The 114049-nt window shown below is 67.3% G+C and carries 103 protein-coding genes, 1 tRNA gene, 1 pseudogene and 1 riboswitch (1 of these 106 cut by a window edge); of the genes and pseudogenes, 34 read left to right on the forward strand and 71 right to left on the reverse strand.

The annotated features are described in order from the left end of the window. Positions 1 to 1573: DUF222 domain-containing protein (locus tag AC1DXI_RS16545; protein ID WP_476939515.1), on the forward strand; the 1573-nt coding region annotated here is incomplete at its 5' end. Between the two features lie 131 nt (positions 1574 to 1704). On the opposite strand, the gene AC1DXI_RS16550 is transcribed toward AC1DXI_RS16545, so the two are convergent. The 3 genes from AC1DXI_RS16550 to thiO all read right to left on the reverse strand — a co-directional run bounded on the left by AC1DXI_RS16550 (position 1705) and on the right by thiO (position 4123). After that, a complete protein-coding gene (locus tag AC1DXI_RS16550; RefSeq protein WP_476939516.1) occupies positions 1705 to 2529 on the reverse strand; it encodes a thiazole synthase in 825 nt (274 codons plus the stop codon). 5 nt (positions 2530 to 2534) lie between these two features. Further along, complete coding sequence (thiS, locus tag AC1DXI_RS16555; RefSeq protein ID WP_018773837.1) at positions 2535 to 2771, reverse strand: sulfur carrier protein ThiS; 237 nt, start codon at positions 2769 to 2771, stop codon at positions 2535 to 2537. After that, entirely contained in the window at positions 2768 to 4123 is a 1356-nt protein-coding gene (gene thiO / locus AC1DXI_RS16560; protein ID WP_476939517.1) for a glycine oxidase ThiO, read from the reverse strand. The genes thiS and thiO overlap by 4 nt, the downstream gene beginning before the upstream one ends. Then, positions 4117 to 4237: riboswitch (TPP riboswitch) on the reverse strand. It overlaps the preceding gene by 7 nt. A 26-nt stretch (positions 4238 to 4263) precedes the next feature. On the opposite strand from thiO, the gene thiE reads away from it, so the two are divergent. Then, a complete protein-coding gene (gene thiE / locus AC1DXI_RS16565; protein ID WP_476939518.1) occupies positions 4264 to 4968 on the forward strand; it encodes a thiamine phosphate synthase in 705 nt (234 codons plus the stop codon). Between the two features lie 36 nt (positions 4969 to 5004). On the opposite strand, the gene AC1DXI_RS16570 is transcribed toward thiE, so the two are convergent. Next, a complete protein-coding gene (locus tag AC1DXI_RS16570; protein ID WP_476939519.1) occupies positions 5005 to 5676 on the reverse strand; it encodes a ferritin-like fold-containing protein in 672 nt (223 codons plus the stop codon). A gap of 41 nt (positions 5677 to 5717) precedes the next feature. Between AC1DXI_RS16570 and AC1DXI_RS16575 the strand changes: the two genes are divergently transcribed. The 3 genes from AC1DXI_RS16575 to AC1DXI_RS16585 all read left to right on the forward strand — a co-directional run bounded on the left by AC1DXI_RS16575 (position 5718) and on the right by AC1DXI_RS16585 (position 10221). Further along, positions 5718 to 7211, forward strand: a complete 1494-nt coding sequence (locus tag AC1DXI_RS16575) for an RNB domain-containing ribonuclease (RefSeq protein ID WP_476939520.1) — start codon at positions 5718 to 5720, stop codon at positions 7209 to 7211. Between the two features lie 350 nt (positions 7212 to 7561). Continuing rightward, complete coding sequence (locus AC1DXI_RS16580; RefSeq protein ID WP_476939521.1) at positions 7562 to 9340, forward strand: DEAD/DEAH box helicase; 1779 nt, start codon at positions 7562 to 7564, stop codon at positions 9338 to 9340. Between the two features lie 8 nt (positions 9341 to 9348). After that, positions 9349 to 10221 carry a DNA-methyltransferase gene (locus AC1DXI_RS16585; protein WP_018773830.1) on the forward strand — a complete coding sequence of 291 codons (873 nt, stop codon included), beginning with the start codon at positions 9349 to 9351 and terminating at the stop codon, positions 10219 to 10221. A 122-nt stretch (positions 10222 to 10343) separates the two neighbouring features. Here the strand turns inward: AC1DXI_RS16585 and AC1DXI_RS16590 are convergent, their stop codons facing one another. Further along, positions 10344 to 11189, reverse strand: coding sequence for a PHP domain-containing protein (locus AC1DXI_RS16590; protein ID WP_018773829.1), 846 nt, complete (start codon positions 11187 to 11189; stop codon positions 10344 to 10346). A gap of 124 nt (positions 11190 to 11313) precedes the next feature. On the opposite strand from AC1DXI_RS16590, the gene AC1DXI_RS16595 reads away from it, so the two are divergent. Beyond that, on the forward strand, positions 11314 to 12897 hold the full coding sequence (locus AC1DXI_RS16595) for an aminopeptidase P family protein (protein WP_476939522.1): 1584 nt from the start codon (positions 11314 to 11316) through the stop codon (positions 12895 to 12897). 84 nt (positions 12898 to 12981) lie between these two features. Here the strand turns inward: AC1DXI_RS16595 and AC1DXI_RS16600 are convergent, their stop codons facing one another. Then, the gene (locus AC1DXI_RS16600; protein WP_476939523.1) at positions 12982 to 13884 is read right to left on the reverse strand and encodes a YflT domain-containing protein; all 903 of its coding nucleotides are present in this window, start codon (positions 13882 to 13884) and stop codon (positions 12982 to 12984) included. Positions 13885 to 13961: 77 nt separating this feature from the next. Between AC1DXI_RS16600 and AC1DXI_RS16605 the strand changes: the two genes are divergently transcribed. Genes AC1DXI_RS16605 through AC1DXI_RS16615 form a run of 3 tightly spaced genes read left to right on the forward strand, consistent with a single transcriptional unit; the run spans position 13962 to position 17180 of the window. Continuing rightward, positions 13962 to 15245 carry a magnesium transporter MgtE N-terminal domain-containing protein gene (locus AC1DXI_RS16605; RefSeq protein WP_476939524.1) on the forward strand — a complete coding sequence of 428 codons (1284 nt, stop codon included), beginning with the start codon at positions 13962 to 13964 and terminating at the stop codon, positions 15243 to 15245. Beyond that, positions 15226 to 16041 (forward strand): DUF1003 domain-containing protein, encoded by an 816-nt coding sequence (locus AC1DXI_RS16610; protein ID WP_476939525.1) that lies wholly within the window; start codon positions 15226 to 15228, stop codon positions 16039 to 16041. Before AC1DXI_RS16605 ends, AC1DXI_RS16610 begins: the two co-directional genes overlap by 20 nt. 11 nt (positions 16042 to 16052) lie before the next feature. Further along, positions 16053 to 17180 carry an Mrp/NBP35 family ATP-binding protein gene (locus tag AC1DXI_RS16615; protein WP_476939526.1) on the forward strand — a complete coding sequence of 376 codons (1128 nt, stop codon included), beginning with the start codon at positions 16053 to 16055 and terminating at the stop codon, positions 17178 to 17180. A 92-nt stretch (positions 17181 to 17272) separates the two neighbouring features. Here the strand turns inward: AC1DXI_RS16615 and AC1DXI_RS16620 are convergent, their stop codons facing one another. The 3 genes from AC1DXI_RS16620 to sigE all read right to left on the reverse strand — a co-directional run bounded on the left by AC1DXI_RS16620 (position 17273) and on the right by sigE (position 19707). Beyond that, a complete protein-coding gene (locus tag AC1DXI_RS16620; protein ID WP_026538551.1) occupies positions 17273 to 17668 on the reverse strand; it encodes a twin-arginine translocase TatA/TatE family subunit in 396 nt (131 codons plus the stop codon). Positions 17669 to 17749: 81 nt separating this feature from the next. Further along, positions 17750 to 18949, reverse strand: a complete 1200-nt coding sequence (locus AC1DXI_RS16625; RefSeq protein ID WP_476939527.1) for a hypothetical protein — start codon at positions 18947 to 18949, stop codon at positions 17750 to 17752. Positions 18950 to 19053: 104 nt separating this feature from the next. Next, positions 19054 to 19707 (reverse strand): RNA polymerase sigma factor SigE, encoded by a 654-nt coding sequence (sigE, locus tag AC1DXI_RS16630; protein ID WP_018773822.1) that lies wholly within the window; start codon positions 19705 to 19707, stop codon positions 19054 to 19056. Between the two features lie 272 nt (positions 19708 to 19979). Between sigE and AC1DXI_RS16635 the strand changes: the two genes are divergently transcribed. Next, a complete protein-coding gene (locus AC1DXI_RS16635) occupies positions 19980 to 20612 on the forward strand; it encodes an O-methyltransferase (RefSeq protein WP_018773821.1) in 633 nt (210 codons plus the stop codon). Between the two features lie 122 nt (positions 20613 to 20734). On the opposite strand, the gene AC1DXI_RS16640 is transcribed toward AC1DXI_RS16635, so the two are convergent. From AC1DXI_RS16640 to AC1DXI_RS16655, 4 genes are all read right to left on the reverse strand, one after another. Next, positions 20735 to 20902 carry a DUF3117 domain-containing protein gene (locus AC1DXI_RS16640; protein WP_079550332.1) on the reverse strand — a complete coding sequence of 56 codons (168 nt, stop codon included), beginning with the start codon at positions 20900 to 20902 and terminating at the stop codon, positions 20735 to 20737. 253 nt (positions 20903 to 21155) lie between these two features. Next, positions 21156 to 22427: a hypothetical protein gene (locus AC1DXI_RS16645; protein ID WP_476939621.1), complete on the reverse strand. Its 1272-nt coding sequence runs from the start codon at positions 22425 to 22427 to the stop codon at positions 21156 to 21158. Positions 22428 to 22528: 101 nt separating this feature from the next. Then, entirely contained in the window at positions 22529 to 22885 is a 357-nt protein-coding gene (locus AC1DXI_RS16650) for a DivIVA domain-containing protein (protein WP_018773818.1), read from the reverse strand. A gap of 48 nt (positions 22886 to 22933) precedes the next feature. Then, the gene (locus AC1DXI_RS16655) at positions 22934 to 23821 is read right to left on the reverse strand and encodes an LOG family protein (RefSeq protein ID WP_476939528.1); all 888 of its coding nucleotides are present in this window, start codon (positions 23819 to 23821) and stop codon (positions 22934 to 22936) included. 208 nt (positions 23822 to 24029) lie between these two features. On the opposite strand from AC1DXI_RS16655, the gene AC1DXI_RS16660 reads away from it, so the two are divergent. The 4 genes from AC1DXI_RS16660 (at position 24030) to AC1DXI_RS16675 (ending at position 27307) form a co-directional block, all read left to right on the forward strand. Beyond that, positions 24030 to 24785, forward strand: a complete 756-nt coding sequence (locus tag AC1DXI_RS16660; RefSeq protein ID WP_026266498.1) for an amino acid ABC transporter ATP-binding protein — start codon at positions 24030 to 24032, stop codon at positions 24783 to 24785. A gap of 55 nt (positions 24786 to 24840) precedes the next feature. Continuing rightward, complete coding sequence (locus AC1DXI_RS16665) at positions 24841 to 25725, forward strand: glutamate ABC transporter substrate-binding protein (protein WP_476939529.1); 885 nt, start codon at positions 24841 to 24843, stop codon at positions 25723 to 25725. Between the two features lie 98 nt (positions 25726 to 25823). After that, positions 25824 to 26474, forward strand: a complete 651-nt coding sequence (locus AC1DXI_RS16670; RefSeq protein ID WP_476939530.1) for an amino acid ABC transporter permease — start codon at positions 25824 to 25826, stop codon at positions 26472 to 26474. Then, entirely contained in the window at positions 26471 to 27307 is an 837-nt protein-coding gene (locus AC1DXI_RS16675; protein ID WP_018773813.1) for an amino acid ABC transporter permease, read from the forward strand. The genes AC1DXI_RS16670 and AC1DXI_RS16675 overlap by 4 nt, the downstream gene beginning before the upstream one ends. A 129-nt stretch (positions 27308 to 27436) precedes the next feature. Here the strand turns inward: AC1DXI_RS16675 and dapE are convergent, their stop codons facing one another. Beyond that, a complete protein-coding gene (gene dapE / locus AC1DXI_RS16680; RefSeq protein WP_476939622.1) occupies positions 27437 to 28534 on the reverse strand; it encodes a succinyl-diaminopimelate desuccinylase in 1098 nt (365 codons plus the stop codon). A gap of 211 nt (positions 28535 to 28745) precedes the next feature. Here dapE and dapD point away from each other — a divergent pair, with 211 nt between their 5' ends. Together dapD and AC1DXI_RS16690 are read left to right on the forward strand one after the other, a co-directional pair. Further along, entirely contained in the window at positions 28746 to 29756 is a 1011-nt protein-coding gene (gene dapD / locus AC1DXI_RS16685; RefSeq protein ID WP_476939531.1) for a 2,3,4,5-tetrahydropyridine-2,6-dicarboxylate N-succinyltransferase, read from the forward strand. A gap of 110 nt (positions 29757 to 29866) precedes the next feature. Further along, positions 29867 to 30718 carry a hypothetical protein gene (locus tag AC1DXI_RS16690; RefSeq protein ID WP_476939532.1) on the forward strand — a complete coding sequence of 284 codons (852 nt, stop codon included), beginning with the start codon at positions 29867 to 29869 and terminating at the stop codon, positions 30716 to 30718. Between the two features lie 80 nt (positions 30719 to 30798). On the opposite strand, the gene AC1DXI_RS16695 is transcribed toward AC1DXI_RS16690, so the two are convergent. From AC1DXI_RS16695 to fdxA, 5 genes are all read right to left on the reverse strand, one after another. After that, complete coding sequence (locus tag AC1DXI_RS16695; RefSeq protein WP_476939533.1) at positions 30799 to 31410, reverse strand: hypothetical protein; 612 nt, start codon at positions 31408 to 31410, stop codon at positions 30799 to 30801. A gap of 47 nt (positions 31411 to 31457) precedes the next feature. Further along, positions 31458 to 32141, reverse strand: a complete 684-nt coding sequence (locus AC1DXI_RS16700; protein WP_476939534.1) for a TetR/AcrR family transcriptional regulator — start codon at positions 32139 to 32141, stop codon at positions 31458 to 31460. A 101-nt stretch (positions 32142 to 32242) separates the two neighbouring features. Beyond that, complete coding sequence (locus AC1DXI_RS16705) at positions 32243 to 33550, reverse strand: citrate synthase (protein WP_476939535.1); 1308 nt, start codon at positions 33548 to 33550, stop codon at positions 32243 to 32245. Between the two features lie 234 nt (positions 33551 to 33784). After that, positions 33785 to 34927, reverse strand: coding sequence for a succinyldiaminopimelate transaminase (gene dapC / locus AC1DXI_RS16710; protein WP_476939536.1), 1143 nt, complete (start codon positions 34925 to 34927; stop codon positions 33785 to 33787). 12 nt (positions 34928 to 34939) lie between these two features. Next, positions 34940 to 35266: a ferredoxin gene (gene fdxA, locus AC1DXI_RS16715; protein WP_026266493.1), complete on the reverse strand. Its 327-nt coding sequence runs from the start codon at positions 35264 to 35266 to the stop codon at positions 34940 to 34942. A 150-nt stretch (positions 35267 to 35416) separates the two neighbouring features. On the opposite strand from fdxA, the gene AC1DXI_RS16720 reads away from it, so the two are divergent. After that, positions 35417 to 35665, forward strand: a complete 249-nt coding sequence (locus tag AC1DXI_RS16720; protein WP_476939537.1) for a putative acetyltransferase — start codon at positions 35417 to 35419, stop codon at positions 35663 to 35665. Between the two features lie 419 nt (positions 35666 to 36084). On the opposite strand, the gene AC1DXI_RS16725 is transcribed toward AC1DXI_RS16720, so the two are convergent. The 3 genes from AC1DXI_RS16725 to typA all read right to left on the reverse strand — a co-directional run bounded on the left by AC1DXI_RS16725 (position 36085) and on the right by typA (position 39646). After that, the gene (locus tag AC1DXI_RS16725; RefSeq protein ID WP_476939538.1) at positions 36085 to 36894 is read right to left on the reverse strand and encodes a type IV toxin-antitoxin system AbiEi family antitoxin domain-containing protein; all 810 of its coding nucleotides are present in this window, start codon (positions 36892 to 36894) and stop codon (positions 36085 to 36087) included. Positions 36895 to 37312: 418 nt separating this feature from the next. Continuing rightward, positions 37313 to 37690, reverse strand: a complete 378-nt coding sequence (locus AC1DXI_RS16730) for a hypothetical protein (RefSeq protein ID WP_476939539.1) — start codon at positions 37688 to 37690, stop codon at positions 37313 to 37315. Positions 37691 to 37717: 27 nt separating this feature from the next. Then, a complete protein-coding gene (typA, locus tag AC1DXI_RS16735) occupies positions 37718 to 39646 on the reverse strand; it encodes a translational GTPase TypA (RefSeq protein ID WP_476939540.1) in 1929 nt (642 codons plus the stop codon). 282 nt (positions 39647 to 39928) lie between these two features. Between typA and AC1DXI_RS16740 the strand changes: the two genes are divergently transcribed. Then, complete coding sequence (locus tag AC1DXI_RS16740) at positions 39929 to 40897, forward strand: SGNH/GDSL hydrolase family protein (protein ID WP_476939541.1); 969 nt, start codon at positions 39929 to 39931, stop codon at positions 40895 to 40897. A gap of 165 nt (positions 40898 to 41062) precedes the next feature. Here the strand turns inward: AC1DXI_RS16740 and AC1DXI_RS16745 are convergent, their stop codons facing one another. The 5 genes from AC1DXI_RS16745 to AC1DXI_RS16765 all read right to left on the reverse strand — a co-directional run bounded on the left by AC1DXI_RS16745 (position 41063) and on the right by AC1DXI_RS16765 (position 48705). Further along, positions 41063 to 42784 (reverse strand): ABC transporter ATP-binding protein, encoded by a 1722-nt coding sequence (locus AC1DXI_RS16745; RefSeq protein WP_476939542.1) that lies wholly within the window; start codon positions 42782 to 42784, stop codon positions 41063 to 41065. Positions 42785 to 42795: 11 nt separating this feature from the next. Next, positions 42796 to 43791 carry an ABC transporter permease gene (locus tag AC1DXI_RS16750; protein ID WP_476939543.1) on the reverse strand — a complete coding sequence of 332 codons (996 nt, stop codon included), beginning with the start codon at positions 43789 to 43791 and terminating at the stop codon, positions 42796 to 42798. Continuing rightward, positions 43781 to 44710, reverse strand: coding sequence for an ABC transporter permease (locus AC1DXI_RS16755; protein WP_018773796.1), 930 nt, complete (start codon positions 44708 to 44710; stop codon positions 43781 to 43783). Before AC1DXI_RS16755 ends, AC1DXI_RS16750 begins: the two co-directional genes overlap by 11 nt. Positions 44711 to 44933: 223 nt before the next feature. Beyond that, complete coding sequence (locus AC1DXI_RS16760; RefSeq protein WP_476939544.1) at positions 44934 to 46574, reverse strand: peptide ABC transporter substrate-binding protein; 1641 nt, start codon at positions 46572 to 46574, stop codon at positions 44934 to 44936. 304 nt (positions 46575 to 46878) lie between these two features. Next, a complete protein-coding gene (locus tag AC1DXI_RS16765) occupies positions 46879 to 48705 on the reverse strand; it encodes an ABC transporter ATP-binding protein (protein WP_476939545.1) in 1827 nt (608 codons plus the stop codon). A 77-nt stretch (positions 48706 to 48782) separates the two neighbouring features. On the opposite strand from AC1DXI_RS16765, the gene AC1DXI_RS16770 reads away from it, so the two are divergent. Then, complete coding sequence (locus AC1DXI_RS16770) at positions 48783 to 49412, forward strand: PH domain-containing protein (RefSeq protein ID WP_018773793.1); 630 nt, start codon at positions 48783 to 48785, stop codon at positions 49410 to 49412. A 24-nt stretch (positions 49413 to 49436) separates the two neighbouring features. Here AC1DXI_RS16770 and AC1DXI_RS16775 read toward each other — a convergent pair whose 3' ends face one another. From AC1DXI_RS16775 to ychF, 4 genes are all read right to left on the reverse strand, one after another. Then, positions 49437 to 50555 carry an ABC transporter permease gene (locus AC1DXI_RS16775; protein WP_476939623.1) on the reverse strand — a complete coding sequence of 373 codons (1119 nt, stop codon included), beginning with the start codon at positions 50553 to 50555 and terminating at the stop codon, positions 49437 to 49439. A 26-nt stretch (positions 50556 to 50581) separates the two neighbouring features. Continuing rightward, positions 50582 to 52123 carry an ABC transporter permease gene (locus AC1DXI_RS16780; RefSeq protein ID WP_476939546.1) on the reverse strand — a complete coding sequence of 514 codons (1542 nt, stop codon included), beginning with the start codon at positions 52121 to 52123 and terminating at the stop codon, positions 50582 to 50584. A gap of 177 nt (positions 52124 to 52300) precedes the next feature. Then, complete coding sequence (locus AC1DXI_RS16785; RefSeq protein WP_026266492.1) at positions 52301 to 54082, reverse strand: ABC transporter family substrate-binding protein; 1782 nt, start codon at positions 54080 to 54082, stop codon at positions 52301 to 52303. Between the two features lie 337 nt (positions 54083 to 54419). Further along, on the reverse strand, positions 54420 to 55505 hold the full coding sequence (gene ychF / locus AC1DXI_RS16790; protein ID WP_028275710.1) for a redox-regulated ATPase YchF: 1086 nt from the start codon (positions 55503 to 55505) through the stop codon (positions 54420 to 54422). Between the two features lie 198 nt (positions 55506 to 55703). On the opposite strand from ychF, the gene AC1DXI_RS16795 reads away from it, so the two are divergent. After that, on the forward strand, positions 55704 to 56942 hold the full coding sequence (locus AC1DXI_RS16795) for a DNA recombination protein RmuC (RefSeq protein ID WP_476939547.1): 1239 nt from the start codon (positions 55704 to 55706) through the stop codon (positions 56940 to 56942). A 13-nt stretch (positions 56943 to 56955) separates the two neighbouring features. Here AC1DXI_RS16795 and AC1DXI_RS16800 read toward each other — a convergent pair whose 3' ends face one another. Both AC1DXI_RS16800 and AC1DXI_RS16805 read right to left on the reverse strand, forming a co-directional pair. Beyond that, a complete protein-coding gene (locus AC1DXI_RS16800; protein WP_018773787.1) occupies positions 56956 to 58044 on the reverse strand; it encodes a 4-hydroxy-3-methylbut-2-enyl diphosphate reductase in 1089 nt (362 codons plus the stop codon). 9 nt (positions 58045 to 58053) lie between these two features. Continuing rightward, positions 58054 to 58914, reverse strand: a complete 861-nt coding sequence (locus AC1DXI_RS16805; protein WP_476939548.1) for a hypothetical protein — start codon at positions 58912 to 58914, stop codon at positions 58054 to 58056. 257 nt (positions 58915 to 59171) lie between these two features. On the opposite strand from AC1DXI_RS16805, the gene xseA reads away from it, so the two are divergent. After that, on the forward strand, positions 59172 to 60458 hold the full coding sequence (gene xseA, locus AC1DXI_RS16810) for an exodeoxyribonuclease VII large subunit (RefSeq protein WP_476939549.1): 1287 nt from the start codon (positions 59172 to 59174) through the stop codon (positions 60456 to 60458). Between the two features lie 92 nt (positions 60459 to 60550). Then, complete coding sequence (locus tag AC1DXI_RS16815) at positions 60551 to 60781, forward strand: exodeoxyribonuclease VII small subunit (RefSeq protein WP_476939550.1); 231 nt, start codon at positions 60551 to 60553, stop codon at positions 60779 to 60781. 25 nt (positions 60782 to 60806) lie between these two features. On the opposite strand, the gene AC1DXI_RS16820 is transcribed toward AC1DXI_RS16815, so the two are convergent. From AC1DXI_RS16820 to AC1DXI_RS16860, 9 genes are all read right to left on the reverse strand, one after another. Further along, positions 60807 to 61661: a polyphosphate kinase 2 family protein gene (locus tag AC1DXI_RS16820; RefSeq protein WP_476939551.1), complete on the reverse strand. Its 855-nt coding sequence runs from the start codon at positions 61659 to 61661 to the stop codon at positions 60807 to 60809. A 70-nt stretch (positions 61662 to 61731) separates the two neighbouring features. Next, positions 61732 to 62952, reverse strand: a complete 1221-nt coding sequence (locus tag AC1DXI_RS16825; RefSeq protein ID WP_018773782.1) for a pyridoxal phosphate-dependent aminotransferase — start codon at positions 62950 to 62952, stop codon at positions 61732 to 61734. Between the two features lie 131 nt (positions 62953 to 63083). Further along, positions 63084 to 64049 carry an ABC transporter substrate-binding protein gene (locus AC1DXI_RS16830; protein ID WP_476939552.1) on the reverse strand — a complete coding sequence of 322 codons (966 nt, stop codon included), beginning with the start codon at positions 64047 to 64049 and terminating at the stop codon, positions 63084 to 63086. Continuing rightward, positions 64046 to 64792 carry an ABC transporter permease gene (locus AC1DXI_RS16835; RefSeq protein WP_476939553.1) on the reverse strand — a complete coding sequence of 249 codons (747 nt, stop codon included), beginning with the start codon at positions 64790 to 64792 and terminating at the stop codon, positions 64046 to 64048. The genes AC1DXI_RS16830 and AC1DXI_RS16835 overlap by 4 nt, the downstream gene beginning before the upstream one ends. Continuing rightward, positions 64789 to 65529 (reverse strand): ABC transporter permease, encoded by a 741-nt coding sequence (locus tag AC1DXI_RS16840; RefSeq protein WP_476939554.1) that lies wholly within the window; start codon positions 65527 to 65529, stop codon positions 64789 to 64791. Before AC1DXI_RS16840 ends, AC1DXI_RS16835 begins: the two co-directional genes overlap by 4 nt. Beyond that, positions 65529 to 66632 (reverse strand): ABC transporter ATP-binding protein, encoded by a 1104-nt coding sequence (locus tag AC1DXI_RS16845; protein WP_018773778.1) that lies wholly within the window; start codon positions 66630 to 66632, stop codon positions 65529 to 65531. The genes AC1DXI_RS16840 and AC1DXI_RS16845 overlap by 1 nt, the downstream gene beginning before the upstream one ends. A gap of 107 nt (positions 66633 to 66739) precedes the next feature. Beyond that, a complete protein-coding gene (rsgA, locus tag AC1DXI_RS16850; RefSeq protein WP_476939555.1) occupies positions 66740 to 67954 on the reverse strand; it encodes a ribosome small subunit-dependent GTPase A in 1215 nt (404 codons plus the stop codon). 382 nt (positions 67955 to 68336) lie between these two features. Beyond that, a complete protein-coding gene (locus AC1DXI_RS16855; protein ID WP_018773776.1) occupies positions 68337 to 68792 on the reverse strand; it encodes an NUDIX hydrolase in 456 nt (151 codons plus the stop codon). A 34-nt stretch (positions 68793 to 68826) separates the two neighbouring features. Further along, the gene (locus AC1DXI_RS16860; protein ID WP_476939624.1) at positions 68827 to 69765 is read right to left on the reverse strand and encodes an N-acetylglucosamine kinase; all 939 of its coding nucleotides are present in this window, start codon (positions 69763 to 69765) and stop codon (positions 68827 to 68829) included. A 51-nt stretch (positions 69766 to 69816) separates the two neighbouring features. On the opposite strand from AC1DXI_RS16860, the gene AC1DXI_RS16865 reads away from it, so the two are divergent. Then, a complete protein-coding gene (locus AC1DXI_RS16865; RefSeq protein ID WP_476939556.1) occupies positions 69817 to 70896 on the forward strand; it encodes a nitronate monooxygenase in 1080 nt (359 codons plus the stop codon). A 101-nt stretch (positions 70897 to 70997) separates the two neighbouring features. On the opposite strand, the gene AC1DXI_RS16870 is transcribed toward AC1DXI_RS16865, so the two are convergent. Then, positions 70998 to 72020, reverse strand: a complete 1023-nt coding sequence (locus tag AC1DXI_RS16870; protein ID WP_476939557.1) for a LysR family transcriptional regulator — start codon at positions 72018 to 72020, stop codon at positions 70998 to 71000. A gap of 92 nt (positions 72021 to 72112) precedes the next feature. Between AC1DXI_RS16870 and AC1DXI_RS16875 the strand changes: the two genes are divergently transcribed. Further along, complete coding sequence (locus AC1DXI_RS16875) at positions 72113 to 73435, forward strand: MFS transporter (protein ID WP_476939558.1); 1323 nt, start codon at positions 72113 to 72115, stop codon at positions 73433 to 73435. A 16-nt stretch (positions 73436 to 73451) separates the two neighbouring features. Here AC1DXI_RS16875 and AC1DXI_RS16880 read toward each other — a convergent pair whose 3' ends face one another. Further along, complete coding sequence (locus AC1DXI_RS16880) at positions 73452 to 74615, reverse strand: trans-sulfuration enzyme family protein (protein WP_476939559.1); 1164 nt, start codon at positions 74613 to 74615, stop codon at positions 73452 to 73454. Between the two features lie 133 nt (positions 74616 to 74748). Here AC1DXI_RS16880 and AC1DXI_RS16885 point away from each other — a divergent pair, with 133 nt between their 5' ends. Continuing rightward, positions 74749 to 75246, forward strand: a complete 498-nt coding sequence (locus tag AC1DXI_RS16885) for an Lrp/AsnC family transcriptional regulator (protein ID WP_018773770.1) — start codon at positions 74749 to 74751, stop codon at positions 75244 to 75246. 65 nt (positions 75247 to 75311) lie between these two features. Here the strand turns inward: AC1DXI_RS16885 and AC1DXI_RS16890 are convergent, their stop codons facing one another. Beyond that, positions 75312 to 76550, reverse strand: a complete 1239-nt coding sequence (locus AC1DXI_RS16890; RefSeq protein ID WP_476939560.1) for an MFS transporter — start codon at positions 76548 to 76550, stop codon at positions 75312 to 75314. Between the two features lie 177 nt (positions 76551 to 76727). On the opposite strand from AC1DXI_RS16890, the gene AC1DXI_RS16895 reads away from it, so the two are divergent. After that, on the forward strand, positions 76728 to 77267 hold the full coding sequence (locus AC1DXI_RS16895) for an Lrp/AsnC family transcriptional regulator (RefSeq protein ID WP_026537641.1): 540 nt from the start codon (positions 76728 to 76730) through the stop codon (positions 77265 to 77267). Positions 77268 to 77274: 7 nt separating this feature from the next. Continuing rightward, complete coding sequence (corA, locus tag AC1DXI_RS16900; RefSeq protein WP_476939561.1) at positions 77275 to 78270, forward strand: magnesium/cobalt transporter CorA; 996 nt, start codon at positions 77275 to 77277, stop codon at positions 78268 to 78270. On the opposite strand, the gene AC1DXI_RS16905 is transcribed toward corA, so the two are convergent. From AC1DXI_RS16905 to AC1DXI_RS16925, 5 genes are all read right to left on the reverse strand, one after another. After that, the gene (locus AC1DXI_RS16905) at positions 78267 to 78590 is read right to left on the reverse strand and encodes a hypothetical protein (RefSeq protein WP_476939562.1); all 324 of its coding nucleotides are present in this window, start codon (positions 78588 to 78590) and stop codon (positions 78267 to 78269) included. The two genes, corA and AC1DXI_RS16905, sit on opposite strands and share 4 nt — an antisense overlap. A 157-nt stretch (positions 78591 to 78747) precedes the next feature. After that, the gene (locus AC1DXI_RS16910; protein ID WP_476939563.1) at positions 78748 to 79527 is read right to left on the reverse strand and encodes a hypothetical protein; all 780 of its coding nucleotides are present in this window, start codon (positions 79525 to 79527) and stop codon (positions 78748 to 78750) included. A gap of 179 nt (positions 79528 to 79706) precedes the next feature. Continuing rightward, positions 79707 to 81299, reverse strand: coding sequence for an ABC-F family ATP-binding cassette domain-containing protein (locus tag AC1DXI_RS16915; protein WP_026537638.1), 1593 nt, complete (start codon positions 81297 to 81299; stop codon positions 79707 to 79709). Beyond that, entirely contained in the window at positions 81296 to 81766 is a 471-nt protein-coding gene (locus AC1DXI_RS16920; protein ID WP_018773763.1) for a GatB/YqeY domain-containing protein, read from the reverse strand. Before AC1DXI_RS16920 ends, AC1DXI_RS16915 begins: the two co-directional genes overlap by 4 nt. 25 nt (positions 81767 to 81791) lie before the next feature. After that, positions 81792 to 82160, reverse strand: coding sequence for a hypothetical protein (locus tag AC1DXI_RS16925; protein ID WP_476939564.1), 369 nt, complete (start codon positions 82158 to 82160; stop codon positions 81792 to 81794). Positions 82161 to 82638: 478 nt separating this feature from the next. Here AC1DXI_RS16925 and AC1DXI_RS16930 point away from each other — a divergent pair, with 478 nt between their 5' ends. Beyond that, a complete protein-coding gene (locus AC1DXI_RS16930) occupies positions 82639 to 83325 on the forward strand; it encodes a glycosyl hydrolase (RefSeq protein ID WP_476939565.1) in 687 nt (228 codons plus the stop codon). Between the two features lie 32 nt (positions 83326 to 83357). Here AC1DXI_RS16930 and AC1DXI_RS16935 read toward each other — a convergent pair whose 3' ends face one another. Both AC1DXI_RS16935 and AC1DXI_RS16940 read right to left on the reverse strand, forming a co-directional pair. Further along, positions 83358 to 83600, reverse strand: coding sequence for a phosphodiester glycosidase family protein (locus AC1DXI_RS16935; RefSeq protein ID WP_476939566.1), 243 nt, complete (start codon positions 83598 to 83600; stop codon positions 83358 to 83360). 9 nt (positions 83601 to 83609) lie between these two features. After that, positions 83610 to 85031 carry an SPOR domain-containing protein gene (locus AC1DXI_RS16940; protein ID WP_476939567.1) on the reverse strand — a complete coding sequence of 474 codons (1422 nt, stop codon included), beginning with the start codon at positions 85029 to 85031 and terminating at the stop codon, positions 83610 to 83612. A gap of 193 nt (positions 85032 to 85224) precedes the next feature. Here AC1DXI_RS16940 and AC1DXI_RS16945 point away from each other — a divergent pair, with 193 nt between their 5' ends. Next, complete coding sequence (locus AC1DXI_RS16945) at positions 85225 to 85740, forward strand: hypothetical protein (protein ID WP_476939568.1); 516 nt, start codon at positions 85225 to 85227, stop codon at positions 85738 to 85740. Here AC1DXI_RS16945 and AC1DXI_RS16950 read toward each other — a convergent pair. The 7 genes from AC1DXI_RS16950 to galU form a co-directional block, all read right to left on the reverse strand. Further along, positions 85737 to 86366, reverse strand: coding sequence for a GNAT family N-acetyltransferase (locus AC1DXI_RS16950; protein ID WP_476939569.1), 630 nt, complete (start codon positions 86364 to 86366; stop codon positions 85737 to 85739). The two genes, AC1DXI_RS16945 and AC1DXI_RS16950, sit on opposite strands and share 4 nt — an antisense overlap. Before the next feature lie 135 nt (positions 86367 to 86501). Further along, a tRNA-Ala gene (locus AC1DXI_RS16955) sits at positions 86502 to 86574 on the reverse strand. Positions 86575 to 86620: 46 nt separating this feature from the next. Next, positions 86621 to 86896: a hypothetical protein gene (locus tag AC1DXI_RS16960; RefSeq protein ID WP_476939570.1), complete on the reverse strand. Its 276-nt coding sequence runs from the start codon at positions 86894 to 86896 to the stop codon at positions 86621 to 86623. Beyond that, positions 86871 to 87227 (reverse strand): hypothetical protein, encoded by a 357-nt coding sequence (locus tag AC1DXI_RS16965; RefSeq protein WP_476939571.1) that lies wholly within the window; start codon positions 87225 to 87227, stop codon positions 86871 to 86873. Before AC1DXI_RS16965 ends, AC1DXI_RS16960 begins: the two co-directional genes overlap by 26 nt. Positions 87228 to 87472: 245 nt before the next feature. Further along, complete coding sequence (locus tag AC1DXI_RS16970) at positions 87473 to 88471, reverse strand: hypothetical protein (protein ID WP_476939625.1); 999 nt, start codon at positions 88469 to 88471, stop codon at positions 87473 to 87475. A 143-nt stretch (positions 88472 to 88614) separates the two neighbouring features. Continuing rightward, positions 88615 to 89235 carry a GNAT family N-acetyltransferase gene (locus AC1DXI_RS16975; protein WP_476939572.1) on the reverse strand — a complete coding sequence of 207 codons (621 nt, stop codon included), beginning with the start codon at positions 89233 to 89235 and terminating at the stop codon, positions 88615 to 88617. A gap of 5 nt (positions 89236 to 89240) precedes the next feature. Continuing rightward, a complete protein-coding gene (gene galU / locus AC1DXI_RS16980) occupies positions 89241 to 90158 on the reverse strand; it encodes a UTP--glucose-1-phosphate uridylyltransferase GalU (protein ID WP_476939573.1) in 918 nt (305 codons plus the stop codon). Between the two features lie 105 nt (positions 90159 to 90263). Between galU and AC1DXI_RS16985 the strand changes: the two genes are divergently transcribed. The 3 genes from AC1DXI_RS16985 to AC1DXI_RS16995 all read left to right on the forward strand — a co-directional run bounded on the left by AC1DXI_RS16985 (position 90264) and on the right by AC1DXI_RS16995 (position 92360). Beyond that, the gene (locus tag AC1DXI_RS16985; protein ID WP_476939574.1) at positions 90264 to 90899 is read left to right on the forward strand and encodes a 5-formyltetrahydrofolate cyclo-ligase; all 636 of its coding nucleotides are present in this window, start codon (positions 90264 to 90266) and stop codon (positions 90897 to 90899) included. Between the two features lie 153 nt (positions 90900 to 91052). Then, positions 91053 to 91307, forward strand: a complete 255-nt coding sequence (locus AC1DXI_RS16990; RefSeq protein WP_476939575.1) for an FmdB family zinc ribbon protein — start codon at positions 91053 to 91055, stop codon at positions 91305 to 91307. 153 nt (positions 91308 to 91460) lie between these two features. Next, positions 91461 to 92360, forward strand: coding sequence for an RcpC/CpaB family pilus assembly protein (locus tag AC1DXI_RS16995; RefSeq protein ID WP_476939576.1), 900 nt, complete (start codon positions 91461 to 91463; stop codon positions 92358 to 92360). An 83-nt stretch (positions 92361 to 92443) separates the two neighbouring features. Here AC1DXI_RS16995 and AC1DXI_RS17000 read toward each other — a convergent pair whose 3' ends face one another. From AC1DXI_RS17000 to AC1DXI_RS17030, 7 genes are all read right to left on the reverse strand, one after another. Further along, positions 92444 to 96739 carry an AAA family ATPase gene (locus AC1DXI_RS17000; RefSeq protein ID WP_476939577.1) on the reverse strand — a complete coding sequence of 1432 codons (4296 nt, stop codon included), beginning with the start codon at positions 96737 to 96739 and terminating at the stop codon, positions 92444 to 92446. Between the two features lie 308 nt (positions 96740 to 97047). Further along, a complete protein-coding gene (gene guaA, locus AC1DXI_RS17005) occupies positions 97048 to 98637 on the reverse strand; it encodes a glutamine-hydrolyzing GMP synthase (RefSeq protein ID WP_018773748.1) in 1590 nt (529 codons plus the stop codon). A gap of 154 nt (positions 98638 to 98791) precedes the next feature. Continuing rightward, positions 98792 to 99301 (reverse strand): DUF3817 domain-containing protein, encoded by a 510-nt coding sequence (locus AC1DXI_RS17010; protein WP_476939578.1) that lies wholly within the window; start codon positions 99299 to 99301, stop codon positions 98792 to 98794. After that, positions 99298 to 100200, reverse strand: a complete 903-nt coding sequence (locus tag AC1DXI_RS17015; protein WP_476939579.1) for an SURF1 family protein — start codon at positions 100198 to 100200, stop codon at positions 99298 to 99300. The genes AC1DXI_RS17010 and AC1DXI_RS17015 overlap by 4 nt, the downstream gene beginning before the upstream one ends. A 112-nt stretch (positions 100201 to 100312) precedes the next feature. Continuing rightward, positions 100313 to 100801, reverse strand: coding sequence for a PTS sugar transporter subunit IIA (locus AC1DXI_RS17020; protein ID WP_018773745.1), 489 nt, complete (start codon positions 100799 to 100801; stop codon positions 100313 to 100315). Between the two features lie 89 nt (positions 100802 to 100890). Continuing rightward, complete coding sequence (locus AC1DXI_RS17025) at positions 100891 to 102642, reverse strand: glycerol-3-phosphate dehydrogenase/oxidase (protein WP_018773744.1); 1752 nt, start codon at positions 102640 to 102642, stop codon at positions 100891 to 100893. 93 nt (positions 102643 to 102735) lie between these two features. Then, positions 102736 to 103872, reverse strand: coding sequence for a GuaB3 family IMP dehydrogenase-related protein (locus AC1DXI_RS17030; RefSeq protein WP_018773743.1), 1137 nt, complete (start codon positions 103870 to 103872; stop codon positions 102736 to 102738). A 55-nt stretch (positions 103873 to 103927) separates the two neighbouring features. Between AC1DXI_RS17030 and AC1DXI_RS17035 the strand changes: the two genes are divergently transcribed. Next, positions 103928 to 104548: a hypothetical protein gene (locus AC1DXI_RS17035; protein ID WP_018773742.1), complete on the forward strand. Its 621-nt coding sequence runs from the start codon at positions 103928 to 103930 to the stop codon at positions 104546 to 104548. On the opposite strand, the gene AC1DXI_RS17040 is transcribed toward AC1DXI_RS17035, so the two are convergent. From AC1DXI_RS17040 to AC1DXI_RS17050, 3 genes and pseudogenes are all read right to left on the reverse strand, one after another. Then, a complete protein-coding gene (locus AC1DXI_RS17040; RefSeq protein ID WP_476939580.1) occupies positions 104535 to 106385 on the reverse strand; it encodes an ABC transporter ATP-binding protein in 1851 nt (616 codons plus the stop codon). The two genes, AC1DXI_RS17035 and AC1DXI_RS17040, sit on opposite strands and share 14 nt — an antisense overlap. A gap of 106 nt (positions 106386 to 106491) precedes the next feature. Further along, positions 106492 to 107832, reverse strand: a pseudogene (gene guaB / locus AC1DXI_RS17045) (IMP dehydrogenase); the annotation flags it as partial. Between the two features lie 336 nt (positions 107833 to 108168). Next, entirely contained in the window at positions 108169 to 110253 is a 2085-nt protein-coding gene (locus AC1DXI_RS17050) for an acyltransferase family protein (protein WP_476939581.1), read from the reverse strand. A 302-nt stretch (positions 110254 to 110555) separates the two neighbouring features. Here AC1DXI_RS17050 and AC1DXI_RS17055 point away from each other — a divergent pair, with 302 nt between their 5' ends. After that, positions 110556 to 111437: a DUF389 domain-containing protein gene (locus AC1DXI_RS17055; RefSeq protein ID WP_476939582.1), complete on the forward strand. Its 882-nt coding sequence runs from the start codon at positions 110556 to 110558 to the stop codon at positions 111435 to 111437. A 55-nt stretch (positions 111438 to 111492) separates the two neighbouring features. Here AC1DXI_RS17055 and AC1DXI_RS17060 read toward each other — a convergent pair whose 3' ends face one another. Both AC1DXI_RS17060 and groL read right to left on the reverse strand, forming a co-directional pair. After that, complete coding sequence (locus tag AC1DXI_RS17060) at positions 111493 to 113574, reverse strand: acyltransferase family protein (protein WP_476939583.1); 2082 nt, start codon at positions 113572 to 113574, stop codon at positions 111493 to 111495. A 268-nt stretch (positions 113575 to 113842) separates the two neighbouring features. Then, positions 113843 to 114049, reverse strand: the end of a protein-coding gene (gene groL / locus AC1DXI_RS17065) for a chaperonin GroEL (RefSeq protein ID WP_018773736.1). Its footprint extends 1404 nt past the window's final position; the window shows 207 of its 1611 coding nt (coding positions 1405–1611); its start codon lies beyond the right edge, outside the window; it ends in the stop codon at positions 113843 to 113845.

Genomic DNA, 114049 nt, shown 5'->3' on the forward strand with positions numbered 1-114049 from the left:
GTTCGGTTCGACGGCGGTGGAGGATGCGGGCTCGTGGGGCTTCCGGGCCGCGGCGGACTTCGCCGGCAGCGTGGAGGAACTCTCCCGCACGGTGGAGTATCTGCAGCTCGTCGCGGCCGCCGCCGTGGACCGGACCAGGAAGCAGTCCGCCGCCACTGCCTCCGGGGTTGCCCCGGGGGCGGTCACCGCGTGGACCACCGGCTGGCGCGAGAGCCCCGGCGGATGGCAGACCGGCGCACCCGGTACCGCAGAGCCTGCCTGCGGGCCCGGTACCGCGGAGCCTGCCGGCGCAACCAGTTCCGTGCCGGCGGTGCCGGAATCGGTGCTGGATGACGGGTACCGGAACACGGTGGAGTTCCTGCGGGCGCGGCTGCGGATCGGCGCCGCGGAAGCCAAGCACCGACTCTGCCTCGCCAACACCCTGCTGCCCCGGCAAGGACTCGCCGGCCGGCCCATGCCGCCCGTGCACCCGGAGCTCGGAGCCGCCGTCGCGGCCGGCGAGGTCGCGTCCCGGGCCGCGACGGTCATCACGCTCGCCCTGAACCGGACCCGGCACAGCTGCCTCCCCGAGGCCGCGGCGGCGATGGAGCACGCCCTGACCCGCACCGCGGCCGAGAACGACGCCGACTTCCTCGCCCGCGTCAGCCGCAGCTGGGCCGACGCGCTGGACCAGGACGGCACCGAACCCTCCGAAGAACTGCTCCGCCAGCTCCAGGGCGCCTTCCTCCGCAAACCCCGCCACGGCCTGCAGCACCTGGAAATCTTCGCCACCGCGGACCAGTTCGAACACCTGATCACCGTGATGAACACCGCCACCAACCCCCGCACCGGCCCCGACACCGGCGAGGGCGGGGCCGGCGGGGATGCGCCCGGCCCGGCGGATGCGCCAAGCCCGGCTGATGAGGACCCCTCGCTGCCGTCCCTGGACCTCCGTTCCCGGCCGCAGAAGCTGCTCGACGGGCTGGTCGGCGCGTGCAAGGCGGCACTGGCGAGCGGTGGGCTGCCCGCCGCCGGCGGGCTTCGGCCCCAGGTCATGGCCACCATCGACTACCGCGACCTCCTCACCCGGCTCCAGGACTCCAGCGGCGCCGCAGCAGGCGCCCCGCGCCTCGGACCCCGGTCCCCGCAGAGAACAGGGGCGCTGCAGCAGACGGGCTCGCTGCTGTTCACCGGCCCCGTCACCGCCGGCACCATCCGCAAGATCGCCTGCGACGCCGACATCATCCCGGTCGTCCTCGGCGGGAAGGGCCAGGTCCTGGACATCGGCCGGGCCTCCCGCGTCTTCCCGCCCCATATCCGCAAGGCCATCACCGCCCGGGACCGCGGCTGCGCCTTCCCGCAATGCACCATTCCCGCACCCTGGTGCGAGGCCCACCACATCACCTACTGGTCCCGCGGCGGCACCACCGGAACCGAGAACGGAACCCTGCTCTGTTCCCATCACCACCACGTGATCCACAAGGAACACTGGAACATCCAGATGCGGACCGGCATCCCCTGGTTCATCCCGCCACCCCACCTCGACCCCGCCCGAACACCCCGCCGGAACAGATACTTCCGGCCCGACCAGTAGCGCCCAGTTATGTAGGTGCTGGCTTTCGGCAATGACGGCAATGTGCGAGCCATTCGGCGAGGACTCGTTGGAGTTCTTGAGGATGCTGGAACCGGGCCCTGCAAGCCCAATCCCGCCGGCCGAGCACGGCTTTAGAGGAACTCGGCCCGGCCTTCCATCGCCGAAGACGCCAAGGCGTGCTCGCGGCGCGGGATCCTGCCAGCCATTTTTGCCAGCCTGCCGGCGATGACGGCATGTTTGAAGGCCTCGCCCATGAGCACGGGATTCTGCGCCCGGGTCACGGCCGTCGCCAGCAGCACGGCGTCGCAGCCGAGTTCCATCGCCAGGGCCGCGTCCGAGGCCGTGCCGATCCCGGCATCCAGCACCACTGGCACAGACGCGCGCGAGACGATCAGCTCGATGTTGTGCGGGTTCAGGATGCCCAGTCCGGTACCGATCGGGGCGCCCAGCGGCATCACGGCCGCCGCGCCGAGGTTTTCGAGCCGGAGGGCAAGCACGGGGTCGTCGTTCGTGTAGGCAAAGACCTTGAAGCCGCGGGCCACAAGCTGTTCGGTTGCGTCCACGAGTTCGACGGCGTCCGGCAGCAACGTGTGCTCGTCGGCAATGACTTCGAGCTTGACCCAGTCCGTTTCCAAGGCCTCCCGGGCCAGCTCGGCGGTGAGGACGGCGTCCTTGGCGGTGAAGCAGCCTGCCGTGTTGGGCAGCACCCGGATCTGGTGGTCCTCGAGCAGCTGGAACAGCGATCCCGTCTCCACCGGCGAATAGCGGCGCATCGCCACCGTGGTCAGCTCCGTCCCGGACGCCACAAGTGCCGCCCCGAGCCCGTCCAGGCTCGGCGCACCGCCGGTTCCCATAATGAGGCGGGAGCCGAGCCTCACGCCGTCGACCACGAACGGATCGGCCACCGCTCCGGTCATGGGCACCGCCTGTGTTCCTGCGAACGTCGTCTCGTTCATGCTGGTCATCCTCCCTGGACTGCCGTGACAAGTTCGACGTCGTCGCCGTCGGCGAGCGCCGTGGCGTGCCACTGGCTGCGCGGCACCACTTCGGCATTGCGGGCCACGGCGACACCGAGCTTCCGCCCGTCGGCAGCGCGGCCGTCGGGGCCGATGCTCCGGCCCGTGAGCTGGCTGACGAGTGTGGAGACGGAGGCGCCGTCGGCGACGCTCTGCTCCGTTCCGTTGAGTCGGATGTTCATGCTGCTTCCTTCTTGGGGCTGTCCCCGGACGTATCCGGAATGCGGGAAAAACGATCGGGGCGGAACCCGGCCCAGCGCGGGTCCGGCGTGAAGTCCATGAGTTGCCGGCACACGGCCGCAGCGGCGGGGGTCAGCAGGACGCCGTGCCGGAAGAATCCCGTGGCGATGATGAGCCCCGGGACGTCCCCGCCGACCGGTCGTGCGACCCGCCCCAACAGCGGGGCGTTGTCCGGTGTGCCGGGCCGGGCCCGCGCCGTGGCTTCCAGCAGCTCCAGCTCGGCGACCGCGGGCACCAGCTGCTGGGCATCCCGCAGCAGCTGGTAGATGCCGCCGGCGGAAACCGCGTGGGGGTCCGAGGGTCCGTCCTCGCGCTGGGTGGCCCCGATCACCACGGTGCCGTCCTGGCGGGGGACGATGTACACCGGGACGCCGCGCACCATGCCCCGCACGGTGGCCGTGAGCAGCGGCTGCAGATGCGGGGGCACGCGAAGCCGGAGGATGTCGCCGTAGACGGGGCGCAGCGGCAGCGCCAGTCCTGCGGGCAGCTCCTCCAGCCCGGCGGCGCCGAGCCCGTTGGCGACCACGGTTTCCGCAGCCCGCACGGAACCGCCGCCGGCCAGCCGCGCACCCGCCACCTGTCCGTCCTGCCACAGCAGGCCTGCCGCGCGCTGGCGGACGAAGCTGCCGCCTGCCACACCGAGTACGCCGGCGAGCCGGGCGATCAGCAGGCGGGGGTCCACCTGGTGGTCGGCCGGGATGTCGAAGGCACACGAGATGCCGGGACTCAGCAGGGGCTCCCGGGTGCGTGCCTCGCGCACTGTCAGTGGTTCCACGCTGAGGCCGCTGGTCTGCTGGACTTCCCGCAAGTCCGCGAGCGCGCGCCGGTCCGCCGCGTCGGCCCCCACCGCCAGGGTCGGCGTCGTTAAGTAGCCGGTACCTGCCCGGGATTCCGTGCCGGCGGCACCGGCGTCGATCGCCGCAGCGAATCCTGGCCACAACCGGGAGGCCTCAAGCATCAGTTCCAGGAGCTGTTCCTCCTGGTAGTGCAGCTCACTCACGGGGGCCAGCATGCCGGCCGCGGCCCAGCTGGCTCCGCTGCCGGGAGCATCATCGATCAGGACCACGGAACGGCCCGCGCGGATGGCCTCGAACGCTATGCCATGGCCGATCACCCCGCCGCCGATCACGGCCACATCGGCACTGAGATCCCCCGCCTCGACTGCGTCGGCGGTGATGTAGTCGGCACTGGTATCCCCCGGGGCGACTCCCTCTGCGGTACCGGGCCCTGTGTCACAAATCCGGGCGGCGGCGTCATTTGCGGCTTCGGCTGCGCGGCCTGCTCGTGTGCCCATGAAAAATTCCTTCCCTACGCCGGTACTAGCCGGATCAGGTCAAGCGGTCGGCTCTGACGCCCTCTCAGCCGGGCAGCGGCGACATGGCTGCTGCGGGCTCCCGCGGTATGCGCCCAGTTTAGAGGAACTAGGCTGGTCCCATGAGCCAGGACCCCCTCCACACCACCGCCCGCCTCTATCTCTGCACCGACTCCCGCAGGGACCGCGGCGACTTCGAGGACTTCGTCGACGCCGCCTTCGCCGGCGGCGTGGACATCATCCAGTTGCGCGACAAGTCGCTCGAGGCCTCCGAGGAACTGGAACTGCTGGAGGTCCTGCACGCCGCAGCGCTGCGGCACGGGCGGTTGTGGGCCGTCAACGACCGGGCGGACATCGCCTCCTTGTCCGGGGCTCCGGTGTTCCATGTCGGCCAGAAGGACATTTCGCTCGACGCCGCCCGCGGCTTCCTCGGCAAGGATGCCGTGATCGGCCTGTCCACCCACAGCCCGAAGCAAGTGGACGCCGCCATTGCTGCCGCGCCCAGCCGCAAAGGGCTCGATTATTTCTGCGTGGGCCCCGTGTGGGCGACGCCCACCAAGCCCGGACGCGCCGCCGTCGGCCTCGACCTGGTGCGTTACGCCGCCCAGGCGGTCGGCGGGGCGGACTCGGAGGGAACCGGCAAGGTCGACGGCCGGGCCGAGAGCCTGCTGCCGTGGTTCGCGATCGGCGGGATCGACCTCAGCAACGTGGAGCAGGTAGTCAATGCCGGTGCCCGGCGGATCGTCGTGGTCCGGGCGATCACCGACGCCACCGATCCGGCCCACGCCGCAGGAGCCTTGCTGGCGGCGCTGGACGCCGCATCTTAGGCAGGTCCGCGGCCTGTAATGCCGGCCGGCACTGAACTATCCGGCGAGACCCAGCTCCGTCATCCGGTGCGCGTGGTTCGCTGCGAGCTCGGCCGCCAGGCCGTTGACCAGCGCCCGGGCGCCGGCGTCGTCCAGCCCCGATAGCCCGCCGAGGAACGCGTGCTCAGCGCTGACGCGCTGGGCGTGGTTCAGGACCTCCCCCAGCAGGCGCCTGGCCCACAACGCCAGGCGCGAAGCCAGCCGGGGGTCATCGGCCAGGGCCGCTTTGAGGCGCTCCTGCAGCACGGCCGTGGACTCCCCGGTGGAGCGGACCTGCCCGATCAGCTCCCGGGTCGCCGTGTCGACGTATCGGCCGACGACGCCGTAAAAGTCCGCGGCGACCGTGTCGATCACGTAGGCCTTCATGAGGGCTTCGTACCAGTCCGACGGGCGCGTGCGTTCGTGGAAGTGGTCCACCGAAGGCTGGAACGGGAGCATGGCGGCTTCCGTGTCCAGGCCCATGTGCTCGAGCCGTGCCCGGACGAGTTCGTAATGCTGGAACTCGACCACCGCCATCCTGCCCAGCACCGCACGGTCATGCAGAGTGGGCGAATACCGGGCACTCGAGGACAGCCGTTCGAAGGCGGAAAGCTCGCCGTACGCCAAGACTCCCAGCAGGTCGGCGATGAAGCTGTTGTAGAGGGCCGGATCGTCCGCAGTTGCGCTCATCGTCCAAGACTAATAGCGGAAATCGGGCTACCCTGATTTTCGTGTCCCATCATCGCCTGACCCCCAGTGTCCACGAGCAGCAGAACCAGCTTGCCGGGGCCCTCAAGGCGTTGCGCACCACGCTGGAACTGCCCGGCCCGTTCCCCGAAGTTGTGCTGCGCGACGCGGAGGCGGCAGTGGCCGAGCACAAGCTCCCGGACCTTGACCTGACGCATGTCGAGTTCGTGACCATCGATCCGGCGTCGTCCACCGACCTGGATCAGGCACTGTTTATCGAACGGAGCGATGGCGGCTACAAGGTCTTCTATGCCATCGCCGACGTCCCCTCTTTTGTCGCCCCGGGCGGGGCGCTCGACGCCGAGACCCGGCGCCGCGGCCAGACCTTCTACACCCCGAACGGGCGGATTCCGCTGCATCCGGAGATCATCAGCGAGGCCGCCGGCAGCCTGCTCGCCGGGCAGCTGTGCGCTGCTTTCGTCTGGGAGTTCGAGCTCGACGCCGCGGCAGAGGTCGCCTCGGTCCTCGTGCGCCGGGCACAGGTCCGCAGCCGCGCGAAGCTCAACTACAAGGGCGTGCAGGCCGAGCTCGACGCCGGCACCGCGGCGCCCGTGCTGCAGCTGCTGAAAGAAGTAGGCATCAAACGGGTGGAACTGGAACGCCTGCGCGGCGGCGCGAGCCTGAACATGCCGGAACAGGAGATCCAGCAGCTGCCCGACGGCGGCTACCGGATCGTGGCGGCCCCGCCGCTGCCGGTGGAGGACTGGAACGCCCAGATTTCACTCATGACCGGGATGGCCGCCGCCGCGCTCATGCTCCAGGGCAAGGTCGGCATCCTGCGCACCATGCCCGCCCCGGACGAGGCGTCACTGCGCCACTTCCACCGGCAGACCCACGCCCTCGGCAAGCCCTGGGACGGGGAAATGCGCTACGGCGAGTACCTGCGGACCCTTGACCCGACGGACCCCCGGCAGCTGGCCATTGTGCATTCGGCCGGGATGCTCTTCCGCGGCGCCGGGTACACGCCCTTCGACGGCACGGTGCCGGACGCCGCCGTCCAGTCCGCCATCGGCGCCGCCTACGCCCATTCCACGGCACCGTTGCGGCGGCTGGTCGACCGCTTCGTGCTGGTGATCTGCGAGGCGCTGAGCAACGGCACCGAAGTTCCTGCCTGGGCCCGGGAGGCACTGCCGTCCCTCCCGGCCATCATGGGCACTTCGGACCAGCTGGCCGCGAAACTGGAGCGGCTGTCGCTGGACACCGTGGAGGCGGCGCTGCTCGTCAACCACATCGGCCAGGAATTCGACGCCGTCGTCATCTCCGGTCCCAAGCCGGCAAGGAGCATCAACGGCACCAGCAACGGGAACGGCGGGAAGACCAACGGCAACGGAAACGGCCCGTCCGGGATCGTCCAGATCGCCGAGCCCGCCGTGACCGCACGTTGCCCCGGCGAACTGGAACCGGGCACCAAAGTCCGGGTCCGGGTGGTGTCCTCGGACATCGCCACGCGGGAAATCCAGTTGGAGCTCGTGGGCTGACGGCCCCCAGCAGGTCCGTTGACGGCCCGCTGGCGTTCCGCAGCCGGTACGCTCGCGGCGGCCTCCCGAGGCGCAATCACCCGCCCAGTCGAGGATCCGCGCCTTGTACAGCTAGACTGAAGAGGTAGAAATGGATGCCCGGTCGTTGATTTCCATGATTTTCGAATTCAACAAGCCCGCCCCTACGCGATCTTGAGATACACCCGCTGGTCCCCAGTGCCAGCATTTAGATAGCCCGCGATCGGCTTCCACTGGAATTGCTTGCGCGCCTGAGCGTGCTCCGGAACGGCCACCATGGCCGGCCCCGTTGAGCAAGCAGCGCAGCCCAAAATGAATAAGGAAACTCCCCTGTGAGTGAATTGCACACGCACCAGCTTCTGACCGATGAGTCCGGCACGGAGACCATCGAGCCCGAAGAGACCATCATCTCGGACGAAAAGCCGCACGAGATTGCCGAGAAGACCTTTGCCGACTTCAATGTCCGCGCGGACATTGTGGAGTCCCTGGCCGACGCCGGCATCACCCACCCCTTCCCTATCCAGGCCATGACGCTGCCGGTCGCACTGGCAGGGCACGACATCATCGGCCAGGCCAAGACCGGTACGGGCAAAACCCTCGGCTTCGGCATCCCGGCGCTGCAGCGCGTCGTCGGCCGTGACGATGCCGGCTTTGACAAGCTGGCCGTTCCCGGCGCCCCGCAGGCCCTGGTGATCGTGCCCACCCGCGAACTCGCCGTCCAGGTAGCCAAGGACCTCGAAAACGCCGCCAAGAAGCGCAACGCCCGCATTGCCACCATTTACGGTGGCCGCGCTTACGAGCCGCAGGTCGAGGCGCTGCAGAACGGCGTAGAAGTTGTCGTCGGCACCCCCGGCCGCCTGATCGACCTCTACAAGCAGAAGCACCTGAGCCTGAAGAACGTCAAGATCGTCATCCTCGACGAAGCCGACGAGATGCTGGACCTCGGGTTCCTGCCGGACGTGGAAACCCTGATCGCCGGCACGCCCGCGGTCCGCCAGACACTCCTGTTCTCCGCCACCATGCCCGGCCCGGTCATCGCCATGGCCCGCCGCTACATGACCCAGCCGACCCACATCCGCGCCGCGGATCCGGACGACGAAGGCCTGACCAAGCGCGACATCCGCCAGCTGATCTACCGTGCCCACAGCATGGACAAGGTCGAGGTCGTGGCCCGCATCCTGCAGGCCCGCGGCCGCGGGCGCACCATCATCTTCACCAAGACCAAGCGCACCGCCGCGAAGGTGGCCGAGGAACTCGTGGACCGCGGCTTCGCCGCGGCCGCCATCCACGGCGACCTCGGCCAGGGCGCCCGCGAACAGGCACTGCGCGCCTTCCGCAACAACAAGGTGGACGTCCTCGTGGCCACCGACGTCGCCGCCCGCGGCATCGACGTCGACGACGTCACCCACGTGATCAACTACCAGTGCGTCGAAGACGAGAAGATCTATCTGCACCGCGTGGGCCGCACCGGCCGTGCCGGCAACAAGGGCACCGCCGTGACCTTTGTTGACTGGGACGACATGCCGCGCTGGGGGCTCATCAACAAGGCCCTCGGCCTGAGCTACCCCGAGCCCGTGGAAACCTACTCGTCCTCGCCCCACCTGTTCGAGGAACTCGACATCCCCGCGGGCACCAAGGGCCGGTTGCCCCGCGACAAGCGTGTGCTCGCCGGCGTCGACGCGGAGGTCCTCGAGGACCTCGGCGAGACCGGCAAGAAGAACTCGCGCACCAGCGGAAGGGACGGTGCAAAGGACAGCGGCCGCGAAGCCAGCCGCACCGGCGGCCGTGACGGAGCCCGCGAAGCCAGCCGCACGGGCAGCCGTGACGGCGCCCGTGAAGGCAGCCGCACCGGCGGCCGTGACTCGCGCCGCAGCGGCGCCGAAGCCGGCGGACGCTCCGGCGACCGCCGTCGCCGTCCTGCTGCCGAGGCCGATGCCGCCACGACGTCGACCGCCAACGGACAGGGGCCGGAAGCTGCTGCCGCCGCGCCGGCGAAGGCCCCGACCGAGGTGGACCGGGCGACCCGTGCCCGGCGCCGGACCCGCACCCGCCGGCGCAACGGCGAGGTAGTGGCCGGCGGCGACGCACAGCCGAGCGGCGCCGAGGCCTAATCCCCTCCATGACTGACACCGTCTGGGCGCCGGACGGCAGCAACCTGGTGGTTCACGCGGACAACGCGGAATACCTCCCCACGCTGCCGGACGGCGCCTTCACACTGATTTACGTGGACCCGCCCTTCAACACCGGCCGGGTCCAGCGGCGCCAGGAAACCAGGATGGTGCTCAATGCCGGCGGCGAGGGTGACCGTGTCGGGTTCAAGGGCCGGTCCTACGACACCATCAAGGGCGCGCTGCACAAGTACGACGACGCGTTCAGCGACTACTGGTCCTTCCTCGAGCCCCGGCTCGTGGAGGCCTGGCGGCTCCTGGCCGACGACGGCACCTTGTACCTGCACCTGGACTACCGCGAGGTGCACTACGCGAAGGTCATGCTGGACGCGATCTTTGGCCGCGAATGCTTCCTGAACGAGATCATCTGGGCGTACGACTACGGTGCACGGGCCAAGTACCGCTGGCCCACCAAGCACGACAACATCCTGGTCTACGTCAAGAACCCGGCCAAGTACCATTTCGACTCCGCCGAGGTGGACCGTGAGCCCTACATGGCGCCCGGACTTGTCACCCCCGCCAAGCGCGAGCTCGGCAAGCTGCCCACCGACGTGTGGTGGCACACGATCGTTTCGCCGACCGGCAAGGAGAAGACCGGCTACCCGACGCAGAAGCCGGAGGGGCTTATCCGCCGCGTGGTTGCCGCCTCGAGCCGGCCGGGCGACTGGTGCCTGGACTTCTTCGCAGGTTCCGGCACGCTCGGATCCGTGGCCGCGAAACTCGACCGCAGGTTCGTGTGCGTGGACCAGAACCAGCCGGCCATCGACGTCATGGCCAAGCGCCTGGCCGCGAAGGCGCAGTTCACGTCTTTCCCGACCGTCTGACCCGCCACCCTCAGCCCGCCCCGCACCGCCGCCCCGCCCGTTGCGCTATCACTTTTGGCGGCTATTCCGGCGGCAAAGGGGCGCTAAGTGATAGGGCAACGTGGGTGAAGGACGGTCGTCCCTCAGCGCACCACCGATGAGCCCGTGCCCAGTTCCTCGATCCGGGCAAAGACTTCTGCGGAGGTCAGGTTCTCCCCCAGCAGGTTCGGCTTTCCTGCGCCGTGGTAATCGGAGGACCCCGTAACCAGCAGGCCATAACGTTCGGCGATACGGCGCAGGAACGTCCGGCCCTCCTCGGGATTGTCCCGGTGGTAGATTTCCAGGCCTGCCAGGCCGGCGTCGACCATCTCCCGGTAGGTCCCCTCCCCCACGATCCGGCCGCGGGCGGACGCGACCGGGTGGGCAAACACCGGAACGCCGCCTGCTGCACGGACCAGTTCGACGGCGAGCGCCGGCTCTGGCGCATAGTGCTGGACCCAGTAGCGCGAACGTGCTGTGAGGATGGAACCAAAGGCCTCGGCCCGGTCTTCCACCACACCGGCCGCGACGAGCGCGTCGGCGATGTGCGGGCGGCCCAGGGTGGCGCCCGGCGCGACGTGGTGAATCACGTCATCCCATGTCAGCGGGTAGTCCTCGGACAAAAGGGTGACCATCTTCTGCGCCCTCGTGTGCCGGGCATCCTTGGACTTGGTGATTTCCTCCAGCAGTCCGGGATGTGCGGGATCGTGGAGGTAGCTGAGCAGGTGGACGCTGATGCCTTCCGCGGTGCGGCACGAGATCTCCATGCCCGGGACCAGTGCGACCCCGGCTTTCCGGGCAGCGACGGCGGCCTCCGCCCACCCGGCAGTGGAATCGTGATCGGTCAGGGCGATGACGTCGAGGCCCGCAGCGGCGGCGGACTCCATGACGTCAGCCGGTGCCTGGGTGCCGTCGGAAACGTTGGAGTGCGCATGCAGGTCGATCCTCACCTCACCAGCCTAGTAGATGGCAGGATCCAAAGCCTCGGCTCCGTTGTGCCGGGGCCCTGCAGCCCGCCCTGTGGCGCGAGCGCGCCGTTGGCCTAAGCCGCGGCGCTGGTGAGACTATGGGACGGTGAACGATGCAGATAACACCCTAGTCTCCGCTTCCCAGCCCCTCGAAGAGCGCGTCAACAACCGCTCGCAGCGGCCCAGTTCCGACGCCTTCAAGGCCTTCATGGCCAGCAACTGGGCGCCGGCCACGCAACAGCTTCCCGAGCGGGACGCCGTCGCGGGCCACGCCGCAGCCCGGCGCCGCACCATTTCAGGCCAGTTCAAGGGTGAACGCCTGGTCATCCCCGCCGGCCCGCTGAAGGTCCGCTCGAACGACTGCGACTACCGCTTCCGGCCGCATTCTGCCTTCGCGCACCTCACCGGCCTCGGCCTGGACCACGAACCCGATGCGGTCCTGATCCTGGAACCCGTGGCGGAGGGCACCGGCGACGACGGCGGAAACCACCACGCCACGCTGTACTTCCGCCCGTTGGCCGGCCGCGACACCGAGCAGTTCTACGCCGACTCCCGCTCCGGGGAGTTCTGGATCGGTGCACGCCCGACCCTGGCCGAGTTCAAGGCCAAGCTCGGACTGGACACGGCGGACATCGCCGAACTCGAACTCGCCATCACCAAGAACGTCGGCGCGCCCGAGATCGGCGGCATCTCCATCAGGCTGGTCCGCAAGGTTGACGAGAACATTGACGCCCTCGTCGACACCGCCCGCTACAACACTGCCAAGGACCCCGACAACCTCGACCTGAGCGTGCTCGACGCCCTTGACGAGAAACTCACCGAGGCCCTCTCGGAACTGCGCCTGCTCAAGGACGAGTGGGAAATCGAACAGATGAAGATCGCCGTCGCCGCCACCGTGGCCGGCTTCACGGAGGTGGTCAAGGCGATCCCGCGGGCGCTCACCCACCACCGCGGCGAGCGCGTCGTGGAAGGTGCGTTCTTCGCCCGGGCCCGCGAGGAAGGCAACGAGCTCGGCTACGACACCATCGCCGCCTCCGGCAACAACGCCACCGTGCTGCACTGGACCCGGAACACCGGCAAGATCAACGCCGGCGAACTGCTGCTCCTTGACGCCGGCGTTGAGGCCGACTCCCTCTACACTGCGGACATCACCCGCACCCTGCCGGCCAACGGCAAGTTCTCCGAGGTCCAGCGCAAGGTCTACGAGGCAGTGCTCGACGCCGCCGACGCCGGCTTGGCCGCTGCCCAGCCGGGCACGAAGTTCCGGGACATCCACACCGCAGCCACCACGGTGCTGGCCGAGCGGCTCGCCGAATGGGGCCTCCTGCCCGTCTCCGTCGAGGAAGCCGTCAGCACCGAGGGCCAGCAGCACCGCCGGTGGATGCCGCACGGCACCAGCCACCACCTCGGCCTCGACGTCCACGACTGCGCCCAGGCGAAGCGGGAACTCTACCTCGACGGCGTGCTCACGCCCGGCATGGTGTTCACGATCGAACCCGGCCTGTACTTCAAGAACGAGGACATCGGCATCCCCGAGGAATACCGCGGCATCGGTGTCCGGATCGAGGACGACATCCTCATGACGGCCGACGGTCCGGTTAACCTCAGCGCTGCACTGCCGCGCAAGGCCGACGACGTCGAGTCCTGGATGGCCGGCATCTACCTGGAAGCCGACGGCCAGACGCCGTAGGTCAGCCAGGCAGTAAACAGCAGCAAAAAGGGAGGGTTCCGGTGCCGGAACCCTCCCTTTTTGCTGCTGTTTTGCCGCCTGGAATCAGTGCTGCTGGCCGTCCTGGCCTGCCGCGGGCTTCTCGCTGTCCGTGACCCTGACCCCGTACTGCGGGCGGCCGTCCGGGAGGTCCGGATAGCTCACCCCAGAAACCCGGCCGGCCGGGCGGGCCGCCTCCTCCGCCGCGGCGGGTGCCGTCGGAGCGGGGCCTGCGGCGCCCTCCTGCTGGGGCGCACCGCCCTGGTACTGTCCGGCCGGGTCTCCGCCGGTCTCCGGCGTTCTCTGGCCGTAGGGGTCGTTCCAGCCCGCGGGGCGCTGCGGCGCATGGCTCTGCGGTCCCGGCTGCTGCGGGCCGGGCTGTTGCGGGCCGGGCGGCGGCGGCGCCTGATGGCGGTAATCGTGCTGCGCGTAACCGCCGGCAGCGGCACCGGACGCGTCATGCGCCGTCATAGGCAGCTGGTGCAGCAGGCGCCGCGCTTCGCCGGAGGCCTCGAAGGAGACCACGACGTCGTAATTGGTCGCCACCACCTGGCTGGTTGAGGTGAAGTCACGCTTGCCGCGCTGCATGGCGTAAGTGACGATGCCAAACAGCATGAAGAACGCTGCACCCATCAGCACTGACGTCACAATCGAGAAATAACCGGGGGTCGTGGAGAAGAAGGACAGCATGACGCCGACGAACAGGCCGAACCACATGCCGCTGAGGGCGCCGGAGAGGGCGACGCGGGGGTAGGTCAGCCGGCCGGTCACCCGCTCCACCATCTTCAGGTCATTGCCCACAATCGACACCATCTGCACGGGGAACTGCTGGTCAGCCAGGTAGTCCACCGCCTTCTGGGCATCCAGGTAGGAGTTGTAGGAACCGACAACGTCGCCTCTCGGGACGGTGCGGGCCTCGTCCGAGCCGTTGGGGGCACCGGCCCTGGGCGCACCAAAAATGTTTGACATATGCCCATTCTCACCCATCGGACTGGTGTGCGGCTGGAAATTCAGCTAAAAGAGAGCAGACTCGGTAGCCTGTAGGAGTGAGCACGAATCTTTCGCGAGTGTTTGTCGCGCGCCTCCTCGGACTGGACGTCTTCGACCCATTGGGCGACCGTCTGGGTCGGCTGCGCGACGTCGTGGTGCTCTCCCGCGGAACCAGGGGCGCCCCGCACGTGGTGGGCATCGTCGTCGAGGTCCCCGGCAAGAAGCGCGTCTTCGTGCCGATGACCCGGATTACGTCCATAGACCAGACCCAGGTCATCTGCACCGGGCTGGTCAATCTTCGCCGTTTCGAACAGCGCGGCCCGGAAACCCTCGTGGTGGCCGAAATGTTCGACCGCCGGGTGACCCTCGCGGACGGCAGCGGCGATGCGACCATCGAGGACATCGCCATGGACCGGCACCGCTCCGGCGACTGGTTTGTCAGCAAGCTCTTCGTCCGCCGCGGCCACTCCCTCTCGCCCCTGAGCCGGCTGCGCCGCAATGAAACCCTCATCATCGACTGGGCCGATGCCCGGCAAGGCGCCAAGACCGAGCCGCAGGCCGCCACCCAGTTCGTGGCCACGCACGAGGACCTCAAACCGGCCGACTTCGCCGAGGCCCTGCAGGAAATGAGCGACAAACGCCGCTTCGAGGTTGCCAGCGAGCTCCAGGACGAACGGCTCGCGGACGTCCTGCAGGAGATGCGCGAAGGTGACCAGGTGGAAATCCTCTCCGCCCTGGACGTCAACCGCGCCGCCGACGTCCTCGAGGAGATGGATCCGGACGACGCCGCCGACCTCCTCGCCGAACTCCCCAGCGCCCAGGCTGAAGAACTCCTGCAGCTGATGGAACCCGAAGGCGCCGAGGACGTCCGCCGCCTGCTCGAATACGACGAGGACACCGCCGGCGGGCTCATGACGCCCGTGCCGGTGATCCTGCCCCCGGAAGCAACCGTCGCCGAGGCACTCGCGCACGTACGCCGGGAGGAACTCTCCCCCGCCCTGGCGTCCTCGATTTTCGTCGCCCGGCCCCCGTTGGAGACGCCGACGGGACGGTTCCTCGGCGTCGTCCATATCCAGCAGCTCTTGCGCTATCCGCCGCCGGAGCCGCTGGGCAACCTGGTGGACAAGAGCCTGGAACCGGTCTCCGACCAGGCCCACATCAGCGAGGTCGCCCGCGCGCTGGCAACGTACAACCTGAACTCCCTTCCGGTTGTCAACGACGACGGACGGCTTGTGGGGGCGGTGACTGTTGACGACGTGCTTGATCATCTGTTGCCGGACGACTGGCGCGCCCACGAGGACGACGCCCCGATAAGAAAGCTTGGAGGCCGCATTGGCTGATTCCACAGCACCACGGACCTCCAATGTCCGCCCTGGCGGCAGGACCACCGGCGGCCTCGACACGCCCCTGAGCGGCCGGCAGCGGATCCTGCCCAACTTCCGTCCCGACCCGGACGCCTTCGGCCATGCCACGGAAGGCTTCGCCCGTTTCATGGGCACCCCCGCGTTCCTGATGTACATGACGGTGTTCTGTTTGTTCTGGCTGGGCTGGAACACGTGGGCGCCGGAGGAATGGCAGTTCGATTCACGGGCGCTGGGCTTCACGCTGCTGACCCTCATGCTGTCCCTGCAGGCCTCCTACGCCGCGCCCCTGCTGCTGCTGGCCCAAAACCGCCAGGACGACCGCGACAAGGTCTCGCTCCAGCAGGACCGCCAGCGGGCCGAGCGCAATCTCTCCGACACCGAATACCTGACCCGGGAACTTGCGTCCCTGCGCATCGCGTTGCGCGAGGTAGCCACCCGGGACTACGTCCGTGCCGAATTGCGCAGCCTGCTGGAGGACATGCTGGAGGCCCAGGAAGAACTGCGCACCCACGATCCCTCCACCGGCGCCCACGAGACCCCACGGGAAAAGGTCAAGGAGAAACTTAAGGAGCGGCGCGACAAGCGCGGCCCCYGGACCCAACAGATCCCGCGCGTCAAGGCCGGCGGCAAGCGGGATGACCCGTCAAAGGACCGTGCGGAGGACCCGTCGGGGAACCCGGCGGGGAAACTGCCGAACCCGTCGGCGAACCACTCTGAGGCCGCGGCCGATCCCACCCGCCAGCCCGCACACCGCACCATCCCCGAAAGCTGAGCATCGCCCGCATGAGCACCCCGCTGGAACAGGCCGTGCACGGCGCACTTGCCACCGTGATCGACCCTGAGCTCCGCCGACCCATCACCGAGCTCGGCATGGTGGAGTCCGTGGAGATCGGCGACGGCGGCCGCGTCCGGATCGCAGTGCTGCTGACGATCGCGGGCTGCCCGCTGCGCGGCACCATCACGGCGGACACCGAGGCTGCCCTGTCCGCCGTCCCGGGCGTCACGGGCGTGGACGTGGACTTGAAAGTCATGACGCAGGTCCAGCGCGACGCCCTCAAGGAGCGGTTGCGGGGCGCCGGCGGCCAGCGCGGCATCCCGTTCAACGCGCCGGGCTCGCTGACCAGGGTGTACGCCGTCGCGAGCGGCAAGGGCGGCGTGGGCAAGTCCTCGGTGACGGTCAACCTGGCGTGCGCCCTGGCCGCCCAGGGGCTCCGTGTGGGGATCGTGGACGCGGACGTGTACGGTTTCTCCGTTCCGGCGCTGATGGGCATCACACAGGCCCCCACGCGGGTGGACGACATGATCCTGCCGCCCGTGGCCTACGGGGTCAAGGTCATCTCCATCGGCATGTTCGTCACCGGGAACCAGCCCGTGGCGTGGCGCGGCCCGATGCTGCACCGGGCGCTGGAGCAATTCCTCACGGACGTCTACTTCGGCGACCTCGACGCCCTCTTCCTGGACCTGCCCCCCGGCACCGGCGACATCGCGATCTCCGTCGCCCAGCTGCTGCCCAAGGCGCAGATCCTCGTCGTGACCACCCCGCAGGCGGCCGCCGCGGATGTGGCCGAGCGGGCGGGTGCGATCGCCACCCAGACGGGCCAGACCGTGGCCGGCGTCGTGGAAAACATGTCCTACCTTGAACTGCCCGACGGCGGCAGGATGGAACTGTTCGGCAGCGGCGGCGGCGCCGTGCTCGCCGAACGCCTCTCGGCCACCGTGGGTGAGGACGTGCCCCTGCTGGGCCAGATCCCGCTCGAAGTCCTGCTGCGTGAGGGCGGGGATTCCGGGGTGCCGCTGGTGCTGGGCCGTCCGGAAACGCCTGCGGCCGTGGCGCTGGCGGGGATCGCCGGCAGGTTGGCGTCGGTTCCCCGCGGCCTCAAGGGCATGCCGCTGGGCCTGCAACCCCGCTGACGGCGGCCCGGACCGGCGGTGCCGACCCGGATGCCGGCTGGCCCCGGCCGCATCCCTGCCCAGGCACCGCGGGACGTCCGCCGCGGGAAGTCCTAGGTCGCCTCTGAGTCGAAGGGTGCCGGTTCGCCCTCGGGCAGCCGCTCGAGAACTCGCTGTGGGCGGTGCTCGGCGACCGCAGTCGCGGCAGCGGCCGTGGAGACCGCTGCGGGTGCCCCGGCGCTCATCGGCTTGGTGTCATCGTCAAGGAGCGCTTCCTTGATGATCCGGCGGGGATCGTACTGGCGCGGATCGTACTTCTTCCAGTCGACCTCATCGATATCGATGCCGACTTCTTCCTTGATCTGTTCCCGCGCACCCGACGCCATCCGGCGCACTTCCTTGACAATATTGGCAAGTTTTTGGGTGTATTCGGGCAGCCTGCTGGGACCAATCACCAGAAGGCCGATGATCAGCAGAAGTAAGAACTCCGGTCCATTGATTCCAAGCACTTTAGGAAGGTTACCCTCTCGCTCGGGCTGGCGACGATTCCGAGAAGTCCGAATGCCGGCCATGTCCGGCCTGTCCCTGCCTCACGGTGCCAGGTGCTCCAGGATTCGGCTCAGTCCGCGCTCGATCCGTTCCGGAAATCCGTTGCGCGAGGCCGGCACGGGAGTGCCGCTGCTGACCCGGGTCAGGGCGGCGACGCCGTCGTCGGCCTGCTCGGCCGGCAGATCCGAAATGTACGTGTAGGTGGCCGCCGAAGTCTGGTAAATGGCCCGGTACGGCGGGGCGGCATTGACCCAGAGAACGCCATTTCCCGGTTCGGAGACGGCCGACGGCGCACCGGCCCTGGCCGGGATGAAGCCGTCAGCCACGGCGGCGTGCCCGGTCAGCACGTTGATGGGCGAAACGTCGGCCCGGGCGGGTGCGGGGGGCGCGGCAGGGGCCCGCGTCGAGGCGTGCTGCTCGAGAACCGTGGCGAAGTGCCGGCCATCCGTGAGGCGAAGTTCCAGGACCTCGTCCCCGGAGACGACGCCGGCCCGGGCCCAGATGAGGTGGAATCCGAGCTCGCGCAGCTCCGGACATGTCCATCCCTGCGAGCGGAACGCGGCAAGCTGACCGGTGTCCAGCGTCCCGGCAGGGGTGAAGTCGGGCTCACCGCCGGGGCCGAACGCCACACGGGGCCCGGTTGCCTCAGCGCCGGGGCCACCGAAGATGCCGGGGATGCCGGTTCCGCTGGCGTCGAACAACTCCCTTGCACCGAGCGGTTCACCGCTGGCGGGCAGCCCGGCGGCATCCGGCTGGGCGAGGGCGGCAGCCTGTGCTCCGTCGGCGGGCACGGCGTCGTCGCCTCCCATGACGTAGGCGGTGCCGGTCATGAGGGCCAAGGCGGTCACGGCTCCTCCGACGGCCAGCACCGGCAGGCGCGGGCCACGGCGGCGGGCGCCGTGTGGAACTGCGGCAGCGGGTGCGCCATGGGCGACCGCCCCGGCGGCCCCTGCCCGATCCGGCACGGGGTGTCCTGCCGGGAACGGATCTGACGGCCACGGATGATGACCGGCCCCGACGGCGTCCGCCACGTCCGGCCGTTCCGCTGTGCCCAATAGTTCCGCTGTGCCCGCCGTGTCGGCGCGTTCCGCCGTGGCCCGTTCCGCGGCCAACTGCTCTGTCCGCGCCAGGAGCCGTGCGGTCAGGTCCTCACTGGCCTCGGGCACGGCGGCGCTGCGGAGCTTCTCGAGGTACTGGCGCTCGCGCTGTTGCCGGGCACGGCATTCGGCGCACGATTCCACATGGTCGTGGCGTCCGGCGGCCCATTTCCGGGTAGCGCCGGGCCTGCCCCAGAACTTGCAGCCTGGTGCTCCCAGTAAACGTCTCAGCAGACCCATCGACCGGTTCAGAGGAGGCCGGCGATGCGCGGCATCTTGAGCCGCGGCTTGAGGGACTGCTTGGCCGGCTGCGCCGGACGGGGGTCGCGGTGCGCGAGCTTTTCACGGAGCATTGTCCGGCCGCGGTGAATCCGGGACCGGACGGTCCCGAGCTTGATGTCCAGCGCGGCGGCGACTTCGTCGTAGGAGAGCCCTTCGAGGTCGCACAGCACGACGGCGGCGCGGAAGTCGGGCGGAAGTTCCTCGAGCGCTGCCTGGACATCGACGTCGAGGTTGTTGAATTCGAAGCTTTGCTCCGGCCCGGGCTCCCGGCCCGGCAGCCGCGACTCGGCGTCGTCGGCCAAGGCATCAAAGCGGATCCTGCTCTTGCGCCGCGCCTGGTCCAGGAACAGGTTGGTGGTGATCCGGTGCAGCCAGCCGTCCAGCGTGCCGGGCTTGAAGTTCTCAAGCGAACGGAAGACCCGGACGAACACCTCCTGGGTGAGGTCCTCGGCGTCATACTTGTTTCCGGTCAGCCGGTACGCAAGGCGGTAGACCTTGGCGGAGTGGTTCGTCACCACTTCCTCCCAGGTCGGCCGGACCCATTCGGCTTCCGCCGCGGTCCGGGACTGGCCGGTTGAATCTGTTGCCTCAGCTGCCGGGACAGGTGCCAGAATCGACATCGTCCACTCCCCTCGTGGATGGTACCTACGCCTGAATTGTGCCTGCTTGCACAGGTTCCTGCACCCTTCATTCGACGCCGATCACCACGCGGATGAGCGGATACCCATCATTTCAAAATAAGCTGGGAATTTCCTGATCCACCGGGGTCTTCCGCCGAAGGCAGAACGGCGCCCTCCGGACGGGGCCACGGTGCTGCCGCCTCCGCGTCCCGTCGCGCCGGACACAGTACGCTGTAGGGAACACTCCCCTGCCGCCCAGAAAGCGATATCCCATGAGCGCCGATAAGTCCACGAGCTGGTCCTACGCAGAAGATCTGCCTGCCGAGGATGAGGTCCTGTTGCACGCGCGCGAACGGTCCTTCGAGCTTGGCGTGACCCCGATCGGTCCCGGCGTTGGCGCCGTGCTGACGGTGCTGGCGGCGGCGTCCAAGGCACAGACGGCCGTGGAGATCGGCACCGGTGCGGGCGTGTCCGGCGTGTGCATCCTGCGCGGGCTCGGCCCGCAGGCAGTCCTGACCACCATCGACGTCGACGTCGAACACCTCAAGGCCGCGCGCGAAGCGTTCCAGGAGGCCGGCAGCCCCGCCAACCGCACCCGTACCATTTCGGGCCGGGCCGGGGATGTCCTGCCCCGGCTGACGGACGGCGCCTATGACCTCGTGTTCATTGACGCGGACAAACCGAACTACCCCAGCTACGTGGAACAAGCCGTGCGGCTGCTCAAATCCGGCGGGCTGCTGATTGTCAACGATGCCCTCGACAAGGACCGGGTCGCGAACCCGGCCGCCCGGGAAGCCACCACCGTGGTGCTGCGCCAGATCGGCAAGTCCATCCGCGACGACGACCGCCTCGCCTCCGCCATGCTGCCCACGGGCGACGGCCTGCTCATCGCCGTAAAGAAGTAGCAGCCACGAGTTGGCAGCCCAGAAGTAACAGCCCGGGCGCAGGGCACGGGCGCAAACAGAAAGGGCGGGGTCCGCGGCCTGGTGGCCGGGACCCCGCCCTTTGCAAAGCTCGTGGCGTGACGCTATTCGGTGACGCCGACGAGGCATTCCTTGAGGTTCGTCGCCTCCGCGGCATTGAGTTCGACCACAAGCCGCCCCCCGCCTTCGAGCGGAACACGCATGATCAGGCTGCGTCCCTCTTTCGTCACTTCCATAGGGCCGTCGCCGGTGCGTGGTTTCATTGCCGCCATAAGGAATATCCCCTTTATTAGTCCCTGACATACCAGCCCGGCCGGGCTGCGTCCGCTTGGCCAATCAACCCGCCCGGCAACGCTCCAGAAGGCGGCCGTGACAGGCAAACCCACAAATAATGCGCTGACAAACTGTGTGCTTCTTGTCCTTGCTTATCCTCTATTATCGCGTAACAATGCGCCCGTAGCTAATCGTTGGACTTTCCAGCGCGTCCCGCCAGGGCGGGCCGGCGCCGCGAAATGGTGCTGTGCGTCACGGCGGGTAGTCCCCTCCGCCCGGCAGCTGCGCCCACGCCCACAGCCACACAATCCAGACGATCTGCAGCAGCACGAACATGACCACCACGGTGCCGCGGTAGGCGCGGGAACGCGAGAGAAGGGCAGCGCTGAGGGCGAGCGGGAACAGCGGCAGCAGCATCCTGAACGTGCTGGTCTGGGGGTGCAGGAAGACCAGCAGGTACCCCATGTAGCAGCAGCACCAGAGCCTCAGCTCAGTGCCCAGGGCAACGACCGGCCGGGACATCATCAACAGCGTGAACGCGGCAACGAACACGAAGGGAGCCAGCACGCCAAGCGTCGGTCCGAAGAGCATGATGCCGGCGTCGAACCATGGCTTGAATGGCACCAGGTCATCGCCGCGCCATGCGGTTTCGGTCTTGGTGTAGGCGCCCAGATCGCCGGTCGCGGCCCAGGCGATGGCCGGCCACAGCAGCGCACCGATGCCGCTGACGGCGGTGAGCCCGCCCAGGGACCACAGCTCCGCGTTGCCGGGGACGGCGACGCCGTCCCCGCGCTGCACTGTGACGCCCTGTGTCGCGGGACTCTGTGTTGTGGGGGGCTGTGTCGCGGGGCGCTGTGTCGCGGGGCGCTGCGCGGCCAGGGGCTGCGCGGTGAGGCGCTGCCAGAAACGGTAGAGCAGCAACAGGCCCATCATCGCGGCAAACGGAACCCCGGTGGGCCGGGAAAGGCACATCAGGACCACGACGGGCATGGCCCACAGGTACCGGCGCTCCATGACGAGCAGCAGCGCGGCGCCGAGGAGCAGCAGGTTGAGGGATTCGGCGTAGGGCACCTGCAGCACCGGCGCCACCGGGAAAGCCGCCAGGAACACGGTCCCCCAGAGCGCTGTGCGGTGCGTGGCCCGGTGCCGGAAGATCCTGTACGCCACGAGGGCGGCACCCACTCCGGAGAGAACGGCGATGGCCGTCAGGGACCAGGCCGGACCCGTGCCTGTCAGCCCGGACACCACCCGGCCGAGCACGGGAAACAGCGGATAGAAGGCCCACGTGTTCTCCTGGACAGTGCCGGCGTCGTCGGTCGGCAGAAGCGCCGGATACCCCGCCTGCAGCGCTTGGGCGTACCAGCGGGCGTCCCAGATGTTGATGAAGTTCCAATAGTCGGGCCTGGCGGGAAACCACGGATTCACGCCCTGGTGCAGGGCGGCGGCCATGAAGATGCAGGCGCTGACCAGCCGGGCGGCGATGTAGAGGCCGGCCACCTGCGCCCACCAGGGCCACCGCGCCATCCCGGCGCCCGCGGCGGCGATGCGGCTCCACAGCGCCGCGTTCAACCCCTGGGGTTCCGCGGCAACAGGCGCCGCAACGGTCTCCGGGTCTTCCACGCGGCTCACGGCCGCTGTTCAGTCGGCGGACGGAGGCGCTCCAGTTCCTCCCCGAGTGCCTCGATCTTCTGGTCCTTGGCGGTGATCTGCTCCCGCAGGTCATCCAGGACCTGGTCCACCTGGTCCATCCGGTAGCCGCGGAGTCCGACGGCGAAGCGCAGACGGTCAATGTCCGCCGGGGCCGCGCGCTCGGGCAGCAGGACCGGCGGCAGGGCTGCGACCGGCTCGTCGAAGCCGTCGTCAAAGGAACCGCCCGCACCGCCGTCCCGGCGGCGCCGGAAGATTTTCGGCGCCAGGCCGGTGCCCAGGAGGACGGCGACGCCGATCAGCACAATCGCCAGGAAAACCAGGAAGAGACTCACTAGACCATCGTGCCAGAAGCCGGACGCCGGAGCGCTCAGGCGGACGAATCAGCCCCGCGGTCCCTTGATGTTCGCGGTGCCGGTCCCGTTGGTGGAGCTGCCGTTCGGGTTCCGGTGGCGGGCGGCGCCTTCCACGACCAGCTCGACGGCCCGCGCGGGATCGTCCACCACCTGCACGAGGTCCAGGTCTTCGGCCGAAACCATTCCCTCCGCGACGAGGGTGTCCCGGACCCACTCGAGCATGGGGCTCCAGAAAGCGGTTCCCACCAGCACGATCGGGAAGGAGGTGACCTTGCGGGTTTGGACCAGGACCATGGCTTCGAAGAGCTCATCCAGGGTGCCGAGGCCGCCGGGGAGCACGATGAAGCCCTGGGCGTACTTGACGAACATGGTCTTGCGGGCGAAGAAGTACCGGAAGTTGATGCCCAGGTCCACCCACTGGTTCATGCCCTGTTCGAAAGGCAGTTCGATTCCGAGCCCCACGGAGACCCCGTTGCCCTGCACGGCGCCCATGTTGGCTGCCTCCATCGAGCCGGGGCCGCCGCCGGTGATCACGGCCAGTCCGGCTTCGGCCAGCCGGCGTCCGACCTCGACGCCGAGCTCGTAATTCGCGCTGCCCGGCACGGTGCGGGCGGAGCCGAAGACGCTGACTGCAGGACCGAGATCGGCCAGCGCGCCGAAGCCTTCCACGAACTCGCTCTGGATCCGCAGCACGCGCCAGGGGTCGGTGTGGACGAACTGGCCCGGCCCTTTTGTGTCGAGCAAGGTCTGGTCGGACATCGTGACCTTGGCGGCCTTGCGGCGCAGCTCAAGCGGGCCCTTGTGGCGGATCCCGTTGGGCGCCGGTGCGCTGCGGGTCTCGCGGGCCGGCTTTCCGGCGGGATTCTGTTCGGCGTCTTGCTTGGGGCCGTGCTGCGGATCGCTACTCATGCCCATAGGCTAGCGCGGAACTCCGTCGCCGCCGCGTCGGCGCGTCGGCGCGGGAGCGGCGGCCAGAAGAGGCCCTCGACCGCCGCGGGACCCCTGCGGGAGTCCTGCCGCTGGCCTGCAAGGGACGCTGACGTGCAGGTATCTCTTGAATCACGATCTGCCCTAAACAGAGTGATTGCGGTCATATTCCGTCAATCTTCGCTAGATTCTTTCTATGACTACTCAAGTGCCCGGCGATGCTCTCGTCTCCCTGAAGGCCGTGAACAAGCATTACGGCCAGTTGCACGTCCTGAAGGACATCAACCTGAACGTCCGCAAGGGTGAGGTTGTTGTTGTCATCGGCCCTTCGGGTTCCGGCAAGTCCACGCTCTGCCGCGCCATCAACCGTCTTGAGACCATCGACGACGGCGACATCAAGATCGATGGCAAGGAACTGCCCGCCGAGGGCAAGGAACTGGCGAAGCTGCGCGCCGACGTCGGTATGGTCTTCCAGTCCTTCAACCTCTTCGCCCACAAGACCATCCTGGAAAACGTCACCCTCGGCCCGATCAAGGTCAAGGGCGTCGCCAAGGGCGAGGCCGACAAGGACGCCATGGCGTTGCTCGAGCGCGTCGGAGTCGGGCATCAGGCCCCCAAACTTCCGGCCCAGCTCTCCGGCGGCCAGCAGCAGCGCGTTGCCATTGCCCGCGCCCTGGCCATGAAGCCCAAGGTGATGCTCTTTGATGAGCCCACCTCGGCCCTCGACCCGGAAATGATCAACGAGGTCCTGGACGTCATGGTCCAGCTCGCCAAGGAGGGCATGACCATGATCGTGGTCACTCACGAGATGGGCTTCGCCCGCAAGGCCGCCGACCGCGTCGTGTTCATGGCCGACGGCCAGATCGTCGAGGACGCGACCCCCGAAGAATTCTTCACCAATCCCAAGAGCAGCCGGGCCAAGGATTTCCTGTCCAAGCTGCTGACACACTGACCGACTACGAGTTCGCACCCTGGCCGCCTGACGGCGGCCCAATGAAAGGAATGTCATGAAGGCATTTTTGACCCGAAGGAAATCCCTTCTGGTTGCCGCATCCGCAGCACTGGCGCTCAGCCTGAGTGCCTGTGGCGGCAGCTCCTCCACTACCACCAACCCGCCCGTAGCCGAGAAGCCGAGCTTTGCCGCCGATTCCACCATGGCCAAGCTTTCTTCCGCAGGCAAGATCACCATCGGCACCAAGTTCGACCAGCCTCTCTTCGGCCAGAAGGGCCTCGACGGCAAGCCGGTCGGCTTCGACGTCGAAATGGGCAAGCTGATTGCCGCCAAGCTGGGCATCCCCGCCGACAAGATCGAGTGGGTTGAAACTGTCTCCGCCAACCGCGAGCAGTTCATCAAGCAGGGCAAGGTCGACATGATCGTTGCCACCTACACCATCAATGACAAGCGCAAGGCCGAAGTCGACTTTGCCGGCCCGTACTACGAGGCCGGACAGGCCCTCATGGTGAACAAGGACAACAACTCCATCACCAAGCCCGAGGACGTCAAGGGCAAGAACGTCTGCTCCGTGACCGGTTCCACGCCGGCCTCCACGATCGTGGAGAAGTACGGCGCAGTGCTGGTTCCGGCTGCGACCTACTCCGCCTGCCTTGAGCCGCTGCGGAACAAGCAGGTCGAAGCGATCACCACCGACAACGTCATCCTTGCCGGTTTCGTGGCCAAGGAGCCGGACGCCTTCAAGCTGGCATCGGACCAGACCTTCACCAAGGAGCCCTACGGCATCGGCCTGAAGAAGGACGACACCGCCTTCCGCACGTGGATCAATGACCAGCTGGAGGCCTTCGACAAGGACGGGTCCTACAAGAAGGCCTGGGAGGACACCGCCGGCACCGTCATCAAGACCGCGCCCGCGCTTCCCACGATCGACCGCTACTAGCCGGCTGTGGCGGTTGCCGGGCCAGCGATTTCATCGCAGCCCGGCGGCCGCCACTCCCGTCTTTCGCCTGGAATCCCCCAACGCAGCTGAAGGAACTTATGGACGTCATCATTGAAAACCTCCCCCAGTATTGGGACGGTTTTCTCCGAACCCTCTTCCTGTCCCTGATCTCGGGGATTATCGCCTTGATTTTCGGTACCGTGCTGGCGGCCGCCCGCGTCTCGCCCGTTGCCGCGCTGCGCGGCTTCAGCATGGTGTACGTCGAGATCGTCCGGAATACCCCGCTGACCATCGCATTCTTCTTCGCGGCGGTGGTTCTGCCCCGCCTCGGCGTCACGTTCCAGCAGTTCGAGGTCGCCGCCATCATCGCCCTGAGCGCCTACACCTCGGCCTTCATCGCCGAGGCCGTGCGCTCCGGCGTCAACAGCGTCCCGGTGGGCCAGGCGGAGGCCGCCCGCAGCATCGGCATGAAGTTCAGCCAGGTGCTCTCCCTGATCATCCTGCCGCAGGCCCTGCGCACGGTGATCCCGCCGTTGATCAACATCCTGATCGCCCTGGTCAAGAACTCCTCTGTAGCCGGCGCGTTCTATGTGCTGGAACTCTTCGGCCAAGGCAAGCAGCTCGCCAACGCCAACGGCGACGCCGTCATGTGGGTTCTGGTCGGCGTCGCATTCTTCTACCTGCTGATAACCATCCCGCTTGGCTACCTCGCCAGTGTCGTTGAACGAAAGGTGGCAATCGCGCGATGAGCTCTGTTCTCTACGACGTCCCAGGCCCCAAGGCCCGCCGGGTTTCGCTGATCGGTTCCATCATCGGCGTCATCGTGATCGGCGGCCTTCTCGTCCTGGCGGTCATGACCCTCGCCCAGCAGGGAATCTTCGACCCCAAACGCTGGGCGGTCTTTCAGCTGCCCGAGGTCTGGGCCCTGATCGCCGCCGGCATCGGCGCCACGCTCGCCGCCGCGGCGGTGGCGGCGGTGATTGCCTTCCCGCTGGGCCTGCTCCTGTGCCTGCTGCGCATCTCGGACAACGCCTGGGTCAGGGTGCCCACCCGGGTCGTGCTGGAATTCCTGCGCGGCATGCCCGTTGTGCTCATGATGCTGTTCGTGCTGCTCGTCTTTGCCACCAGCTCGTTCGTTGCAGTCGTGGCCGGCCTGGTCCTGTACAACTCGGCGATTTTTGCCGAGATCATCCGCGCCGGAGTCCAGTCGCTGCCCAAGGGCCAGCGTGAGGCCGGCCTGGCGATCGGCCTGACGAGCTTCCAGTCCCGGCTGACCATCGAGCTGCCGCAGGCCATCCGGCGCATGCTGCCGTCGCTGGTCGCGCAGCTCGTGGTGCTGCTGAAGGACACGTCGCTCGGCTACATCGTCGCCTACGGCGAGCTGCTCCGGGCCGTGCAGGTCATGGCGGACTTCCTGGGCCCGCAGTACCTGTTCCCGGTGTTCTTCGTGGCCGCGGCCATCTACATCGCGATCGACCTGGCGGTCTCCCGCCTGGCCATCTGGCTCGAACGCCGAGGCTCCAAGCGGGCCGCCGGTGGCGTGGCGCACGTGCCGGTCGCCGGGATTCCGGCCGCAAAGTAAAACCGTCCCACCCACAAAGGGTCCGGAACCTCTCGGAGGTTCCGGACCCTTTGTACGTTGTGCCCTATTTCCTGGGCGTTGCGCCCTATTTCTGGGCGTTGTGTCCCGCGTGTTGTGTTCTGGGCGTTGCTAGGCGCTGAGCCAGGTCCGCAGGGCCCGCAGGCATTCGCGGATGGCGTCCGCCTCGACGTGCTCGTTGTCCTTGTGCGCCAGCAGCGCATCGCCGGGTCCAAAGTTCACCGCGGGGATGCCCAGTTCGCTGAAGCGTGCGACGTCGGTCCAGCCGTACTTGGGCTTCGGTGCCGCGCCGACGGCGGCGATAAAGGACGCCGCCGCGGGGTGGTGCAGCCCGGGCCGCGCGCCGGCCGCGCTGTCGGTGCGCACGACGTCGAATCCGTCCAGCAGTTCGCGCACGACGGCCTCGGCCCCGTCCGGGGTCTTGTCCGGCGCGAAGCGGTAGTTGATTTCCACGACGCACCGGTCCGGAATGACGTTTCCGGCCGTGCCGCCGTGGATCTTCACGGCGTTGAGGCTTTCGCGGTAGTCCAGGCCGTCAACCGTCACGGTTTGCGGTTCATACGCCGCCAGCCGGGCCAGGATCGGTGCCGCGGCGTGGATGGCGTTGCTGCCCATCCAGGCCCGGGCCGAGTGGGCAGCCTCGCCGTTCGTGGTCACCTCGAAGCGGCTGGTGCCGTTGCAGCCGCCCTCCACCGTCCCGTCGGTCGGCTCGAGCAGGATCGCGAAGTCCCCGCCGAGCAGGGATCCGTGATTGCGCACCAGACGGCCCAGGCCGCTCTTCACAGCCTCGACTTCCTCATGGTCGTAGAAGACGAACGTGACGTCCTTGCCTGGCTCCGCCCCGCCGTCGAACACGGTGGCCGCCAGCGCCAGCTGCACGGCGACGCCGCCCTTCATGTCGGTGGCGCCGCGGCCGTAGAGGATCCCCTCTCCCGGGGCCCCGGATGGCCAGTACGCCGGCACGGTCCCGAGCGAGCCCTCGGTGGTGGGCAGCGGCACGGTGTCCAGGTGGCCGGCAAGGATGACGCGCTCGGGGCGGCCGAGGTTGGTGCGGGCGATGATCGAATCGCCGTCGCGGACCACCTCAAGCTGCGCCACCTGGCGGAGGGCATGCTCCACGGCGTCAGCGAGCACCGTCTCGTTGCCGGAGACGCTGTTGATGTCAATCAGGGCGGCCGTGAGCAGGGCAACGTCCTGGCGGAGGTCCAGATGGACCGGTGTACGGACGGGGACGCTGGCGGTGGCACTGGCAGGGGTGCGCGGGTTCGTGGGGGTCACCGTCCCACTTTATCTGTTTGCCTCCCCGTCCCAACTGACTCGCTGCGGGCGCCGTTTTCAGTCGCCTAAGGGGCCCCCGCTGCGCGTCGGTCGGGTTGTCATGAGTTTCAGCGCCCGAGGGGCCTCTCGTTAGACTTGGGCCATGACTGAATCTGCTGCTTCCGCTGTGCCCACCGACGCCCGCTCTGCCTTCGGCTACGGGGTGGCCACTGTGTCCACCCGCAACGGTGACGACACCGTGCTGGACGTATGGTTTCCGGCGCCGGCGCTCGGAGTCGCCGCGGCGAACCTGCACGACGTGGAGAACGCGGACCAGTCGCTGATCGACATCGCCGCAACCGGCATCGACCCGGACCGCGGCACCGAGCAGAAGGTTGTCTTTGCCCAGATCAACCTGGACGAAGCGCCCGCGGACACGGCGGACGCCTACCTTCGCCTGCACCTGCTCTCCCACCGGCTCGTCCAGCCCAACACCATCAACCTTGACGGCATCTTCGGCAAGCTCCCCAACGTGGTGTGGACCAACTTCGGCCCCGCAGCCGTGGAGGACTTCGAGCTGACCCGGGCGCGCCTGCGCAAGCGCGGTACCGTCACCGTGTTCGGTGTGGACAAGTTCCCGCGCATGGTCGATTACGTGGTTCCGTCCGGCGTCCGGATCGCCGACGCCGACCGGGTACGGCTCGGTGCGCACCTGGCCGAGGGAACCACCGTCATGCACGAGGGCTTCGTGAACTTCAATGCCGGAACCCTGGGCACCTCCATGGTTGAGGGCCGGATCTCGGCCGGCGTCGTCGCCGGTGACGGGTCCGACGTCGGCGGCGGGGCCTCGATCATGGGAACCCTCTCCGGTGGCGGCAAGGAAAAGATCGCCATCGGTGAGCGGGTCCTCCTCGGCGCCAACTCCGGCGTTGGCATCAGCCTTGGCGATGACTCTGTGGTGGAGGCAGGGCTCTACGTCACCGCCGGCACACGCGTCCGTGTCATCAGCCCGCGGGATGCCGAAGGCGAAGACACCAGCCGGGTCGTCAAGGCCGTGGAGCTTTCCGGGGTTCCGAACCTGCTCTTCCGCCGCAACTCCGCCACCGGCGCGGTCGAGGCACTCCCCCGCAAGGGCCAGACCGTGGAGCTCAACGCGGACCTGCACGCCAACTGACCGCACCGGCTGGTACGGTATGGCGGGCGGCGAAGACCGCGCGGGCGGCCCGAGCCGCCCCGACGAAAAAGCCGATGACGCAGCCCGCTGGGGCCTGAGGGAGTATTTTCGTGGCACGACGAGGGAGCTGGCGGCGCCGGATCGTCCTTCTGCTGACCCTTGCGATGGTCGCGGGCGGCATCTACACCGCGGTGGCGTTCCTGCAGCGATCGGAGACGTTGATCACCGAACGCTGCACGGCCGCGGGCAGCGGGGGCGATGACCTCGCCACCGACCAGGCGGCCAATGCCTCCCTCATCACCGCCGTCGCGGTCCGGCGGGGGCTTCCCGCCCGGGCCGCCAGCATTGCGCTGGCCACCTCGATGCAGGAATCCAAACTGCGCAACATCGGCCATGGTGACCAGGCCGGTCCCGACTCCCGCGGATTATTCCAGCAGCGTCCGTCCCAGGGCTGGGGCACCACGGCGCAGGTCATGGACCCGTACCACGCCAGCAACGCGTTCTACGATGCGCTCGTCGAGGTCTCCGGGTACGAGTCGCTGGAGATCACCGTTGCCGCCCAGCGCGTCCAGCGCTCGGCGTACCCGGAAGCCTATGCCCAGCATGAGGTCATGGCCCGCGCCTTCGCCTCCGCCCTGAGCGGCCAGACGCCCGCAGGCCTGGACTGCTCGCTGCGCTCCCCCGACGCCGCCGGGGATCCTGCCGCCGTCACCGCAGGGCTGACCGCTGCGCTGGGGGACGTCCCGGCGACCACCACCGGCCGTACCCTGCTCGTGGAGGCCGAAGGCACCCAGGCCTGGGCTGTGGGGCAGTGGGCCGTGGCCAACGCCAAAGAGCTCGAAATCACCAGCGTGGAGGTCGAGGGCCGCGCCTGGAACCGGCAGTCCCGCGACGGCTGGCAGCCGGCTCAAGTCCCGGCCGGCCAGGTCAGGGTTACCGTCGCAGACGCCCCCGGCACCTGACCGCTACCGGGGGTCAGTTGGCAGCGGGGTCAGTTGCCACCGGGTCAGTTGCCAGCGGGTTCAGCCGTCACCGGGCGGGCTCAGACGAGGAGATCGACCACCGGCTGCACGTAGCTGCGGAACAGCTCCGGCTGGGACAACAGCTCGTGGCTCATGATGATCTTGTCGGGCTCGAGATACCAGGCCCGCGGCTCCGCAAGCGGGAGCTCGATGATCGTCAGGCCGAAATCCTTTGAAGCCCGTCCCACGTCAAGCAGGCGGTCCTCCACCATGTCGGCCAGCAGCTCGTTGTTGCCGTTGGCTTCGCGCTCCGCCTCGAGGGCCCCGTATTCCGCGAGGCGTTCCCGGGCCCACGTCAAAGCGGCCCCGAAGTGGGCCTGCAGCACGCGCCGGAGGGCCGGCGAATTGCTGAACGCACGGAAGCCCGGGGGGGAGAGCTCGGGGGACATTTCCGGGTGGTCTTTCAGCAGCTGTTCCCACCAGGCCTCCCATTCGGTCTTGAGCGCAGACGGGCCGCCAACCTCGGCGATCAGGTGGGAGTGGTCCGAGGCGCGGATCTTCGGTGCCGCATGGCAGAGCGCCGGGTGTCCCGCGGTGTCCAAGCCGGCGGCGTCACGAACGTAGAGGGCAATGAGCATGGGACCAGAAGTATCCATTGTGATCCGCCAGCCTGGTCCGCCGGTGTGGTGCATCCGATTGCCTCCTTGGCAAGACGTACGATCTCAGTCTATTCCTGTTGTTATGAGGCGTTAACGGCTGGCTGCCCGGCCGCCAGCCGGCCGTCCAGGCCCGCCAGGTGGGCTTCGAGCACATCCTGGCACATCAGGGCCGTCATCCACTCGGGCTGCAGAAGGACGTGCATCGTCAGACCGTCCAGGACTGCCAGCAGCAGTTCCGCTTCGGTAACGAGCACCTGCTGCTCGAGGCCGGCGCCGTCATCGGCGTCAGCCGCAGCATCGACAGAAGCAGCCCCGGCCAGGCCCAGGATGAGCCCGCCCACGACGGCGGCCACCGCCCGGTGGCTGCGGTCGGCCTCGGTGGCCAGGAACGGCCTTGTCCGGGCGGCATTCTTGAAGGCCATCCAGACGCAGGCATCAACCGCCCGTTCCTCGTCCAGCGGAAGAAACTCACCCAGCAGCGCCAGGACGGCCGCATGCCGCTCCCCTGACCCCGGCGGCGTATCGCCCAGCCGGGAGTCCGCGTCGGTGAGGCGGCCCACGATCCGGTCCACCACCACGGCGAACGCGTGGGTCAACAGCTCGTCGCTGCTGGCGAAATAGTGCCGCACCGAGCCGACGGCCAGCTGTGCTTCATCTGCGACTTCCCGCAGCGAGGCCCGCTCGAGACCATCGGTTGCGATGATCCGGAAGACTGCGTCAACTATTTCCTGGCGCCGGATTACGGCGTCGACAAATTTAGGCACTGGTCTTTTTTAGCACGTCCGTGCCGCTGCCGCCCCGGGGCACACCGGTTCCACCGGGGACGTGGCGCGGGTCACAGCGGCGCGGGTCACAGCGGCATGGGTCACAGCCGCGCGGTGGCCCCATGGGAACGACGCCGGCCGCGCACCTCAACAAAAGGGACGTAGAGCTGGCGCGGGCGGCCAATCTTGGTGTTGGGGTCGCTGATCATCTCGCGCCACTGGGCGATCCAGCCCGGCAGGCGCCCGATTGCGAACAGCACGGTGAACATCTTCTCGGGGAAGCCCATGGCCTTGTAGATCAGGCCGGTGTAGAAGTCCACGTTGGGGTAGAGCTTGCGCTGGATGAAGTAGTCATCGCCCAGGGCTTTCTCTTCAAGGCGCATGGCGATGTCGAGGAGCTCGTCGTTTCCGCCGAGCTTGCTCAGGACCTCGTGGGCCGTGGCCTTGATGATCTTGGCGCGGGGGTCGTAGTTCTTGTAGACGCGGTGCCCGAAGCCCATGAGGCGGACGCCGTCTTCCTTGTTCTTGACCTTCTCCATGTAGTCCTCGGGCTTGATGCCGTCGGCCTGGATCTGGCGCAGCATCTTCAGGACGGCCTCGTTGGCACCGCCGTGGGCGGGGCCGAAGAGGGCATTGATGCCGGCGGAGACGGAGGCGAACAGGTTCGCGTTCGAAGAGCCGACCAGGCGGACGGTGGACGTCGAGCAGTTCTGCTCGTGGTCAGCGTGCAGGATCAGGAGCAGGTCCAGGGCCTTGGCGATGACCGGGTCCACCTCGTACTGCTCGGCCGGCAGGCCAAAGCTCAGGCGCAGGAAGTTCTCCACCAGGTTCATGGAGTTGTCCGGGTACAGCATGGGCTGCCCGATCGACTTCTTGTGGGCGTAGGCCGCGATGACCGGCATCTTGGCCATGAGCCGGATGGTGGACACCTCCACCTGCTCGGCGTTGAACGGATCCAGCGAGTCCTGGTAGAACGTGGAGAGCGCCGACACGGCCGAGGACAGCACCGGCATCGGGTGGGCGTCACGGGGGAAGCCGCTGAAGAAGCCCTTGAGCTCCTCGTGCAGCAGGGTGTGGTGGCGGATCCGCTGGTCGAAGGACTCCAGCTCGGTGGGGGTCGGCAGGTTGCCGTAGATCAGCAGGTAGGAGACTTCCAGGAAGCTCGAGTGCTGGGCCAGCTGTTCGATCGGGTAGCCGCGGTAGCGCAGGATGCCGGCGTCACCGTCGATGTAGGTGATAGCCGAGGTGGTGGCCGCGGTGTTCATGAAACCGGGGTCGAAGGCGACGGCGCCGGTCTGCTTCAGCAGCTTGGAAACGTCGTAGCCTTCGTTCCCTTCTACAACCTTGATGCGCGGGAGTTCGAGTTCGCCGCCGGCATGGCGCAGGGTTGCGCTGGTGGTTTCAGTCATGGAGTCTCCTCATGAGGCATCGGGGCCTCTGTCGAAAGCTGGTCCAACATCTGGTGAAGCTGCCCGCGGATCCTGTGCGGACAGGATTTCCAAAGGCTGCGCTGCCTTCTTGTGGAAAGCCACCATTGATCGTCAGTTAAAAAGTACCTTCACTTCGCGGGTGGCACTAATCCGGGGGGCCTGCAAAGCGCCAAAAACGCGCCACATGTGGTACGCGTCACAGCATTGTTACGCTTAGGGGGCCAGCCGCGACACGGCGGCGTCGATCCTTTCGTCGCCGGCGGTCAGCGCCACCCGGATGAACCCGTTGCCGGCGTCGCCGTAGAAGACCCCGGGGCCGACGACGATACCGCGGTCCGCGAGCCGGCCCACGGTGTCCCACGTCGCCTCGCCGGCGGTGGCCCACAGATAAAGGCCGGCCCTCGATTCATGGATTGCCAGGCCGAAACCCTCCAGCGCGGGCACGATCCGTTCCCGCCGGCCCCGGTACAGGTCTTTCTGGGCCTGGACGTGGGCGTCGTCGCCGAGGGCCACCCGCATCGCTTCCTGGACCGGATAGGGAACAATCATTCCGGCGTGTTTGCGGCTGTTGACCAGGTTCGCCATGATCACCGGATCGCCGGCGACGAATGCCGCCCGGTAGCCGGCCACGTTGGACTGTTTGCTCAGCGAATAGACGGCGAGCAGGCCATCGTGGGAGCCCTCTGCGACCTGGGGATCCAGGATGCTGGGGACCGGGGTGCCGCCGCGCTGGACGTCCCACTCCCCCCAGCCGAGTTCGGCGTAGCATTCGTCGGACGCGACGACGGCGCCGAGTTCGCGGGCCTGCCGGACGATCTGCCGCAGCGACGCGATGTCCCGCACGCTGCCGGTGGGGTTGGCCGGTGAGTTGACCCAGACCAGGCGCACACGGGCCCGGGTGCCGGCGTCGAGCTCGTCGAGGTTGTCGGCGGCGACCTGCTCCGCACCGGCGAAAGTGGCCCCGATGTCATAGGTGGGGTACGCAACCGTGGGGCGGACGACGACGTCGCCCGGCTTCAGGCCGAGCAGGAAAGGCAGCCACGCGACGAGTTCCTTGGAACCGACCGTCGGCATCACATGCTGCGGATCGAGCCCGGGGACGCCGCGCCGGCGCGCAAACCAGCCGGCGATGGCCTCCCGCAGGGCCGGCGTCCCGTGGACCGTGGGATAGCCGGGGGCGTCCGCGGCGGCGCGCAGCGCCTCCTGGATCAGGGCCGGCGTGGGGTCCACAGGGGTTCCGATGGAAAGGTTGACGGCTCCTTCCGCGTGCCGGGCTGCCGTTGCGAGATATGGCGCCATGGCCTCCCACGGGTAGTCGGGCAGGCTCAGGCCGAAAGTGCGCACCGCGGATGTCACCGTAGTGCCGTCCTAGTTGTCTTGGTTCTGCGGCGGCAGGGCGGCGATCATGGGGTGGTCAGTGTGGGTGTTCCCGACCTTCGCGGCGCCGCCCGGGGACCCGAGTTCGTCGAAGAACTCGACGTTGGCCTTGTAGTAGTCGGCCCATTCTTCGGGGGTGTCGTCCTCGTAGTAGATCGCCTCCACGGGGCAGACCGGCTCACAGGCACCGCAGTCCACGCACTCGTCGGGGTGGATGTACAGGGAACGCTCACCCTCGTAAATGCAATCGACGGGGCACTCCTCAATGCATGCCTTGTCTTTGACATCTACACACGGCTGCGCGATTACGTACGTCACGTCCCTGGCCTCTCCACGTTGGTTCCGGCGACCGGCCGGATGATTTCCAGGCCCTGAGCCGGGCTGCTGACTTCTGAGCCTATTATCTCCCAGCCTGTTCCCGCGAACCTAGCCGGACGTCACACAGGCTCCGCGTCTTACTATGATCTGATGAGCTCGCCTTTGCCCTTGCCCCAGCAGTTCCTCGCCGCCGCCCCGCTCGGGACCCGCGTTGTGGTCCGGTACAGGATCGACGGCGGCCTGACGGATGCCCTCGGCGAGCTCGTGGACCGCGCCGACGGCGTGTGCACCGTCCGCACCCGCCGCTCCGACGTCGTCATTGCACTGCCGCTTGTCGTGGCAGCCAAGGAAGTCCCGCCGACCCCGCCGCGCCGCGCCCCGCGGGTGCAGGAGCCCTGACCAGCGGTTCCGGGGTGGGTGCGTCGGTGGTTGCGTCCAGGGGACATGCTCTCCGCACCACCCGACCAATGGACATGCCCTCCCCTACCGGCCAACCACGCACATGCCCAGCCCCACCCCCGGCCACCAATGGACATGCCCTCCCCTCGCTGCTGGAGATGGACATTTCGGCGCCATACTCATCGCCGCCAGCCAGGGTGGGACATGTCCAGTGGTGGGCTAACGGAACAAGGGACATGTTCAGTGGTGCGCTAAAGGAACAAGGGACATGTTCAGTGGTGGACTAGCGGAACAAGGGACATGTCCAGTGTCAATTAGACAGAGCACGGGACAGTTCCAGAGGAGGATTGGCGCGGTGCAAGACCACAGTGCCGAGGCGCATCGCAAGGGCCCACGAAACTGGGCGTCGAGTCTGGGCTCTAGGCTGCGGCAGCCAGCCTGTTCAGGGCTTCCCGGACCATGTTGATGAAATCCTCGGGATGGTCCCTCAGCAGCGGGTACGTCACAACGAGAGTCGGGATTCCCCGGCGCGTGGTGACGTTCCACCGCCGCCGGTCTTCCTCAAAGCTCGCCTTGTCCATGTGGAATCCGGCCCCGTCAGTCTCGATGCCGAGGCGGCCATCGACCATCAGGTCCAAGTGTCCCATCCCCGGAACGTTGACCTGCGATTCAACATGGAAGCCGGCCCGCCGCAGCAGGAACCTGGCCAGGCACTCAATGAGCGACTGCGACTGCGGGACAATCGCCGACAGCATCCGGCGCTCCCGGGAGTCGTTCCGGCCATCGAGCCGCTGACGCAACGAACCCAGCGGGAGCCCCTTCAGCACGACGGCGGATTCGGCGATGATCAGCCCGTCAGGTTCGGGTAAGCAGCGCAAGCATTGGATGACCGTGTCTAGGAGCGTCGGTGGCACGGAAGCGCGGTGGCAGACGAAGCCCTGGTAGCTCCTGCTGTGGGTGAGGGCTACATGCGGCCGGGCCGGGGCGTTGAGAACCCACAGCCCGCTGAAGTGGGCCGCGGTGACGCACGCGGGCTCCGCTGGAAGCGAGCGAATGGAAATCAGCTGCGCATCCGCACCGGGCAACGCATAAACGCCGCGGGCTACGCGGGACACGGATCCCGAGGCCATCGCCGACTTGAGCTGAAAATCGGAGACCCCCGCCGCGGCAATGTACTTGGCGCGCGCGACGCCGTCATAATTCGAAAGCACCTCGATGATGTTGGCCATTCACCCATGGTGGAGCCGCACACTGCACCCGGATAGTCACATCCCGCGCTATGTGGAAACCTGCCCAGGCCAGGCCAGGCCTGGCCTGGCCTGGGCCGCGGCAAGCTCGGGCCAAAGCGAAGACTGGACATGTCCCGCGGACGAGCCCTGCGCCGGACATAATGCCATTGTGCCCACTCGAGCGAACGAAAAATGGGCATGTCCCCGGACGGGATGGGTGAGCTGGACTGGCCCAATCATGAGGACTGGAYATGTCCCGCGGACGAGCCCTGCGCCGGACAYAATGCCATTGTGCCCACTCGAGCGAACGAAAAATGGGCATGTCCCGCGTGGGGAGCAGCGGCAATGGGGCCCAGTCTTAGCCGGTCATCACCAGCCCTAGCCAGTCATCACCCGTCCTGGCCAGTCGTCACCGGCCCTAGCCGGTCTGCCTCCTGTAGCGCCGGCACCAGGCGAGCATGGCCACGGTGATGCCTGCGATGCCGAAGACCCAGATATTGCCTGCGGCGTCGCCGATGACCAGGCGCTTGCCCGCTTCCAGGGTGGACCACCAGCCGGTCAGCGCGTAGCAGAGAACTCCGCAGGCCGCCGTCGGGACGACTGAACGGAACGCCGCCCCCAGCCACAACTGAACCGAGCCCAGCAGCACGAGCGCCGCGACGGCGCCCCACGGGAGCTCCACGCCGCCCAAGACCAGGTCGTGGCGGTGCAGGGCGGTGCCGGCCAGGGCAACAAAAAGAGCTGCCGGTACGGCGGCCGCAATGCCGCCTGCCGTACCGGCAGCTCTCTTATTCACGTTGTGGCGGAAGCCCGGAGACCGGGATCAGACCTTGGCGCGGGCGCGGTTGGCCTTGGCACGCTCGTTGGTGTCCAGGATGACCTTGCGGATGCGGATTGAATCCGGGGTAACCTCAACGCATTCGTCTTCGCGGGCGAATTCGAGGGACTCTTCGAGGGTCAGGTCGCGCGGCGGCGTCAGGTTCTCGAAGGTGTCCGAGGAGGCTGCACGCATGTTGGTGAGCTTCTTTTCCTTCGTGATGTTCACGTCCATGTCGTCGGCGCGGGAGTTCTCGCCCACGATCATGCCCTCGTACACCTCGGAGGTGGGCTTGACGAAGAAGGAGCCACGTTCCTGCAGGTTGATCATGGCGAACGGGGTCACAACACCGGCGCGGTCGGCGATCATCGAACCGTTGGTGCGGTACTCGATGGGGCCGGCCCACGGCTCGTAGCCTTCGGAGATGGAGGCGGCGATGCCGGCGCCGCGGGTGTCCGTGAGGAACTTGGTGCGGAACCCGATCAGGCCACGGGCCGGAACGATGAACTCCATGCGGCACCAGCCGGTGCCGTGGTTGGCCATGTTGGTCATGCGACCCTTGCGGGCGGCCATCAGCTGGGTGACGGCGCCGAGGTACTCTTCGGGCACGTCGATGGTCATGTGCTCCATCGGCTCGTGGACCTTGCCGTCGACGGTCTTGGTGACCACCTGCGGCTTGCCGACGGTCAGTTCAAAGCCTTCGCGGCGCATCTGCTCGACCAGGATGGCCAGTGCGAGCTCGCCACGGCCCTGGACTTCCCAGGCGTCGGGACGCTCGGTGGGGAGAACCTTGATGGAGACGTTACCGATCAGTTCCTTGTCGAGGCGGTCCTTGACCTGGCGGGCCGTGACCTTGGCGCCCTTGACCTTGCCGGCCAGCGGCGAGGTGTTGATACCGATGGTCATGGAGATGGCCGGGTCGTCAACCGTGATCAGCGGCAGCGGCTGCGGGTTCTCGGCGTCGGTCAGGGTCTCGCCGATGGTGATTTCCTCGATGCCGGCAACAGCAACGATTTCGCCGGGGCCGGCGGATTCCGCGGGAACACGGTCGAGTGCCTTGGTGGCCAGCAGTTCGGTGATCTTGACGTTCTTCAGCTCACCGTTAGCACGTGCCCAAGCGACGGTCTGGCCCTTGCGCAGGGTGCCGTTGTAGATACGCAGCAGCGCCAGGCGGCCCAGGAACGGGGAGGCGTCCAGGTTGGTGACGTGCGCCTGCAGGACACCGTTCGGGTTGTAAGTCGGGGCCGGGATGTGCTCGATGATGGCCTTGAAGAGCGGCTCGAGGTCCTCGTTTTCGGGGGCGCTGCCGTCGGCGGGCTGCTCGAGGGAGGCGCGGCCGACCTTGGCGGCGGCGTAAACAACCGGAACGTTCAGGATCTTGTCCAGGTCGAGGTCCGGAACTTCGTCGGCGAGGTCGGAGGCCAGGCCCAGGAGCAGATCCATGGACTCGTGGACAACTTCTTCGATCCGCGCGTCGGGGCGGTCGGTCTTGTTGACCAGGAGGATCACCGGCAAGTGCGCGGCGAGAGCCTTGCGCAGCACGAAGCGGGTCTGGGGCAGCGGGCCCTCAGAGGCATCGACGAGGAGGACGACGCCGTCGACCATGGACAGGCCGCGCTCCACCTCGCCACCGAAGTCGGCGTGGCCGGGGGTGTCGATGACGTTGATGGTGATGGTTTCGCCGTTGGAGGACGGTCCGTTGTAGGCCACCGTGGTGTTCTTGGCCAGGATGGTGATGCCCTTTTCGCGTTCCAGGTCACCGGAGTCCATGACGCGGTCTTCGAGGTGGTTGTGCTCGGCAAAGGAGTTGGTCTGCTTGAGCATGGCGTCGACCAGCGTGGTCTTGCCGTGGTCAACGTGGGCCACGATCGCGACGTTGCGCAGGTCACTGCGCGATGCAGTGGCTACCGCGGTGTTGGTGGTGGTTTCAGACATGCGTTATTGCTCGATTCAGTGGTGAAGTCAGCTGTGGTATCGCGACATTTCCAACCGGAACGCACGACAGATAAGTCCCTTTGGCACAGGGCACCTACTACCATTCTAAACGCTAGGTCATTTATTGGCCTAAAATGCGGATCGGCGACCGGCGGCCGCGCCGTCGCCAGAGCAGGACGGGCGCACGGAAGTGGTCTATTACGTGTGAGTAAAGTCACTGGATTTTCCGGGGCCCATGCACCATCATTGCTCTGATAGCAGCAAGCAAGCCCGGAGACATTCATGCGAAACGCCTCGGCCCTGTCCCGCTTCGTCGCAATGATGATCGCCACCGGCGTTGTTCTTGGCGGCTGCGGGCAGGCCTCTTATTCACCTGCGCCCGACTCGGGCTCTTCCGAAGTCGGCTCTTCCGACGCGGGATCATCAGAGGCGGGATCTTCGGGCGCGCCAATGACCGGCAGCGGGTCCGGAGCGGCCATTGGCGCGGGAGTGCCGGTCGCGGCCGGATCCGCGGCGAAGACACGCATCGGGTCCACCATCGACCCCGCCGCCCTGCCGAGCGGCTCGACCTACCGCAATCCTGACAACGGCCGCAACGAGATCATCGTCAAGGACACCAGCAATATTGCCGTGCTGATTGGCGACTCACAGTCGGAACCGGCCTATGGCTGGCCCAGGCAGGGTCTGGCCGCGGCTGGGTACAAAGTTTTCTTCTGTGGCCGGGGCGGCACCGGTTTCGTGGCGTCCAACGGCAAGACCGGCAACTACATTGACGCGCTCCAGCGCGGCGACTGGAAACTTCCGTACGGCGCTCCTCCCCTCGTGGTGATTGAAGGCGGCGGGAACGATGCCGCACGCGGCGCCTCCGACGCGCAGATCGTCGCCAACGCGGAACGGCTGATCGCGAGCATCCAGCAGCGTTACCCCGCGGCCCGGATGCTCATGGTGGGCACACTCGGGCGCGGCGCGCATTACGGCGGAGGACGCCGGAGCGAGGTGGACGCGCTTCTGGGGCGGGTGGCGGACCGTCACGGGCTGCCGTTCGTCAGCGCGGGCGACTGGCTCACCCGGTACAACCTGACAGGCTCGATGGCGGACCGTGTCCACCTGAACCGGCAGGGCCACGCGGCCCTGGGCGCCGTTTTCGGCCAGCGGCTGCAGTCCATGGGGTTTGACTACGCTGACCCGGGCATGCTCGCCGGCTTGTCCCACTACGCAGGACGGGCCGCTGGCGCCGGGTTGTCCCACTAGCGCAGGGCCGGCCACTACGCAGTACGGACCACCACGCGGACGGACCACAGCACAGCAAAGGAGCCGGTGTCCGCCCCCAAGGGGAGGACACCGGCTCCTTTGCTGCCAGCTGCTGCCAGGTGCTGCTAGCGGCGGACTCGTTCAAGCCCTACGGAAGGCAGCCGCTCAGGCCACGTCCATTTCCGGCGGCAGCATGAGGCCGGCGCCGGGGATGGCGTTGAGCAGCGCCCGGGTGTAGTCCTGCTGCGGCGCCTCGAAGACGTCGTCCGTTGAGCCCGTTTCCACCAGCTTGCCCTTCTCCATGACGCACACGCGGTCGGCGATCTGCCGGACCACCGCGAGGTCGTGGGTGATGAACAGGTAGGTCAGGCCGAGACGGGACTGCAGTTCGGCGAGCAGGTTCAGCACCTGCGCCTGCACCAGCACATCCAGTGCCGAGACAGCCTCGTCGCAGATGATCACTTCGGGGTCCAGGGCCAGGGCGCGGGCGATCGCGACTCGCTGGCGCTGGCCGCCGGAGAGCTCGTTCGGGTACCGCTGCATGGTGGACTGCGGCAATGCCACCTGGTCCAGCAGTTCCCGGACCTTCTTCTCGCGGCTGGCCTTGTCCCCGATCCTGTGGGTCCGCAGCGGTTCCTCGATGGTCCGGAAGATGTTGTACATCGGGTCCAGGGAACCGTACGGGTCCTGGAAGATCGGCTGCACCCGGCGCCTGAAGGCGAAGAGCTCTTTGCTGTTCAGCGTGGAGGTGTCCACGCCGTCGAAGACGATCTTGCCGGAGGTCGGCGTCAGGAGGTTCAGGACCATCTGCGCCACCGTGGACTTGCCGGAGCCCGACTCCCCCACGATCGCCGTCGTGGTTCCCCGCTTGACGTTAAAGGAGATGTCGTCGACGGCGGTGAAGTCCGTGGACTTGCCCAGGCCCGAACGCAGCTTGAAGACCTTCCTGAGGTTCTGGATCTGCAGGACGTCGTCGGACTTGGCCGGCACGACCACGCCGGTCTCGCTCGGGGCGAGCATGTCGTCGGTTTCCACGCCGAGTTCCTTGGCGGCCTGGATGCGCCGGGACGCCAGCGACGGCGCCGAGGCGACCAGCCGCTGGGTGTACGGGTGCTGCGGGTTCTGCAGCAGCTCCAGCGAGGGCCCGGATTCGACAACCTGGCCGCGGTACATGACCACCACCTGGTCGGCACGCTCGGCGGCGAGGCCGAGGTCGTGCGTGATCAGCAGCACCGCGGTGCCCAGTTCCGTGGTCATCTTGTCCAGGTGATCAAGGATCTGGCGCTGCACGGTCACATCGAGCGCCGACGTCGGCTCGTCCGCGATGAGCAGGCGCGGCTGGCAGGCGAGCCCGATCGCGATCAGCGCGCGCTGGCGCATGCCGCCGGAGAACTCGTGGGGGTACTGCTTGGCGCGGCTGCCGGCGTCGGGCAGCCCGGCCTGGGACAGGACCTTGGCGACGTCGTCGGGGCCGCTCGGGAGTCCGTTGGCCTTCAGCGTCTCGCGGACCTGGTCACCGATCTTCCACACCGGGTTGAGGTTGGACATCGGGTCCTGCGGGACCATGCCAATGCTGTTGCCGCGGAGATCGATCATCCGCTTTTCGCTGGCGTTGGAGATGTCCTCGCCGTCGAACAGGATCTGGCCTGCCGTGACGCGCCCGTTGCCCGGGAGCAGGCCGATGGCAGCCAGCGCGGTGGTGGACTTGCCGGAACCCGACTCGCCCACAATCGCGACGGTTTCGCCCGGCATGACGGTGAGGCGGGCGTTGCGGACGGCGTTGACCTCGCCGTTGCTGGTGGTGAACCCGATGGCCAGGTCCTTGATTTCAAGCAGCGGGCGCTCAGTGGCGTACCCAGCTTCCTGGAAGTCAACAGAGGCGCTCATGGTGTCCCCTTTCATCGCTTGCGGGCTTTGGGATCGAGGGCATCACGCAGGGCATCGCCCAGCATGATGAAGCTCAGGACGGTGATGGACAGCGCGATGGCCGGGTAAAGCAGCGGCATCGGGTTGGACCGGAGCGAGGCCTGCGCCGCCTGGATGTCGTTGCCCCAGGACATGACGCTGGGCGGCAGCCCGATGCCCAGGAAGGACAGCGTGGATTCGGCCACGATGAACGTACCCAGGGAGATAGTGGCCACGACGATGATCGGGGCCAGCGAGTTCGGCATCACGTGGCGCATGAGGGCGCCGAACTTCGAGACGCCCAGCGAGCGGGCGGCCGTGACGAAGTCGGCGTTCCGGACCTCGATGACGGCGCCGCGGGTAATGCGGGCAATCTGCGGCCAGCCGAAGATGACCAGGATGAGCACCAGGGTCCACACGGTCTTGTTCGTCCGGAACATCGGCAGCTGCATCATCACGATCGCGCCCAGGATCAGGGGCAGGGCGAAGAAGATGTCATTGATGCGGGCCAGGACCGAGTCGATCCAGCCGCCGTAATAGCCGGCGACGGCCCCCAGGATGCCGCCGATCAGCAGCACTCCGATGGTGGTGAAGAGGCCCACCGTCACGGAGGACCGCGTACCGAAGATGACACGGGCGTAGACGTCGCAGCCCTGCTGGGTGAAGCCCAGCGGGTGGCCCGCGGCGGGGCCTGCGTCGGAGTTGGCCAGCTGGCAGGCTTCCGAGGTCGGGTCGATCTGCGAGAAGAATCCCGGGAAGACGGAGACCGCGACGACCACAAGGATCAGGAACGCTGAGATCAGGAACAGCGGCTGCTTGCGCAGGTTCTTCCAGGCCTCGCCCCACAGGCTCAGCGGTGCGGCTTCGTCCTTGACCCGGTCCGTTACCTGGAGCGGGGTCTCGGAGACATCGGCCACGAAGTGCTCGGTCCGGCGGACCGGGCGGCGGGAATCGGAGTGCCGAGCGGTGGTGGTGTTATCAGGAGTCATAACGGATCCTCGGGTCAAGCCAGCCGTAAAGCAGGTCAACGAGCAGGTTGGAGAGGCAGTAGATCAGCACCAGGACGGTGACGATCGAGACCACCGTGGGCCCTTCCCCGGACAGCACGGCCCGGTAGAGCCGGTTGCCTACGCCCGGGACGTTGAAGATGCCTTCCGTGACGATTGCCCCGCCCATCAAAGCGCCGAGGTCGGCGCCCAGGAACGTAATGACGGGAATCAGGGAGTTGCGCAGGATGTGGACGCGGACCACCTGGAACCGGGAAAGGCCCTTGGCGGTGGCAGTGCGCACATAGTCGGCGTTCATGTTTTCGATGACGGACGTGCGGGTCAGGCGCAGGACATAGGCGAACGATCCCAGTCCCAGCACGATCGCCGGCAGGATGAGGTCCGGGATGGTCGCCGCGGAGCTGACGGTCGGCTTGGCCCAGCCGAGCTGGACGCCGATGGTGAACTGCAGCAGGAAGCCCAGGACGAAGATCGGGATGCCGATCACGACCAGGGACGCGACCAGGACGGTGGCGTCAAAGAGCTTGCCCTTGCGCAGGCCGGCGATGAGGCCGAAAACGATGCCGAAAAAGGCCTCGAAGATCAGCGCCATGATGGCCAGCCGCGCCGTGACGGGGAAGACCTCGCCGAGCACGGCGGCGATGGGGCGTCCGGAGAAGTCCTGGCCCAGGTCAAACGTGAAGATGCTCTTGAGGTAGAGCAGGTATTGCATCCAGAACGGCTGGTCCAGGTGGTACTGCATGCGCAGCTTCGCTGCCACCGCCTCGTTCACCGGCTTGTCGCCGAACAGGGCCACGATGGGGTCACCGGGCAGGCTGAAGACCAGGAAATAGACCAGCAGTGTTGCGCCCAGGAAGACGGGAATCAGTTGTAGGAAACGCTTGAGGATGTATGTCGACATCAGCGAGTCACACCCTCGTTGGCAGGCATCCTGTCCAGGGATGCGGCGGAGTTGTTCATCAAAGAACCTTTTCACTATGGATGCAGGCCGGCGCCGGTTCACTCACGGCGGCAGGGCTGCGAAAAGTTCGCCCGAAAGAGCCGGGCATCAAGAGAATAAATGGAGGGGAAGCACGACGACGGCGGAGGCCCCAGTATGGGCGGCCCCCGCCGTCGTTTTGTTGTTACTTACCGGTTACGTTGTAGTACAGCGGGACGCCGTCCCAGCCGTAGTCGACGTTGGTGACCTTGTCGCTCCAGCCGCCCTGGGCAACCTGGTACCACAGGGGGATGGCCGGCAGGTCCGTCAGGAGGATCTCCTGGGCCTTGTTCATGGCCTTGTTGCCGTCGCTGACCGACGCGGCGTTCAGGCCGTCAGAGATGGCCTTGTCGAACGTCGGGTTGGCGTAGCTGGCGTCGTTGGAGCCGGCACCGGTCTTGTAGATCGGGCCGAGGAAGTTGTACAGCGACGGGTAGTCTGCCTGCCAGCCGGCACGGATGGAGCCGGTGAGGGTCTTGGCGGTGGCGTCGTTGCGGGCTTCCTTGAAGGTGGCGTACGGCTTGCCTTCAACCTTGATGCCGAGCGTGTTCTTGAGCTGGTTGACTACAGCCTCAACCCAGGCCTTGTGTCCGCCCTTGTCGGCGTTGTAGGCAATGGTGAAGGTCTTGTTCGCGTCCCACTTCTGGATCGCGTCGGCCTTGGCCCAAGCTTCCTTGGCCTTGTCGGCGTTGAAAGTCAGGTTCTCAGCTCCGGCGATCGAGTCGCTGTAGCCGTCAAGCACGGGGGCCGTGAAATCCTTGGCAGGCTGGCGTGCGCCGTTGAAGATCACCTTGGTGATCTCTTCGCGGTTGATCGCCATGGAGATCGCCTGGCGGCGGAGCTTGCCGGCCTCGCCGCTCCATTCCGGCAGGTATTCCGGGATGGCGATGGTCTGGTTGCCGGCGTACGGCTTGTTGATGGTGCGCTCGCCAAGGTCAGACTTGAAGTTCTTCAGCGCGCTGGTCGGGATCGTCTGCAGGATGTCCAGGTTGTTGGACATCAGGTCCTGGTAAGCGGAGTCGTCGTTCTGGTAGATCTTGAACGTCACGCCGGCGTTCTTGGCCTTGCGCGGGCCGCTGTAGTCCGGGTTCGGAACGAGCTGGATCTGCACGTTGTGCTGCCAGCCGCCGTCCGCGAGCTTGTACGGGCCGTTGCCGACCGGCTTCTCGCCGAAGCCCTTCGGGTCCTTCAGGGCACCGGAGGGAACCGGAACAAACGCGGTGTAGCCCAGGCGAAGCGGCCAGTCAGATTCCGGCTGCTTGAGTTCCACGGTGAACGTCTGGTCGTCAACGACCTTCAGGCCGGACATGGTCTCGACCGTGGAGCCTTCTGCGCTGGCTTCGTCGTAGCCCTTGATGCTCTCGAAGAAGCCACCGCTGAGCTGGGCGTTCTTGGCTGCGGCACCGAAGTTCCAGGAATCGACGAAGGACTTGGCCGTGATGGCCTCGCCGTTCGTGAACTTCTGGTCCTTCTTGACCTTGATGGTGAAGTGCTGGCCGTCCTTGCCCTCGATGGACTCGGCGAGTTCGTTGACCGGCTTGCCGCTGGGGTCGTAGCTGACCAGGCCCGCGAAGATCATGTCGATGACCTTGCCGCCGCCGACTTCGTTGGTGTCGGCGGGCATGAGGGGACGCTGGGGTTCGGAGCCGTCGGCGAGGATCACTTTGCTGGTGTCGCCGCCGGTACTGCCGCTACCGGTCGCGGAGCCGCTGGCACCGCATCCGGTCAGGGCGAGGGCGGCGATAGCCACCATGCCCAGTGCTTTGGAAGTGCGCGAAAAACGCATTCCGCCTCCTATGAGTTGTGGGAGTTCGTGAGGGAAAAACTTATGCTTCCCCGTAAGCAGGCACAGGGGTATCCCCTGTGACGTGGCCTACATATGGAAGTAGCCTAGCCCTAAACCGTCCAAATGTTGGAACTCTGTTGCCAAACCGTGATCCGACAATCTCATGACGATTAACGTCAAGCGGAGTGTATTTCAAGTCACACGCTACCGACTGGTAGTATTCGCCCGCCGTGTGACCTGGGTTACCCGCGGTTAACTGGAATCCGCCGGATTTTCCCCCATTTTCCAGCCCTGCAAATAAGCCTCAGCTCGCCCCGGACAGCAACTGCGCGCGCAGCTCGCGGCGCTCGCGCTGCTTGTCCGGATCCGGCAACGGAACCGCCGCCAAAAGCCGCTGGGTGTAGGGCTCCTGGGGGTTGCGGAGGATCTGGTCCCGGGTCCCCTGCTCCACGATCCTGCCGCGCTGCATGACACAGATCCGGTCCGCGAGCACGTCCACCACCGCGAGGTCGTGGGTGACGAACAGGCAGGCGAACCCCAGTTCCTTTTGCAGGTTCTGGAACAGATCGAGCACCTTGGCCTGGACGGAGACATCGAGGGCGGAGGTGGGCTCGTCGGCGACCATGAGCTTCGGCTTGAGCGAGAGGGCACGGGCGATCCCCACGCGCTGTTTCTGCCCGCCGGAGAGCTCGTGCGGGTAGCGGTTGCGGTAGTTCCGCGGCAGCTCGACCTGGTCAAGGAGCGCCTCGATCCGTTGCTGCAGTTCGGCCCCCTTCGCGGCCTTTGCCAGGAACATCGGCTCCCCGATGCTTTCCCCGATGGGCAGCCTGGGGTTAAGGGACGACGACGGATCCTGGAACACCATGCCGACATGCCGGCGCATCTCGTGGAGCTGCCGGCCGTTCCTCTTGGCAGCGGAAATGTCCTGCCCGACGACGCGCATGGTGCCTGCCGCCACCGGCAGCAGGCCGACGGCGGCCCGGCCGATGGTGGTCTTGCCGGAACCCGACTCGCCGACGAGGCCGACCACCTGTCCGGGATAGATGACCAGGTTGGCCCCTTCCACGGCTCGGAAGGCCGGCACCCGGCCCTGTTTCGGGTACTCGATGGCGACATCGGTGAGCTCCAGGACCGGCTCCCCCTTCGGCTTGGCCGCCTCGGCCGCGGCCAGGGCGGCGGCGTTTTCGCGCTCGCGCCGGATCAGCTCGTCTTCCGGAATGGACAGGATCTCGGCGTGGGTCGCGGCGGCGAGGGCGGCGGTGACGTCCACGTCCGCCGCGGAATCCGCGCCGCCCTGTCCCAGGTGAGGGACCGCAGCCAGCAGCGCCCGGGTGTATTCGTGCTGCGGGTTGTGGAAGATCTGCGCTGCCGTACCTGTCTCCACGATGACGCCCCTGCGCATGACCGCGATCCGGTCGGCGAGGTCGGCCACCACCCCCATGTCGTGGGTGATGAGCACAATGGCGCTGTCCAGTTTGTTCCGCAGGTTGCGCATGAGGTCAAGGATTTCGGCCTGGACGGTCACGTCGAGGGCCGTGGTCGGCTCATCGGCGATGAGCAGCTTCGGGTCGCAGGAGAGCGACTGCGCGATCATGGCGCGCTGGCGCTGGCCGCCGGAAAGCTGGTGCGGATAAGACCGGAAGGCCTTCTCCGGATCGGGCAGTTCGACAAGTTCCAGCATCCGCAGGGCCCGGAGCCTCGCTTCTTCCGGGGAAACTTCATTGTGCAGACGTACAGTTTCCACAATCTGCGACCCCACGGTGTAGACCGGGTTCAGGGCCGTCATCGGCTCCTGGAAGATCACCGCGACGTCCTTGCCGCGCACTGCGCGGATATTGGCCTCATTGGTCCCGAGCAGCTCACGGCCGGCGAGCTTGACACTTCCTGTCACACGGCTGTTACTCGGCAGCAGGCCAAGCAGAGCCATCGAACTGGCGCTCTTTCCGGACCCGGACTCCCCCACGATGGCGAGCACTTCGCCGGCCCGGACCTCGTAGTTCAGGCCGATCGCGGCCGGGACCCATTTCTTGTCCACGCCGAAATCCACGCTGAGGTCCCGTACCTCCAGGACGGTTTCACCTTTGCCGGGTACGGGTGAGGCCGGCGGATCGAGGGTGATGAAGTCAGTCATGATGGGCTATCCTTCCGTCGGGCCGCCGGTGCACCGGGGATTAGTGCTGCGGCTCGGAATACTGAATTATTGGGGGCATGAGCTCTACGCCGCACGCCGGAAATGTTGAAGTCTTCAAAGCACGAACCAACAAATGGTTCGCGTTGCTGTCCTGGGCGGTGGCCGCGTTCGGTGTCGTGGTCACAGTCGTCATGGCGGGTCCGGGGGCGCTGGGCGGCGTCGCCCCGCTGGCCTTCATCGCTTTCATGGGCTGGCAACTGTTCTGGATGCCGTCCGTTGTAGTCCACGACGCCGGCGTCACCCTGGAAAATCCGTTCCGCTCGATTGAGGTGCCGTGGGCCGCGCTGGTGCACGTCGATACCCGCTTTGCACTGACGCTGGTCACCGCCGAGAAGAGCTACACGTCCTGGGCCGCGCCCGCCCCCGGCATCTGGGGCGGCCGCCACGCCCGCCCGGAGGACCTCCACGGCCTGCCGGCAACCACCTACGGTCCCGGCAAGTCGGTCCGCCCGGGAGATCTGAAGACCACGGACTCCGGCCAGGCTGCCATGCTGGTGCGGGCCAGGTGGCATGACCTGGTGGAAGGCGGGCAGCTCGCCGCCGGCGACGCCGCCAGCACCGCCGCAACCGTGACCGTCCGCTGGGTGGCGATTGGCGCCGTCGTACTGCTCCTGGCGGCGAGCTACCTGGCGATTACCGCCGGCTAGATCGGTCCTGCAGGGGGCCGGCACCTACTGGCCCCGTGTTCCGTCAGCAGGCCCGTCGTCGCGGGGATCCTTGGGCGCGGAAGCGTCGAGGCCAGTGCCGGCGCCCGCCTGCACGGCCGGATCCCCATGATCCTTCGCCTTCTTGGCGTTGAACTTCTTCTGCCGCGGGTCGAACGCGTCCCGAAGGCCGTCACCGATGAAGTTGATGCTGAGGCAGATCAGCACGATGAACATGCCCGGGAACCAGAAGAGCCAGGGCCGTGTAGCGAAGGCCTGCTGGTTCTGCGAGATGAGCAGGCCCAGGGACGTGTCCGGGGCCTTGACGCCGACGCCGAGGTAGCTCAGCGCCGTTTCGGTGAGGATCGCGGCGGACATGGTCAGTGTCACGTTCACGATCAGCACGCCGACGGCGTTGGGCAGGATGTGCTTGAAGATGATCCTGGCATTGCTGGCGCCGGAAATCCGGGCCGCATCCACGAACTCGCGTTCGCGCAGGGACAGGAATTCGCCGCGCATCAGCCGGGCCAGCGCGACCCAGCTGATCAGGCCCAGGAAGATTCCGAGCGCCAGGACGCCGTTGGTGCTGGCGAAGGAGGCGAACCAGCTCCCCTGGTCCCGGCGGCCGGCGAGCTGCGCCATGACGGCGGCCAGCAGCAGGGCGGGAATGATGATGATGACGTCGGTCAGGCGCATCAGGATGGCCTCGGACCAGCCGCGGAAGTAGCCGGAAATGGCACCGACCACGATGCCGATCAGTCCGGCGATGAGGCCGATCACGATCATGATGGTGATGGACTGCTGCGCGCCGCGCATGGTCATGGCGAAGACGTCCCGGCCGATCCGGTCCTGGCCGAACGGATGCTCACCCCAGGCCAGCGGCCACAACGAGGAGGTGGGTGCGCCACCGTTGACCAGGGGGGAGACTTCCTCGTGCGTGTACTTCCACCAGCCGGGGATACCCAGGTAGCCCACGGAAGTGAACGCCAGGATGAAGATGAAGGCGAACACCACGAGGCCGATAATGGCGCCGGAGTGTCCGAGGAAACGCTTCCGGACGATCTGGCCCTGGCTGAGGCCCTTGGCCTCAAGGACCGGCTCAATGCCGGCCGCGGCTGATATCCGCGAGGCTTCGTCTTCGGCCATGATTACTTCCTGCTGACTTGGCTGGCTCATGCTTTTACCCTTACGCGCGGATCCAGTGCGGAGTAGGCGAGGTCCGCGATGAGGTTGAAGACCATGGCCGTGATGGCGACGCAGATGAAGACGCCCATGACCGGGTTGGGATCGACGTGCGCGATCCCGTCCAGGAAGAGGAAGCCCATGCCGCGGACCGAGAAGACGGTTTCGGTGATGACGGCACCGCCGATCAATGCCCCGATGTCGAAGGCCACGATCGTGGCGATCGGGATCAGGGCGTTGCGGAAGGCGTGGCGCATGATGACGGTCCGCTCGCTCAGACCCTTGGCCCGGGCCGTGCGGATGTAGTCCATGTTCATGATTTCGAGCATCGAGGCCCGGGTGAAGCGTGTGTAACTGGCCAGGGAAATGAGGATCAGGGCCAGGGTGGGCAGGATCAGGTGGGTAAAGGAGTCAAGGCCGAGAACCCAGAAGTCGCCCTCAATGTTCGGCGTGCTGGCACCGATGGTGGCGATCGGCCGGCCCCGCACACGGCTGTTATTGAAGTACGTGGGCCATGCCTGCATGTACCGGTCCAGCAGGATCAGGACACCGACGAGGAACGAGGTGATGCCCGCGGCCCGCATGGACTGCCCGCGGTCGTAGCCGCCCACCAGGTAGCCGATCCCGACGCCAATCAGGACGAAGGCGACCGACAGCACCACGATCATCAGGAAGGTGGCCTCGTTGAGCAGCGGCTGGAGGAGGAAGTACAGCACGACGCCTACGCCGACGGCGATAAGGGCCGACTGCAGGGCCTTGCGGTTTTTCAGCCCGGCGGAGAGCAGGGTCACGGCGAAGGCGATGCCGACACCGGCGATGGCGATGAGCACCGGACCCAGGCCCGGGGTCTTGAACCACTCGGTGGCGGAGAAGTAAATGAGCACCGCGGCGACGAAGGCGAAGACCACGGCGCCGGCGAGCAGCCGGCGCCGCATGGGCCCGCCCAACGCGACGGCTGTCACTGCGCCGACGACGACGCCGATCCCGAGCGCCACGGGAAGCGGCACCTCGGGGTTCCGCAGGAAGTTGTTGAAGCCGATGGCGCCGAACTCCTTGAGCAGGACGGCCACCCAGAAGATCGGCAGCGAGAAGAACAGGAATGCCATGAACGTCACGCCGTAGTCCAAAGTGCTGTACTGCCGCAGGGCAGTAATGATGCCCAGGGTGATCCCGATCAGGATGGCGAGCACCGTTGCCGCGGTGACGAGCGTCAGGGTCTGGACCAGCGCGTTGCCCAGGGCATCCGTAATGGGCTGGCCGGCGATGTTCTTCCCGAGGTCACAGGAGTTGGCGAACGGAACGAGGCACTGGACAGCGCCGCCGAACCATTTGAAGTACCGCAGCGGGGCCGGAGTGTCCAGCTGCAGGAGCTCGGTCCTCGCGTCCATGAGCTGCTGCTTCTGCGGCGTGGGGTTGGCGCGGAATTCCTCGAGGGGATCGCCGGACGCCGCTGTCAGGAGATACACGAAGTAGGACGCGCCGAGAAGGATGAGGGCGGCAGTGACGAGCCGCCGGAAGATGTAGGTCACCATTGAAATAGAACCTCGGAATTCGGGTCCAGGGATTGCCCGGACCGGTCGCGGAGTTTGGCCGGTTCCCGCCGATGTGGCGGCGGGCCACGGCATCGCCAGGATATCGCCAGAAAGGCGCCGGGACCGAAGAAGCTGTGGTCCCGACGCCTTTCCAGCAGTGTTACTTGGGGTCGCGGGCTACTTCTGCGCCCATTCCCAGAAGTTCCACCAAACGCCGGTCTGGTTCGGCATGTACTTCACACCGGTGATGCGGTCGCTGTACGCGTCCACGCCAACCGACTGGAACAGCGGCAGGCCGTAGGCCGAATCCCAGATCATCTTGTCGATCTGCGCAACGAGGCCGTCCTGCTTGCTCTTGTCGGTGGTGACAATCAGTTCGTCCATCAGCTTGTCGGCTGCAGGGTCGCTGAACTGGTTGAAGTTGGAGTCGTTGCCGGACTTGAAGATCTGCGGAACGCCGGACACGCCGACACCCGAGTTGCTCCAGCCAAAGATGGTGGCATCGTAGCTGCCGTCACCGAGGGCCTTGCCCCAGTCAGACTTGCCGAGGCCGCCGTCGACGATCTTGAAGCCGGCCTTGGTGGCGGACTCGCTGATCAGGGAGAAAGCGTCAACACGGTTGGGGTTGTCCTTGTTGTACATGATGCGAACCTCGGGGGTGGCGCCGTTGAGGAGCTTCTTGGCACCCTCGATGTCCACACCCTGGTAGGCGGAGGAACCATTGTTCTTGGCCGACTCGGCGTACGGGGCCTGGTCCGGAACGAAGAGCTGGGAGTCAAGCGGTGCAGCCTTCGGATCCAGCTTCTTGACGATCTTGTCGACGATGTCCGCACGCGGGACGGCCTTCATGAACGCCTCACGGACGTTCTTGTCGGCAAACGGGCCCGAGTAGTTCAGGTCGATGTGGTCGTACGCGAGCTGGTTGCCGACGTCGACCGTCACGCCCTGGCTTTCGAGTGCCTTGAGCTGCTCCACGGTGTCCGCGGATGCCTGCGGGGCGATGATGTCGGCCTCGCCGTTCTTGAGCGCCTGGACCTGGGCGGGTGCCTCACCGATGTAGCGGACGGTGATTTCGTCCAGATTCGCTTCCGGTCCCCAGTTGTAGTCCTTGTTCTTGACCATGGTCAGGGACTGGTCCTGGTTGATGCTCTTGACGAGGAACGGGCCGTTGGAGAGGTACAGGCTCGGATCAGCCGGCAGGGTCTTGGTGTCAAAGCCGGTGTTCCACAGGTCCGCCATAGCCTTGAGCTGGGCGTTCGCCGGCTTGGGGGCCTTGGAATCGCCGCGGGGCATGCCCTTCAGCAGGTCAATGAACGCCTTGGTGTCCGCCAGGCCTGCCTTCTTGGCCAGGACGTGGGCGGGGATGTCGATGCCGGGGCCGCCGATGGCGATTTCCCAGTCTGCGAAGGGCTTGGAGTACTTCAGCGTCATGCTGCGGCCGTCGTCACCGAGTTCCGGGAAGTCGGTGAGCGCGATACCGGTGGGGTCGCCGGCGTAGGAGAAGTAGGACGTTCCAGTCTTACCTTCCGCATCGGCGTCGTTGTAGTAACCCGAGAAGGCGGCCCACTGCAGCACGAGGTCGGCCGCGGTGACGGGAGTGCCGTCGGACCACTTCACGCCGTCGTTGATGGTGTACTTCACCGTCAGCGGATCGTCGGAGACCTTTTCCATCTTGCCGAACTTCTCATTGCGGACAACGTTGAGCTTGTTGTCGATGTAGAAGAAGCCCGAGTGCGTGGCGTAGCTGACCTTTGAGTTGATGTCAGTGTTTCCATCGGCCGTATTCGGGTTGAACGTATTAAACGCGTTGACCTCTACTACGGTTGCCGATCCGCCTTGCTTGCTTGCTGCCGCCGCAGTCGTCGGGGTTGTCCCGCCGCTGTTGCCCGCGCAGGCGCTGAGGGCGATGGCAGCTGCTGCCGCCACGCCCACTGCTTTGGAAATACGACCCAAGCGCATTCCGCCTCCTTGTTTCTGTGGTGTGGGTGAGACCGGCGCCGAAGGCGCCAGACAGACGTCCACACTCCCCCAGCGGCAGTGTGGCCCGTCTCACATGGCATGAAGCGTAACCCCAAAGAGCGTTCGGAGCCACCAAAGTTGACTCACCGTAAAGTTCGTTATGGAGCTGCAACATTGGACGGGTTCCGCAGGGCCAGCTTTCCCACAAAACATTGACGGCGGCGTAACAAAAAGATAAAAGCGCCGCACACAGGAAAAGCCCCGATCCAAGAATCGGGGCTCCTCCAGTTAATCCTTAATTACTTGGCAGAATTACCGCACTGCCGGGCGGAGGACGTCAAACGTTGAAACGGAATTCGACGACGTCGCCGTCGGCCATGATGTATTCCTTGCCTTCGATCCGGACCTTGCCGCGGGCCTTCGCCTCGGCCATGGAACCGGCCTCGATTAAGTCATCGAAGGAGACGACCTCGGCCTTGATGAAGCCGCGCTGGAAGTCGGAGTGGATCACGCCGGCTGCCTGCGGGGCAGTGTCGCCCTGGCGGATGGTCCACGCCCGTGTTTCCTTGGGGCCGGCCGTCAGGTAGGTCTGCAGTCCGAGGGTGTGGAAGCCGACGCGGGCCAGCTGGTCCAGCCCGGATTCATCCTGGCCGTTCATTTCCAGCATCTCGCGGGCTTCTGCCTCGTCGAGCTCCACCAGGTCGGACTCGAGCTTGGCGTCCAGGAAGATGGCGTCGGCCGGGGCCACGAGGGCCCGCAGTTCCGCTTGCTTCTCCGGGCTGCCGAGGATTCCCTCGTCGGAGTTGAAGACATAGATGAAGGGCTTGGCCGTGAGCAGGCCGAGTTCCTTGAGGTGCTCCATCTCGAGCTTGTCGCTCTTGATGGACGAGAAGATGGTGTCGCCGCGTTCCAGTACTGCCTGCGCCGCCAGGATGGCTGCCAGCTCGGCGGCCTCCCGCTTTTTGATCTTGACTTCTTTTTCGATCCGCGGGATGGCCTTTTCGATGGTCTGCAGATCGGCCAGGATCAGCTCGGTGTTGATCGTCTCCATGTCGGAGCTGGGATCGACCTTGCCGTCGACGTGGATGACGTCCGGGTCATCGAACACGCGGACAACCTGCGCGATGGCCTCGGCCTCGCGGATGTTGGCGAGGAACTGGTTGCCGAGGCCCTCGCCCTCGGATGCGCCCTTGACGATGCCGGCGATGTCCACGAAGGACACTGCGGCGGGCAGCAGGCGCGCGGAGCCGAAGATGCCGGCCAGCTTTTCAAGCCGGGCATCCGGCAGGTTCACGACGCCGATGTTGGGCTCGATCGTGGCGAACGGATAGTTCGCCGCGAGGACCTGGTTTCGGGTCAGTGCGTTGAAAAGGGTTGATTTGCCGACGTTGGGCAGTCCGACGATGCCAATAGTAAGAGCCACGAGCATATATTCTACCCGCACCAGACGCCGGCCGTTGCTGCGGCCGGCGCGTGCGCCTGTGGGGCGGCCGGGTGCCGGCGGGTGTGCGGGACGGTGTGGGGCGTTTCCGGGGTGTTGCCGGGTAGTTGTAGCGGGTGGGTCCCGGGTGTTCCGGGCGTCGGAGCCAAAACTGTCACAGGGGCATGCCACAGTGAAGGCATGGAAGCTTTTGCACTGATTCTTGCCCTGCTCATGCTGCTCACGGGCGCCGTCGCGGGCGCCGCCGTCGTCTATGTCCTGCTGCGGCGGCGCTATGTGGCTGTCGAACAGGACTTCGACGCCGTATCAGCCCGGCTGTCCGACGTCAGCGCCCAGTTCGCCGCCGCCGACGCCGAGCGGCGCCTGCTCGCGGCCCAGAACCGGGAGCTCGGCGAGTCCCGGAACCACGACGGCAGCGTGCTCCGCGCGCTGGCGCCCGTGGCGGAAAAGCTCACCGCCGTGCAGCAGCAGGTGTCCCTGCTCGAACGCGACCGGCTGGAGCAGTACGGCCAGCTGGCCCAGCAGCTGCAGGAGGCCCGCCTGTCCGATGAGCAGCTGCTGCGGTCCACGCATGCGCTGGAGTCTGCCCTGCGCTCCAACAGCGCCCGCGGCCAGTGGGGCGAGGTCCAGCTGCGCCGGGTGGTCGAGGCGGCAGGCATGCTGCGGCACGTGGACTTCCACGAACAGGTCCACAGCGGGCAGGCCCACAGCTCCGGCACGGACGGTACCCTCCGGCCCGACCTCGTGGTGCAGCTGCCCGGCGACAAGCAGCTGGTAGTCGACGCAAAGGTCCCGCTGGCGTCGTATCTTGCCGCCCAGGACCTCGGCGCCGCCCAGGCGGGCCAGCAGTCCTCGCAGCTGCCCGGCAGCCAGCAGGCGCACCTCGCCGCCCATGCCAAGGCCCTGAAGGCCCACGTGGACGCGCTGGGCAGCAAGAAGTACTGGGACATCCCCGGCAACTCTCCGGAGCTCGTGGTCTGCTTCCTGCCGGCGGAGTCGATCCTGGCCGCCGCCCTCACGGCCGACCCTGCCCTGCTGGACTATGCACTGGCCAAAAACGTGGTCCTGGCCTCCCCCGGAACCTTGCTGGCAGTGCTGAAGTCGGTGGCGTTCACGTGGCGGCAGGACGTGTTGACGGACAGTGCCCGGGAACTCTTTGAGCTCGCCCGTCAGCTCTACGACCGGATGGGCACGCTCGGCGATAACGTCACCAAGCTGGGGTCCTCGCTGAAGACCTCGGTGGAGCGGTACAACTCCATGGTCGGAACCCTTGAGGCCCGGGTCCTGCCCACCGCGAGGAAGCTGAACGCCCTGGAAGCCGCCGGACTGGCCACTCCCCCCGCCGTCGAAGTCACGCCGCGGGCAGTCGCGGCCCCGGAACTTCAGCCCCGTGACGAGTCAGAAGAGTCCGCGGCCTAGGACTGTCCAGTACCTAGGACTGTTCGGGGCGGGTGCCGCGGCCGCCGAGGGCGCGGGTGACGTCGCCGGCCTGCTTCAAGGTGGCCCGGAGCTCCTTCGGCAGGGAGAACAGGAGGTCTTCCTCGGCCGTGACGACTTCCTCAACCGATCCGTAGCCGTAGTCGGCGAGGAGCCGCAGCACGTCCTTGACGAGGACTTCCGGGACAGAGGCCCCCGACGTCACGCCCACCGTGGCGACGCCCTCGAACCATGTCTCGTCAACCTCGTTGGCGAAGTCGACCCGGTAGGAGGCCTTGGCGCCGTATTCCAGTGCCACCTCCACGAGGCGGACGGAGTTTGAGGAGTTGGCGGAGCCCACCACGATCACCAGGTCCGCCTGGGGCGAGATCTTCTTGATGGCCACCTGGCGGTTGGTGGTGGCGTAGCAGATGTCGTCGCTGGGCGGGTCCTGCAGGGTGGGGAACCGCTCCTTGAGCAGGCGCACCGTCTCCATGGTCTCGTCCACGCTGAGGGTGGTCTGTGAGAGCCAGATGACCTTTTCCGGGTCGCGGACCGTGACCTTGTCGACCTCGTGCGGACCGTTGATGATCTGGATGTGCTCGGGAGCCTCGCCAGCGGTGCCTTCGACTTCCTCATGGCCGTCGTGGCCGATCAGCAGGATGTCGAAGTCATCCTTGGCGAACCGGACGGCTTCGCGGTGCACCTTGGTGACCAGCGGGCAGGTCGCGTCAATGGTGCGCAGGCCGCGGTCCTCGGCGGACTGGACGACAGCGGGCGAGACTCCGTGGGCGGAAAAAATCACGAGGGCGCCTTCCGGGACCTCGTCGGTTTCATCGACGAAGATGGCGCCCTTCTCCTCGAGGGAGCTGACCACGTGCACGTTGTGCACGATCTGCTTACGGACATAGACCGGCGGCCCATAGTGTTCCAGGGCTTTTTCCACCGCGATGACCGCACGGTCCACGCCGGCGCAGTAGCCGCGCGGGGCTGCCAGGAGGACCTTCTTGGGACCGGCGACCGGGGCCGCCGCCAGGACGTCTTCCGGTGAACGCCGCCGGCGCGGAACTGAGGGCATCGGAACGGAAACAGCGGTGGTGGTCATGCTCCCATGCTACCGGTGTTCGATCCTGCCCCGATTGCGGCCACCGGCTGCCCGGACAGCCACTCCCGTGGCCAGCAGTACTGCTCCCGCAACTGCGGCAGCGACGATCCACTGGCCGAAACTGGCAGAGCACGCCGCGACGAACTCGTTCTTGAACAGCTCCGCCACATCGTTGCCGCTCGAGGTCCCGGCGACGGCGGCGCCGGCGGCATCGCTGGCCAGCTTCCATACTCCCGCGAGCACCAGCGCTCCAACGCCCATTCCGACCAGCACGGTCCACCGGCGTCGGGCCGCAACGAACGCCAGCATGAACGCGATGGCAGCGCCGACCGCAACGGCGTAGCCCATCGGGGCGTAGACGGTGACGCGTTCGATCATCTGGCGCTGGTCGGACTGCCCGATATGGACCAGCACCTGGCCGGGCGCCTCCAGCGGAAGGGTGGTCGCTTCAGTAACCTGTTTCGCCACCAGCCCGGCCAGCGGGGCGACATCAAGGGTGAGCGAGGAGGTGCCGTCAACCTCCGGCGGCAGCGTGCTGGGGTCCGCGAACGTGAGGCGGTGGCTCTTACGCAGGGTTTCAGCCCAGGCCTCGGGGTAGCCGGGCAATCCCGTCAGCGAGTGCGCTGCGTTGTCCAGGACCGGCCGGGCGAGCTCCGTGAAGGCTTCGGGAATGCCGGCACTGGCGGCCAGGCCGTCGACGGCGGCCGCGGCCAGCCGCTGCTGGAACGCCGGATCCTTGCCCAGCGGTGCGGTCAAGGCAACGAAGCCGTCTTCCTGGACGATGTTCTGGTCCACCCACATGGCTGGAACGGCGACGGCTGTCATCAGGAGCCCGATAAGGACGGCGACGGCAGAGACAAAAGTGCGCAAGGGATTCCTAGAAGGTTGATGGCATCCCTCCCATCCTAGGGCGGTGCCGGGCGCGGCCATAAAGTCGGGCCCCTGTGGTAGAGCTATGGATAGAGTTGAACGAGACAACTTCCGGCTGCCGGCGGGCCCACCCGCCCAGAACCGGGCCGCCAGCCGTCCCGGTGGTATAGGACTTGCCGTAAACGGCACGCAGCAAAGGACACGCACGCATATGCACAAGGCACTCCACCAGGCACTCCCGGCCATGGAGCCCACGCATGTCTGAGGACGCGGCGGCGGCCACCACGCTACCGGCCACCGCGGCCCAAACCAGTCCGGACAATCCCTGGCCGCTGCAGTTGCTGTCCCAGAAGCTCAAGATGCATATCGACCGAGCACCCTCGGCATGGGTTGAGGGGCAAGTGATCGAGCTCAACCGGCGTGGCAGCAACGCCTACCTGACGCTCCGGGACATCAACGCCGAAATCTCGCTGCCGGCATCGGTCTGGACCACAGTGCTGGACCGACAGGCCGCCCCGCTGGAACGCGGCTCCCGGGTTGTGGCCCTGATCAAGGCCGAATTTTGGCTCAAGACGGGCCGGCTAAACATGTCCGTGAAGGACATCCGGCCCGTGGGCCTCGGCGATCTCCTGGCCAGGATCGAGCGGCTGCGCCAGGCCCTCGCTGCCGAAGGCCTCTTTGCCGATTCCCGCAAAAAGCGGCTCCCCTTGCTCCCGCACCGGATCGGCCTGATCACCGGCCGCGACTCTGACGCCAAGAAGGATGTGCTGCGCAATGCTGCCCTGCGCTGGCCGGCCGTCGAATTCGAGATCCGCGAAGTAGCGGTCCAGGGGAACACCGCCGTAGCCCAGATGATCGCGGCGTTGCGGGAGCTCGATGCCCACCCCGTGGTCGACGTCATCGTCATCGCCCGCGGCGGAGGCGCCCTCGAGGATCTGTTGCCGTTCAGCAGCGAGGAGCTCATCCGGGCCGTCGCGGACGCGTCCACCCCCGTGGTGAGCGCGATCGGGCACGAAGCGGACCGGCCCATCCTCGATGACGTCGCCGACCTCAGGGCATCAACGCCCACCGACGCCGCGAAGAGGATCGTTCCCGACGTCGCCGAGGAGCTTGTCAGGGTGCGGCAGGCACGGGATCAGCTCCGCCGCGGGGTCACCCGGCTCGTGGAACGCGAGGGCGACCGGCTGGCGTCCCTGCGTTCCCGCCCCGTGCTGCTCTCCCCCGAGGTCATGATCAGCCAGCGCCACGAGGACGTCGAACGGCTCAAAGTCCGCTCGCATTCGGCGATCAGCGCCGCCGTCGTGCGGGCAGCGGACCAACTGGTCCACCTCAAGGCGCAGGTGCGTGCACTCTCGCCGCAAAAGACGCTGGATCGCGGCTACGCGGTAGTCCAGCTCGCCGGCGCCGTAACCGCCCCCGCGACGCACCGGGATGTGGTGCGGCACCCATCACAGGCGCCCGCCGGCACGGACCTCACGGTTCGGGTGGCCGGCGGCCGGTTCACCGCCCAATCCACTGGCGGCCAGGAACCGGCCGAGGAATAACCCCCGCGTTCGAACACGGCCGCACGGCCACACGTCAGCGCCACCGAACAGCAGCACCGCGGCAGAGACCGCGACAACCAAGGAGCACCCACATGGCAGCAGAACCCACCCCGAACGCCGACATCGAGGCCCTCAGCTACGAGGACGCCCGCGAGCAGCTGGTCGCCGTCGTGGGCAAGCTGGAGGCAGGCGGCGCCAGCCTGGAGGAATCCCTCGCATTGTGGGAGCGCGGCGAGGCCCTCGCCAAGCGCTGCGAACAATGGCTGGAAGGCGCCCGCAAGCGGCTCGCCGCAGCCCGGGACCAGGCTGCGGACAAGAGCTAGGCGCCCGCCTTTCCAGGACCGCAGGTCAGGACCGCTGCACCAGCTCGCGTTCCAGGTCCAGGTCCAAGTCCGGAACCGGCCACTGGAGATTCAGATCGTCGAGGGCCTCCAGGAGGAGCTGCTGCACCGCGATGCGGGCGTACCACTTCTTATTGGCCGGCACGACATGCCACGGCGCCAACTCCGTGTTGGTCTTGTCAAAGGCCTTCTGGTAAGCGTCCATGTAGTCGGGCCAGAAAGCCCGTTCCTTCAGGTCTCCACTGCTGTACTTCCACTGTTTCGCGGGGTCATCCAGCCGGGCCAGGAGCCGGTTCTTCTGCTCGTCGCGGCTGATATGCAGCATGACCTTGACGATCTTCGTTCCGGCGGCTGCCTGCCGGGCCTCAAACTCGTTGATGGCCCGGTAGCGGCGCTCCAGTTCCTCGGCGTCCGCCCAGCGGTGGACGCGGTGGATCAGGACGTCCTCATAGTGGGAACGGTCGAAGACCCCCACCATGCCGGCCGCCGGCACTTCCCTTTCGATCCGCCAGAGGAAGTCGTAGGACTGTTCCTCGGGCGTGGGCGCCTTGAACGACTTCAGCTGCACGCCCTGCGGATTCATCTGGCCCATCACGTGGTTGACGATGCCGCCCTTGCCCGCGGTGTCCATGGCCTGCAGGACCAGCAGCACGCGTTTCTTGCCGCCGGTCCTGGACTCGGCGAACAGCTGCTCCTGCAGTTGCGTGAGCTTTCCGTCGAGTTCACCGAGCAACTGCTCGCCGTCGGCCTTGTCGCCGTCGTAGCCCGGCGTCGAGTCCGGGTCCAACGACTCCAGGCTAAAGCCCTTCCCGACCTTCAGGAGTTTCCAGGGGCGGTCATCGAATGTCGCGGAGCCTGCCATCAATGCCTCTTTCCGGTTGACGCAGCCGCAGTAGGCGGAGCAGGAGCCCCGTTGCGCTGCTGACCGAAGCCTAGTTCCCCTTATACCGGCTCAGGAAGTCCGCCATGCGGTTGATTGCTTCTTCGAGGTCCTTGACGTTGGGCAGCGTCACCATCCGGAAGTGGTCCGGCCGAACCCAGTTGAACGCCCTTCCGTGGGACAGGAGAATCTTCTGCTCGCGGAGCAGGTCCAGGACAAACTTCTCGTCGTCGCGGATGTGATAGACCTCGGGGTCCAGCTTCGGGAACAGATACATGGCCCCGCGGGCCTGTTGCGTGCTGACGCCCGGGATGGCGTTGAGCATGTCGTAGGCCTTGTTCCGCTGCTCCAGGAGGCGTCCTCCGGGCAGGATCAGGTCGTTGATGCTCTGGTAGCCGCCGAGGGCGGTCTGGATGGCATGCTGGGCCGGAACATTGGCGCAGAGGCGCATGTTGGCCAGTAGGTTGATGCCCTCGAGGTAGTCCGCGGCGTCCTTTTTCGGCCCGGAGATGGCCATCCAGCCGGCCCGGAAGCCGCAGACCCGGTAGGCCTTGGAGAGCCCGCTGAAGGTCAGGCACAGGACATCGTCGCCGGTGAGCGAGGCGAGGTTTACGTGTACCGCGTCTTCGTAGAGGATCTTCTCGTAGATTTCGTCGGCGAAGAGCACCAGGCCGTGTTTCTCCGCCAGGGCGACGATCTTCTTCAGCGTCGCCTTCGGGTACACCGCACCTGTCGGGTTGTTCGGGTTGATGACCACGATGCCCTTGGTGCGCGGCGTGATCTTCGCTTCCATGTCCTCGAGATCCGGCTGCCAGCCGGTTTCTTCGTCGCAGAGGTAGTGCACGGGCTTCCCGCCGGCCAGGGCAACCGAGGCAGTCCACAGCGGGTAGTCCGGGGTGGGGATGAGGACCTCATCGCCGTCGTCGAGCAGGGCCATGAGCGACATTGTGATCAGTTCGCTGACGCCGTTGCCGAGGTAGATGTCATCCACGTGGATGTTCTGGATCCCGCGGGTCTGGTAGTACTGCGAGACGGCGGTGCGGGCCGAAAAAATGCCGCGCGAGTCGCTGTAGCCCTGGGCATGCGGCAGATGGCGGATCATGTCCACCAGGATCGCGTCCGGCGCTTCAAACCCGAACGGGGCCGGGTTTCCGATGTTCAGTTTGAGGATGCGATGACCCTCCGCCTCCATCTGCTGGGCGGCCTGAAGGATCGGTCCACGGATGTCGTAAAGGACATTATGAAGCTTGGTGGACTGCTTGAATTCTGCCATTCATCAAATATGCCATATGGAGGATGTACTTCTGCTGAGACATGACTCACACGCGGACGCCGCGGTAACAACAACGACGCCGGCGCCCAGGCTGTGAGCCCGGACACCGGCGTCGCAGGGTCGCCAGTGGTCTACTGCTGGGCGAGGCCCTTTTCCTTCAGCCACGCCTCGGCGGCATCTTTCGGGTTCTGTTTCTGGCTGCCGCTCACGGCACGGTTGAGGTTGATGAGGTCTTCCGTGGTGAGGACCTTGGACACGGCGTTGAGCGTTTCCTTTGCCTTGTCCGTCATCTTGGCCGAGTTGTACAGCGGCAGCACCTGCTGGGCGATGAAGTTGTTCTTCGGATCCTCCAGCACCACGAGGTCGTTGTCCGGGATGGACGGGGTGGTGGTGTAGATGTCCGCGACCTGGACCTGATCCGAGAGCAGCGCCTTGAGCGTGACGGCGCCGCCGCCGTCGCTGAACGGCTCGAGTTTCTTGGGCACGCAGTTGTAGTTCTTCGCCAGGCCCGGCAGGCCGTACGCGCGCTCGGCGAAGGTCGCCGGGGCGCCGATGACGAGATCGCCGCAGACCTTCGCCATGTCTTCGATGGACTTCAGCTGGTACTTCTCTGCCGTCGCCTTGGTGACCACCATGGCATCCTTGTCCTCGGCCTTGGAGGCCTCGAGCACGGCCAGGCTCTGTGGGAGCTTGGTCGGGAGTGCCTTCGCGATGTCCTCGGCGGAGACCTCGGTGGCGTCCTTGTTTACATACAGCAGCAGGTTGCCGCTGTAGTCGGGAACGACGTCCACCGAGCCGTCCTGGACTGCCTTGATGTAGACCTCACGCGAGCCGATGTTCGGCTTGGTGCTGGCGGTGACGCCCGCGGCGTTCAGGGCGCCGGCGTAGACCTCGGCCAGGATCTGGCTCTCGGGGAAATCAGCCGAGCCGATCACCAGGGCACCGCCGGAACCGGAGGCGGCGCCGCTGCTGGCCGGGGCCGAGCTCAGCGGGTTTGATGAGCCTCCGCAGGCGGACAGGGCCATGGCCAGGCCGACGCCGACGGCCAGGCCGCCGAATGCGCGCCGGCCTAGGCCTCGTTGGCGGGATTCCTTCATGACGTACCTCCTTGAACAACAGTCTCCGCGATTACGGGGTCTGTGAGATCAACCGCAGCCTGGTGGCTGCGGTTCGGCTTGGACGAGGCGCCCCGTGACAGGAACAGCCTCTGAATGAGGGCAAGGACGAGGTCGACGCTGATGGCAAGGGCGGCGATCAGCAGCGAGCCACCCAGCATTTGCGGGAAGTCGGAGAGCACGAGCCCGTCGAACAGGTAACGGCCCAGGCCGCCCAGGTTGATGTAGGCGACCACGGAAACGGTGGCGATTACCTGGAGCACCCCGGTCCGGAACCCGCCGTACATCACCGGCAGCGCGTTCGGGAATTCCGCCCGGAACAGGACCTGCCACTCGGTCATGCCCATGGCGCGGGCGGCATCCACCACGTTGCGGTCGACGCTGGAGATTCCGGCGTACGTGCCGGCGAGCAGCGGCGGCACGGTCAGGATCACGAGTGCCCAGATCGGCGGCATCAGCCCGATGCCGGCGAGCAGGACGAACAAGGTGAGCAAGCCGAGGGTGGGCAGGGCGCGCAGCGCGCCCGCGACTGACACGATGGCAACCCGTCCGCGGCCGGTATGTCCGACGTACAGGCCGATGGGGACGGCGATGGCGATGGCGATCACCATCACCAGGCCCGTGTAGAGCAGGTGTTCGGCCAGCCGCACCGGGATTCCGGCACTGCCGGACCAGTTCTCCGGATCGCTGAGCCAGGCAAAGGTGTCCGTGACGACGTTGCTCACGCGTTTCCCCCTCCGGTCTTGGGACGGGAAAACCGCAGCGCCGCGGCGGCACGGCCAGTCCTCTCCGGTCCCGCATCTGAACCGGCGCCGGAACCCGTGGCCGCCCCGGCCCGGGTCCAGGGTGTCAGCAGCCGTTCGAGCAGGACCAGGACGGCGTCCATCAGCAGCGCCAGGATAAGGATGGCGATGATGCCTACCACCACTTCGGTGACGAAGTCACGCTGCAGGCCGGAGGTGAAGAGCATTCCGAGGTTGCCGATGCCGAGCAGTGCCGCGACGCTGACCAGCGAGATATTGCTGACCGAAACCACGCGCAGCCCGGCGAACAGCACCGGCAAGGACAGCGGCAGGTCGATCTGCATGAAGCGGGCGAAGGGTTTGAACCCCATGGCGACGGCGGCCTGCCGGAGGTCTTCATCCACCGAGTCAAAGGCATCCAGCGTGGCGCGCACCAGCAGGGCGACGGCGTAGATGGTCAGGGCCACCACCACGTTGACCGGATCCAGGATCCGGGTTCCGAGGATGGTCGGCAGGATGATGAACAGCGCCAGCGAGGGGATCGTGTACAGCAGCGAGGACCCGGTGAGCACCACGGACCGGAGCCCGCGGCTCTGCCGGGCGAGCTGGGCCAGCGGAACGGCTATGAGGACCCCGAACACCATCGGCAGGATGGCCAGGATGAGGTGCTGGCCGGCAAGGTTGAAGACTTCCGCCCTGTTGGCCAGGAACCATTCCATCAGAGCCCTCCGTGCCGGACGCTGCGGTCTGACTCGATGACGGCGAGGACTTCGGCGGCTGCGATGACTCCGGCCACCCGGCCGTCGTCGTCCACGGCGACGCCGAGGCCCGAGGGTGAGGACAGGGCCGCGTCCAGGGCCCGGCGGAGCGTGTCCCCCTTGCGGAACAGGGAGCCTCCGGGAACCATCGCCGGACCGGCTCCGGTGCCGGTGCGGGGTCCTGCCCAGCCCAGGGGCCGGAGTGCGTCGTCGACCACCAGCTGCCATTCATCGGAGCTGCCCTCTGCCCGGAGCTGATCGGGCGTGAGGGTGGGGACGGGGTGGATGGTGACACCGTCCGAGGGGCTGAACGCAAGGTGCCGGAACCCGCGGTCGCGGCCCACGAAGGAGGCCACGAACTCGTTCGCCGGGGCCCGCAGGATCTCCGCCGGGGCGGCGTACTGCGCCAGCTTGCCGCCGACGGCGAACACGGCGACTTTGTCCCCCAGGACGGTGGCCTCGTCGATGTCGTGGGTGACGAAGACGATCGTCTTGGCCAGGTCATGCTGGAGCCGGAGCAGCTCCTTCTGGAGTTCATCGCGGACCACCGGGTCCACGGCGCTGAAGGGCTCGTCCATGAGCAGCACCGGAGGATCGGCCGCGAGCGCCCGGGCCACGCCCACGCGCTGCTGCTGTCCGCCCGAGAGCTGGGACGGATACCGCTTCCCGAGGGAGGAGGCCAGCCCGACGACGTCGAGCAGTTCCTGGGCGCGCTTGCGGGCCTCGGCTTTGGACACCCCGTTGAGCCGGGGAACGGTGGCAATGTTGTCCAGCACGGAGCGGTGCGGCATCAACCCCGAGGACTGCATGACGTAGCCCATGGACCGCCGCAGCTGCGCGGCAGGGATGGAAGTGACATCGGCCCCGTCGACGGTGATGACACCGGACGTGGGCTCCACCATGCGGTTGATCATCCGCAGGGACGTGGTCTTACCGCAGCCGGAGGGTCCGACGAAGACAGTGATGGCGCCCTTATCGATGGACATGGTCAGCCCGTCAACGGCGGCCTGACCGCCTTGGTACTGCTTAGTGACGTTCTGGAACTCGATCATGGCTTCGGCCATTTCCGGGCTTACCTAACTGTTGGCGGCAACATTGGTCGGGCCAGCGCACTGTTAGTCAGTGTGCTGGCCGTAAAGCAGTTAGCTCATAGACTAACCAGCACCCCAGACTATGTCAGCGGCGCGGGGCTCCCGTAAGGCTTCGGAAGCACAACGATTTTGGATGGGTGGCGCGCCGGAACTCCTTCCGGCGCGTGGCGGCCCTTCCCGCTGTTCTTGCCACGGCCGTGGCCCGGCGCGTTCTCGTGGTTGTCCCGTTCGGCCGACCGCTGGCTCTTGCCCGCCACGGCGATCTTCTGGTGCCATTCGCGCTGGTAGGCGCGCCGCGCGGCCGCGTCGTGGCGGCGGGCCAGGGCGGCGAGTTCGCGCTGCAGCTTCAGGTAGCTGGCCCACCGGCGGTCTTCCAGGGTGCCGTCGGCGAGCGCGGCCTGCACGGCACAGCCGGGCTCCCGGCCGTGCGCGCAGTCCGAGAAGCGGCAGTGCTCGAAGAGCTCTTCGAGGTCGCCGAACATCTCCTCCATTCCTCCCTCGGCGTCGAATACCCCGAAGCCGCGCACCCCCGGCGTGTCCATCAGGACGGCGCCGCCGGGCAGGGGAACGAGCGCGCGGGACGTGGTGGTGTGCCTGCCTTTGCCGTCGCCCGCGCGCACTGTCCCCGTCTCCTGGGCCGGGACGGCGGCGAGGGCATTGATGAGCGTGGATTTTCCGGCGCCCGAGGGCCCCAGCAGCACCAGCGTGCCGCCGGGCGGCAGATGGCCCAGCAAGTCGTCGAGGCCATCGCCGTTCTCGGCAGAGGTGGTGACGACGTCCACGCCGGCTGCCTGGCGCACGACAGTCCCCACGACGTCGTCAGCGAGGTCCGCGATGTCCGCCTTCGTGATGATCACGAGCGGTGTGGCACCGGAGTCCCACGCCGCGACCAGGGTCCGTTCGAGCCGGTTGTGCGTGAGCGGACGATCCACCGGAACGACGATCCCGACGACGTCCATGTTGGCGCCAAGGACCTGCGCCTCGGACGAGGCCTCGAAGGCACGCTTGCGGCTCAGCTCCGAGTGGCGGGGCAGAATGCCCACGATGGAGGGCTCCCCCGCCGCGTTCGGACCCAGCCAGACCCAGTCCCCGGTGGCGGGAAGCTCCCCGCCGCGCGGGTAGGGCAGGTGGGCTGTTCCGCCGCCGTCGGCCACCAGGACGAGGTTGCGGTCCACCCGGATGACGCGGCCCGGGCGGTCGCCTCCCGGTACCGGCTGGGCCGCGAACCGCTTGGCGACGCCGGCTGTGTAGCCGTAGTGGACAGGACCCTCCGGGAACGCCTCATCGGAGGGCACCGGTGAATTGAATACCTGTGAATTGAATACGGATGAATTAATTGCGGACGAATGAGGTGCGGATGAAGGAGGTACGGATGTATTGGTGAAGGTGGCGCTGCCGGCGCCCGGGGATGCAGGATGAATGGTCAACGAAAACCCTTTGGTGGGGCCCCGTGGTGCGGCGCGTGCGCGCTGCGGCGGCTTGGATGCCGCGCAGCGACCAGCGTTTGATGGCTAGGCTGCGGCGTGGGACGGGGCAGGAGTAATGACATGGCTTGTATCGGTGCGCTGCGCGCTCAGAAATATCGCATTCATTGCTTCCACCTCCCCGTCGATTGCCGGCCAGCTGCGGCCGGCGGTTTCTACAGAATAGCCATGGCGCCGGTGCCTGGCTAGCGATCTAGCCGGAAAGTTTTCCGTTCAGCGGCCTCTCGCGGTACAGGCGCAGCCCGGCATCCACGAGCGAGACCCGGTTCAGCTCCGCCACCTCATCCAGCGGAATCCAGGCCGCGTGGGTGGTGCTGCCGTTCACCTCGTGGCGCAGTTCCCCGCCCGTGATCGTCGCCTCGTAGACCAGCCGGAGCGACTGGAAGTCCCGCTCGCCGCCGTCGAGCCGGACTTCGGACGGCCAGTGCCCGACGTCGATCCCCAGCATGGCGCCGACCTCGGCGTCGTAGCCGGTTTCCTCGTGGATCTCGCGGCGGCACCCGTCCACCGGGTGTTCGGCCAGGTCCAGGCCGCCGCCGGGCAGCGTCCAGCCCTCGCGTCCGTCCTGCTTCCAGTACGCCAGGAGGATCCCGGCGTCGCGGATGATAACGGCATAGGCGGCGGGCCGGGTATCGAATTGCATGCTCATCCCTCCAGCGTAGTGGCCGGCGGATTGCCGCCGGCTAGTCCTGTTCCGCCACCAGCTGCAGCACGCCGAAGACCGGCTCCTGCGCCAGGACCCGGACATCAGTGATCCCCGCGGCGGCCAGGGCCCCGCGGAACGAGTCCTGCAGCCGCGGAACGTTCATGCCGAGTCCGCCGCCCAGGATGACGGGGCCCTCGATGCCGAGCTGCCGGACGGTCTGCGCGGCGAGGTCGGCGAGGTCGCGCCCGGCCTGGTCCATGAGGGCGAGGCTCGGCGTATGGCCGGCGTCAGCGGCCTCCACCACGAGCCTGGCCTGCTGGGCCCAGAACCGGCGCCCGGTCTCGGGCGAGTGGAACATGGCGATCAGCTTGTTCGGGTCATCCACCCCGCAGGATGCCAGCAGGGCCGTGGAGAGTTCGTCCGGTTCCAGCCCCTGGTTCATCCGGCGCAGGCTGTGGCGGACGGCCTCCCTGCCCAGCCAGTAGCCGCTGCCCTCGTCGCCGAGCAGGTAGCCCCAGCCCCCGGCCCGGGCCTCCTCGCCGCGGCCGTTCTTGCCCCACGCGGCCGAGCCGGTGCCCGCGATGACGGCGACGCCGGTGCTGGCACCTCCGGCGGCGAGCAGCAGACGGGAGTCGTGGACCACCGTGATCCGGGCGCCGGGCACGTGCGGGGCAATCAGTGCCGCGAGCGCCGCGGCGTCGTCGTCGGTGTCGATGCCGCCGGCCCCAGCGTAGACCTGGGCGATGTCTCCCCCGCCGATCCTGGCGAAGAGTTCCGCCAGGTTGACCGCGGCTTCCTCGGGACTGACGTTCTGGACATTGGAACTGCCCACCGATTCATCGGCCACGGGCGCGCCGTCCTCGAACCGGACGCCCCGGGTTTTAGTGCCGCCAATGTCCAGGCCGATCACGGCACCCGTCCCCGCCGCGGCAGAGGGCGTGGTGGAAGATGGAACGGAGTCCGCCGCCGGCGGCATGTCAGTGTTAGTCACTGGAACAGGTTACTGAATCGCTGCAAGGAGCCCGCAATGCCCCACGATCTTTTCGGCACACCCGTCATCGCGGCGCCCATGGCCGGAGGCACGTCGACTCCGGCCTTTGTTGAGGCCGTGCACCGCGCCGGCGGTTTGGGCTTCCTGGCGGCCGGCTACAAGAGCGTGGCGGCCATGCAGGCGGAAATCCGCACCGTCCGGGAGTCCGGCGCCCGGTTCGGCATGAATGTGTTTGTCCCGGATCCGGCCCAGCTGCCTCCGTCCGCGGCGGTGCTGGCGGAGCTCGAGGACTACCGGCTGCAGCTGCGCACCGATGCCCGGCGCTACGGTGTCCTACATTACGATGATGGGCTCCCGCAGTTGCGGCTCGATGACGACGACGAATGGCAGGGAAAGATTGATGCCCTGCTGTCGGACCCCGTGGAGCTGGTCAGTTTCGCCTTCGGGCTGCCCGGCCCCGACGTCGTCCGGGCCCTGCAGCGGGCGGGATCGGCGGTGCTTGCCACTGTCACCACCGCGGCCGAGGCCGTGCAGGCGGCCGGGCAGGGCGTGGACGCCCTGGTGGTGCAGCACACGAGCGCCGGCGGACACAGCGCGGCGTTCCTTCCGGCCCCGGAGGCCCATGTGGCGCCGCCGGGCGGGTCACAGCTGGCAATGCCGGGCGGCACGACGGCGGAGCTGCTCGCCGAGGTGCGGTCCGCCGTCGACCTCCCGCTGGTGGCTGCGGGCGGCATCATGGATGCGGCCGGGCTGGACGCCGTGCTGCGCGCCGGTGCCGTTGCAGCCCAGCTCGGCACCGCGTTCCTCCGCACGGACCAAAGCGGCGCGAAGCAGCTGCATAAGGATGCCCTGGCGGATCCGCATTTCACCCGGAACCGGCTGACACGCGCCTTCACCGGCCGGCAGGCGCGGGCCCTGGAGAACGAATTCGTCCGCGACCACCCCGGGGCGCCGCAGGCCTATCCTGCCGTCCACCACCTCACGGCACCCCTCCGGGCCGCGGCCGCCGCTGCCGGCGACGCGGAACGCCTGAACCTGTGGGCGGGCACGGGCTGGCAGAAGGCACAGGCCGGACCCGTGGCCGGCGTCGTGCACGGGCTGCTCGCCGGCCGCTGACCCCGCCCGTACCCCGACGTTGCCGGAAACGTGCCAAACCGCCGTCACCTTACGGCGAGCTCGGGGCCAACCGGCGACCTGAGCGCACCGACCGGCCCGGCTCAGCCTGCCGAGCGTTCGCGCACGAAGCCTGCCAGGAGCGCCGGACCGTCGCGGAGCACGAGTTCGCGGAACAACCGCACGGGATCGGGCTCGGCATCGGCCTTGGCATTCCGCGAAACCGGCTCCCGCCAGGCGAGGCCGATCTCGCGGAACGCCAGGTCGGAATCCAGGGGAATCTCCACCCAGCCGGGACCGCCGTCGTTGGCTTCGAAGCCCCGCGACGGGTGGTGGCTGTCTGGTGCGGCCCTGCCGGGTGCGGAGCCGCCGGGCGGCAGGATACTGACCCCGAGGCCGGCCGAGACGAGGCCGCGGACGGTGTGCGAGTCCTGGCTCTCGAAGGCGATGCGCGGGCGGAACCCCGCCTCCCGGAACAACGCGTCGGTCAGCGAGCGCATGCCGTAGCCGGGCCCCATCGCCACGAACGGTTCCTGCCGGATCTCGGCGACCCGGGCACGACGGCGGCCGGCCAGGGCATGCCGGTGGTGGACCACCAGACGCAACGGTTCCCGGTACAGCGCGGCCGAACCGATCCTCTTGCTGGGTGTGGCAACGGGTGCCGTGAGCGCCACGTCGGCGGAGCCCGCGGCCAGTTCCGCGAGGCAGCCGTCCCGTGCGCCCTGGCTGAGGTTAAAGGCGGTCTGCGGGTGCCGGCTCCGGAACGCACTGATGAGCAGCGGCAGCATTGCCTCGCCGAAGGTGTGCTGGAACGACACGGAGATCCGGCCTCGGACCACTTCCGATTCGTGCCTGACACTGTCCAGCCCCGTCTGGAATTCGTCCAGGGCGGCCTCGATGTGGGGCATGAGCGCCTTCGCCGCGGGCGTCAACCGCACACCCCGGCCGTCCCGGATCAGCAGCTCTGTCCCCACAATGGCGCTGGCACGCGCAATGGCACGGCTCACGGTCGACTGCGGCAGGCCCAGGAGCTCGGCCGTCTCGGTAATGTGCTCCGTCCGCCCCAGTTCCGCCAGCAGCGGCAGCAGGGGCAGCAGCTGCACCAGCTGCCTGTGTTCGACGTCCATGTTCCACTCCCCGGCACTGATCCATATTTGCTATCTATTCTATGGAAATCATGCATTGGAAGCATCCCTCGTGCAGGCTTTAGCCTGAAAGCATGCCACGCTCTTCCGCACCCTCCGGCACCGGCCGACGCCCCGCAGCCCGGCCCGCAGCTGATCCTGCAGCTAACGCTGCCGCATGGGCTGGCCATCCGCAGGGCTCCACGGCCTACCGCCGGATCCTCGCCGGGCTTGCCTTTGCCGGCGTCGCAACCTTCGCCCAGCTCTACTCCACCCAGGCGGTGCTCCCGCTCCTGGCGGCGGATCTTCGCGTCTCGGCTGCCGAGGCCGCGCTGACGATTTCCCTGGCGACGGTGGGACTGGCCCTGACGGTGCTCCCGTGGTCCTTCCTGGCCGACCGGATCGGCCGGGTCCGGGCGATGATGTGGGGCATCTCCGCGGCCACCGTCCTGGGCCTGCTGGTCCCGTTGGCCCCCAGCTTCCCCGTGCTGCTGTGCCTGCGGATGCTGGAGGGGATGGCCCTCGGCGGCATCCCGGCGATCGCGATCGCTTACCTCAACGAGGAGGTCAACAAGGCCCATGCCGCCCTTGCCGCCGGGAGCTATGTCGCCGGGACCACCCTGGGCGGCCTGGCCGGCCGGCTGGTGGCCGGGCCTGCGGGCGAACTGTGGGGCTGGCGGGCCGCGGCCCTGGCCGTCTCCGTTCTCGCCACCGGAGCGGCAGTCCTGTTCCTCGTTCTCGTGCCGCGGGCCCAGGGCTTCAGCGCCGCGGCCGCGGGCGGCTTCCGCGGTGCCCTGCGCACGCTGGCCGGCCATGGCCGCAATCCCCGGCTGCTGGCCCTGTACGTCCAGGCGTTCCTGCTCATGGGCGGTTTCGTGGCCGTCTACAACTACCTCGGATTCCGTCTCTCGGGGGCACCGTTCAGCCTGCCCGCCACCGCGATCAGCCTGATCTTCCTGGCCTACCTCTCCGGAACCGTCTCGGCGCGCTGGGCAGCGGGGCTGACGTCGCGGTTCGGCCGGCGCACCGTCCTGATCGCCGGCACCGCACTGATGGCAGGCGGCCTGGCCCTGACGCTCACGGAACAGCTGGCCGCGATCCTGGTGGGATTGCTGCTGTTCACGGGCGGCTTCTTCGCGGCACACAGCATCGGATCCGGCTGGACCGGGCTGATCGCCACGACGGGCCGGGCTCAGGCCGCCTCGCTGTACAACCTTGCCTACTACCTCGGCTCCAGCGTGCTTGGCTGGGCCGGCGGCCTGATCTTCCAGCGGCTCGGCTGGACGGCCCTTGCCCTGACGGTCATCGGACTGGCCGGCGCGACGGCGGCAATCACCGCCGTCGCGCATCCCGCGCCAGCGCCCGCGCCGGCGCCGGCAACAACAGCCGCCGGCGGCCGGGTCACAGCATCGGGCTAGGCGTCGGGCCCGCGGGCTACTGCGTTGCCTCGATCGCCTGAACGAGGTCGGCGACGATATCGGCCGGGTCCTCCAGCCCCACCGAGATCCGCAGCAGGTTCGCGTGCGGCTTGGCCGTCGCTTCGACCGGCCGGTGGGTCAGGCCGGCCGGGTGCTGGATGAGGGTATCGATGCCGCCGAGGGAGACGGCGTGGGTGATCATGCCGACGGCGGCCGGGATCCGCTCGGCGTGCTCGGCGCTGGCGAGCTCGAAGGCCATGAGCGATCCCGGCCCGGACATCTGCGTGCCCACGAGGCCCTGCGGGTCGCATTCGGCCAGTCCCGGATAGTAGACCCGCCTCACGAGCCCGTGCCCTGCCAGGGCAACCGCGACTTTTTCGGCGCTGGCCTGCTGGGCGCGGACCCGGACCGGGAGGGTTGCCAGGCCGCGGTGCAGCAGGTAGGCCGGCCACGGGGTCAGGATGCCGCCGGTCACGGCCCGGATCTGGCGTAGCCGCACCGCCCATTCAGAGCCGGCGGCCACCACGCCGCCCATGGCGTCCCCGTGGCCGCCCAGGAACTTCGTGGCACTGTGCAACACCATGGCCGCGCCGTGCTTGAAGGGTTGCTGCAGCACCGGGCTGGCGAAGGTGTTGTCCACCAGGAGCGGCACGCCGTCGGCGGCGGCGGCCACGCGGGCGATGTCCACCAGCTCGAGGGTCGGGTTGGCCGGCGTCTCCAGGATCACCAGGCCGGTGTCCGGGCGCAGGGCGGCGCCGACGCCCTCCGGCGTCGTGAAGGTGACCTCGTTGCCCAGGACGCCGGAGGCCAAAAGGTAGTCGCTGCCGCCGTAGAGCGGACGGACGGCGACGACGTGCTTTTTGCCCGCGGCCACAACCGCCAGGAGCACGGCGCTCAGCGCCGCCATGCCGGTGGCAAAGGCGACAGACTCGGGCGTGCCTTCCAGGACAGCGACGCCGTCTTCGAAGCGTGCCACCGTGGGGTTCCACAGCCGCTGGTAGACCGTGCTTTGACCCTCCACATGTGAGCCGCCGGTGGCCATGTGCTCGTAGGCAAGGCCTCCGTCGTGCACGGACGGCAGGGGCGCCGTTGTGGACAGATCGATAGGCACCGCGTGGACGCCCAGTTCCGTGAGCCCGCTTCGGCCTGCGTGGACCGCCAATGAATCTTGAGAAAGCACCCTAGCTCCTTACGAATATTCACCATTGAATTCCGCAAGTATCTGGCAATAATTCGCGCTTTTGTAGGCGTTCTGAATGGAACTGTCGGATAACGCCGTTTATGATGAACGGAGAACACTACTAGGAGGATCCGTGAGCAGCACTGCGAAGAATGTTCGGCCGGGAGCCAGCGAGCCGCTGGACGCGATCGACGAGCGCCTGCTCGCTGCCCTCGTCGCGGACGCCCGCATCTCGAACAAACAGCTGGCAGAGCTCGTGGGGATCGCGCCGTCGACCGCGCTGATGCGCACCCGCGCCCTGTCCGAGCGCGGCATCATCGAAGGCTTCGAGGCCAACCTGAGCCTGTCCGCGATCGGGCGTTCGGTCCAGGCCCTCATTGCGGTCAGGCTCCGCGCCCATGACCGCGAGCAGATCGACCGCTTCACTGCCCGGGTGCCCAAACTGCCGGCAGTGCTCTCGACCTTCCACACGTCCGGGTCAGTGGACTATCTGCTGCACATCGCCGTCGCCACCACCGAGGACCTCCGGGACTGGGTTCTGGACAATCTGGCCACCGACCCCGTGGTGGGCCACACCGAAACCACGCTGGTCTTCGACCACATCCAGGGCAACCACGGCCCGCTGCCCTAGCGGGCCCGGCCGGTGCAGTTGGTCTCGGCGCACTTGGTCCCGGCGCCCCAGACCCGCCGGCGCACTTAGACCCGGTGCAGTGCGCTCCGCAGCGTAACGGCCGCCAGCGTCAGCGCGGCGGCGGCGCACACCGTGACGAAGCCGGCGACGGCGCTCTGCAGCCCGACGATCCCCGCCGCGAGCCCCAACCCGATCACCGGGAAGGCGCTGCCAAGGTACGTGATGACATAGACGGTGCTGATGATCTGGGCGTGCCGGGCGGCTTCCACCCTGCCGGCAACGTCGTTGAACACGGTCCGGAAGGCCACGCCCTGCCCCACGCCGGCAGTGATGCTGGCCAGAATCAGCAGCCACGGGCTGCTCCAGGCGGCGGCCGCGGCGATCAGCAGGACGGAGACGCCCAGGACGGCCAGGCCGGCGGACACGGCAAACCGTCCCCGGATGGCCAGCAGCTGGCTCAGGGCTGAGGAGCCCAGCGTCAGCCCTGCCAGCAGGCCGATCAGCGGCCGCGAATCGGCGTGGACAATCTGGGCGAAATAGCCGGGTGCGAGCGAGAGGCAGAAGCCAAAAACGGTGAAGCTCAGGAAGCCCACGGAGGAGGCCAGCCAGAAGGCGCCGCGCGCGTCGCTGGAGACCGAAGGCCGCCGCGGCGCCAGGACACGCAGGGTCTGGGGACCGGCGTGCAGGCTGATGGCGGGACGCGCCTTGAGCAGGTAGAGGGGCACCAGTACGGCGGCGAGGACGATGGAGTGCAGGTAGTACGGCGTCGACGTCGGCCCCGGCAGGAGGGAAAGCATTCCGCCGATTGCGGGGCCGGCCGCCACGCCTCCGGCCGAGGCCAGGAGCGTGAACCGCGAGGCCCACTCCGGCCGGCTGGGCAGCAGCTCGCGCAGGGCAGCCGAGCTGGCCCCGGTGGCGAGCGCCACGGCGACGCCCTGCAGGGCGCGCCCGGCGGAGAGCGCCACGAGGCTGCCCGCGGTGGCGAAGACAAAGCCGCCGGCCAGGCCCACCAGGACTGCCAGCACGAGTGCGGCGCGGCGGCCGATGTGGTCGGACCAGTGGCCGGCCAGGACGAGGGTGGCCACCAGCGCCAGGACGTAGGCCGAGAACGCCACCGTGACATCCAGCGCCGTGATTCCGAGTTTTGCCTGCAGCAGAGGGTACAGCGGCGTCGCAAGATTGGCGCCGACGAGCAACGTGAAGATCACGACTCCGGCCATCACGAGTCGTGCGGTGGTGGAGGCGTCCCAGCCCCAGCGGTCAGCTGTAGCCGGGCGCATGCGGAGTTCGCTGAAGACAGTCATGGCCGTGCCCTTGCAAAATGCAGGACCAGGCTTTCCCTGTTGTGGGGGAACCGCCCGGCCCGGTTGAAAGATTGGTAGGTACAGAATGCAATACCAGTGATCTTCATAGCCAAAATCTGTGCCAAAATTGAGCATAACAGTCATTCTCGGGCTGTTGAAGTGAACCGGAGTGATGATTTGAACAGTCTGGACCCTACCGACCTGAAGATCCTGCTGGAGCTGATCCGGGATCCGCGGATCCAGATCGGCGAGCTCAGCGACGCCTTGGGCATCGCCCGGAACACCGCCCAGTCGCGCGTGCGGCGCATGCTGCGCTCGGGCGTCCTGCACGACGGCGGCCGTGAAATCGATCTGGAGGCGGTAGGGTACGACGTCGTCGCGTTCGTGACGATCGAGGTCAACCACCGGGAGCTCGACGGCGTCGTAGGGGCCCTGCGGCTGATCGCCCAGGTCCTGGAAGTCCATGAGATCTCGGGGCGCGGCGACGTCTGGTGCCGGGTGGTGGCGACGGATACGCACAATCTCCAGGCGGCCCTCCGGTCGATCCTTCGGGTCAAGGGAGTCATCCGCACCGAGACCGTCCTGGCGCTACACACCCATATCCCCTACCGGACGGAGCCGCTGATCAGCCGGCTCGCGCAAGGCAGCGCGCTGACGCCCGGCCGGTCCGCGTCGCGGCGGGCCGGCTCCGCCGAATTCCAGGTGAACAAAGGATAATGTCCCGGTGACTATCATCGACAACGCCGTCTACGTTGACGGCATCCGCAGCGCCGAGCCGCGGAACCTCGAGCAGACTTTCGAGACCCTGACCGAGCACGGGGGAATGGCCTGGATCGGCCTGTACCGGCCGACCTCTGAGGAAATGGCGGCCGTGGCGGCCGAATTCAACCTGCACGGGCTGGCGGTGGAGGACGCGATCTCTGCCCACCAGCGCCCCAAACTGGAACGCTACGACGACAACCTGTTCACCGTGCTCCGGCCTGCCCGGTACCTGGACGAGACCGAGACCGTGGAATTCGGCGAACTCCACGTCTTCACGGGGCGCAACTTCGTGGTCACTGTCAGGCACGCCGAGACGAAAGTCGTGGGCAAGGTCCGGCACCGGATGGAGGGCCGGCCCGATCTGCTGCGCCACGGGCCCGAGGCCGTCCTGTACGCACTTATGGACCAGGTGGTGGATGACTACGGTCCCGTGGTGGCCGGGCTGGAAAACGACATCGACGAGATCGAGGACCAGCTCTTCAGCGGCGACCCCCTGGTGTCCCGGCGGATCTACGAGCTCGCCCGCGAAGTCATCCATTTCCAGCGCGCCATCCACCCGCTCCCGGCCATGATGCAACAGCTCCGGCGGGGCTTCGAGAAGTACCGGGTGGATACGGAACTGCAGCACAGCCTGCGCGACGTCGAGGACCACGTGGAGCGGCTGATCTCCCGCGCCGATTCGTTCCGTGACCTGCTCCAGAATGCGCTCACCCTGGACGGAACCCTGACCGCCAACCGCCAGAACGAGGCCAGTGCGGAACAAAACGAGCAGGTCAAGAAGATCTCCTCGTGGGCCGCGATCTTCTTCGCGCCGACATTTGTGGCCGGACTGTATGGCATGAACTTCGACAACATGCCGGAGCTGCACTGGACGCTTGGCTACCCGATGGCAATCGCTCTCATGGCCGGCACGGCGGGACTCATGTACGTAATTTTCAAGAAGAAGGGCTGGCTCTAGCCGGAGGCGCGCCGGTTCCGGACCTGGGCTATGAGCCGGCGGAACGCCAGGATAAAGCCGACCTCGATCAGCACCATGAACCCGAGCAGCAGCCACCTCCCGCTGCCGATAAAGACGATGGCCCCGGTGAGGACCAGGATGCTTCCCAGCACGAGGGAGTAAACGGCAAAGCCGAGGGCAACCCGGGCACTGCGGACGCCCGTGCGGAAGCCGAAGCCCTGCGGTTCCCCGCCGGGGTAGCCGGCAACCCGGTCCGGACCGGCGGGCTGGAGTTTGTCGAACTCCTCCCACGGGTCGCGGTCCTGCTGCTGATTGGTCATGTTTCCATTATCCCGCGGACCGGATCATCGCGCCGCTGGGACCGATCCGATGTGAGTTTTTCGCGGTGGAAAACTTTCGTGCCGTCACATTTCGTGCTGTCACGACGACGGGGCCCGGACCAGTAGTCCCGGCCCCGTCATTTTGCAGACCTGTCGGCTACTCGTTGTGGCCATGCCCGCGCGAGTCGCCGTGCTCGCGCGAGTCGCCGTGCTCGTTGGACTTGCTGTGCTCGTCGGACTCGCCGGTGTGTTCGCTTCCGCGCCCGGCCGGCGCGGCACGGTGTTCAGCGGCATTGGCCTGGCCGGCGGCGCGGTGTTCAGCGGCGTTCTGGTGTGCCCCAACGCTATTGCCGTTCGATACGTGGGACCCGTCGGCTTCCGGCGCGTCGGCGGAGTCCTGCGAATCATCTTCTGCAGGTGCCGGGGACTCCGGGGCAACGGGTGCCGGTGCTGCGGGGGCTTCCGGGGCCGGAGCGGGGGCAGCAGGCTCCCGCACGTCCGTGCCGTCTTCGGCGCCCTGATCGTCCGCGTCCTGGTCATCCGTGCCTTGATCATCGGCGGCCGCGTCCGTGCCCTCTTCGGCGCCCTGATCTTCGGCGCCCTGATCGTCCGACTCAACCGGTTCGCCGTATTCAGACGATTCGCCGGGTTCGGACGATTCGTGATCAGCGGCTTCCTGGTCGTCCACTCCCGGCGTCTCCGACTCGGCCGGATCGGCCGACTCGTCCGGATCGACCGAGTCAGCCGGATCGGACGAGTCGGCCGGTTCAGAGGTTGCTGTGTCCGTCGCCGTCGTGGTCGACGCCGGGTCAGCCGGGAGATTGGTGGTCGCGGTGGCGGCCGCCGCGCCGGCGCCGCCAGTGATGACGACGGAGGCGACTACTACTGCCTTGCCGGTAGTGCCCAGCGCACTGATCCAGCCGATGATTCCTGCCACGGGAGTTTCCTTTCAAAGCGGTTATGAGACCGCTGCCGTCCCCCCCGGTCGGCAGCCAGCGCCACATTACCGCCCGCAACCGAACACTGGTCGGCACTTCAGCCGTTTAGGCCACATCCTGAGCCAATGCTGATCAAACCCTGAGCCTTACATGTCAACAACGTCCCTGCTCAGTACATCTAGGCGGCGCGCACGTCGACCTCGCCGGGTTCGGCTCCGTCGCTGCCGAAGACCAGGTGCCGGTTGGCGACTTTCTCGCTGAAGAAGCGGTCGTGGCTGACCACGACGACGGCCCCGGGGAAGTGGAGCAGTGCCCGCTCCATGACCTGGGTGCTGGACATGTCCAGGTGGTTGGTGGGCTCATCCAGCAGCAGCACCGAGGCCCCGGACAGCAGGCACTGGGCCATGGCGACGCGGGCTTTCTGTCCGCCGGAAAGGTTTCCGATCTTCTGTTTGAGGTCGGCCTCGGAGAACTGGAACATGGCGAGAAACCTGTTGACGGACTTTTTCGTGGCGCTGAAGGCCAGGCTGTCCGGCAGCGCGTTGACCGCGTGCGAGACGGTGTCGGCGTCGTCGAGCTCTTCCAGCATTTTGTTGTAGGAAACAAAACCCGGCCCCTTCGCCCAGACCACTTCACCGGAATCAGTCGGTTCCTCCCCGGTCAGCACTTTCAGCAGCGTGGACTTGCCGCTGCCGTTGGAGCCCAGGACCACAATCCTGTTGCCGCGGCGGATCTCGAAGCTCAGGTCCTCGAACAAGACCTTGTCGCCGTAGGACTTGCCCAGCCCTTCGACCCGGCAGAGGACATCCTTCACGTGCAGCCCGCCGTAGATCTCGGTGACGATCTGGTCCACCGGACGGGGTGTCCGCGCTTTCTTGATCTTGGCCAGCTGGTTCCCCAACCCGCGGCTGGCGGCCTTGGCGGCCTCGCGGCGGTCGGCGATGCCCTCCGCTTCAAAGGCCAGGAGCTCGGACTCATGGACGAACTGCGCCTCAAGCGTTTTGAGCCGGAACTGCTTCTGGACCACGTACTCGGCGAAGTTTCCCGGGTATTCGTGCAGGTGGAAGTTTTCCACTTCGATGATCCGGGTGACTACCGCATCGAGGAACTTCCTGTCGTGCGAGACGATGATCGCGGCGCCGCGGTAGTCGCGGAACCAGTTTTCGAGCCATTCGACGCCGGCCACGTCGAGGTAGTTGGTGGGTTCATCGAGCAGCAAGACGTCCGGACCCTCCAGCAGGATCTTGGCCAGGGCGGCGCGGTTGCGCCACCCGCCGGAGAGTTCGTCAATCGCGCACGTGCGGTGGGCGTCGCTGAACCCCAGCGTGGTCAGGACTGTGTCGATGCGCCGCTTGTAATCCCACCCGTCGAGGCGGTCCATGTCCTCGAAGAGCTCGGCCTGGCGCCGGATCAGCCGGTCCAGCTCGGCGCCGGCGGGGTCCGCGGCAATAGCGGTGTCGATGGCCGCCAGCTCTGCCTCGGCAGCTTTGATCTCGACGAACAGTCCGTCAAGGACCTCAAGGATGGTTGCCTCGCCGTCGAGCTCGGAAAACTGGGAGAAGTACCCCACCCGGGTTCCCTGCTCCACAGTGACCGTTCCCGCGTCCGGGGAGACCTGGTCCAGGATGAGCTTGAGGATGGACGTCTTACCGGAGCCGTTTTTGCCGATCAGGCCCACCCGGTCCCCGGGCTCCAGACGGAAGAACGCCTCGCGGAGGATCTGTGTGTTGTCAAAGCGGACGCTGACGTCGTGCAGCCGGATCAGGCTCACTGCTGCGCGAGACGGTTGCGGACGATTTCGCTGACGGCCTTGCCGTCAAAACGTCCGGCCACCGTGGCGGTGACGGGCTTCATCACTGCCCCCAGCTGACGCATGGAGAGCTCGACGCCGTCGGCCTTGAGCGCCGCGATGGCCTCGTCCACGATCGTCTCGACTTCCGCTGCGGTGAGTGGCTTGGGCAGGTAGGCCTCGATCACCTCGGCCTCGGCGATCTCGGCGGCGGCACGCTCGGCTTCACCGGCCTCGGTGTAGATGCGGGCCGTGTCGCGGCGCTTGGCGGCTTCCTTTTGCAGGAGTGCGGTCACCTGTGCGTCGTCCAGCACGATTGGCGTCTTGCCCGATTTCTCCCGGGTTTCGATCTCGCCCAGGACGTTGCGCACGGTGGTCAGGGCAACCTTGTTGCGGTCCTTCATGTGGCTCACGACGTCGGCGTGCAGGCGTTCTTTCAGGGTGGTCATAGTTCTCCTCGTGTTGTTAACAAGGCTAGCGGCAGAACCCGTTGGCCCCGATCGCCGAGATGATCCGCTGAGCGTCCTCGTCCGAGAGGGCAGGGACGTCCCCGCTGAACTCCGTCTTTGCGGCAGCGATGAGCTGGTCCGCCGTCGATTGCCCCACCAGGCGGCCGCACAGGCGGCGGGCCTTGTCGACTGCTTGGTCGTCTGACAGGCGGGGGTTGATCTTGGCGAGCGAGGCCAGGAGCGCTTCCTGCTGGGCCTGATCAGGCTTGGGCAGCGACGCCGGCAGGCCTGCCGTAGGGGTCCCGGCGGACGGCTCGGGATTCGGTGAGGCGGAGCAGGCCGCGGTCAGCAGAACAGAGAGCAGGGCCAGGGCGATCGCGGTGGTGTTCTTCATCGGTGGTGGCCTTGTCTGCACTGGATGTCTATTTGGGATGCCTGCACTGGATTCGGCTGCCTTGCCGCTGGATTGCACGTTTGTCTTTGCCGCGCGGATTGCTGCGCCGGCGCGGCCACGGCGCCGATCACGCAGGTTCACACCATCTCATGAAAACTCTTTTTGCCCCGCACCCGGGGTCGCCGGTAATGCGACACGTTGCGGCTGTTCCAAATGGCGAGAGACTGGCGTAGCGTGACTCTCGTCACATCTGGTTGAGGATTGGTATCGGCCCGCTTCGCTTCGGAAGAAGGAATCCATGGATCGCCGGACTTTTCTCACTGCAATGGCGGCTGGCCTGGCTGAGGCCGGGGCCAGTTCCGCTGCCAGACCCCTTGGGCCGGTTCCGGCCCCCTCCACACCATCCCTTGCCCGTACGGCCACCTCTGCCCGCCGGGCTCTCAAAGGCGCAGCCCACGGCGGAGATGATGCGCTTGCATTGAGACAAATCCGGAGTCTCAACGCCAGCTGGTACTACTCCTGGGGATCCGCGTATACCGTCACGACCAACCCGGCCTTTGTCCCGATGGTGTGGAGCGCGAATGCTTTGCTCGGAAAGGACGCCCTTGGCGACGTGGCCAGGCAACTTCCCCAGACGAGGACCAAACACCTCCTCGCTTTCAACGAACCGGACCACCCAGGCCAGGCCAGCATGTCCGTCGATGAGGCCATCCGGTTGTGGCCCCACCTTCAATCCACCGGCCTGCGTCTGGGTTCGCCGGCCACGGTCGGTGTCATGAGCCCGTGGCTGGACCACTTCATGGCCAGGGCGCGGCAGGCGAACCTCCGCATCGACTTCATGACGATGCATCACTACGGCTCGCCGAACCCAGAGAGTTTCCTCGCAAGAGTCTGGTACCTGCATCACCGGTATGGCAGGCCGGTCTGGGTTACCGAATTTGGGGTTGCGGACTGGCAGGCAACCCCGGCACGCCCCTCCCGGTACACGACCCGCGAGACCGCCTACTTCATGCAGGTTGCGGTCGCCGGCATGCGAGTGATGCCCTTCGTCGAACGGTTTGCGTGGAAAGCCAGGGAACCCAGTGACCCCGCCATGGGCCCGTCAGCCCTCTATCAAACGAACGGCCGGCTGACCTCACTCGGCCGGCTGTACGCTTCGCTATGACTTCCCGTCAAGAGTCGGAGTGAGACCCGCCGCTACTTGTCCGTGCTGTTCGGCCCATCCTTTCGGGTGGGAAGCACGAGGAGTGCGTCACCGACGGGACGTTCCGCGCCGCCCGAGGGGATATTCAGAACAGCTCCTCCGGCAACTGCTGTTGTGGAACCGCCACCGTCCAGGTTAATCGCCTGGACCATGCCAAGGGACGCGGCGACGTCGGCCTCTTCCTTCAGGCTTAGGCCCAGTGAGGCCGTCGAGCGTCCATCGGCTGTCACCAGCATGGTTCTCCCCTAGGCATCGGTGCCGGCGAAAGTCCGCGGGTTTCGCTTGTGGACCCAGCCGTAGTAGAAGCTGTTCCCGTCATTGGGGTGGACCATGCCGTCACGCCTGGCGGTGACCTCTGCCTTGCCGTTCTTGACCAGCAGCGGGCCGCCGTTGACGACGGTGGTGTCCCTGTCCGTGGAGAAGGACCTTTCGTCCTGGTCGAGCAGACCGGTGTTGATTTTCAGCTTGGCGCCCACCGTGGCCATTGTCCGCAGCCGTGCGACGTTGGTCCCGGTTGCCTGGACGGTGCGTCCGCCGGCAGGAACGGCAGTGCCGCGTGTCCCGGCAATTGCGGTGACGGTGTCGTGGCTGTCCACCGCCACCTCAAGGCCCGGACCGGCCGGGGTGGATGGCCCGAATTCAGGCGTGAAGGCCACGAGTTCGTTTGCGTTTGTGCAGGTGACGTCGTGAAGGGCGAGCGGGGTGGGCAGGCCGTTGGCTCCGCCGCAGTTGCGGATCAGGCCCGGCACCCGGTCAATGCCGTCCAGAGCCGCCGAACCGGAAGCGGAGGAGACGGAACCGGCCCAGGTCAGCCGCTGAATGCTGGTGCTGTTCTTCTTGCCGTCGATGACCAGGGCCGGGCGGTCCGCGACTGGTTCGCTGAGGGTCTTGCCGCCGTAGACGCCGACCCCGGCGGGGTCACCTTCGGCGCCGGCTGCCGGGTCGAAGACGAAGTAGCCCGCGTTGACGGCGGCGATGGCGCTGGCGTCAGTAGCGAGCTGGCTGGTGGTCTCCGGCTTTTCCAGGTCCGGGCCGAAGGAGCCGGCGAGCCGGCCCGTGAAGGTCTTGGGATCGATGGTGATGACCTCCAGGTTCCAGGGCCCGCGAGTGTTCGTGCTGTCGCCGGCGTCGCCGTCCCAACCCGTATAGATCACGGAGGAGGCAAACCCGGCCGCCTTGATCTGCGCGACCACCGGGTTGCCATCGGCCTTGGCGGCGAGGTGACCGGCACGGACCCGGTACCCCAGATCTCCGCCGGCGTCGGCCAGCTGCGGGGACTGGACATGTTCGACGCGGGCATCGACCCCTGCCGCATTGAGTTTGTCGGCGATGTGCTGCGCGGTGGCCTGGCTGGAGAGTGCCGAGGCTGGTGCGTCAGGATCCGGTGAATCCGAGGGTATGGCCACTTCGGCTGTCCAGAACAATGACGGGTCTGCTCCGCCGCGGCTAATCTTTGTCCGGGTAACGCCCGGGGCGAGGGCAGTCACCGTCCGGTTTTCGGGCAGGTCGGCGGGGCCAAGGTCGAGGTGGGCGCCCTGGGCCGCTCCGGTGTCACCTTTCTGGCTGCCGTCCGCATAAGTCGGGCCGACGGGGCTGAGGAGCGCTGAACAGACGGCGAGAACAAGGCCGCCGGTCAGGGCACCGCGGTGCTGCAGGGAGGCTTTCATCCGTCCACCGTAGACAAGCCGCCAGGCCGATTCCGCCTGTTTCACGCCGGGTTGGGCACCTGTTGGCCGAACCTTTGCAATACGTTTACCGATGCCGCGGTGACCGGTCGGGAGCACCGAACCACGCCGCGCGCGCCGCACCGCGCCCGCCTTGCCGCCTGCCACTGTCCGGACCGCGGCTTCGGCTGGTCGCATGCCACCAACGCCTGCCCCGTCTCCGGTTCCGGTTGAAGTCCTCCTCCCGCCAGGTCCGGCCGAGTGGTGGCAGATCGTTGCCGCGCTTGCCCCGGTTGCGGTACTCGTTGCTGCAGCCGTGGGAGCGTTCATGGCCTGGCGGACGCTGCGGCAGAAGGCCGTCGCCGACGACCGGGCGGAGTGGTGGAAACGGACCCAGTGGGCGCTGGACCGTGCCCTGGATGAGGACCGGGACAGCAAGGCCCTGGGGCTGGCTGCGCTGGATGTGCTCGCCCGCAGCGAGTTGGCCCGCAACGAGGAGCTCGAGCTCCTGGACATCGCGTGGGAGTCCGTTAACGGTGCCGAGGAGAGTACCGGCAGCGGGCAGCACGTCTCTGCGCAGGTTTCCGGCTCTGCGGCCGTCTCACAGCACCGGGTTCAGGTCACTGCCGCCAGACTGCGCGTCAGACTCGACGAGCGGCTCGGCCGCACAACGCCTCCCGGCACCGCGGGCCTGGCCAAGGAAGCGCCTTAGCCGCGGTTGGCCCTGTCCATGAGTGGGAGCACCATGACGACGGCCGCGCAGACGCACCCGGCGCCGCACAGGGGGCAGAGGTAGCCGACCGCCCTCTGGTCGTCCGCCCAGAAGGCGGGGATCGTGGCCATCTGCGCAAAGCCGGCCCGCTCCAGCATCCCCAGGGAAGAGTGCTGTGGATCGGCCGAGACCCAGGACGCCGAGACGACGTCGTGGCAGCCGCGGGCCTTCAGAAAGTCCAGGCAGGCCGCGAGCACGGTCGAGCCGACACCCATCCCCCTGCCTGCGGGCGCGACGACAATGGACTTCAGCTCCCCGACCCGGCGCCCGCCCAGGCCGGCGTCGACCCCGGGAAGGCGCAGGCGGTCCTGCAGTACGGCGTGGGACGCCCGGTCCAGGACGCGGGCGGTCCCCGCGCCCAGGAGCTCACCGTCCCTGCCGCGGGCGCGGATGAGGACTCCCCCGCCCTCGGCTGTCAGTTCCGCCAGAGCTGATGGCTGGACAAAACCGGAGCCGAGGGACTCGTTGAGGAGGGCGGCTGCTTCGCTGGCCACGGCGGACCCTGGTGCCCCGACGTGCAGGGTGACGTTCGACGCCGGCCGGGTCCCGATCCCTGTGGCTGCCATGTTGCTCCTCTTCGGCGGGCATTAGTACGCACCATCGCATCGCCCTGGAACCGAGCAGGGACGCCCCCGGCGGCCGGCAATGTCTTTTCCCGTACTCATTCACGCACTCAAAGGTTCGAAAAACCTTGAAATCTGTGGAGCTAAGGAGATTCGAACTCCTGACCTCTTCGATGCGAACGAAGCGCTCTACCAACTGAGCTATAGCCCCGAAGCAACGCCGGTCCTGACGGAACGGCGTTGCCGGTGTCCCTAGGCTACAAACTATCTGCGCTGTTTTCCAGCCAGCCCCGGAAAGTCTCGGTGCCGTGTCGCGCGTCCGGCACCAGGTTCAACGCCTTGCGCGGGTAGCGGCCCATCGCGCCGGGCAGCGGCAGACGCACGAGTTGACACTTTGCGCCCGTGGCCCGCTGCCATTCCCGGGCAAAATCGGCCATGTCTTTGGATTCCGGGCCGCCGAGGTTCAGTACCCGGTGCCGCGGACCCGCCGCTGGAACAGGTGCCGGTTCAAGGGCGGTCTCCAGCAACGCCACGGCTGCGTCGGCCGGCGGGCCCGCCATTGGAACCGGCGTCTCTGTCCACGGGGATGATCCGCAGCTTCGCGCCGGCGCCGAACATCATCGCGAGCAGTGAGTGGATCTGGGTGGCACAGACCACCACGGTCTCGAGTCCGGACAGCTCGTAGGCGTGTTCTTGGGCAGCCTTCGACCGGTAGAAGGAGGAGGTGCTGCGATCGCAGTTCACGATGGATAGCAGGACGGCCCTGGCCATTACCGCGTCCTGGGCGGCGGCCAGAAGCCGCGCGCCGCCGTCGGCGAAATTCTTGCGTGCCTTCCCGGCGCGTCCCTCCAGGCAGTCAATCACGACGTCGGCGCCGGCCAGGGCGGCCGCGATCCCCTCGCCCGTCGTGACATCCGCGCGCGTAAGTATTCCGCGCCCCGGATGTTGCCGGCGGCGCCGGCCGCTGGCGGGTTGCGGCTGAGCACGGCCACGGAGTGCCCGGCGTCGACGGCCCGGCGTAGCGAAGTCCGCCGCCGCTGCGGGGACATGAAAAACCCCGGGCCGCCATCGCTGGCTGCCCGGAGTAATCTCTGCAAGGACGTGCCGGATCAGGCGCGGCGCCGCTGGAGGACATCATCCAGGTTGCTCAAGGCGCTCTGGGCTTTGCTGAGCTGCTTGGTTTCGGAATCCTCGGCGGTCTGCGGATCGGACACTGCCGGCCGCGCTGAGGCCTGCTTGAGGGACGGTTTCCCTACGGCCTTCGGCGCCTCGGGAAGGTCGAGGGGCATCGGGGCTGCACGTTCGGCCTTCGGGGCTTCGACGTAGGTGGGCTTGGGAACCTCGACGGGCTCCCAGCTCGTGCCCTCCGCTACTGCACCCGTGCCGGCGGCCACAGCCGCCGAGGCATCACCCGAGGCGACGGCTTCGGCGAGGGCGGCCTGGCGGAGTTCCAGTGCGGTCAGCGGCTTCGGCGCGGGCTCGGGCGTGTCGCGGCCCGCTTCGGCGTCGAAGAGCGGGCTTTCCGGCCGGGCGCCGGGGCGGCCGGCGGGAATGGAGGGGGTCTGTTCAGGTGCGGACGGCCGCGCAAGAGTGCGTTCCGGGCTGGCCATGGCTGCACGGAACGCAGCGTTCATCTTCCGCCGGCGATCGCGGACGGCAAGGCGGCGAAGCAGCGCCACTGAGGCGACGGCGCCCAGGAGGGCGGTCAACGGCAGCCAGCCTGAACCGATGCCGAAAAGTCGGAGGGCTCCGGACACCACTGCCGTGAGGAGAGCCAGGAGCCCGGCTACCGCCAGCACCAGGCGCCCCCAACGAATCCGGAACACCGGGGAGCCCGCCGCAGCAATTGGGCTAACCCGAGGAGTCGCCGCTTTGCCCGCCCCAGGCCCAGGTGTGCCGCCGGACGGTTCTGCGCGTTGAGTGCTGATCATGGGTTTCTCCTGCTGCGCCGCCATTTTCATAACCTTCCCCGCCTGTGGATCTGCTGGTTCCATGTCAATGACGTCCGCCAGGAATTCGCCTGCAGGCTGCAGCTGGTGGCGTCCGTTCCGGAGAACGTAAGGCGCCACCCACACGATCCAGAGCGCAACAGCAATGACAAGGATCACAGAGCTGCTAAGAGGGAAGTCCACACTCAAAACCGTATGAGGTATATGGGGTGCTGCCCCGCATTGTCAGGGGTGTGTCGCGCGCGCGGCCGGGACTGGCCGACGTCGGGGCGTCGTGGCTGGTCAGGCGGCTGTCGCGGGCTTCAGGACTGGCGGGTTCTCAGCCACCGCGCGAGGAGGCCTTCCGGTACTTCTTCCGCCGTGAGCGCGAAAGTCCGGTGGTCCGCCCATTCACCGTTGATGTGCAGGAACCTGGGCCGGAATCCCTCGTCGCGAAACCCGAGTTTCTCCACCACGCGCAGGCTCGGCGCGTTCTCCGGCCTGATGTTGATCTCCATGCGGTGCAGGCCAAGGGCGCCGAAGCAATAGTCCGTCGCCATGGCCACCGCGGTGGGGGCGATCCCCCGGCCGGCCCGTTCCTTGTCAACCCAATAGCCAAGCGTTGCCATCATGGCCGATCCCCATACGATCGAGGACACCGTCAGCTGCCCCACGATCACCGGTGCCTGATGGCCGGGTGTCCATTCCGCGATCACGAAGGGCAGGGCCGCGGCCTGCGCGGCCTGGGCCTTGAGCGAACGCACCATCTGCCGGTAGTCCGGCAGGCCGCCGCCGGGTACCGGGTTCGATGCCTCCCAGGGGGCCAGCCACTCGCAGTTGCGGGACCTGAGTGCTGTCCACTCCTTGCGGTCCCGGTACCGGATCGGGCGCAACACGATGTCGCCGCTCTCCAGGGTCACCGGCCAGGTGAAGCTGCCCCCCACGGGAGTTATTTGGCGAGGCTGGGGGCCAGGCTGGACGCGAAGCCGGGCAGCCATTCGCGCAGGCCCGGGCCGAGGTCCTCACTGTCGCAGGCGAGCTGGACACAGGCCTTGAGGTAGCTGAGCTTGTCGCCGGTGTCGTAGCGGCGGCCGCGGAAGATGACGCCGTACACGCCGTAGCCTTCGCCGGTGCCGGCAGAGAGTTCCTGCAGGGCGTCCGTGAGCTGGATTTCCCCGCCGCGGCCGGGCGCGGTGCGCTCCAGCACTTCAAAGACGGCCGGGTGCAACACATAGCGGCCAATCACCGCCAGGTTGGACGGGGCGTCCGCGACATCGGGCTTCTCCACGAGCTGATTGATGCGGACGTAGTCCTCACCACCAATTGCCTCGACGTCGGCGCAGCCGTAGGCACTGATCTGGGACGGGTCCACCTCGATCAGAGCGACCACCGACCCGCCGGTCTTGGCCTGGACCTCGATCATGGTGCTGAGGAGCTCATCGCGTGCGTCAATGAGGTCATCTCCGAGGAGGACGGCGAACGGCTCCTGCCCGACGTGCTGCTTGGCTCGGAGGACCGCGTGGCCGAGGCCCATGGGATCGCCCTGGCGGACGTAGTGGATGTCGCCGAGGTTGCTGGCGGCCTGGATGGACTCGAGCTTCGCCGTGTCGCCCTTAGCCTTCAGGGTGGACTCCAGCGCGGGGACGCGGTCGAAGTGGTCCTCCAACGCCCGCTTGCTGCGGCCAGTGATCATCAGGATATCATTCAGGCCGACATTCACGGCCTCCTCGACGACGTACTGGATGGCCGGCTTGTCAACGACAGGCAGCATTTCCTTGGGCATGGCCTTCGTGGCGGGGAGAAACCTGGTACCAAGGCCTGCGGCGGGGATTACGGCCTTGCGGACGGAAGCGATAGGTGTATTCACACGACTAATCTAACGGAGGGACGAATCATTGCGTAATCATTGTGCGAACCGCCCGCCGGGCCTGCCCGGTGCAGCGCGGCCGCAAGAGGCCGAGGAAGGGCCAATATGGCGTCAAAAGAGGAAATACGCTCCGGCCACAGGGCGGCCCGTTCCGCGCTCCCGCCGGCCGCGCAGGATGCCGCCGCGGCGGGCATAGCCAGCCATGGGCTCCAGTGGGCCTCCGGGCTGGCCAGCGGCCGCCAGGGCACCTTCGCGGCGTACCTCGGGGTGGGCGCCGAACCGCCCACAATGCCACTGCTGACGGCCCTGGTCGATGCCGGGCACCGGGTGCTGCTGCCGGTTTGCGAACCCGAAATCGAGCTCAGCTGGGTGTACTGGACTCCCCTGTCCGGGTTTGTCCGCAGCCGTTACGCCCCCATCCAGGAGCCAGTCGGAGAGCGCCACGGCACCGACGTCATGCGGGACGCCACCGCCATCTTCCTCCCGGCCACGGCGGTGGATTTCTCGGGCAACCGAATCGGACAAGGCGGCGGCTACTACGACAAGTTTCTTGCCGCCCTGGCCGCCATGTCCTCCGCGTCCGGCGGGGCGCCCGGCGGGGCGTTCGACGGTGTCGCGTTGCCGACTGCCGCCGTCGTGTATGACACGGAGGTGCTGCCCGCGGGCAGCATTCCGGCGGAGTCGTTCGACCGGAAAGTCGACACGGCGCTGACCCCGGGCGGGATCATCCGGCTCGGCTGATCCCGGCCCGACTGATCCGGTTCCTGCCAAGGTGATAGAATTGGCACTCAGGCCCTGCGACTGCTAAGGACGGAACCGGCCGATAGACATATCGGCGGCCATCCGGACTCGACAGCACGGGACCTGCTCGTTTGCCCCTGAGGAGGATTTCCAGTGCCCACGTATGCATACGCCTGCAAGGACTGCAGCCACGCCTTCGAGATCGTGCAGTCGTTCAGCGACAACTCCTTGACGTCCTGCCCCGAGTGCCAGGGCACGCTGCGCAAGAAGTTCAACAGCGTCGGCGTAGTGTTCAAGGGCTCCGGCTTCTACAGGACCGATTCGCGCGACGCCAAGGGCAGCACGGTCTCTCCGGCTCCTGCTGCTCCCGCGGCCACCCCCGCACCCGCCGCCGCCGCGGCCAGCTAGGGCATCTGCCGGGTTGGCGCCTGCTGCCGGCTGGGCCACGGCCGGCTGAGCCTGGGCACTGCCTGAACCGCTGGTCCCTGTCCGCTGTGGCCGTTGTCCACATAGGACGCTCCGCAGCTCCTGCCGCCCTGGGCGGATCCGTAGCGTGGCGGCATGACACTTTTCCTCAGCGCGGTATCCCTGCCTTCGTTCCCGACGGCTGCCCCGGCGGCATCCGGGCCCTCTTCCACGCCTTCGTTCAGGCCGTTCCGCGTCGCAATGCCCGAAGTGGCCTCCGGCCGCTGGTCCCGCACCGGGATCCGCCCCGTCAGCCCTCCTCCCGCCACGTCTTCCGCCGCCGGCCGTCCGTTCCGGAGCCGGTTCGGTCCGGAGCAACCCCGCAGGCATCCGCCCCGTGGCCACCCCTCGCGGCGCCGCTTGCGCGGCTGGCTGAGCAGGAACCGGCGCTTTATCGCGGCCCTCCTGTTCTGCATTCCCGCCGGTCTGACGGTTCAGCAGCTGGCTCCCCCGCCCGCTGACACGGTCGCAGCCTTCGCCGCAGCGGCCGATCTGCCGGCCGGCAAGACCCTGGAACCCGGCGATGTCAGCAGGATCAGCGTGCCGCCCGGCCTCGTGCCTGCCGGCAACCCGGGCAGCGAGACCGCATTCGAGGGCAAACAGCTGGCCGCACCGCTGCGCCAGGGCCAGCTCCTCACGGACGCCCAGATCCTTGGGCCGGGCTTGCTCGCCGGAAGCCCGGCCGGCTCTGCGGCCGTGCCGCTGAGGATGGCAGATCCGGCCTCCATCCAGCTCGTCTCCCCCGGGCAGCTCGTCAACGTGGTGCTCACCGGCGGCAACGGCACGGAACAACCCGGCGAAAGCCAAGTCCTGGCCGAAGCCGTACCGGTGCTCTGGACCTCGGCGCAGGGCGGCAAGGCCGGCCCTTGGCCCGCCGCTGCGGAGACTGACGGGCTGGTGGTGGTGGCGGCACCGGCCGACCAGGCACGCAGACTGGCGGGCGCGTCTACCCAGGGCAAGCTGTTTTTCGTGCTCGTGGCGTCACCGCCGGGCTAGCGTTCCCGCTGGGCCAGGGTGTCCGGGCACTTGGCTCGGGTCGACGCCGGCTGCGCCCGCAGGCTCTGCTGCGGGCGGCTGCGTCAGCCCCAGTGCGGTGGCTTCTGTTCTTGGAGCCAGGCGTCGTGATCGTAATTATCAGGCTGGTCACCCCAGCGCCGGGGGTCGTCTTCCGCCGCCTTGTTCGGCAGCACACCCTCGGCCACGGTGGCCTGTGCCTCGGAACGGCGGGAAGTCCCCTTCGCGGCGTCCTGGTCCGGCCCGTTGCCGGTCGACGCGCCGGTCGATGCGCCGGGCTGTGGCCCGGCGGTCGTCGGCCCAGCGGTGGCGGCCGCGGCCCCCGCCGCGTCGTTGGTTGCGGCGGCTTCGTGGTCGCCGGTGTTGCCCGTGTCGCCGGTGTTGCCCGTGTCGCCGGTGTTGCCGGTGTCGTCGATGTTCGCGGTGTTGCCGTCCGCATTCATGCCGCCGGCCTCCTTACTGCCTGTATTGCCTGTCATTGCTGATGCTGGTGCCTGCCGGCGGAGTTCCTGGCCGGCAGTTTCGTGGCCGCGGAATACCTGTCCCGCGGGTTCGGCCGCCACGTGGTACTCGGCGGCCCGCGCCTCGTCGATCGCCAGGTGCTCGATGCCGTCGTCGAAGAACCCGTGCGATGTCCGCATCCGGCTGGACGCGGCGGGCTTCTCCAACCCGAGGTAGCCGCCAATCCGGTCGGCGCAGGCTGAGGGGTCGGTGAAGACCTCTATGGTCCATAGTGGCATGTACCGCCAGCCAAGCCTCTCCAGGAGTTGCGGCCGGAGCCTGCTCCGTTCCCGGACGCTCATCCGCCGGTAGTGGCCGGTGCCATCGGACTCGATCGCGACCGGACGGGGAATCTCCGCATCGTCCTGGCCGATTGTGGTCATCGGATCGGCGGCCGCCACCATGTTCAGGACGCCGTCGTACTGGTGCCACACGCGTGCCCCGCGTGCCCGGAGCCGGTCGCCCAGGTCGGCCACCAGCGGATCGGCGCCGAGCGCCTGCTCGCTGGCCGCGGCCCGGGAGGCGGGGCTGCCAAGATCCGTGTTGCCCGCGATCTCACGGTCCAGGAGTTCGTAGAAGTCCACGGCGCCGTGGCTGAGGCGGCTGACATCGAGGTCTTCGGGGCGGAAGCAACTGAGCACGTGCAGGGACCGGCGCGCACGCGTCATCGCCAGGGCGAATTTTGCGCGGCCCCCGTCGGCGGAAAGCGGCCCGAGGCTGTGGAGGGTGCGCCCGTGCGGGGTGCGGCCGTAGCCCGGGGAAAAAATGACGTGGTCGCGGACCAGGCCCTGGGCGCGTTCCAGATCCACCACGCGGAAGGACTCATCCCCCGCCGTGAAAAAGCTGCCGAGCATGGGGTAGTTGGGCAGTTGGGCCCTAATGGCCTCGCCGATCCGGGCGGCATGGCGGAGGCTGCCGGTCACCACGGCCAGCGACGTGCGGGGGCGGAGCCGGGCGTGCTCGAAGACCAGCTCCACGGCACGGTTGACCTCGGCAACAACCGATTCGACGCCGTCGTGGTCAGCGCTGGGCAGCCCCGTGCCGTCGGGGAGGTACTCCACGCTGAGGGTGCGGTCAAGGCCCGTGGCGGATTGCCCCTCCGGGAGGCGGGTGAGTTCCCCGCCGTAAAAACCCTTGCTGAGCTGGCGCACCAGGTCTTCATCGACCGCACGGTACACGGTCCTCAGGTTCCAGACCGGAAGCACGGCAGCGAGTGCCCGGTACGAGCTCTCAACGCTTTGGTAGGAGCTCTCCCCCGCGGCGAGCCGTTCGACGCCCACGGTAAAGGTCCGCGGGCTGGCGATTTGTTCGTCGCCGAACGCGATGACCTGCCGGGACCGGGCGATCGCCGGGAGGACGGCCTGCAACGAGGTCGTCTCGGCGTCGAGGATCACGACGGCATCGAAGGTCTGCTCGATCGGCAGGAGGCCCGTCATGAGGTACGGGCTGACGGACCACACAGGTACCAGTGTGGGCAGCAGCTCCTGCGCCTGGCCGCTCAGGGCTGCCAGGGTCACCCGGCCGTCCTTCAGAAGGCTGCGCAACAGCTCGGCCTGGCGGGGGTAGGCTGCGATGGCCGTGCGCCAGCGCTCGGACAGGTTCCACCGCAGCCGGGCGGCGCCGCTGGCGATATGGGCGTTGTCCGCCAGACGGTACTCCGCCTCAAGCTGGCGCAGGGCGTCGCCGTCGGACATGGCGAGGTAGTCGTCGCCGCTGATCATGGCTTCGAGGGCCGACTGCCACCAGGCCAGCTCGAGTTCGGCGGTCACCGAACCTTCCGGGACCTCGCGCTCGGCAAGGTCGGCGAGGAGCTCGCCCAGGCCGTGCTCACGCATGCTCTCGACGAGCAGAGTGCGCTCCGGAAGGGTTTCAAGGGTCGCGGTGTCGGCGACGAGCCGCCGCACCCGGGGCAGGAGTTCGTCGTAGGGTGCGCGGTCCAGCTCGCCGCCGGCGGCGGTGTGCTTGACCGCCAGGCCGAGTTCAGCCAGTTCCGCTGCGAGCTCCCGGTAGAGGCCGGTGATTTCAGCCAGCCCGGACGGCACGGCCGGGTGCCGCTGCGTGGTCGCGTAGCCGGACCAGGCGGCGCGCTGTTCCTGGACGAGGACCAGGGAGCTGTGCAGGTCCGCGATGTGCACGCCGGGCCGGACATATTCCTTGGCCACCCTGCGCAGGCGTGAGCGCTGCATGGATGGCATTTCGATCCCGCGTTCCCTGCGCCAGGCGGAAGACGCCGTGGCCGAGATCAGGTCGTGCACGGGCCGGTCAAAGATGTCGGGAGTGAACTTGTCCAGGCTTTCGCGGACGGCCACGAGAAGGTCAATCTGCTCGCCCCATTCGGCGAAGGTCCGGCCGAGCCGGATCTCTGCGTGTTCCGCCACGGCATCCATGCGCCCGCGCAGCAACGGCAGTTTTTCCGCCACGGACTGGGCAACGCCCTGCGCTTCCTGCGTCTCCTTGCGGGTCAGCAGGCGCGCGCCGTGCCAGGGGCTGGTGGTCGACGCGCGGCTGAAGCTGCCGAGCTCGGAGGCGCGGCGGAGCCGGCCCGCGAGCTCCTCGCGGTCCCGGATGTTGTCCAGCACGCTGCGCTTGAGCCGGACGGTCGTCGCCGGTGCCGGCTGGATGGAGGTCAGCTCTGCCAGCGACTGCATGGCCTCATACGGCGAGCAGCCCCAGCGCGCCCGGACGTTGTGCAGGGAGGCCACGTGGTCCATCAGGGCGTGGCGGTGCCCGGTGAGTGTGGCGTGCAGGTTGGTCAGTTGCGGCTGCAGCGACTTCTCGTTGCGGACGATCGCCCGGACCAGCTGGCCCTTGAGCTGCAGCGGGCTGGCGTTGCCGGTGAGCTGCAAGAGGACCGAGTCCAGGCCGAGGCCGTCCAGCTGCCCGGAGATCTCGGCGAGGCTGGCCCGCCGGTCGCCAACCACCAGGACGGACTTGCCCTCGTCCACGAGGGCGCCGATGGTGTTGATGACGGTCTGGGTCTGGCCGGTGCCCGGCGGGCTGCTGACCACCAGCGAGTCGCCCGCCCGGACGGCGTCGATCACATACTGCTGGTCCGTGTCGGCGTCGAGCAGCAGAAGCTCCTCGGCGGGGTCCCGGTCGTCCGTGCTGGGGAAGCGGCCGGGTTCCAGCGCAGGCACGTCGACCAGTTCGCCGGAACCGGACCGTGCCAGCGCGGTGACAAGGGGGTTGTTCTGGTTGATCCATGGATCATCGAGGTTGCCGGAGAGGTCGGCGAAAGTGGAGACGAGCAGGTTGTGTTCGACCTCCGCGCCGTGAATCGGCTGGACCAGGGTGCCCAGGCGGTCCAGGACGGGCTGCGGGTCGTACCGTGCCGTGCTGTACGCCATCCGCGTCACCGCGTTGACGTCGAAAACGATCCCGTGGACCGTTTTGAGGTGCCGGACCAGCGCCGGGTTGATCTGCGCCTGTTCGGTGAGCTGCAGTTCGTAGTCGTCCTCGCCGGGGCGCACCGTGAGGGAGATGGCGGTGAGCATGACCGGGGCCGAGATCCGTTGCGGCTTACCGCCGACGGCGGACGTCCATACGACCGTGCCGGCGGAGAAATACCCCGCGTCGATGCCGCGGTCATTGGCGAGTTCGAAGATCTTGGAGCGCAGGTTGCGCGATGCCCTGGCCGCAACAACGTACTGCTGTCGGTCGCGGATCAGGGTCGAGAGCCGGGTGCGCCGCCCTGCCATCAGCTGCGCAAGCCCCGAGGGATGGGCATGAGTCAGGTCAATTGAGCCTTCGGGCGTCTTCGTGAAGCGCAGCATGGTATCTGCACCGGTGACGGGCTTGAGCCCCGACAGCCATTTCCTGAACTCCTCGGAGCCCTCGGGGTGGCCTTGACCAACTGACACTGCTGCCTTCTTTTCTGTGCTCGACTTCTCTGTGCCGGACCGCGGCGGGCTCGACTCTGGCGCGTTCGTCGTATCAACGCTCGTCTGTGTTGCGTCCGCGCTTTCCCTGGCCGCATCTTGTGTGCTCGCGGTTGCCAGGCTCGCGCGGGACGCCTTGGACCATACCGGCATGCTTTCGAGGGTAGCCCGAATCCCCCGCAGGTGCGGGGCCGCAACACTGGGCGGTGCGAAATTCAGGCTGAATTGTCAGAAACATTGTCAGGAACAAAATGAAATGGCCGGCCTCGAAAGGCCGGCCATTCAGATTGCTATTCCCACTCGATGGTTCCCGGCGGCTTGCTGGTCACATCCAGCACCACGCGGTTGACGCCGTCCACTTCGTTGGTGATCCGGTTTGATATCCGGGCCAGGAGCTCGTAGGGCAGCCGCGACCAGTCGGCGGTCATGGCGTCCTCGGAGGACACGGGGCGCAGGACAATCGGGTGTCCGTAAGTGCGGCCGTCGCCCTGGACGCCCACGCTGCGGACGTCCGCCAGCAGCACCACGGGCATCTGCCACACTTCGTCATCCAGTCCGGCCGCGGTCAGCTCGGCGCGGGCGATCGCGTCGGCCTTGCGGAGCAGGTCCAGGCGTTCCTTGGTGACATCGCCGACGATCCGGATGCCGAGGCCCGGGCCGGGGAAGGGCTGGCGACCGACGATTTCCTGCGGCAGGCCGAGCTGGGCACCGACCGCGCGGACCTCGTCCTTGAACAGGGCACGCAACGGTTCAACCAGTTCAAACTGCAGGTCCTCGGGAAGCCCGCCCACATTGTGGTGGCTCTTGATGTTGGCCGCACCTTCGCCGCCGCCGGATTCGACGACGTCGGGGTACAGGGTGCCCTGGACGAGGAACTTGATCTTCTCGCCGTGAGCCGCTGCCTCGGCGATGATCGCCAGTTCGGCTTCCTCGAAGGCGCGGATGAATTCGCGGCCGATGATCTTGCGTTTGGTCTCGGGATCGCTGACGCCGGCAAGGGCGCTCAGGAAGCGCTCCTGTTCGTTGGCGACGTAGAGCTTGACGCCGGTGGCGGCCACGAAGTCACGTTCGACCTGCTCGGCTTCGCCCTCGCGCAACAGCCCGTGGTCCACGAAGACGCAGGTCAGCTGGTCACCGACGGCGCGCTGGACCAGGGCAGCGGCCACTGCCGAGTCGACACCGCCGGAGAGCCCGCAGATGACCCGGGCGTCGCCGATCTGGTCACGGATCCGCTGGACCTGTTCTTCGAGGATGTTGCCGGTGGTCCAGTTCGGTTCCAGCCCGGCGCCCTTGAAGAGGAAGTTCTCCAGGACCTGCTGGCCGTAGGCCGAGTGCTTGACCTCGGGGTGCCACTGGACGCCGTAGAGGCGCTTGTCCTCATTGGCGAACGCCGCGACGTCGGCGCCCGCCGTCGTCGCCAGGACCTCAAAGCCCTCGGGGGCTTCGTGGACGGAGTCGCCGTGGCTCATCCAAGTGCTCTGGTGCTGGGGCATGCCGGCCAGGATGGAGCGGCCCTCGCCGAGGGTGGTGGTCTCGGTGGCGCCGTATTCGCGCAGTCCCGTCTGGGCCACCTTGCCGCCGAGGGCGTTGGCCATGGCCTGGAAGCCGTAGCAGATACCGAAGACCGGGACGCCGGCCTCGAAGAGGTCGGCACCGACGCTGGGGGCGCCGTCGGCGTAGACGCTCGAGGGGCCGCCCGAGAGGATGATCGCGGCGGGGTTCTTGGCCAGCAGCTGCTCGGTGCTGTACGTATGCGGAACCACTTCCGAATACACATTCGCTTCCCGGACGCGGCGGGCAATCAGCTGCGCGTACTGGGCACCGTAGTCAACGACCAGAACCGGCCTGTGGGACGTCTGGGATGCAGTGGGAGTAGTCACCCCACTAGCCTACTTTGCGCCGCCGCCCGCCCGCACGTTGAGAAGCCGGTGCGGGCCCGAATCGCGGGCCGAGGTAAGCGAACTCACATGCCCGACGGCGGTTGCCGGCGTCGGGTCCCTATTCAGGAGGGCTGCGGTTCAGAAGGGCCGCGGTTCAGTACCGCTGGGGCGCCTGCGGGTTTGCTGCGAGTTCGGCCTCGACCTCTGCGTGGAACTTCTTCTCGACGAAGAAGGACAGGAACGGCACGACGCCGCCCAGGGCCATAACCACCAGCTTGGTGAACGGCCAGCGCATGAGCGACCAGAGCCGGAAGTTGGAAATCAGGTACACGACGTACATCCAGCCGTGCACGATCAGGACCGTGACGGAGAGGTTGACGCCCCCAATTACCCCGGGAGGCTCGGCGTCGGCGAATCCGAGGCCGAACGGCTGGCCGGTGACGGCGTTGGTGCCGCCGGCGAAGAGGTACTGCCCGAAGCCGTACCGGGCGATCAGTTCGGCGCAGAGCAGCAGCAGCATCGTGCCCGTCATGTAGGCGAGCACCTTGTAGAACTTCAGGGCGGACCGGATTTGGGCCTCGGTGCCGCCGAAGCGGCGCTTCTTCCCGGCCTTCCCCGTGCCGTTGGTGGTCTGCGGCTGGATGGCGGGCTGGGGCTCGATCATGATTGCACTCTCGGGTCTGTGGGGTGGGGGGCTGTGGGGTGGGAGTCGGAGGGCTCTTCGGCCGCCTCGTGGGAGGCCGCGTGGCGGTCGTTGGGGGGTTCTTCCCCGGCCGGTTCCTCGTCGAACGCGTCTTCGAGGTCGCGGCGGTAGTCGTCCTTGACGAGCCGCCACCAGATGAACAGCGCGAAGCCGGCAAAGACCACCCATTCCACGGAGTAGAAGAGGTTCAGCCAGTTGACCTGCTGCGCGGGCGGCTGCGGGCCGATCCGGAGGGGTTTGACGTCGCCGCCGGTGGCCGCAGCCCCGACGTCGGTGCCGCCGGCCAGTTCGGTGGTTGCTGCGACAAAGCCCGGGTAGCTGCTGACGTTCCAGTCGTTGATGAGTTCGGCCACCGAGACGGCGCTGGCGCGGCCGGGTCCGGGATCGGTCTGCGGCAGCGGGGACTCGGACGGCAACAGCCGCCCGGTCAGTTCGATGGTGCCCGACGGCGGCGCCACGGCGTCCGCGGGATCCGCCACCCAGCCGCGTGCGACCGGAATCCAGGTCTGCGGTGTGGCCCCTCCGCCCTTGAGGACCGGGGCATCCTGGACCGCGAAGGCCGAAACGATCCAGTAGCCCTTCGCGCCGTCATTGAGGCGGCCGGCGACGAGGACCTGCTTCTGGGGGTCGTAGCTTCCCGTGGCGGTGACCATCTGGTCGGCCACGGATCCGGGGAAGAACCCGCCCGGCTGCAGGACGGAGGTGAGCTGCCGCGTTTCCTCCGTTGTGGTGGAGACCGGGGCTTCGGCCTGCGTTGAACGGCCGAACTGCCACTGGCTGAGCAGCACAAAGACCCCGGAAATGGCGATCGCGAACACGAGTCCTGCGATCCAGCGGGGTTTGAGGGCAGTTTTCAGCACCCCTTAAAGGTACTTCGTCCCTGTGTAGAACACCGAAACGGGCCTGCCTAGAGTGGGGCAGCCGGGTCCCTGCGTGGCGACGGAGTCGACACGAAAGGGCCTGCCCCAATCTTTAGTGGTCGAAGAACACCAGGCTGGAATTGATCAGCTCGGCGATCACTTCGGCGTCGTAGGCGCGGCGGAGCGACTCACGGAAGGACTCTTTCGACAGTGAGCGTGCCAGGGTCGCGAGTACTTCGAGGTGATCGGAAAAGGAGCTCGCCGGAGTGGCGATGAGCAGGATCACCGTGGCCGGGCCGTCCGCCGCGCCGAAGTCCAGCGCCCTGCCGTACTTCGTGATGCCGACCGCGATGGATGTCTGTGACACGAGCTCGCTGCGGGCGTGCGGCAGGCCCACACCACCGGGCAGGCCCGTGGCGAGCTGGTGCTCCCGGGCATTGACCTGCTTGAGGAAGCCTTCGAGATCGGAAATTCGTCCGGCCGCATGCATGCGTTCCGCGAGCTGGGAAGTGGCGTCGAGCTTGTCCGTGGCATCCATTTCGAGGATCACCATCTCGGGTGTGGTGAGCTCGGCGTCGTACCGGTCCAGTGGTTCCGCCAAGAGATGTCCCTTCGAAGTGGCGTCAGTGACGCCGGCCGGCAGTCCAATGACTAGCGTTGTAATCCTGCACTGCCGGCCGGCGCTGAGTCTCAGCGCAGGGGCACAATGTCCTCCACGCCCAGCCGTGCGGCATCTGCGGATTCGTCGTCCGGCTGCTGTTGGCTCAGGCGCTCGGCATCAACCCGGGCCAGATAGTGCTTGATTTCGCCCTCGCGCTGCGCATCACTCCAGCCGAGAACGTCTCCCATCAGTTTAGCGACTACCGGAGCGGCGGACACACCGCGGTCCCACGCTTCAATCGAAATCCGGGTGCGGCGGGTCAGGACGTCCTGGACATGCCGGGCGCCCTCGTGCGTGGCCGCGTAGACGGCTTCGGCGGCCAGGTAGTCGTCAGCGCCCGGCAACGGCTCGGCCAGTTCCGGACTGTCCGCGATGAGCGCCAGCACCTCCGGCGTCATGGCACCGTAGCGGTTGAGGAGGTGTTCGATTCGGGCAACGTGGACGCCGGTCTCCTCCGCCATCCGGTTCCGCTGGTTCCATGCGGCCTTGAACCCGCTCGCCCCCAGCAGGGGGACGGACTCCGTGCAACTGGCCGGGACGCGCTCGTCCATGCTGCGCGTTGCCTCGTCGACCGCGTCCTTGGCCATGACCCGGTAGGTGGTCCATTTACCGCCTGCCACCACCACCAGACCCGGCACGGGGTGGGCCACCACGTGTTCGCGGGAGAGCTTGGCGGTGGAATCGCTTTCCCCGGCCAGCAGCGGCCGCAACCCCGCGTAGACGCCTTCGACGTCCTCGCGGGTCAGCGGCCGCTTGAGGACCTTGTTGACGTGTTCGAGGAGGTAGTCGATGTCCTTGCTGGAGGCCGCGGGGTGGGCCTTGTCGAGGTGCCAGTCGGTGTCAGTGGTCCCGATGATCCAGTGCCTGCCCCAGGGGATCACGAACAGCACGGACTTCTCGGTCCGCAGGATCAGCCCCACCGTGGACTGGATCCGGTCGCGGGGCACCACGAGGTGGATGCCCTTGGAGGCCCGTACCTTGAGCTGCCCGCGGTCTGTCACCATGGCTTGGGTTTCGTCGGTCCAGACACCGGTGGCATTGATGACCTGCTTGGCCCGGATTTTGAAGCTGGAGCCGTCCTCGTGGTTGACCACCTTGGCGCCGACCACGCGCTCGCCTTCGCGCACGAAGTCCACAACCGACATCTGGTTGACCGCGTGGGCGCCATAGTGCGCCGCGGTCCGCACGAGGTTGGCGACGTACTTGGCGTCGTCGACTTGCCCGTCGTAGTAGCGGATGGATCCGACGAAGGCGTCGTCCTTGAGGCTGGGGGCGGCGCGCAGGGTTCCGCGCCGGCTCAGGTGCTTGTGGAAGGGGACGCCGCGGCTGTGCCCGCCGGTGATGGACATCGCGTCGTACAGGGCGATTCCGGCGCCGACATAGGGCCGCTCCAGGAACGGCTTGTGGAGCGGGTACAGGAACGGGACCGGCCGGGCCAGGTGCGGTGCCAGTACGGAGAGAATGAGGCCGCGCTCATGCAGTGCCTCTTTGACCAGGCCGAAGTCGAGCATTTCGAGGTACCGGAGGCCACCGTGGATGAGCTTCGAGGACCGCGATGACGTCCCGGCTGCCCAGTCGTTCGCCTCGACGATGCCGACGCTGAGCCCGCGGGTGACGGCGTCGAGGGCGGCGCCGGCACCCACGATGCCTCCGCCCACGATCAGGATGTCGAGTTCTTTGCCGGGGGCGGTGCTGCCCCTGAGCACAGTGAGTGAAGCCTCGCGTGCCGCTGGCCCGAGGGCACCTCCGGCCTCGGCAGAACCGCCGGGAAAACTGTTCATGTCACGCCTCCATCCGGATCGAACCTCGTAGGGCACCAGACTACGTCCAAGTTTCCCGGATGGGCAGGGCCAATCAACGCCCGGCGTGCGGTTTCAGTTGCCGGCGTACGGCGAGACGACGACGTCGACGCGCTGGAATTCCTTCAGGTCCGAGTAGCCGGTGGTCGCCATTGAACGGCGCAGCGCGCCGACGAGGTTGGAGGTTCCGTTGGTGTGGTGGCCGGGCCCGAACAGAACCTCTTCGAGCGGCCCGACCGTTCCCACGTTGACCCTGTCGCCGCGGGGCAGTTCGAGGTGGTGGGCTTCCTGGCCCCAGTGCCAGCCCTTGCCGGGGGCTTCGTCGGCGCGGGCCAGGGCGCTGCCCAGCATCACGGCGTCGGCGCCCATGGCGATGGCCTTGACGATGTCACCGGAAGATCCCATGCCGCCGTCGGCGATCACATGGACGTAGCGTCCCCCGGACTCGTCCATGTAGTCCCGGCGGGCCGCCGCGACGTCGGAGATCGCGGAGGCCATCGGCGAGTGGATGCCCAGGGCGCGGCGGGTGGTGGTGGTGGCTCCGCCGCCGAAGCCGACCAGCACGCCGGCGGCGCCGGTGCGCATCAGGTGCAGGGCCGGGGTGTAGCCGGCTGCCCCGCCGACGATCACGGGAACGTCGAGTTCGTAGATGAACTGCTTGAGGTTCAGCGGCTCGTGGTCCTTGGAGACGTGCTCAGCCGAGACAGTGGTGCCGCGGATGACGAAGATGTCGACGCCGGCGGCCACCACTGTCTTGTAGTGTTCCTGCGTGCGCTGCGGGGTCAGGGAGCCGGCCACCGTGACGCCGGCGGCGCGGATCTCGGCGAGGCGGGAAGTGACCAGCTCGGGCTGGATCGGCGCCTGATAGAGCTCCTGCATGCGCCGGGTGACGGCCGGGCTGTTGGTCTCGTCGGCCAGGCCCGCGATTTCGTCCAGTACGGACTGCGGGTCCTCGTACCGGGTCCACAGGCCTTCGAGGTCGAGCACACCGAGTCCGCCGAGGCGGCCCAGGGCGATGACGGTCTCCGGCGACATGGCCGAATCCATCGGCGCCGCGATGACCGGCATGTCGAACTTGTAGGCATCGATCTGCCAGGAGACGGAGACGTCCTTGGGGTCACGGGTGCGCCGGTTGGGGACGATCGCAATGTCATCCAGGGAGTAGGCACGACGCCCACGCTTGCCTCGGCCAATCTCAATCTCGTAAGTCACTGCTCTAGGTTATCCCAGCGGACGCGCGGCTCCGCTTCGACGTACTGTGAACGTCATGGACCAGCGCTGGATATTCGACGGACACATTGCCGGGATCGGCACGGGATCGGGCCTGCGCGCGGTGGTGGGCCTATGGACGCAGTCCCCCTTCGGGCCGCTCACCGACGCGATGGTCCAGCTGCCCTCCGGCCACCGGATCCTGCTCGCGCCGAGCGTCGAAGCCGCCGATTTCATCAGCGCGGTCTACAACTTCGACGAGACCTGTATCGTGCCCCTGGCATCAGAGCATCGGGCCGGGCAGCTCGCGGTCGACGCCGGCCCGCTGCGGATCCGAGCCCGGCTCGGGTCCCGCACCCGGCTGGGCGCCGTGGCGCGGCTGGTCCCCCGGGCTCTGGCGGTGCATCCGCGCTGGCTGCGTGCGGTCAGCCCCGTTGCGGCCAGGGTCCTCCCCGGCGTACGCACTGCGGGCACGGCCAAGGGCGGCCGGCGGGAATACTACGGGGTCACCGATCTGCATCGCATCGACTCCGCGACCGTCAGCTGGGACGGCGCCGACGCCGGCCCGCTCGCCGCCGTCCGCCCCGCCGTCGGCTTCGGTTTCAGCAGTGTCCCGCCGGAACCCAGCCTGGCCCGGGTGCGGACGACCATCGAGGGCGCTCCGCTTACTCGCCGCTGACGTTCTCGGTGTCCGGGACGGTGAGCTGGGACTCGAACATCCGGAAGTACCGGCCGCGGCGTGCCACCAGTTCCTTGTGGGTGCCTTGTTCCACGATGCGGCCGTCCTCGAGCATGTAGACCACATCGGCCTTCTCGATCGTGGCCAGGCGGTGGCTGATGGCGATGATGGTGCTGCTGCGGTCAGCGAAGAGCCGCGTGAAGATCCGGTGCTCCGCCAGCGCGTCGATGGCCGACGTCGGCTCGTCCATCACCATAAATGATGCGCCGCGGTAGAAGTTCCGGGCCATCGCCAGCCGCTGCCACTGCCCGCCGGAAAGACCGGAGCCCTTCCGCCCGCGCGGGTCCTCCATCCAGTTGCTGACGTGGTTGTCCAGGCCGTTGGGCAGTTTGTTGATGAATTCGAGGGCTTCGGCATCCGCGGCGGAGCGGCGGACCCGTCCGTCGTCGCGGGGCGAATCGACGTCGCCGAAGAAGATGTTTTCCGCCGCGGTGGCGAATTCGTATTTGAGGAACTCCTGGCTGAGCACCGCCAGGTGCCGGTGCCAGGAGGTGACGTCGACGGCGGCGAGGTCCACGCCGTCGAGCATCACCTGCCCGGAGTCGGGACGGTACAGCCCGGCCAGGATGCGGATCAGGGTGGACTTGCCGGCGCCGTTCTCCCCCACGATCGCGATGTGCTGGCCTTGCCGAATGGTCAGCGAAATGCCGCGGATCACCTCCAGTTCGCTGCCGGTGTAGGTGAAGCGGATGTCCCGCAGTTCCACCGTCTTCGGCGCCTGCAGCAGCGGCGGGGCGTGGCCGGACGGCACGGGCAGGGCCATGAAGAGCTCGTAGTCCGTGAGGTTCGCCAGGTCCTCGTCGATCGAGCTCAGTGAGGAGACGAGGCTGTTGGCGGTCGAGAGGGCGCGGCTGACAATCTGCTGGACATAGAGGAACTGCCCCACCGGCTGGGCCCGGGCGATGATCTGGCCCACCACCCAGATCAGCGAGACCACCTCCGCGCCGTACTGCAGGGCATCGGCCGCGAGCTGTTTGGGGATATAGCGCTTCTGGAAGTCCAGCCGGCGCTTTTCATCGGCGTCCCGCAGCCGGGAGCGCAGGCCCATCAGGTAGCCGACGATCCCGTAGAGCCGCATCTCGGCGATGTGCTGCGGACGCAGGAGGTTGGTTTCGATCATCCTGCGCTGCCTGCGCGAATCGACCTGGGTGTTCCAGTGCGCGATCTGTTCGCGGGAGAGCTTGAACTGCAGGTAGACGCTGGGGACGATCGCAATCAGGACGATCACGGCGATCCACCAGCTGACCAGCAGCAGCGCGCCGATCGCGAGCAGCACGGAGATGAGCTGGGTGAAGATGGCGGCAATCCGGTCCAGGACGCGGGCGTAGGAGTCGGAGAAACGCTTCGCCCGGTCGTACAGGTCCACGGTCTCTTTGTCGTCGTAGCGCCAGAAGTCCAGGGACAGGAAGCGCTCGTACATCAGGTCCCCGACGATCGCGCCGACCCGGAAACTCATGAGCTGCTGGATGTAGCGGTCCACGCTGCTGAACGATCCCCAGAAGAGCCCGAGTGCCGCGGTGATGATGACGTACACGACGGCCTGCCGGCCGGCGTCAGCGTCGCCCGCGTAGGCGGCGGCCAGCGACGTGGTGGTCAGGGCGGCAAAGTACGTCGTGACCAGCGGCAGCAGCGCCGAGATCAGGGACCCCAGGACCTTCATGACGACGGCGGCGGGCGAGGCCCGGAAGCTCACCCGCAGCACTTGCGCCACGGCGCGGGCGTAGGGCTTGAGCGCGAGCTTGCGTTTGGGCTCGCGGGCCGGCAGGAGTTCTGACATGCCTCCAGCCTAGTTCCGGGACCCGGAGCCGGCGTGAGCGGCACCGCTGCTTGGAATCGGGCCGTCCTGGAACCGGGTGAGCCCGCCGAAACTGTGGTTTCGGCGGGCTCACCGACGACAGCGGACCGCGGTACGCAACCCGGCCCTCGATGCCTTCCGGGATGAGCTTGTCATCGCCGGAGACGTCGGCCTGGAAGTAGCGGTCCTTGGAGTAGGAGGTGTTCTTGCCGCGGGTCTGCATGGCGCCGAGGGAGCCCATGCCGCGGTAGCTCTTGAACTGCTTGCCGTTGACGAAAATCAGGTCGCCCGGGGATTCGTCGCAACCGGCCAGGAGGGAGCCGAGCATCACGGTGTCGGCGCCGGCGACGAGCGCCTTGCCGATGTCACCGGAGTACTGCAGGCCGCCGTCGGCAATCAGCGGGACGCCGGCCGGGATGGCAGCCTTCGCCGACTCGTAGATGGCGGTGATCTGCGGAACGCCGACGCCGGCCACCACGCGGGTGGTGCAAATGGACCCGGGACCGACACCGACCTTGATGCCGTCGGCACCGGCGTCGATAAGTGCCTGCGCACCTTCGCGGGTGGCGGCCTGGCCGCCGATGATGTCCACGTGCGCGGCAACGGGATCGGACTTGAGCCGGCGGATCATTTCCAGCACACCCTGGGAGTGGCCGTTCGCGGTGTCCACGAAGAGGGCATCCACACCGGCATCGATGAGCGCCATGGCACGTTCCCAGCCGTCGCCGAAGAAGCCGATCGCCGCGCCGACGCGCAGGCGGCCCTCGTCGTCCTTGGTGGCGAGCGGGTACTGCTCGGCCTTGGTGAAGTCCTTCGTGGTGATCAGGCCCTTGAGCCGGCCCTGCTCGTCAACGAGCGGGAGCTTCTCGATCTTGTTCGTGGCCAGCTTGTGCGAGGCTTCCTCGCGGCTGATGCCGACGTGTCCGGTCACGAGCGGCATCTTGGTCATGACGTCGCTGACCAGCCGCAGCGGGAAGTCAGATTCGGGCACGAAGCGGGTGTCGCGGTTGGTGACGATGCCCAGCAGCCTGTTGCCCTCGTCCACGACCGGCAGGCCGGAGACGCGGTAGCGGGCGCAGATTTCGTCCAGTTCGGCCAGCGTGGCCTCGGGGCCGATGGTCAGGGGGTTGGTGATCATGCCGGATTCGCTGCGCTTGACCCGGTCCACCTGGTCGGCCTGGTCAGCGATGGAGAGGTTGCGGTGCACGACGCCGAGGCCGCCCTGGCGGGCCATGGCGATGGCCATCCGGGACTCCGTGACGGTGTCCATCGCGGCGGAGAGCAGCGGGGTCTGGACCGTGATGCGCTTGGAGATCCGGGAAGACGTGTCCGCCTCCGAGGGGATCACGTCGGTGTGGCCGGGCAGGAGCAGGACGTCGTCGTACGTCAGGCCGATGAAGCCGAAGGGATCGTGTTCGGGCTGGGTCATGAGTGCGCCTCTTACCTTGGGTTACGGGGTCACGGGTAGGGGTTGCAACAGATGACCAGCCCGTCATTACGGGTCTGGCCTGTGCAGAAGGTCATGCAGAAGGTTCGTGCAGTTGATTCGTGCAGAAGTCCTCAATAAATAGTAGAACCTTGGCGGCGATAGCCATATTCCGGGCGGTAATGTCCGGCTTCAATGTGAGCCGCCCCATGCCCGGAGGGCTCCCCCGGCCGCCCGGGCCCGCACCAGCCGGCGGGCGCCGGCCCACGTCCAGCCGGCGGGCGCCGGCCCACTTCCAGCCGGTGGGCGCCGGCCCACGTCCAGCCGGCGGGCGCCGGCCTACTTCCAGCCGGTGGCGGCGAGCAGCCGCCGTTCGAACATGGGGATCATGGTCTGGACGTACGTCTTGGTCAGATGGTTGTCATCCTTGTAGACGTAAACGTTGCCGACCACCGCGGGGCACGTTCCGTCGGCGCAGATGAAATCGCTCATGTCCATGAGGTGCAGCCTGGGCACCTGGCCGCGGTACGCGTCCAGCGGCGAGGACCCCGCGAGCGATTCCTGCTCCGGCACGTTGCACTCCGAGGCGTCCTCGCCATTCTTCTGGACGCACTCGGGCATATTGATGTTGAAGCGGGGGTTGTCGCGGATGCCCACCACGTCCATGCCGGCGTCGGTGAAGGGCTTGATGCCCGCCAGGTACTCCGGCACTTCGGTCTCGAAGGGCGCTTCCTTGTGGGTCAGCGACGCCACCGTGAAAACGGCGTCGGGGCGGTGGTCCAGGACGTACTGCGCGCTGGCCCGGTTGAAGGCGTTGCAGTCAGCGTCCCGCTCCGGGGACTCCCCGCCGAAGCGGCAGTTGCCCTTCAGGAGCGTGACAACTTCCCAGCCGTGGCTTTTCGCGATGGGGCCCAGCGCCGCCATGTACTGCTGGGCGTGCGAGTCACCGAGCACCACGATCCGCTTGGTGACCTTGTCCGGCTTGTTGTTCTGCAGGCAGCCCTGCAGCAGGGGGTCGCTTGGGACGTTTCCGTCCGTGCACAGCCCATCGATGTCCGCCCACTCGTTCTTCATCGCCGCCGGCGCGGGGATGATCTTGGCTGCCGGAGTGGGTTTGCCGGCGTTTTCCGGTGCCAGGGCGGCCGCGCCGGGGGTCAGTTCCTTGGGCTGGGACGCGGCCTCGGCTTCGTCGGCCAGGAGTTGGCTCTGCCACACGGCGACGGGACCCGCCAGCAAGGCACCACAGGCGGCAATCACGACGGCGGTACGCCAGGCGCGGCGCTTGGGCCAGTGCCATTCGCGCAGAGGCTTCTCGACGAAACGGGTGGTGAGTACGGCCAGGACGACGGACGCGGCAACGATGCACAGACCCTGGAACAGGTTGGGCGCCGTGATGCCCGCCCCGGCGAGGGCCAGGACCAGCAGCGGCCAGTGCCAGAGGTAGAGCGCATAGGAGTTATCCCCCAGCGCCACCAGGGGTTTCCAGGTCAGGAAGCGGTCAACGCCGAATCGGCTGCCGCTTTGACCGGCGGTGATGATCGCGGCGGCGGCCAGCGTGGGCCACAGCGCGATGAAGCCGGGGAAGGAACGGTCCACGGTCAGCAGCAGCCCGCAGGAAAGCATGGCCGCGAGGCCGGCCCAGCCGAGCACGACGCGCAGGATCCTGCCCGGCTTCAGATACGGCAGGGCAAGGGCCAGGAGCGAGCCGAGCGCAAACTCCCAGAGCCGCGCGCCGGTATCGAAGTAGGCGTGGGCCTGGTTCGTGGCCGTCTGCTGGATCGAGTACGCCAGGGACACAGCGAAGATGGCGCCGAAGGCCGCAACCAGCAGTGACCGGTAACGCAGCAGGACGTGGTCCTGGCCGGACCAGCGGCGGAGCAGGCGGGAAAGCAGCGCCGTGCCGGCGAAGACGAGCGGCCAGAGCACGAACACCTGGCCCTGAATCGAGAGTGACCAGAAGTGCTGGAGCGGGCTCGCGCCCGAATGGTCCTGGGCGTAGTAGTCCACCGCGCTGTCCGCCAGGAGCCAGTTCTGCCGGTACAGCAGGGACGCCCACGCCTGTTCAAGGACGTCGGGCCAGCGGCTTTGCGGCAGGATGGCCCAGGTGCCGGCGAGGACGCCGAGAATGACCACGACGACGGCGGGCAGCAGGCGCTTGAGCAGATGCAGCCAGTGGCTGAGCAGCCGGAGCGGCGCGCCGCTTTCGACCTTCCGTGTGAAGCTGAGCGTCATCAGGAAGGCTGAAATGAGGAGGAAGATGTCCACGCCGCCGGAGACCCGGCCCAGCCACACGTGGTACGTGACCACCATGAGGACCGCGAGGGCGCGAAGGCCCTGGACTTCGGGGCGGTAGCTAGTTTTTCGGGTCGCCGGAGAACCTGCATCCGCCCTTGGCGGGGTGACGATGGTTCGCTCGTTCGACACAAATAACCCTTCCGGCCGGTTTCCAAAACATCAATGTTACCGAAACGTAATTTTCTTTGCCAATCGCACAGGTGCCGCGAAGTCCTCCGCGGGGCCGGGGCGGCGGCCTCCGTGCGCCCCGCTGGCGGCGCTCTCGGGGGGCCGCCGGCGTCGTCGGCAGCGTCGTCGGCCGCGCGGCGGAAGCTAGGCTGGTACGAGTCTGAGGAGGCCGCCAAGTGATCGTGCAGCTGCGCATTTGTGTTCCGGGTGAATTGTCCGGAGTTGTTCTCGAAAGTTGTACAAATCACGTCGGCGTCTCGGAAGTGGCGCTGGCGAAGGATTCTTCCGTCACGCCGCCCGGGGACGTTATCGAGGTTCTGCTGGCCCGGGAATCCGTGGAGGGGCTCGTGGAAAAGCTGCACGCCCTCGATGTCCAGCAACGGGGGTCGATTACGGTCATTGCACCGGACCTTGTGCTCTCGGACCGCGCCGACCGGGCGGAAGCGGAGGCTCCAGGTGAGGGCGCGGACGCCGTGATCTGGGACGAGGTGTCGCGGCAGACCGGCGAGGATTCGCGCCTGACGTGGAGTTTCCTGGCGTTCCTGGTCCTGGCGACGCAGCTGGCGGCCATCGGCATCGTGACGGACTCCACCATTGCCATCGTCGGCGCCATGGCCGTTGGCCCGGAGTTCGGCCCGCTGGCTGCCCTGGCCGTGGCCCTGGTGCGGCGCCAGCGGCGGCTCGGACGTGACGCGGCGCTGGCCCTCGGCGTCGGCTTTCCCGTCGCGATGCTGGCCGCCGCGCTGACCGCGTGGCTCTCCATACCACTCGGGCTGTTCCCTACAGACGCGCTGGACCACGGTTCGGCAGTTGAATTCATCTACCACCCCGGCCCCTATTCCCTGATCGTCGCCGTCCTCGCCGGAACAGCCGGGATGCTGTCGGTCATCAGCCGGCGCTCGGCGGCGCTGATCGGGGTGTTCATCTCCGTCACGACGGTGCCGGCAGCCGGGTTTGTCGCCGTGGCACTGGTCCTGGGCGAGTACCAGAAGGCGGCCGGCTCCGCCGTGCAGCTGTTCCTGAACCTACTGGGAATCGTGGTGGCCGCCGTCGGCGTCCTGCTGTTCTACCGGCTGGTGACCAAGCGGCTGGCGCCGGACGCCGCCCGGCAGCTGCGGCGCAGGGCGGACCGCTCCCAGCGCTGACGCATGTGCGCCGCAGGCGCCCGCCATGGCCCGCCGCGCCCGGGAACCGGCGGGCTTATGGGCCCCATCCGGTCGCCGCGAGGAGCCTCTCGCTGAACATGGGGGCCATGCTGGCCGCATAGCTCCGGCTGAGGTGGTTGTTGTCCAGGTAGACGTAGGTGTTGCCGACCGCGCCAGGGCATTCCGTGCCGTTGCAGATCAAGTCAGTCATGTCAACGAACGCAACGCCCGGCAGCTTGCCATCCAGCGCGGCCAAGGGATTCGTCGCCGCCAGGAGGCCCTGCTCGCGCGGCCTGCAGTCCGGCGCGTCGGCACCCTTGGTCGCTACGCACTCTGCCATGTTGAAGGCAAAGCGCGGATTGTCCCGGAGCGCCACGACCTTGATGCCCTCGTCCGCCCAAGACTTCGCGGTGGCTTCGAAGCCCGGGATCACAGTCTCCTGTGGCGACGACGGCGCCGCTTCAGTGCCCACGATGATAATGGCGTCCGGCGGGTTGTTCTTCACTTCCGATGCGACCGCCGCATTGAAATTGTCGCAATCCGCGGAGACGTGCTGCGGCGCAATATTGGGTTTGCAGGCGCCCTTGAGCATGGCGTAAAGCCGCCAGCCCTTCTCATCGCTGAGGGGACCGATTGAGCCCAGCCACTGCTGGGCGTGGGAATCACCGATCACCAGGACCTTTTTCGCTCCGGTGTCCGACTGATTGTTCTGGAAACAGTCCTTCTGAAGCGTCTTGTCCTGCGGCTGCAGGTCACCGGAGCACGAGTTCGGGAGGCTGGCCCAGTCCTGCGGCAGCGTCTGCGGGGTGGGGAGCAGGACGGCGTTGGCGTCCGCCTGGTCCACAAAGCCGGGCATCAGCGCCAAGGCGCCCGGGTTGTTCTTCGGGGCCTGGGCCAGTACCGCCTCGCTTTCGAGGCGCTGCTGGATCTGAATCCCGGCCAGCGGCACGGCGGCGGTGGCGACGACCGCGGCGATGGCGACGAGGGCGCGGCGCCGCCGCACCTCCGGCCACTGCCACTCACGCCAGGGCTTCTCAATGAAGCGGGTGGTGAGGTAGGCGAGCACCAGTGAAACGGTGACGATGACGGCGCCCGTGATCGGACCCGCTTTGTCCCTGTGCAGCACGGCAAGCGAGATGACCAGGACCGGCCAGTGCCACAGGTACAGGGCGTACGAAATGTCACCCAGCCGGACCAAAGGCTTCGAACTCAGGATCCGGTCGACGCCGAACTTGCTCCCCGACTGTCCGGCGGCGATGACGCAGGCTGCCGCCAGGGTGGGCCAGAGTGCCACGAACCCCGGGAAGGAAGCCTGGACATTGAGCAGGAGGCCGCAACTGAGCATGGCAACAATGCCAAGCCAGCCAAGCCCGATCCGCCAGCCGCGCGGAAGCCGCAGGGCAGGAAGGGCCAAAGCCACCAGCGTGCCCAGGGCAAACTCCCACAGCCGGGCCCAGGTGTCGAAGTACGCCTCCGTTTGGCTCGCCTGGGTGAAGACGATGGAGTAGAGCAGCGAACCAACGAAGATCACGGCGAAGACGTAGCACAGCAGCACGCGGTAGCGGAGCTTGAAGCGCTTGGCGACGATCGCGGCTCCCACAAAAATGAGCGGCCACAGGATAAAGACCTGGCCCTGGATCGAAAGGGACCAGAAATGCTGGAAGGGGCTGGCCTGGCTGTGGTCCGCGGCGTAGTAGTTCGTCGCCTGGGTCTGCAGGAGCCAGTTCTCGGCATAGACCAGGGAGGCCCAGCCCTGGTTGATGATTTCCATCCACCGGGTCCGGGGCAGGAACAGGACAGTTGCAGCGAGGATGGCCACCAGGACGGTGACGGCGGCCGGGACGAGGCGCCGGAAAAGGTGCAGCCAGTGTTTGATGAGGGCCATGGACCGGCCCTGCTCGTAGCGGCCCACGAACTGCAGCGTCATGAGGAAGGCCGAGATGAGCAGGAAAACGTCCACGCCGCCGGAGACTCGGCCCAGCCAAATGTGATAGCTCATGACCATCAGCACGGCGAGGGACCGGAGTCCCTGGATTTCGGGCCTGAAGGTGGATTTTCGGCCGGTCTTGGGTGCGGGATCGTGCCCCGCCGCGGCATTGTGCCGGGCAGGCCGGGGCAAGGTTCCTTGCTGTGTCATAGAACTACCCCTCAACCAGATAACCAAAGCCTCCATGTTACCAAAACGTAATTTTGATGGCCAATCGCCGCGGCGGCCACTGATCCCCATTGAGGCATGCCAACGTGGGAGTTTCCAGTGAACCTGGGACGCTGGAGCGGCGCCTGACGGGTTAACTCTGCCAGAATCACGGCAACTTGCGGCCAAGAACACGGCAGAACGGCAGCAGAGACTCGACAGAAAAGGGACGGCCCGGCAAATTGCCGGACCGTCCCCCTGCGGGCAGAGCCTAGTGCTTGTGCCCTGCGTGCTCGTCTTCGTCAGCTGGCTTCTCCACCACGAGGGTTTCCGTGGTGAGGACCAGTGCTGCGATGGAGGCCGCGTTGCGCAGAGCCGCACGCGTCACCTTGACGGGGTCGATCACGCCGGCGGCGATCAGGTCTTCGTATTCGCCGGACTTGGCGTTGAAGCCCTGGTTCACGGCGGATTCGGCCAC

The organism is Arthrobacter sp. P1_H7 (genome assembly GCF_056405215.1).

Bases quoted from the DNA above. Each gene is read 5' to 3' on its own strand.
- AC1DXI_RS16550 (WP_476939516.1), bottom strand. From the start codon at position 2,529: ATGAACGAGACGACGTTCGCAGGAACACAGGCGGTGCCCATGACCGGA.
- thiS (WP_018773837.1), bottom strand. From the start codon at position 2,771: ATGAACATCCGACTCAACGGAACGGAGCAGAGCGTCGCCGACGGCGCC.
- thiO (WP_476939517.1), bottom strand. From the start codon at position 4,123: ATGGGCACACGAGCAGGCCGCGCAGCCGAAGCCGCAAATGACGCCGCC.
- thiE (WP_476939518.1), top strand. From the start codon at position 4,264: ATGAGCCAGGACCCCCTCCACACCACCGCCCGCCTCTATCTCTGCACC.
- AC1DXI_RS16570 (WP_476939519.1), bottom strand. From the start codon at position 5,676: ATGAGCGCAACTGCGGACGATCCGGCCCTCTACAACAGCTTCATCGCC.
- AC1DXI_RS16585 (WP_018773830.1), top strand. From the start codon at position 9,349: ATGACTGACACCGTCTGGGCGCCGGACGGCAGCAACCTGGTGGTTCAC.
- AC1DXI_RS16600 (WP_476939523.1), bottom strand. From the start codon at position 13,884: ATGTCAAACATTTTTGGTGCGCCCAGGGCCGGTGCCCCCAACGGCTCG.
- AC1DXI_RS16615 (WP_476939526.1), top strand. From the start codon at position 16,053: ATGAGCACCCCGCTGGAACAGGCCGTGCACGGCGCACTTGCCACCGTG.
- sigE (WP_018773822.1), bottom strand. From the start codon at position 19,707: ATGTCGATTCTGGCACCTGTCCCGGCAGCTGAGGCAACAGATTCAACC.
- AC1DXI_RS16635 (WP_018773821.1), top strand. From the start codon at position 19,980: ATGAGCGCCGATAAGTCCACGAGCTGGTCCTACGCAGAAGATCTGCCT.
- AC1DXI_RS16640 (WP_079550332.1), bottom strand. From the start codon at position 20,902: ATGGCGGCAATGAAACCACGCACCGGCGACGGCCCTATGGAAGTGACG.
- AC1DXI_RS16645 (WP_476939621.1), bottom strand. From the start codon at position 22,427: ATGGCGCGGTGGCCCTGGTGGGCGCAGGTGGCCGGCCTCTACATCGCC.
- AC1DXI_RS16655 (WP_476939528.1), bottom strand. From the start codon at position 23,821: ATGGGCATGAGTAGCGATCCGCAGCACGGCCCCAAGCAAGACGCCGAA.
- AC1DXI_RS16660 (WP_026266498.1), top strand. From the start codon at position 24,030: ATGACTACTCAAGTGCCCGGCGATGCTCTCGTCTCCCTGAAGGCCGTG.
- AC1DXI_RS16665 (WP_476939529.1), top strand. From the start codon at position 24,841: ATGAAGGCATTTTTGACCCGAAGGAAATCCCTTCTGGTTGCCGCATCC.
- AC1DXI_RS16670 (WP_476939530.1), top strand. From the start codon at position 25,824: ATGGACGTCATCATTGAAAACCTCCCCCAGTATTGGGACGGTTTTCTC.
- AC1DXI_RS16675 (WP_018773813.1), top strand. From the start codon at position 26,471: ATGAGCTCTGTTCTCTACGACGTCCCAGGCCCCAAGGCCCGCCGGGTT.
- dapD (WP_476939531.1), top strand. From the start codon at position 28,746: ATGACTGAATCTGCTGCTTCCGCTGTGCCCACCGACGCCCGCTCTGCC.
- AC1DXI_RS16695 (WP_476939533.1), bottom strand. From the start codon at position 31,410: ATGCACCACACCGGCGGACCAGGCTGGCGGATCACAATGGATACTTCT.
- AC1DXI_RS16705 (WP_476939535.1), bottom strand. From the start codon at position 33,550: ATGACTGAAACCACCAGCGCAACCCTGCGCCATGCCGGCGGCGAACTC.
- AC1DXI_RS16720 (WP_476939537.1), top strand. From the start codon at position 35,417: ATGAGCTCGCCTTTGCCCTTGCCCCAGCAGTTCCTCGCCGCCGCCCCG.
- AC1DXI_RS16725 (WP_476939538.1), bottom strand. From the start codon at position 36,894: ATGGCCAACATCATCGAGGTGCTTTCGAATTATGACGGCGTCGCGCGC.
- typA (WP_476939540.1), bottom strand. From the start codon at position 39,646: ATGTCTGAAACCACCACCAACACCGCGGTAGCCACTGCATCGCGCAGT.
- AC1DXI_RS16740 (WP_476939541.1), top strand. From the start codon at position 39,929: ATGCGAAACGCCTCGGCCCTGTCCCGCTTCGTCGCAATGATGATCGCC.
- AC1DXI_RS16745 (WP_476939542.1), bottom strand. From the start codon at position 42,784: ATGAGCGCCTCTGTTGACTTCCAGGAAGCTGGGTACGCCACTGAGCGC.
- AC1DXI_RS16750 (WP_476939543.1), bottom strand. From the start codon at position 43,791: ATGACTCCTGATAACACCACCACCGCTCGGCACTCCGATTCCCGCCGC.
- AC1DXI_RS16755 (WP_018773796.1), bottom strand. From the start codon at position 44,710: ATGTCGACATACATCCTCAAGCGTTTCCTACAACTGATTCCCGTCTTC.
- AC1DXI_RS16760 (WP_476939544.1), bottom strand. From the start codon at position 46,574: ATGCGTTTTTCGCGCACTTCCAAAGCACTGGGCATGGTGGCTATCGCC.
- AC1DXI_RS16765 (WP_476939545.1), bottom strand. From the start codon at position 48,705: ATGACTGACTTCATCACCCTCGATCCGCCGGCCTCACCCGTACCCGGC.
- AC1DXI_RS16770 (WP_018773793.1), top strand. From the start codon at position 48,783: ATGAGCTCTACGCCGCACGCCGGAAATGTTGAAGTCTTCAAAGCACGA.
- AC1DXI_RS16775 (WP_476939623.1), bottom strand. From the start codon at position 50,555: ATGGCCGAAGACGAAGCCTCGCGGATATCAGCCGCGGCCGGCATTGAG.
- AC1DXI_RS16780 (WP_476939546.1), bottom strand. From the start codon at position 52,123: ATGGTGACCTACATCTTCCGGCGGCTCGTCACTGCCGCCCTCATCCTT.
- AC1DXI_RS16785 (WP_026266492.1), bottom strand. From the start codon at position 54,082: ATGCGCTTGGGTCGTATTTCCAAAGCAGTGGGCGTGGCGGCAGCAGCT.
- AC1DXI_RS16795 (WP_476939547.1), top strand. From the start codon at position 55,704: ATGGAAGCTTTTGCACTGATTCTTGCCCTGCTCATGCTGCTCACGGGC.
- AC1DXI_RS16800 (WP_018773787.1), bottom strand. From the start codon at position 58,044: ATGACCACCACCGCTGTTTCCGTTCCGATGCCCTCAGTTCCGCGCCGG.
- xseA (WP_476939549.1), top strand. From the start codon at position 59,172: ATGTCTGAGGACGCGGCGGCGGCCACCACGCTACCGGCCACCGCGGCC.
- AC1DXI_RS16815 (WP_476939550.1), top strand. From the start codon at position 60,551: ATGGCAGCAGAACCCACCCCGAACGCCGACATCGAGGCCCTCAGCTAC.
- AC1DXI_RS16820 (WP_476939551.1), bottom strand. From the start codon at position 61,661: ATGGCAGGCTCCGCGACATTCGATGACCGCCCCTGGAAACTCCTGAAG.
- AC1DXI_RS16825 (WP_018773782.1), bottom strand. From the start codon at position 62,952: ATGGCAGAATTCAAGCAGTCCACCAAGCTTCATAATGTCCTTTACGAC.
- AC1DXI_RS16830 (WP_476939552.1), bottom strand. From the start codon at position 64,049: ATGAAGGAATCCCGCCAACGAGGCCTAGGCCGGCGCGCATTCGGCGGC.
- AC1DXI_RS16840 (WP_476939554.1), bottom strand. From the start codon at position 65,529: ATGGAATGGTTCCTGGCCAACAGGGCGGAAGTCTTCAACCTTGCCGGC.
- AC1DXI_RS16845 (WP_018773778.1), bottom strand. From the start codon at position 66,632: ATGGCCGAAGCCATGATCGAGTTCCAGAACGTCACTAAGCAGTACCAA.
- AC1DXI_RS16855 (WP_018773776.1), bottom strand. From the start codon at position 68,792: ATGAGCATGCAATTCGATACCCGGCCCGCCGCCTATGCCGTTATCATC.
- AC1DXI_RS16860 (WP_476939624.1), bottom strand. From the start codon at position 69,765: ATGCCGCCGGCGGCGGACTCCGTTCCATCTTCCACCACGCCCTCTGCC.
- AC1DXI_RS16865 (WP_476939556.1), top strand. From the start codon at position 69,817: ATGCCCCACGATCTTTTCGGCACACCCGTCATCGCGGCGCCCATGGCC.
- AC1DXI_RS16870 (WP_476939557.1), bottom strand. From the start codon at position 72,020: ATGGACGTCGAACACAGGCAGCTGGTGCAGCTGCTGCCCCTGCTGCCG.
- AC1DXI_RS16875 (WP_476939558.1), top strand. From the start codon at position 72,113: ATGCCACGCTCTTCCGCACCCTCCGGCACCGGCCGACGCCCCGCAGCC.
- AC1DXI_RS16890 (WP_476939560.1), bottom strand. From the start codon at position 76,550: ATGACTGTCTTCAGCGAACTCCGCATGCGCCCGGCTACAGCTGACCGC.
- AC1DXI_RS16905 (WP_476939562.1), bottom strand. From the start codon at position 78,590: ATGACCAATCAGCAGCAGGACCGCGACCCGTGGGAGGAGTTCGACAAA.
- AC1DXI_RS16920 (WP_018773763.1), bottom strand. From the start codon at position 81,766: ATGACCACCCTGAAAGAACGCCTGCACGCCGACGTCGTGAGCCACATG.
- AC1DXI_RS16925 (WP_476939564.1), bottom strand. From the start codon at position 82,160: ATGAAGAACACCACCGCGATCGCCCTGGCCCTGCTCTCTGTTCTGCTG.
- AC1DXI_RS16935 (WP_476939566.1), bottom strand. From the start codon at position 83,600: ATGCTGGTGACAGCCGATGGACGCTCGACGGCCTCACTGGGCCTAAGC.
- AC1DXI_RS16940 (WP_476939567.1), bottom strand. From the start codon at position 85,031: ATGAAAGCCTCCCTGCAGCACCGCGGTGCCCTGACCGGCGGCCTTGTT.
- AC1DXI_RS16945 (WP_476939568.1), top strand. From the start codon at position 85,225: ATGCCACCAACGCCTGCCCCGTCTCCGGTTCCGGTTGAAGTCCTCCTC.
- AC1DXI_RS16950 (WP_476939569.1), bottom strand. From the start codon at position 86,366: ATGGCAGCCACAGGGATCGGGACCCGGCCGGCGTCGAACGTCACCCTG.
- AC1DXI_RS16985 (WP_476939574.1), top strand. From the start codon at position 90,264: ATGGCGTCAAAAGAGGAAATACGCTCCGGCCACAGGGCGGCCCGTTCC.
- AC1DXI_RS16995 (WP_476939576.1), top strand. From the start codon at position 91,461: ATGACACTTTTCCTCAGCGCGGTATCCCTGCCTTCGTTCCCGACGGCT.
- AC1DXI_RS17010 (WP_476939578.1), bottom strand. From the start codon at position 99,301: ATGATCGAGCCCCAGCCCGCCATCCAGCCGCAGACCACCAACGGCACG.
- AC1DXI_RS17025 (WP_018773744.1), bottom strand. From the start codon at position 102,642: ATGAACAGTTTTCCCGGCGGTTCTGCCGAGGCCGGAGGTGCCCTCGGG.
- AC1DXI_RS17035 (WP_018773742.1), top strand. From the start codon at position 103,928: ATGGACCAGCGCTGGATATTCGACGGACACATTGCCGGGATCGGCACG.
- AC1DXI_RS17040 (WP_476939580.1), bottom strand. From the start codon at position 106,385: ATGTCAGAACTCCTGCCGGCCCGCGAGCCCAAACGCAAGCTCGCGCTC.
- AC1DXI_RS17060 (WP_476939583.1), bottom strand. From the start codon at position 113,574: ATGACACAGCAAGGAACCTTGCCCCGGCCTGCCCGGCACAATGCCGCG.